Origin of the sequence: Shewanella sp. MBTL60-007, assembly GCF_019654915.1 — a bacterium.
GTDB lineage: Bacteria > Pseudomonadota > Gammaproteobacteria > Enterobacterales > Shewanellaceae > Shewanella.
In genome coordinates, this window is sequence record NZ_BPET01000003.1 from 1 (window position 1) to 115,343 (window position 115,343).

A 115,343-nucleotide genomic window follows, 5' to 3' on the forward strand; every position below is an offset into this window, starting at 1 on the left:
TCTCTAGCAAAGAGTCTGTTTATAGTAACGGTACCAGTGTATTTGACTACCAACAGATGGATGAGTTTGACAGTGGCTGGGGCTATGATGCTGATAACTGGGTCAAATCAAATGGCTGTAAAGTGACTAACGGCAGTTTCTCTGCAAACTATATCTATAGTATCAATCGCGAAGCTGATGGCAGCATTTATGTCGATGTCGAAACTGTTCTGGTTGAAGAGGAAGAGTTAGAGATAGATTGCGATTGACCTTATATTGCTAGGATCAAAAAAGCCTCAGATGAGGCTTTTTTACAAAACAGAGTAGCATTAAGGCACCACAGTTAAAATCTACCCTCCCCTAATGGATCTGATACGTTAACAATATGGAGTAAAGCACCACGATTTTAGCTGTTAGACGCAGTCTAATTGAAGAGCTTTAATCTGCCGCAGCCAGCCCCCTCCCAACAACGACCAGTATAAACCCTGCCCAACACCTTAAAGGTTAGGCTTATACTCAAACCCAGCTTGTGCTTCGCTATCGCTAAAGCTGGCGATTTTCTGCTTACGTACCAACATGCTGTTGATGAGTGAACCTGGGAACATCTCAATCGCGTTATTAAAGTCTTCAACGTTGGCGTTGAAAATACGAATCGCTGCGCCAATTTGCTCTTGTTGCTCGCTAATTTCAGCCATTAACTTCATATACACATCTGATGCTTTAAGCTCTGGGTAAGCCTCAACAGTGACTTTAAGGCCTTGCATTAAGTCTTGGGTGCGCTGCTCTGCGGCGGCAAGTTTTGCCGTATCTACACCTGAACTCATTTCTGCAATAGCGCTGCGCAGTTCAGTGACTTTAGTTAATACTTCAGACTCGTGCAGTTTGTATTGCTCGACTAACTGCTCAACCATTGGAATGATCTTGTTCTTTTGGCGCTCTTGAGTCAGTACCGACGCCCATGCGCGATCAACAGCATTGTGTTTACCAATAATGCCGTTGTATAACATGATGATAGCGACAACCACTAGGGCAACAACAATCAAGCCTATTACTGAACTATCCATTTAACTTTCCTTTTTATCTTCTATTTAACTGGGTAAATTGTTTTGGGCTTAAGGCGATTAAAAGCTTTGCCTATCGATTTAAGCACTGGCCTTAAAATTGTTATCGCTATAGCGCATCATCTCATGCACGATTTCGAGCATCTGCTGCATTTGCTTTAATTCGGTATGACCTGCTAACTCTTCAGCGAATGCTTTAGGGTTGTCTAAACCGTTTACTCTTTTAACCGCTAATAAGTCATCGGTTACCGCCAAGCACAGTCTTCCTTGCTGGCTGAATTCGAAAACTGGCTTTTTTAATTGTTTAGCAAACACCGCAAGCTTTTCTTCAACCGCTGGCGATAGCAAACGCGCAGCGCTCATCAGCTCTTTGGCATGGACTCTATACTGGCGATTAAACTCATTAGAGGCACTTTTATAGCGCTCACCTCGACGTTTGATGCCAAAGTCGTTACTGATACTCATGTCCGCTGCAAACGGAAAATCTAATAACACACCGTGGCGATAATAATGGTCCCGCACTGTGCGAGTAGTCGTTTTACCATTGGCGTCGGTGGTCGTTTCAGTGCGTTTTTGAACGTAGTGAAAACGATAAAGCTGATAATCAAATTGATGGATATCGCCTTGATAAGTGCTCTTATACAGACTTTGAATTTCTCGCAGATCATTACCACGATCAAACTCTTTAAAACTGGCTTCAAGCTCTTTAGCCAGCTTTTTACCCTCAAATGGCACTTGCTCAAGATTATTATTAAACAGCGCATCTTTTAAAAAGATGGTATCCGACAGCTTATTGCGCCACTTCATCCGGCCTCGAAGCCAAAACAGCATCAACGCACCAATTACGCCATTATGAGCAGCAAAACCTGAGCTTGGATACCACAAGCCTAAAAACGAGGCTAAGGTATCGAAATACATATCCCAGTACCAATGCGGCCATTGTGGGATCAAGTTAAGCCCAGCTCCCACAGCCGCCATCAATAGCATGCGCCCCCACAAGGGCCCAGGGATAGGTAAACGCTTGCCCTTATCTTCAAAATAGCGCGTGATCGTGGCCAAGCTCAGCATTGGATACCAGATCACACTGTAGCCAAGTGCCGCACTAAGTATTTGCATGATAAAGTCTGGCAGCACTAATCCCAGTTCAAGTGCTACGGGTAACAAGGCAAAAAACAATGAAACCGCACAGAAAAAACGATACCAGTTATCTCGGTAATCTAGCGGCCCTTTGTGGTGCTCTACCCTACGAACTAACGCAATTAAATCGTCTTGGCTAGCTGCTTGGTTAACATCACTACGGATCTGTTCAATATTGCGAGTGACTTGTTGATTATGGGCAATCATCTAATTATTAACTTCCATTTTAATACTGCTATCTACAACCGTTTCATGGGCGTTTATTGTTTGTTGATTAACAAAATTATTATCCGACAAGCGCATAAGCTCATGGATCGCTTCAAGCAGTTTTTGCACCCGTTTTAGCTCGGTATGGCCAGCAATCTCTTTATAAAATTCATCTGGTTTTGCCAGTGAGTGTTGACGTTTTTCAATAATCAGCTTACTGGTAGAGGCAATACACAAACGACCATCGGCAGTAATTTCCACCATAGGTGAAATAAAATTTTGATTAAGCTTTATAAGCGACTCAATCACGGCGGGACTTAACAAGCGGGCAGCACTGATTTTATCGCAGGCTTGTACGCGATAAATATCATTGAATGCATTGGATTCTGTTTGATACTTTTCTTGATAAACCGAACCTTTAAGCTTTACCTCGTCTTCAGCATCAATGCACAAGCCTTTAGCAAATGGGAAATCGAGCAACATACCGTAGCGATGACGGTCTTCATACACGGTTTTAGTCTTATAGCCACCGTTACCATCTGAGCTAGTTTGGCTGCGCTTTACCGTGTATTGAAAGTGATAAAGTTTATAGCTAAAGCTATGTTGCTCACCTTGATACTCCCCCTCAAACATCTGCTGTATATCGCGGCTACCATTACCACGGCGAAACTCAACAAACTGCTTTTCAAGTGCATCAAGTTTGTCTTCAGGGGTTGGTTTAGTTTGTTTTAAACCATTATTAAATAGCGCGTCTCGCAGGAATATTTTATCAGAAAGGTGTTTACGCCAATTGGCGCGATAGTCTAACCATACCCAAGCAAGTGAGCTAACAATAATAAGCATTAAGCACAGCGAAAACTGATGGTCATCAATTTCGCCTACGCTAATCACATAGCCAAAACCATACATCAAAGCCCAATAGATTTTCGGCCACTCTGGCACATATATCGCTATAGCAACCATAGCTGCCACCAGCAGAGTAAAATTAACCAACATAGGAATAGGCAACCAACCGCGCTCGTGGCAAAAACTCACTAGCAATGTGCTCAGCGCTACTGGGAGCCAATAACAAGAGTAATCAATCACTAACTTAGCTAATGGCTCAACTTGTTCGTACCCAAGGCGCATAAAAATCAAAACGATACTCAAAACACTAGCGCTAATCAGTAACCACTTAATCCCGTGGGTGATCTTATCGCGGTAATCTAATGGTCCTTTATGATTTTTAACTTGAGTGATGATATCGAGCAGATCATCTTGTGAGGTAGCTGCGTCAACATCACTGCGTAACTTGGCAATATGTTTGGCAACTATTTGGTTATGCTGCATTCAAAATCCTTGTACAACCACAGGCTAGAGGCTAAAACAAGACACGCATTATGCAGAAAAACAATCAAAAATACAGAGGTTTAAATCACTATTTACAATCAGCCCTCTTTAATCAATCTAAATCGAGCACTAAAAACAATGCTCAGAAAAAAGGCTGATACTTTAAACAGCATCAGCCTCTTTTACTCTCTAGGGGCGATAAAGCCTAATCCCAGATAAATTCTCTAAAGTGCTTACGACACACAGACTCGTAACTCTCGTTACCACCAATGGCTACCTGCTCACCTTCACGCATCGGCTTACCATTGCCATCAAGGCGTACTACCATATTGGCCTTACGCCCGCAGTGACAGATGGTTTTAAGCTCAACTAGCTTATCTGCCCATGCTAATAGGTATTGGCTACCACTGAATAATTCACCTTGGAAATCGGTTTTAAGGCCGTAACAAAGTACAGGGATATCGAGTATATCGACCACATAGGTCAACTGCTTCACCTGCTCTTTGCTTAAAAACTGAGATTCATCGATCAAGATACAGTGTAAGACTTGCTCTTGATTCGCCTCCTCAATGAACTTAGCTAAGTTATCATCACTGCTAAACACTTGAGCATCGGTCTCAATACCAATACGAGAAGCGACTTTTCCAACGCCATATCTGTCATCAATTGACGCCGTCATTACCAAGGTATTCATACCGCGCTCGCGATAGTTATAAGAAGACTGCAATAACGAAGTTGATTTACCCGCATTCATCGCTGAGTAATAAAAATAGAGCTGCGCCAAACTAAAATCCTTAAAGGTGAATTCGCCGCTAGTTTAGCACTAAAAACGATAATAAATCATCTTATAGCCATCATTGAGTGACGTATATTAGCCATAAGCCAATAAAAAGCTATGAATGACAAAACACTCTCTTTCCATTGAACTTTAGCAACTACGACTCAAAATTACACTAAAACGGTAAAATATCACTGTTTCCGTAACGCACTAGGTATACAACCCGCTGTAAACACTACGTTAACCAGGGTTGCATTATGTGACAAACACTACAAAACTCACACAAAACCCTGCACTTCCGCACAAAATAGCTCAAATTAAGACACTTTTAATACGAAAATATTAGATTAGAAGCACAATTATAATAAAGGAAGTCAAAAATCTATGCATAAGACACTCGTAGCAGCGGCTATTGCCGCGACCTTAGCTTTGAGCGGCTGCTCATCGACGACTCCAACTCAACACTCAAATGTAGAGATGGTGCAAACACAAAACCCGTTCTTACAGGCTAGTAAACTACAATACGAAGCGCCAGACTTCACTCAGATTAAGGATGAGCATTTTCAACCAGCATTAGAGCGTGGGATTAAAGAGCATTATCAAGAGATCTTAACGATAGCCAATAACCCACAAGCAGCTACATTTGAAAACACCATAGTGGCGATGGAGAAAAGCGGAACACTCCTCAACCGCACCTCAAAGGTTTTCTACAACCTAACTGGCTCCAACAGCAACCCAGAGCTACGCAGAGTACAGGGTGAAATGGCGCCCAAAATGGCTGCACACTCAGACAACATTAACCTTAACCCTGAACTATTTAAACGCATTGAAACCCTCTATAACCAGCGCGCAGAGTTAGGTTTATCGGCAGAGGAAAGCCGTTTAGTCGAGGTTTACTATAAACGCTTTGTTCGCGCCGGCGCTAAGCTTACCGAAGAGCAAAAGCAGCAGATCCGAGTACTAAACGAAGAGCAATCAACACTGACCAACGAGTTTGCTCAGCGTCTCATGCGCCAAACAAAAGAGATCGCTGTTATCATTGATAACAAAGCGCAACTTGCTGGCTTGTCTGACAGTGCCATTAAAGCCGCAGCTATCGATGCTAAAGCCAATGGTCATGAAGGCAAGTATCAACTCAATATCACTAACACCACACGCCAACCTGTGCTGACACAGCTAGAGGATCGTGAGTTACGTCAACAGATCTGGCAAGCCTCTGCTAATCGTGGTCTTGAAGGTGAGAATGAAACCGCATCACTGGTTGCTCGTCTCGCCCAGCTACGCGCCGAGCGTGCTCAACTGTTAGGTTATGATAACTGGGCGGAGTACCGTCTAGAGCCGCAGATGGCTAAGACACCAGAAGCGGTTTATAAGATGTTTGGCTCTATGGTGCCAGCCGTTGTTAAAAACACTCAAAAAGAAGCTGCCGATATTCAATCGATGATCAACAAAACTGGTGGCAACTTTGAATTAGCACCTTGGGATTGGGCCTACTATGCCGAGCTAGTACGTAAAGAGAAGTTCGACCTAGATGAAGCGGCTATTCGCCCTTATTTCGAGTTTGATCGCGTCTTAGAAGATGGCGTGTTCTTTACCTTGAAAGCACTCTATGGCGTTACCCTAAAGCCACGTCCAGATCTTCCTGTATACCATGAAGATGTAAAAGCCTATGAGATGTTCGATGAAGATGGCACCAGTATGGCCATCTTCTATGCCGATTACTTCTCACGTGAAGGTAAGCGCGGCGGTGCATGGATGAGTTCGTTCGTGACCCAATCAGAATTACTTAACAGCAAGCCAGTTGTAGTTAACGTAATGAACATTAAGAAGGCACCTGAGGGTGAACCCACTTTTGTCAGTTACGATGAAGTAACCACCATGTTCCATGAGATGGGCCACGGCACTCACGGCATGTTCTCGAAAGTTACCTACCCAACTCTGTCAGGCACTGCGGTGTCACGGGACTTTGTTGAGTTCCCATCGACTTTCGAAGAAGACTGGGCAGCCCATCCCAAAGTGCTAGCGAACTATGCTAAACATTACGAAACGGGTGAGCCTATTCCACAGGAATTACTCGGTAAGCTGCTTAAGTCTCGTAGCTTTAACCAAGGCTTCGATACCTTAGAGTATATGTCAGCAGCACTTGTTGATTTAGAGTGGCATACTCTTAAAGCGGGCGCGCCATTGCAAGATGTCGCAAGCTTTGAAGCAGCAGCGCTTAAGAAGCACGGAGTAGACTTAGCTGCGGTTCCGCCGCGCTATAAGTCAGCCTATTTCGCTCACGCTTTCCCTGGCGGCTACTCGGCGAGCTATTACGCCTATATGTGGAGTGAAATTTTAGCCGCTGATGCCTTTGCTTACGTACAAACCCAAGGCGGGTTAGATCGCGAGATTGGCATGAAGTTTAGAAAAACGATTCGTGAAGTGGGCAATACTGTCGCCCCTATGGATGCCTATAAAGCCTTTAGAGGCCAAGAGCCAACAACTGAGGCACTACTAGAGCGTCGTGGACTAAACTAAGCTATCAAAGCGCTATACATAGCCTGAAAACAAAAAATCCGCTCTAAACAGAGCGGATTTTTTTAGTTAATGCCTATCTTTAATCTATGAGTTAACTTTCCCTTTTCTTTCTCAAGATTCGATCATTACTGCAAGATTAACTTACTTGCACTGAGCATCAGGTAAACAAGCCTTGATGCGCAATAGAATGACACTGATGACAAACAGTAGGCTACATGCAATCAAGCCAGCCATAACCGACTCCGTAAAGCCAAGCACTAAGTAGCCCACCAAGCTGATCCCCGCAACGATTAATGCATAAGGAAGCTGGGTCATCACGTGATCGATATGGTGACAGTTTGCCCCAGTCGATGACAAGATGGTGGTATCAGAGATTGGCGAACAGTGGTCACCAAATACTGCTCCGGCAAGTACTGCCGACAACATAGGTAACATCATGCCCATGTGGCTCCCCATCGCCATATCAGCAGCGATCGGTAGCATAATACCAAAGGTACCCCAGCTAGTGCCCGTTGAGAAAGCGGTTAAGCCAGCAAGAATAAATAGCACGGCTGGTAGCATGGCAAATGGAATATTACCTGTCGCTAAGCTCGCCATATACTTGCCCGTTTCTAGCTGACCAATCACACCTGCAATCGTCCACGCAAACAGCAAGATATAGATAGCGGGTAACATAGATTTGGCGCCTTCAAATAGGCCTTTAGCGATCATAGACTTTTCTACACCTTGGTAGAGCACTAAAGCAAAGGTCACCGCTAAGCCAATTAACGCGCCGAAGAACAATGATGAACCCACATCGGTGTTTTCGAATGCGCCAATCAGGCTAAATTCTAGCCCTTTAGCAGCTAAGGCATCACCACCGCTGCTCACCATAAAGTAGAAAGTCGCAAACACTAATACCGCGATAGGTAGGAACAATCCCATCACCTTACCAGTGTCAGCCTCTGGTAAGTCTGAGTTGGCACCAGGTGGTAAACCTTTAGATTCATCATAGAGGTCTCCCTTCTGCGCATTGAGTTCATGTTGACGCATTGGACCAATATCCAAGCCCATCAAAGCAACGCAAAGCAGCAGTAGAAGTGCAAAAATCGCGTAGAAGTTCATTGGAATCATCTCAACGAATACGCTTAGATGCCCTGTTTCGGCGAAACCATGCGCCGTCAAGATGCCGCCAATCAAGGCGATGATATAGGCACCCCAGCTTGATACTGGCGAGATCACACAGATTGGCGCTGCCGTCGAGTCCAGCAAGTAAGCGAGTTTACTACGAGAGATGTAGTAACGATCAGTCAGTGGTCTTGCGACGCTACCAACAACTAAACTGTTAAAGTAGTCATCGATAAACACCACACAGCCTAAGAACATGGTGAGGAGTTTTGCATCGCGCTTATTGCGGATATGAGTACGCGCCCAATCAGCAAAGGCTCTTGCCGAACCACTTACCGTGATAAGTGCGGTGATCATCCCCAACAATACTAAGAAACCAAGAATATATAAGTTCCAGCTATTGAAGGCACCCTCATCCCAAACCAGAGCGGAAACTTTCTCACCTAGGTATTGTGCTGATTGCATGGCTGAGAAGTCGGTAAGCAGCAACGCTCCCAACACAATCCCCACCCCCAAAGAGAGTAAAACACGACGCGTTAACATCGCCAGTACAATTGCAACTACCGGAGGTAGTAGCGACAGAGCCGAATCGGCATAGCTTATAATTGTCATTTAGTTATTTTCTTCGCTAAGTACGAATGGAGGGCGACTGAACTGGTGGGATATAGCAATAGATATCTGATTACACCTGTCCTATCAGTAGCGCTCCATAGTAATATTAATGGTTCGTCATCAATATAAATCTTCTTATCTTCCGGATAAGAAATACTATGGCAGTGCTGCCCCTATTTGGTCACAGCCCCAGCAACTAGCCCCGATATGCTATGTCACTTCGGCATTAAATCCTTTCTCGATAGATCAGCGGCATCACCCTACTTATCGATACTCATATTTAATGCACCTCTACTTCTCAGGACGCTATTTAAGACTAGCTCAAAAAGCGTGACGGACATAAAAACATAAGCGGCTTTAGGGATGCTACCCTAAAGCCGCTTATCGTGACACAGATCACCAATAATACCAAGACAACCTACCACTTATTAACAAAGCTCATACCTTAATAAAACATCTAAGGTTTGGCTCAAAGCAAGTTGCTTGACTGCTTTTGCCTTAAAGCTGAGCTAATAATTGCGGCACAGCATCAAATAGATCCGCCTCTAGACCGTAATCGGCAACTTGGAAGATTGGTGCTTCTGGGTCTTTGTTAATCGCCACAATAACCTTCGAGTCCTTCATACCAGCAAGATGCTGAATCGCCCCAGAGATCCCCACGGCAATATAAAGCTCAGGCGCGACAATCTTACCCGTTTGACCAACCTGCAGATCGTTAGGCACAAAGCCCGCGTCCACTGCTGCACGAGATGCACCAACCGCGCCACCTAGTTTGTCAGCCAGCTGCTCAAGAAGGGTAAAGTTTTCACTGTTACCGAGTGCGCGCCCGCCAGATACCACAACCGATGCGCTGCCTAGCTCTGGGCGCTCCGATTCGGTGAGACTTTGCTCGACAAATTCAGCTTGTGGTGCAATATCTTGTGTAAGAGCTACCCGATCGGCATTGCCATCTGTCGCAACGGCATCGAATGCACTAGAGCGAACTGTCATCACTTTCTTGTCATCTAAACTTTGAACCGTCGCGAGTACGCTACCTGCGTAGATAGGACGGACAAATGTGTCACTGCTGACCACCTCTATCACTTCTGAAAGTTGAGACACGTCTAATAACGCTGCTACACGAGGCAACACATCTTTACCGAAACTAGAGGCTGGTGCTAAAACGTGCTCATAATCAGACGCGATTCCAAGCATCAACTCAGAAATGTTTTCAGCTAAATGATTGGCATAAGACGCCGAATCGGCAACCAAGACATTGCGTACACCGGCAAGCTTTTGCGCTTCGCTGACGACGCCGTCACAATTATGACCGACAACTAATACGTCAATCTCTCCACCAATAGCCTGGCCACATGCAACCACCTTAGCGGTATCGAGCTTTAAGCTAGCGTTATCGTGTTCTGCTAATACTAAAATTGCCATTAGATCACCTTCGCTTCATTCTTTAACTTTTCAACCAACTCTTCGACAGACGCAACCATCACACCACCACTGCGTTCAGCTGGAGGAGTGACCTTAATGATTGTCTGATGTGACTTTAGCGTAACGTCAAAATCTGCTGGGGTAAGCGTCTCTAGAGGCTTGCGCTTGGCTTTCATAATATTAGGAAGCTTGGCGTAACGTGGCTCATTTAGACGAAGATCTGAGGTAACCACTGCAGGTAATGGCAAATTAATAGTTTGCAGACCGCCATCAATTTCTCGGGTTACGACAAGTTTATCACCGTCGAGCTTAACCTCTGAGGCGAAGGTGGCTTGTGGCATCTTTGCAATCGCGGCAAGCATCTGTCCGGTTTGATTGTTATCACCATCAATTGACTGTTTACCTAAGATCACCAATTCGGCCTGCTCTTTTTGCTGTACGGCATGGATTAGCTTAGCAATCGATAATGGCACTAACTCTTCTTCGGTTTCGATATGAATCGCGCGATCGGCTCCCAAGGCTAGCGCAGTTCTTAGCTGTTCCTGAGAGGCTTTAGGCCCGATGCTTAATACGACAATTTCAGAGGCGCTTCCTGCTTCCTTTAAACGAACGGCTTCTTCAACGGCAATCTCACAAAAAGGGTTAATCGCCATTTTTAGGTTTGCGGTATCAACGCCAGTATTGTCAGCGTTAACCCTGACTTTTACATTGGCATCGACGACACGTTTAACTGGCACCAATACTTTCATAGGGCTTCCTTCTTACGTCTCTTATAATGTTCGAAGTTAAGTAACGAGCCACAAGGTATAACGCACATGCGACTATATTACCGAAATTAGAGTCACTTTACGTGCTGTTGACGTTAACGTCAACATGCTTTCAAACACCCGTTCATAGGTAATTAGTCCTACATAGCTATTGCCTGATATAAACAGGCCTAAAACATTTATTAACGCTTAATATTAGTTCTGTCATTTGAATTAACGATTTAAAAGAATAAATAATTCAGAAATAGTATTTGATCATCGGCTAAATAGTTTCTATTATTTAAGGCAATATTGTTGTCACCATCTTTATTATTAATTGGATCTGAATAATTATGAGCGATTTTCTTGAAATATTGACCCACGGTCGTCGTTTTAAAGCAGCAGTGAAAGAGTTATCACTTAATGATTTAAAAGAGCTGTCAGTAAAGCTTGAAAAAATTATTGAAGAAAAGTCTTCTCAAGAAGCCGCAGAACAAGAAGCTATGGCTGAACGTAATGCTAAAATCGAAGAGATCCGTAAGCAAATGGAAGCTATCGGTTTATCTGTAGATGATATTGGTGGCGCAGCTGTTAAAGCCGCTCCTAAGAAGCGCGCTCCTCGTCCAGCTAAATATCAAATTGAAGTTGATGGCGAAATGGTACAGTGGACAGGTCAAGGCCGTATGCCTACCGTATTTAAGAACGAGCTTGAGAAAGGCCGTACAATGGAAGATTTCTTGATCTAATATCAAGTCATCCACAACTAAAAGCCCTGCAATTGCGGGGCTTTTTCGTTTTAAGGTTAAAAAAACTAAATCGGTCGTTACAATTACTGCTTAGTGATTGTTAATAAGTTAGGATATGCTCATCATTTTCCTGTTTATCTAACAATAATAAGTAGAATAATGCGTAAACATATAATCAAAACCCCAATCGCTATACTTAGCTTGTTATGCAGTCCTGCACTATTGGCTAATGGCCAGCTGTCTGACAATACCCCTAGACTCACAGCATTAACCCATGCAAACCTGATGCTAGCGCCGGGTGAAATGCTAACCGATGCTACCCTGCTGATTGAAAACAGAAAGATCAAAGCTGTTATCAAAGATAACGATATCCCTGAGGGGGCGTTTGAAATAGATTTATCGGGACACACCATATATTCAGGCTTTATTGATCCTTTCACAGAATATGCTATCGACTATGAAAGAGAGGTCGAAGATAAATCTGGCCCTGTATATGAAATTAAACGTATCGGAGGTAATGCAAGCAACGGCGCAATCCATTCTCAGATGCAATGGTTTAATTATGTTTACCCTGATAAAGACCAAGCAAAGAAATGGATTGATAATGGCTTTACTAGCGTCCAGTCTAGTTATTTAGATGGTATATTTCGTGGTCAAGGAGTGACATTATCGTTAGCAGATAAGAAAGCAAACGATGTTATTTATAATGCACAATCAAGCCAATTTATGGCCTTTAACAAAGGTTCGTCTGTTCAAGATTATCCACAATCGTTAATGGGCAGTATGGCATTAATCAGACAAACCTTCGCAGATGCAAAATGGTATAACCAAAATAAACATAAGAGCTCAGGCGAAACTGTTGAGTTTAATATCGCATTAGAGCGCTTAAGTGATGACAAAAAGCAAAATTTCATCTTTGAAACGAAAAACCTCAATAATCAGCTGAGAGCCGCTCGATTATTAAACGAATATGAGTTAAGTGGCAGTCTAATTGGTAATGGTCGCGAGTATGCAAGATTAACAGAATTAAAATCTTTCCCCTTTAGCCTCATTTTGCCACTGAGTTATCCTGCAGCGCCTGAAATAATCGATGGTGACAATGAACGAGAAGTCAGCCTAGCTTCTTTAAGACACTGGGAACGCGCACCAAGTAACTTAGCCATGGTTGAAGCTGCCGAAATACCATTTGCTTTAACACAGTATGGAATAGAGTCTGATAAATTTTGGCCAAGATTAAAATTGGCGCTCACAAGAGGTTTATCCGAAGAGGCTGCTCTCGCGGCACTCACTACCGATGCGGCTGAAATATCGGGAATCGATCATTTAGCAGGTAAACTAAAACCCGGCTTTATGGCGGACTTGGTGATCACCGATGGCAATATCTTCGATGAGGGGAAAATTGTCAGTATCTGGTTACAGGGCGAAGAGCGTCAACTCATTAAACGGGATCGGAGCCTACTCGACACAGCTTATCAAATACAGCTTAATGAACTTAGTTTCGATCTCAATATCACTCAATCTCCATCGTTAGCTGGCACCTTATCAAGTGGTGAAGATACGATTGAGCTTGCCAACCTTGATTACCAGCAGGGTCGACTCACATTCAGTGCCGACCTGTCTGATGCAGGCTTTAACGGGATCAGTCGCTTCACCCTTTGGCTAGATAGCCAAGGACTCACCGGCAGACTACTCGACAGTCATAATCAGATGTTTCCTTTCGGTGGTATAAAGCTTGAAGCGCTCGAGATGACAGATAAGCAAGATAAACCAGCTCAAACAGCGCTTATCTCTAAGTTAACCTCACCGAACGTCGCCTATGGTCTAAGTGAGCGTCCAGCGCAAGATAAGGTACACCTTAAAAACGCCACCATCTGGACCTCAGATAGCAGCGGCGTATTACTGAATAGTGACTTAATTATCTCTCGCGGAAAAATCGAAGAAATAGGCCAGAACCTTAAGACGCCTTCTGGTTATGTCAGCATCGATGCCACGGGTAAGCATGTCACCGCAGGCATTATCGATGAGCACTCGCACATAGCCCTAAATGGCGGCACTAACGAAGGCTCAGATGCTATCACCTCTGAGGTACGTATTGGCGATGTTATCAACCCCGATGACATCGCTATCTATCGTGGACTTGCTGGCGGTGTCACCACGGCGCAAATTCTTCACGGTAGTGCCAACCCCATTGGCGGACAAGCGCAGATCATTCAGCTTAAGTGGGGCGACAACGCCCAGCAACTTAAATTTGAAGGGGCGCCAGCAAGCATTAAGTTCGCCTTAGGTGAGAATGTTAAGCAGAGTAACTGGGGAGATGATTTTACCCATCGCTTCCCCCAGAGTCGTATCGGTGTAAAGTCGTTATTTAGCGAGGCATTTAATGAAGCACTTGCCTACCGTAAAGCGCAAAACGATTATAACAAAATGCGCTCGAGCGAGCGTAGGCGCACAGTCGCCCCCCAGTATAACTACCGCCTAGAGGCAATTGCCGAGGTGCTAGAGCAAACTCGCAATATCCACATTCACTCTTACGTGCAATCTGAAATCTTGATGTTCCTGCGTCTTGCCGAGGCTTACAATTTCAAGGTCAGCACCTTTACTCACATTCTTGAGGGCTACAAGGTCGCCGATGAGATGGCTAAACACGGCGCCCATGCTTCTACCTTCTCCGACTGGTGGGCCTACAAGTTTGAAGTCTACGATGCGATTCCGCAAAACACCTGCTTAATGCAAAATAAAGGCGTACTCACTAGCATCAACTCTGACGACTATGAGATGCAACGTCGCCTTAACCAAGAGGCTGCCAAGTCTATGATGTACTGCGGTATGTCAGCGGAGGACGCTTGGAAGATGATCACCATCAATCCAGCAATTCAACTCGGCATTCAAGATAAGGTTGGCTCACTGGTCGAAGGTAAGCAAGCCGATGTTGTGCTTTGGGACAATGCACCACTTTCAGTGTATGCCAAGGTTGACGCGACCTGGATTAGCGGTCGTCGTTACTTCAGCCGCGAGCAAGATAAAACGCTGCAAATTGAGGTCGCCAAAGAGCGCGCCGCACTCATTCAAAAAGTACTGTTAAGCGATGACGCCCATAAACAGGGTGAAACACCGGTGGAGTTAACCGAGCCTGAATGGCATTGCGATACCCATTTCAATGCCTGGCAGCAAACGGCTAAAGGAGCACTATAATCATGTTTAACAACACTTTAAAACAAGCTATCGTGCTAATTGGCCTGCCTTTCAGTCTGATGGCAAACGCCCATGACATGTTGCCTGCTAAGACCCAAAATCAAGCTATCTTGTTCACCAATGCTACTGTACATACTGTGACTGATGGAGTGCTTGAAGAGAGTGATGTGCTAATGGCCGACGGTAAGATTGTCGCTGTCGGTAAGTTACTGTCCGCGCCCTCCCCGCAACCGACATTGGAAGAGGCTGAGGATGAAACTGATTCTGCGTTAGTTGATTATTCTGCGTTAATTGCCAATGCAGAGGTAATTGATGCAACGAGCAAGCATCTCTATCCGGGGTTAATTGCACTCGACACCACCATGGGACTCGTTGAAGTCGAGATGATGCGTCCGAGTAACGATGCCTATGAGGTGGGTTATATCAACCCTCAACTAGAGGCAACGGCGGCATTTAACCCAGACTCAGAGATCATTCCCACCGTCAGAGTCAATGGTATTACCCACGCGCAAGTCGTGCCGCAAGGTGATGGTTTAGCCGGACAATCGGCACTTTTATCGATGGATAGCTGGACCGTTGAAGATGCACTAGTAGAGTCCAACAAACAGTTTCACCTATACTGGCCCCATATTCGTTGGCTATCAACCGATGCCGATAAACGTAAAGAGCAGCTGGAAGACTTAAAGCTCAGAATCGATAAAGTCTATCAGGCATTTACCGATGGTCAGCGCTATCAGCTTGCTAACAAGGCTGGCAAGATTAACAAGATTGACCTTCGCTGGCAGGCCTTAGCGCCGCTCTATGAGGGCCAGGCGCAGCTCTTTGTTCACGCCCAGTCACAAAAGCAGATTGAGGAAGCGATTGCCTTAAGTAAACACTTTGGCTTTAAGCTGGTAATTGTGGGGGGCTATGACGCCTGGCGCGTAGCTGGCACACTTGCAGAAATCAATGCTAAGGTCATTTATAATCAAACGCTGACATTGCCAAAACGTAACGATGAGCCGATTGATTTGGCATTTAAGATCCCCGCTCTACTCAAGCAGGCTCAAGTTCCGTTTGCACTCGCCTTCTCATCAGACTGGAATAGTCGTAACCTGCCATTTGCCGCAGGGCAAACCGTCGCTTATGGCCTAACTAAAGAGGAAGCGCTAAAAAGCATTTCGCTGGATGCCGCAAAGATGCTCGATATTGATGATATGGGCGCGATAGCACCGGGGTTTAAAGCCAATATTATTTTGGCAACAGGTGACATTTTAGACCCAATGCAGGCAGGCATAGAGTCAATCTATATCGATGGTCGTAAAATTGATCTGAATAATCGCCATCAACAGCTTTATCAAAAGTATCTAAAGCGCTAAAATTTCTGACTTATAGCGCAGATAAAGCCTAACGGTAAAAAAGTGCTCATGATGAGCACTTTTTTATTTCAGCTTTAATCATTATATCGGCTCATTCACCTCAATAATAAAATAGGCCAGCGACCATGAAATATCTATTACCTTCAATTTTTGTGCTTATGCTCGGTGGCTGTGCGGGTGAATACACCTTTAACAGTAATCTAGATAGCGACGCCATCAATGACTACTTTAAAGCATCGGATGTCACTGTCTATGAAGGCACACTACAACCGACAGGGCCTTTTGAAATTAAAGGATTAGTCGAGGGCGAAACCTGTCAAATATCAGAAAATGACGCGCCAGCCTCTATCAGTGAAGCCCGCACTCTTGCTCGCCGCGCTGCCGCCGATAAGCAAGCCAACGGATTAGTGATCAAGAACTGTTTATTGATTGAAGAAGCTAGCCAAAACTGCGTCACTCGCGCCCTTTGTGTTGGACAAGCGATTGTCACCACCAGTCGCGAATAGCAATCACCATTATTTCTTATAAGTAGCCTTAATGTCTTTTAATAGTCAAATTCAAGCCGTAGCCTATTGCCGCACCCCCTATAAACAGAAGTTTGGGATCCCTAGACAACCTGGACTAGTGAGCGCCGCGCGCGGCTTTGTCGAGTTAGCTCCACCGTTTAACCAGATCGATGCCGTTAGAGGCTTAGAGCAATACTCACATTTATGGCTGCTATTTTGCTTCCATGAAAACTTAGCCGCTGGTTGGAAAACCACTGTGCGCCCACCAAGGCTCGGCGGTAATGAGAAGTTAGGAGTATTTGCCACACGTTCCACCTTCAGACCAAATGGTATTGGTCAGTCAGTGGTTAAGCTGCACGCGGTGCATAGCCACAACGGTAAGGTCAGTCTCGAGATCTCTGGGATGGATCTACTCGATGGCACACCGATTATCGACATTAAGCCCTATATCCCCTTCTCTGACTCAATTACAGACGCCAAAGGTGGTATCGCTCAAGAAGCGCCAGTATTGGCCGATGTGTCTTTTTCCGAAAAGGCTCAGCAACAGGTGGAACAGTATCAGCAAAATCCAGCTTATCCGCATTTAGCTGAATTAATTGAAGGGGTATTAGCCCAAGATCCGCGCCCAGCCTATAAGAAGGCTAAGACCGATCCTAAGCTGTATCAAGTCGCGCTCTATGACTTAGATATCTTATGGGTGATCACCGATGCGGGGATCCAAGTAACCGAGCTTAGAGCCTCTCACCTAAGCAAGACTGAACAACCAGATAGACAAGGCTAAAACGCCAAATGACGCTCCCACCAACACAAACGAAGCCTGATTATCAAACTCAGCATAAAAAACGTCTGTCCTATATGCCATGGCTCTATTTCTCATTAAAAGAGAAACACCTGTTATGGGCTAGACCTTGGCAGGAGCAAGTACAAGCCCATTTTTGTGCGGTTGAAACCGTCTCTATTGGCGATAACTGCTTCGTAGCGCCGGAAGCAAACCTATTTGCCGAGCCGGGGCGTGATATCACCATAGGTAATCAGTGCATGATTGGCGCCGACAGCTTCTTGCACGGTCCTATTACACTCGGCAATGAAGTGGCGATTAATCACGGCTGTTCTCTTGATGGTGGCCGTCACGGGATCCGGATCGGCAATCAGACCCGCATCGCGAATAACGTCACCATTTACGCCTTTAATCATGGTATGGCGCCCGACATGCCTATCTACCAACAAGCCTCAAACTCCAAAGGCATCGTAATCGGTGAAGATGTATGGATCGGAGCTCAGGCAGGTATCGTCGATGGTGTCACCATAGGCAATCATGCCGTGGTAGGGATGGGAGCAGTGGTCACTAAAGATGTTGCCGACTACGCCATTGTGGCTGGAAACCCTGCACGCGTTATAGGTGATCGACGCGATAAGCTCTAATAGCTTTAGCCTCCCTTTTTACCGCTGTAAATTACCGCTCTTGTAGCGGTATTTTTTATCCCGTGCCCAACTTAATCCCCCTGTTATAAAGATTATTCCTCAACGACTCAAGATGTTTACTCCCTGTTTAACCACCAAATTTGAGCTGGGTTATTTAACCGCCTATATTTAAGGAGTGGCTACTAGCTAAATAGGGAAGCGTTATGAGAACTCGCCAGATCCTCTGTCCAACCGACTTTTCAGAAACGGCATCACATGCCATGAGTTATGCCTTCGAGATGGCCAATTTTTATAATGTGGGCGTGCGTCTATTACATGTGGTCGATAAGCCTTTTGGTGATAGGAATACTCGAGTGCTGTCGATGACTCCTGAAGAATTAGCCGCCAGAATGGAAAAGCCCGCTGCAGAGAAGATGCAACAACTCATCGCCACTCTTGGGCAAAAACTCGAGGTTGAAGGCATTATTCGTCATGGACATGCCGCCGAGCAGATCTTAGCGACCGCCAAAAATATGAAAGCGGGCATGATTGTGATGGCAAGCCATGGACGAACCGGGTTAGATCACCTGTTACATGCGAACATTGCTGAGAAAGTTGCCAATAAGGCGACCTGCCCAGTCTTGGTGGTAAAGTAACTGCTAGGTAAAAATTAACCGCACACACTGACAAATTGCTTGGTTTTATTGATAGGGAGGGGTTATGCGTACTCGCGATATCTTGTGTCCGATAGACTTTTCTGAGACATCGACTCATGCCTTAGGCTATGCCGTGGAAATGGCAAGCTTATACGGTGTCAATATCAGGTTATTAAATGTAGTCACTCTGCCTTATGTCGGGCCCGATTATGGCATTGTCATAGACAATCCTGCGGGACTGCTCAATGACTTCGAAACCATTGCCAACGATAAAATGAAGGCGATTGTTGCTGAGGTTAGAGAACAGATGCCCAAGGGGTTAATGGTCCATACCAACGTACGAACGGGTAGCGTACTGGATCAAATTTTAGAAGAAGCCGATGAACTGAATGTAGGGATGATTGTAATCGCAAGCCAAGGCCTTACAGGCTTGTCTCATATGCTAACTCCTAACATCGCCGAATCGGTTGCTAATCAGGCTAAGTGCCCTGTGCTAGTCGTTAAGTAAAATGAGATAAGTGAGATAAGTGATGACAAGCTAATCCTGTGATTGAGCCGCTTATTGTGACTGAGCACCAACAGAGGCGATTTACGCCTAACCAGCCCTAAGTTGTGATGCTCTGCATACCGAAATAATCGCTGTGATAAGCGGCTCGCTGAGCCGACCACTGGTATATGCTAAGCCAATTTTCTTTATCAGCTCAATCCCCTCTATAGGTCGCAATACCAAGCCATCACTATGCTTTATCTCCTCCCAATCAGGTAGTAAGGCTAAGCCAACTCCGGCGCTCACCAGTGGCCAAGCATACTCTATGGTTCGGATATTGGCCCGGCTTTGAAACTGCACGCCTTTGCCAGCCATCGCCTGCTTTAACTTCTCTAGTGCATCACAGGGCGTGCGATTAATAAAAGCGATGCCATCAAGATCGCTAAGCGTGATAACGGGTTTAGTGGAAAGCGGCCAACTCTTTGGTATCGCCAATTGGTATTTGTCTTGCCAGATTGGTAGAAACTCCTCACCGCTATTAACCGACTGAGATAGCACCACCCTAGCATCGCAGGCTTCATCGGGATCCACCAGAGTCAGCTCTAAATTATCAATACGCTTCGATAAGTCGTTAAGCAAAGAACTCATGCGCTCGGCACCTAAGGATCGCATCAGCCCAAGCTTCAATGGGATCGGAATCGGTCCATCGCTAAACAGATGCAAAATAGCTTGCTCATTGTCACTCATCTCACGCGCCAAGGGATAGAGTTTATCGGCGGCAGAGGTGGGGCTTACCCCACCAGCATGACGGATAAATAGCTCGATATCGAGTAACTGCTCCAACTGTGAAATCGCGGCAGTGATTGAGGGCTGAGACACAAAACAGGCCTTTGCCGCAGCCGTGATACTGCCCAGCTCATAGACTGATTTAAAGTATTTCAATGATCTGAGTTTCATTAAACATCCTATTCAATCGCCGCTAAACTTTTCCTTGCTTTTAAAGAAGGAACTAGATCCTAGGGCGCTTCGCTGCGAGGGCGGGCTGCGCCCTGCTAGGAAAATCAAAAACTAGACGGGCTAAAGCCCGACCTACAACAATCACCACTAATCTATTTTACTTTACGCCTAAGCCTTACCGTCTCAGCTTTCCTTTTAAAGAAGGTACTAGATCCTAGGACGCTTCGCTGCGAGGGCGGGCTGCGCCCTGCTAGGAAAAGCAAAAGCCTGACGGGCTAAAGCCCGACCTACAACAGCCACTGCTTTCCTGCTTTTCCCGTCTTTTCTTTCCCTGCTTTCCCTAGTACCTGTTTTTCCTAGTACCTAGGGCCTTTATTAGCTTTTCCTGCTTTTCCTAGTACCTGCTTTTCCTAGTACCTAGGGCCTTTATTAGCTTTTCCAGTCTACGCACACTTAACTATGACCTCAACATCTAGCTATAGCCTTTTCCTATACCCCACATAAAAAGATAGTATTTTTGCTATACCCACAAAATCTATATGGTTAACAAGATGAGTCAAATTTTGACCGATTTCGACACTTTAGAATAGATAGGACAATAATAATGAGCACTCAATCCCCTACCGAGCAGGTTTTGGTAACTTCATCCTCTGTACTCTCAGCAACTTCTGCAACTTCTGCACCTTCTGCACCTTCTGCACCAGCAAAGCATCTGGTTGTTAACCGTGACGCTCGCGACCGCACCATGGCACGTTACGGCTATAGCGATGAAACGACTAAGATTATTGATAGTGAAAATCTACTGCCAACTGGACTACTGAGCCGCTTGCACGCATCCTATCCACAGCACTCAGGTCTACTAGAGTGCCGTGAATTTCTGTTTACCGATAAAGAACACTACTCCGGTCTATCGGGCTTTCGTGAGGTGTGCGCCATCCTTAACAAGAATGGCATAGACATCGGCCATATCGATGAACGTGAATTTTTCGTTGAAGTCTATCGCTTCCTCGCCACCCGCCACTCATTAAACAGCATTAACTGGGACGATTACCCAACAGACTCTGTATTTCAGTTGGTTTTCCCACAACTAGGAATGATCAATCCACAGACCACCCAAGCCTATATCGATGCCAAGGATGCTAAGGCGCGCACCCAAGTCGCCATTGAGTATATGGAGAAGACTAATCCCCATGACGGAAATCAACAACTCAATAAGCCTTGGTTTGTGAACGATGAGGGCGTACTAGAGTTTCTCGACGGCAGTCAGCACAAGTACCCTCAATGCCAGCTAGTCTTCGATAAGACCACCCAAAACTGCTTCTCTTTTTGCACCTACTGTTTCCGTCATGCTCAAGTGCGCGGCGATGAAGATATGTTTATTCAAAAAGATATCGCCCAGCTGCATGAGTACTTAAGACGTCATAAAGAGGTGACCGATATTCTAATCACTGGCGGCGATGGTGGTTACATGCCTATGAGTCGCTTAAAGCAATATGTGATGCCACTGATTGAAGACCCATCGCTACTACATGTAAAAAATGTGCGCTTAGCGACCCGAGCACTGACTTTCCAACCGGAGATCGTACTCACCGAGAAATACGAGCCGATGCTTGAGCTATTCGATACCATGCGTGATAACGGCGTTCAGCTTGCGTTGATGGCCCACTTCTCGACCCCGAGAGAGCTACTTAACCCAAGCACGCTGGCGGCGATCCGTCGCCTTCAAAATCATGGAGTGAATATTCGCAGCCAAAGCCCAATGATGAACCATATTAGCTTGTTTATGGATGACAAAGGTGACGTTGACGTGGAGCGCTCATCACAAAGCTGGATCGATCTTTCCAATATTCTTGGCATGCTCTGTATAGGTTTCCACTCTATGTACTGTGCCCGCCCCACAGGCGAACATCACTACTACACCGCCCCACTGGCGGATATGAGCAAGATTTTCAATCGGATCTATCGCTCATTGGCGTCGATTAACCGTCCATCTCGTCATATCTCGATGACAATTTCAGCGGGTAAGCTGGCTATCTTAGGCACTGCTATCGTTAATGGTGAGAAATGCTTTGCACTGCAATTTACCGAGGCGAGAAACATGGAGTGGATGGATCGGGTTATCTTGGCTAAATATGATGAGAAAGAGAACAAGATCGATTGTCTAACCCCTTATGACACAGACAAATTCTTCTTCGAAGATGAGCTGAAAGAGATCGAGACTCAGCTTGCCGATGCACTACAGCAAAGACTCGTAGGAGCAGAAGATGATCAATAAACTGATGGCAACGCCAGCCCAGACAGTCGCCGATATCTTCGATGGCGCCACCGTGATGATTGGTGGGTTTGGCGAGTCCGGTAGCCCAATTGAGCTTATCCATGCCCTAATCGATCATGGCGCTAAAAATCTGACCGTTATCAATAACAACACTGGCAGCGGCCATGTTGGTTTAGCGGCGCTGATTGAAAACGGTCAAGTGGGCAAGATGATCTGCTCATTTCCCCGTACGGCCAACTCGACGGTATTTCCAGATCTCTACCGCGCGGGCAAGATTGAGCTTGAACTGGTACCTCAGGGCACACTTGCCGAGCGCATTCGAGCAGGCGGCGCTGGCATTCCAGCTTTTTACACCGCTACCTCGGTAGGAACGCCGCTAGCCGATGGCAAGAAGCATGAAGTATTCGATGGCCGCGAGTATGTGCAGGAGCTTGGGCTTAAGGCCGACTTTGCTCTTATCAAATCGCTGCAAGCGGATCGTCTAGGTAATCTGCGCTACAACAAGACCGCACGCAACTTCGCCCCCATTATGGCGATGGCCGCCAACTGCACCATAGTGCAATCACAAGAGTATCTAGAGGCTGGCGCTATCGATCCCGAAATCGTGGTGACACCGGGCATTTTTGTCGATCGTATCGTCACAGTGAAGCAACCAGCCCAAGAGTCAAAGCTTGTCGCCGCAGGAGTAAGCTACCCATGAACAGCCCAGTAACTAATAGCAAACGTGAGCAAAAACAAACAATAGGCTGGAGCCGCGAGCAGATGGCGCAAAAAGCGGCGCAGGATATTCCCGATGGAGCCTATGTCAACTTAGGCATTGGGATCCCCGAAAAAGTTGCCCGTTATGTGCCAAAAGGCCGTGAGGTGATCTACCACACCGAAAATGGCCTACTGGGTATGGGGCCAACGCCGAATGACGATGATATTGACTTTGAGCTGATCAATGCGGGTAAGAAGCCAGTGTCGGCAATTGCTGGTGCGGCTTACTTTCACCACGCCGACAGCTTCGCCATGATCCGCGGTAAGCATATCGATATCTGCGTATTAGGTGCCATGCAGGTGTCGCAAAAAGGCGACCTTGCCAACTGGTCGACGGGTGCGGCCGATGCCATTCCTGCCGTGGGCGGCGCAATGGATCTGGTTGCAGGTGTGAAGACCATCTTTGTGATCACTCAGCACACCACTAAACAGGGTGATGCCAAACTTTTAGCAAACTGCAGCTATCCTCTGACGGGGCAAGGCGTTGTAAGCCGCATCTATACCGACCTTGCGGTGATAAAGGTAACAGAACGGGGCTTTGAGCTTGTCGAGCTGGCACCGGGTGTCGATTTCGATTATGTGCAGCAACGCACCGCCTGTGAGCTAATTCGCCCTTAAGCCGTTACTAGCTAACGGTTTAAGCAGAAAAGTCTAAAAGTGCTGAAATGGAATTAAGATGATGTCAGCTTTTAAACAAGAAAATGATGAAAACAACAGCCCCAGTGAGACTGGGGCTGACCGCAGTGCCCTGCTCTACCAAAAGGCCTTAAGCCTTATGCCCGGTGGTTGTAGCCGAAATACCGTGCTGCGCAGGCCAAATCCACTCTATGCACAGTCGGCTGCTGGATGTTTCGTAACCGATATCGAGGGCACACGACGGGTCGATTTTGCCAACAATATGGCAGCGTTGATCCATGGTCACGCCCATCCAGAGATAGTGACTCAGGTAACCGAGCAACTACAAAAAGGCAGTGCGTTCACTCTGGCAACCGAAGCCGAGATCGACTATGCCGAGCATCTGTGTAGCCGTAACACTGGCTTTGACAAAATTCGTTTCGTCAACTCAGGTACAGAGGCGGTAATGAGCTGTCTCAAGGCATCGCGCGCCTATACGGGGCGCGCCAAGATAGCCAAGGTCGAAGGCGCCTACCATGGACTCTATGACTATGCTGAAGTGAGCCAGACCGCATCACCAAGCAACTGGGGAGAGGTATCGAAGCCCAATAGCGTGCCTGTTGCCTTTGGTACGCCCCAAGCGGCACTCGATGATGTAGTTGTGATCCCCTTTAATGATCCCCCCCGCGCCATAGCCATCTTAAATAAACATAAAGATGAGCTTGCCTGTGTGTTGGTAGACCTGCTGCCTCACCGAGTAGGACTGATCCCCGCATCGACAGAGTTTGTTATTGCGCTTAGAGAATGGACCGAAAACAACGGCGCTTTACTGGTGTTTGATGAGGTGATCACCTTCCGTAATGGTTATGGTGGCGCCCAAGATAACTATCCTGTCACGCCGGATCTCACCGCCATGGGCAAGATGATTGGCGGCGGCTTTCCCGTCGGTGCCCTAGCTGGGAACAGCGAGGTAATGGATGTGATGAATCCCTTAAACGATAAGGTGCTGTTTCCTCATTCAGGTACCTTCTCTGCCAACCCCGTTACCATGGTGGCAGGCCTAAGTGCCATGAAGTTATTTGACCGTGAGGCCGTATTTAGACTCAACGCGCAAGGTGATAGGCTCAGAGCCAAGATCAGTGATGTGATAGCGCAGGCCGATGTGCCAGCGTGTGTCACAGGCACAGGCTCTATGTTCCGCATCCATATGAAAGCAACGCCGCCCACGAACTACCGCGATGCCTATGCATCGCCTCAAGAGGCGAAGCTAATGACGGCGCTAGTAGATCATCTTTTTGATAACGGCTTTATGATGATTAACACCTGCTCTGGCACCCTATCGACGGTAATGACAGACAGAGAATTAAGCCATTTTGCCGAAGTCTTACTTGCAGGCCTTAACAGGCTAAAGCCGCAGTTCGATGCCCTTAAACCTTCAACGACAATAACCGAATAGGAACGACTATGAGCTTAGATAGCTTAAAAGATGTCTCTTACTTAAAAGATGTCTATATATGCGATGCAATCAGAACTCCAATCGGGCGTTATGGTGGTGGGCTATCATCGGTGCGCTGTGATGATCTTGCCGCCCTGCCAATAAAGGCCTTGATTGCGCGCAATCCTGATGTCGATTGGCAACAATGCGACGACCTGCTGCTTGGTTGTGCCAACCAATCTGGCGAAGATAACCGTAACATTGCACGCATGGCCGGGTTGCTTGCAGGCCTTCCCATTGAAGTACCTGGCTGTACCGTAAATCGCCTATGTGGCTCAGGGCTTAACGCCCTTGGGGACGCCGCCCGCGCGATCCGTACTGGCGAGGCCGACTTGATGATTGCCGGTGGGGTCGAGAGCATGTCTCGCGCCCCATTTGTAATGCCAAAGGCGACAACCCCCTTTGCACGTTCAACCGAGTTTTACGATACCACCATGGGCTGGCGCTTTATCAACCCTGAGTTTGATAGGCAATATGGCACCGAGGCGATGCCGCAAACGGCGGAAAACTTAGCCCAAGACTTTACCATCTCCCGCGAGGCGCAGGACCGCTTTGCGTTATGGAGTCAGCAAAAGGCGGCCAGCGCCCAAGAAGCAGGTTTTTTCGATAATGAAATCGTACCAGTCACGATCCCTGTGCGTCGCGGTGAGCCAACTGTCTTTAGCAAAGATGAACACCCACGCTTGAGCAGCTTAGAGAAACTCAGTAGCTTAAAGCCACTATTTGAAAAAGGCAGCATTACCGCCGGCAATGCTTCTGGCATCAACGATGGTGCGGCGGCGCTGCTGTTGGCCTCGGCCAAAGGTGTAGCGCAACATAAGCTTAAACCTAGAGCTAAGATCTTGGGTATGGCTGTTGCTGGCGTGCCCCCTCGCATTATGGGGCTTGGACCTGTACCTGCCACCAACAAGTTACTTAAGCAATTGAATCTCTCTTTGAACGATATGGATATTTTAGAATTCAATGAGGCCTTTGCAGCGCAGGCGCTAACCTGCACCCGAGAACTAGGGTTGAAAGATGACGATTCTAGGATTAACCCACAGGGCGGCGCCATCGCACTAGGGCATCCACTGGGAATGAGTGGGGCAAGGCTTGCAACTACTGCGGTCAATCAGCTAGAACGCACCCAAGGGCGTTATGCCCTGTGCACCATGTGTGTTGGCGTTGGCCAAGGTATTGCCATGGTCATAGAAAGAGTCAGTTAAAACGCTGAACCCTGCCCAGTTAATACGCTTGTGCTTGGATAGGCCGAGCCTTCGGTCTGTGCCTCCGAAGGCGTTGAGGCGTGTCTATGCAGCCACAGCCATCGGTCCGTTTTCTTTAACACCACGCTCCAACGAATAGGCACCTCTATTTGCCCCTGCTGCGTATCGAGGTGAATAATCAAGCTCTGTGCTATCAGAGCTTGGTCGTTAAAGATAACAACATCAGACCAGAGCCACTCAAATTTTGTCACTGTCGCTTCGGCAAAATTCCTTAGAAATAGTTGCCTAACTTCATCTTCACCTGCGCATAGCTCATCTTTCCCCGTGCCAATCACAGAGATCTGCCCACTTGAGTCAAAGACCTGCATCAAGGCATCAATATCTTTAGCACAGTAAGCGCGAGCATAATCATCTAACGTAGTAACAACTTCATCTATTTGAGACATACTCTCTCCTTGGTTTATAGAGAAGTGTAGTCCTACAGCCACATATTGCCGTTATGATTAATTGTGATGCGCTAAATCACCAAGTGGGTAAATTAAAGAGGCGTAAAAAACAGCAACAGGGCGATAAAGGCAATAACGACCCCAAGCAGGCTTAAACTGCGGATAACAGACGAGGAGTACTGAGTTTGTACTTCAGGAAATAGATAGAAAAAATAGGAAATTGAAGGCACGCCTAAATAAAGCCCCCCGATCCTAGAACTTGGTGGTACCTCAGCCCCCATTAGCGCCAGCCCATAGACCAAGAAAAATCCGCTAAAAAGCCACTCAGAACGGCCAAACTCTCGGTATTTAAACAACACTAAGATCAGGGGTAAAAATATCAATGCCATTATCTGAACTTAACTCAAAAAAACGCCTAGTATAGCGCGACTGCCTTCGAACGTAATCTAGCACTTAGTTCACTAAAGGGATAGCCGCTATATATGTCCAATATAAAGACACCCTTACTCAAAATTAACACAACAAAATAAGCATTAACCTTTTTAAATCAAACGCTTAAATCAAACTATTAACTCTCATTCTTAAATCTGACTGGTGACTGGCGAGATTTATCGACTTCTAGTTTAAACACATCCGGCCTCGAATAATGCCCCGCAACATCCAGCGCACGCTTAGAGCTTGCCGCCTTTTCAACATCAATATCTAAGAGTAGATAACCTTTCTCTTTAGATAAGGGACCAGCCATAATTTCACCACTAGGAGATACAATGACGGAATCACCGGGGTTAATCCAATCTTCATCAGCGGGATAGAGTCTATCTAGATCTGGAAAGTCTTCAGGTAAATCGGCTCGTTGCAGCGCGACTCCACAACAAAGTACCCAACATTTTCCCTCTCTGGCAATATGTTGCATAGTACCAATCCAAGCTTCGCCGCTATCATAAGTGGGGGCAATATATATCTCTATCCCCTGTGAATACAGGGAGTATCTCGCCAGAGGCATATAATTCTCCCAACATATTAAGCTGCCAACTTTCCCAACCGGAGTCGCAACCACATTTAAACCATGGCCGTCACCAAATCCCCAAACCATACGCTCAGGGTTAGTCGGCATGAGTTTACGGTGATGGTTGACTATTTTCCCTTGGGTATCAATGGTAATGGCAGTGTTATAGATGGTTGATTGGCTATTGCCATTATCGCGCTCGTTTAAGCCGCAAACTAAGGTCACCCTCCTCTCTTTTGCCACCTCAAGCAACGGTTTGATATCGTCCGAGGACAAATCTACCGAGTTTTGCAGCAAACGTGTGTGTAAGGCTTCACAAACTCCCCAGTCTGCTCCTGGTCTTAATCGCCAAATCCACGCAGGATACCCGGGAATAAATGCCTCGGGAAAAACGATAAGTTCAGCCCCCTTCTCCGATACCGAATGAATAATTTCGACAGCTTTGCGGATGGTTGCCTTTTTATCGAGCACACAAGGCGATTCTTGAATAATAGCGACTTTTTTCATAACTTAGTCCCTTTCGATAGACTATTGAGTTCACATCGTTCAAGCTGCTAGAGGATAGGCTCAAGAAAATATAAACTCTTACTCAAATGGCTTAATCAAGTTTAGCTCAATCGTGACCGATGGCATTGCCACCACTTCGGGCTAAAACTTAGCTATGCAGTCCTAGATAAGAAATCCCCCCTCTCTACCACTTACTCAACTGTTTTGCTTAATTTTTAATAGCTTAATAGCTGGATGTTGCATCCGATTACACTAGTAGGCTAGACCTAGCCAATAAATTCCACCAAATCACAAAATCCATAGGTGACAGAAAGCCTACAAGTGATAAAATAGCGCCCATTCAACTCAAATTTGGACACCGGTAATGCGCGTAAGCAAGTACCTGCTATCAACTCAAAAAGAAACTCCTGCCAATGCAGAGGTCGTTAGTCATCAGTTAATGTTACGTGCGGGTATGATCCGTCGTAACGCATCAGGCTTATACAGCTGGTTGCCGACAGGTTTACGTGTACTGCGTAAAATCGAAGCTATTGTTCGTGAAGAGATGAACAAAGCAGGCGGCGTTGAGATCCTTATGCCTATGGTTCAACCTGCGGATCTTTGGGTTGAAACGGGTCGTTTTGACAAGTTTGGTCCTGAACTGCTTCGTTTCCAAGATCGTCACAACCGTGACTTCGTTCTTGGCCCAACTCACGAAGAAGTGATCACCGACATCGTGCGTAAAGAGATCAACTCTTATAAGCAGTTGCCGCTTAACCTATACCAGATTCAAACTAAGTTCCGTGACGAAGTTCGTCCACGTTTTGGTGTCATGCGCTCACGTGAATTCTTGATGAAAGATGCTTACTCTTTCCATTTAGATCAAGAAACCATGGACGAGACCTATGAGGCGATGTTCCAAGCTTATAGCAACATCTTAACTCGTTTAGGCCTAGCCTTCCGCCCAGTAATGGCAGATACAGGCTCTATCGGTGGCAGCATGTCACACGAGTTCCACGTACTAGCTAACAGTGGTGAAGACTTAATCGCTTACTCAACGGAAAGTGATTACGCAGCGAACATTGAAAAATGTGAAGCGCCAATGCCGACTGAAACTCGTCAAGCAGCAACAAGCGAAATGACCCTTGTCGACACACCAAACGCTAAGACCATTGCAGAGCTTGTTGAGCAGCATGGTATAGCGATTGAGAAGACTGTTAAAACGCTTATCGTTAAAGGTGCAACGGAAGAGGCACCACTTGTGGCTATCGTTATCCGTGGTGACCATGAGCTAAACGAAGTGAAAGCTGAGAAGTTAGATGCGGTATTAGCCCCATTTGAATTCGCAACTGACGCAGAAATTCGTGACGCAGTCGGTGCGGGCGCAGGCTCAATCGGTCCTGTAGGCCTAAATATGCCAGTATTTGTTGATCACAGCGTTAGCATCATGAGCGACTTCGGTGCGGGTGCAAACCAAGATGGCAAACACTACTTTGGTATCAACTGGGAGCGCGACCTTCCAGAAGCAGCAGCATTCGATCTACGTAACATCATCGAAGGCGAGCCTAGCCCATGTGGTAAAGGAACTATCGCACTACTTCGTGGTATCGAAGTAGGTCACATCTTCCAGTTAGGTACTAACTACTCTGAAGCGATGAATGCCAACGTACTAGACCAAAACGGCAAGTCTCAGACTCTGCTTATGGGTTGCTACGGTGTAGGTGTTAGCCGTATGGTTGCCGCTGCAATTGAGCAGAACAACGATGACCGCGGTATTATCTGGCCAGATGCGATTGCACCGTTCACCGTTGGTATTTTGCCAATGAACATGCACAAGTCGCACCGCGTTAAAGACATCGCCGAGAAGCTATATCAAGATCTAAACGATGCAGGCATCGAAGTCATGTTCGATGACCGTAAAGAGCGTCCTGGTGTGATGTTTGCCGATATGGAACTTATCGGTATTCCACACGTAGTGGTTATTGGTGATCGTAACATCGATAACGGCATGTTCGAATACAAGAACCGTCGCACGGGTGAGAAGCAAGATATCCCACTAGACGAAATCGTTGAGTTCTTAAAAGCGCAACACGCTTAATCACTAGCTCGATAGAACAATAAAAAACGCCGATGACTTCATCGGCGTTTTTTTATGGTTTTATCTTTGATCATCAATCACCAGCCCGTCATCGGGTAAGCTGCCAGCCGTAACAAACTTAACCGTTCCAGAAAGCTGTGTGATCGCTCGAATGTTCTCTTGAACCGTCTGCTCATCAAGACCGGCACTAGCATTAGTTATCTCACACATAAGGCACATACTGTCTTTATGAGCATCTTTAGAAACCACTAGCCTAACCTTGGCTATGCCTGCATGGGCTAACCTTATGCGCTCAACTTGCTCAGGATGAATAAATAACCCTTTCACCTTCGTTGTCTGATCGGCGCGTCCTAACCAACCTTTAATACGCATATTGGTTCTGCCGCAAGGGCTTTGACCTAATAGCTCTGCACTCAAATCACCAGTCGCAAAACGTATAAGTGGATAGCCCCTATCCAGCCGAGTAATAACCACCTCACCTACTTCCCCTCTGCTAACGGGCTCTAAACTGCCTGGACGGACAATCTCTAGGATTATATCTTCAGCAACAACCAAACCTTCATCGACCACACTTTCATAAGCAATCAGTCCTATGTCTGCTGTGGCATAGGCCTGCTTAACTTGAATATCAGCTTGCTCAAAAATCGCTCTTAGCTGAGCACTCAAGGCCTCGCCTGTGACTAAGGCTTTCGTTATCGAAGAGATATCCTTGCCATAATGCTGTGCCTTTTCTAGCAAGATATGCAGGAATGAAGGCGTACCGCAATAGCCGTTAGGTCTAAGATTCTCTATCATCTCTAGCTGCAGTTCCCCTTGTCCTGGGCCTGCCGGGATCACACTACAACCACAAGCCCGCGCACCTGAATCCATAATAAAGCCACCAGGTGTGAGATGATACGACAAGCAGTTTTGCACTACATCTCCAGCTCTAAAACCCGCGGCATAAAATGCTTGCCCCAGTCGCCACCAATCTTGTTTATCAAACTCAGGTTCGTAAATGGGACCTGGAGATTGAAATACTCGATCAGGTCGCTTGGCCGCAGGGACTATTCCAGCGAAAGGCATATTAATCTTTTGCAGCTCTATCAAGTCTGACTTGCGAGTGATTGGTAACGCCGCCAAAGCTGCACGATTATCAACTTTGCTTAGATCTATTCCTGCTAAGGTGTTCTGGTAATACTCACAAGATCTACGGCTGTGGCTGAGAAAATCACTCAATCCAGACATTAATGTCTGCTCTCTTAATTCGGGAGACTGCACCTCTTCGGGTTTAAAAAATAGGTTCATCAAGCCAACTCCTACTTATAACCAACGCTTACGACGCTTGTATGATTTCAGGTTTTTAAAGCTCTTGCGCTTTTCATTACCCCCACCAAGGTAAAACTCTTTCACGTCTTCATTATTGAGCAGCATCTCTTTACTGCCATCGAGGACGATTTTCCCCGACTCCATAATGTAGCCATAGTTCGCCGCTTTTAATGCGTAATTGGCGTTCTGCTCCACCAACAGCATAGTGATCCCCTGCTCGCGATTGATCTTCTCAATGATGCCAAACACCTCTTTTACCAAGAGCGGCGATAAACCCATAGAAGGTTCGTCGAGACAGATCATCTTTGGTCTAGCCATCAGCGCACGTCCTATGGCCAACATCTGCTGCTCTCCACCAGAGAGGTACCCAGCAAGGCCTATACGCTCTTTAAGTCTTGGAAAATAGTTAAACACCATCTCAATGTCTTGGTTCACTTGACCATCATTGCGGGTGTAAGCCCCTAACTTCAGATTTTCAATAACACTCATATCTTCGACAATCCGGCGCCCTTCCATCACCTGAAATAAACCAGACCGCACTACATCTTCGGCATTTTTCACGTCGATACGCTCGCCCATAAAATGAATATCACCGCGGGAGACTTCACCATTCTCGGTTTTAAGTAAACCTGATATCGCTTTTAAGGTCGTCGACTTCCCTGCACCATTTGGCCCTAAGAGCGTGACAATTTCTCCTCGTGGCACATCAATACTGACGCCACGCAAAACTTGAATCACATCGTCATAAACAACTTCAATATTATTAATGGAAAGAAGTGGGACTTCGGGTTTTAACTGCACTGCTTGTGTCATAACTACTCCAACCTATAGATGAGATTACCTAGCAGAACTAAACGCCATCCTGCTAGGTTCTTGATGCCAGTGACACTATTTCTAGTAGCCTAGCCAATCAATACGACGTTCAAGTGTGACTTGGTTAACCTTCTCAACACGTACATCACCACCGTTGAAGTTACCCTTATAAATATTGACCTTGTTGATCCCTCTATGGTCATCAGGTGTCCAAGTTGCCGCTAAACAGACTCCCTCTAGCCCTTTAGGTACCCAGTTTTGACGCACATACATGCCCTTCTTAACATTCTCTCCAGTCACCCCGCCGTTAGCCTTGGCCCACTCCATCGACTCTTTCATATAGTAGGTTGAGCATACGCCACGGATATAGTGATGTAAGCGCTCCTTGTCACCAGTGTTATCAGACATCTTGGATATTTTTCGCACCAGTTCCATCCCGGGCACATCATCACTCCAGAACGGTGTCATGGTTGGGAAGATATAGTTCTTCACACCCGCGCCAGCCGCCTTAAACACTAGCTTATCGCCCCCCCAGATATTGGACATAAACTGGATATCGGTTCCCACGGTATCGCAAGACTTGATCAGTGATTGCACCGAGCCCCCTAGGTTACCGATATAACCATAGTTAGTGCCTGAGCTCTTAAGGCTTAAACATTGCGCCTTAAAGTCACCCGGTTTCATCGAGATCACAACCGGAGGCTGAACATCAAACCCTAGCTCTGTCGCATATTCTGCGCAGGCGGCTTTAGGGGCATTGGGGAAGGGATGGTTTGCGCCAATATGGGTAAACTTAGGTTTACCTTGACCGCCCTTAGCCTTCCAATCTTCAGCAGCCCACTGCACCAACCCACGACAAGAATCTGAATAGGATGCACCATAAAAGAAGTTATAAGGGGCAGGTTTCTTGGTATTTGGGTTTTTACCTTGTGGATCAGTTAAATGTCCTGAATATGACGCCGAAAAAATTGGGGTCTTATCTTTGGCTGCAAATGAGATCAACGCCTCTGTATCTGCCGTGCCCCAACCTTGCATCGCCACCATATTCTTACGAGATAACCACTTCTTATAGGAGGCAATAGCTTGGGGCACCTTGTATGCGTAATCTATGGTTTCATACTCAAGCTTAGTGCCATCAATCCCACCGTTGGCATTAATATAGGCTAATGAATCACGTACACCGTCGGCATAGGGCTTGCCCACAAATGCCGTAGGGCCAGACATATCTGCCAAGTGCCCAACAAAGATGGTTTCTTCTGCACTTGCTGCAGGACTCATAGCCAAGCAAGTCAGACTTGCACCTAATCCAATGGCTAACTGTTTTGCATGTTTGTTGTAATAATGACTCTTATACATAATTTAATCCCTTCAGTATCGTCCGTAAAAGTAAGGTTTAGAGCACCCAATGCCACACCTAGCGACCTCTGCGGCCTTATCGTCTCACTTGCATCTCTCTTGTTTTCACTCTTTAAGCTATTGAACAAGTTCGCTTTAGTAAGCAAATGGGTAAAATTTCCAATAATTTTTTATCTGTGCCCAGCGGTGAGCTAATCCCTCTGGTTCAAAAATAAGAAACAGGATGATCACTAGGCCAATGGCCATCTCTTTGATATAAGCTAAGCCATCAGTCACCATGGGAATGTTGCCCCAATCTGTGTATTTCATCAGACTGACCACGCTCTCTAACACCTCTGGTAACAACACCATAAACACCACGCCCATTAGCGTTCCCTTAATTGAACCAAGGCCACCAATAATCACCATGGCCAGAAACTGAATAGACATGAAAATCGTAAACCCTTCTGCTGACACATAACCTAAATAGTGAGCGTATAACGCGCCGCCAATGCCAGCATAGAAAGAGGATATCCCAAAGGATAACAAGCGATACTTGTTCAGCTTTACTCCCATAATTTCAGCAGAAAGATAATGATCTCTCACCGCAACAAAAGCGCGACCGTCACGGCTACGCATTAAGTTACAACCCCAGATATACATAAAAACCAAGGCAAACAGTGCGATGAAATAAAAGCTTTGGTCAGTATCGAACTCAAAACCGAATAGGTTGACAGGTGCGGCCATCGAGCCTGCTGAACCACCGGAAAACCACTCAGCCCTAGCAAAGAAATCTTCGATAATGAACTGAGCAGCAAGGGTAGCAATCGCGAGGTATAACCCTTTAATTCTCGCCGCAGGCATACCAAACATCATGCCCACCGCCATGGTTAGAAAGCCCGCAAGCGGAATACAAAACACTACAGGGATCTGAAAACTGGTGTTAAGCCAAGCCGATGCAAACGCACCGAATCCAAAAAAAGCGCCATGTCCTAACGAGATCTGACCGGTAAAGCCCACTAAAATATTGAGCCCCAATGCGGCGATCCCCAAGTAAGCAATCTGAATAAATAGGGTTAAGAAATAACCATCGAGCAACAATGGTGCACTGCAAGCTAGCGCGATCACCGCCATCATAAGTAATCGGATGGTCTTGGTTTCAAAAATGGTATTGTCGGCCTTATAGCTAGTGCGGAAATCTCCACAGGGTCGCATTGCTAAGCTAGACATAAAAACTCCTCGTACAAAAAATTAAGCCGTTACTGGGTTACTAAATACGTTCGATATCTCGAGTACCAAATAAGCCATAGGGCTTAAACCACAGGATGATTAGCAACACATAAAAAGGGGCGATATCGTACATATTGCCGATATGTAAAAATTGACTATCGAAGAACTCTGCCACGTTCTCTAATACGCCTATCACTACACCACCAACAATTGCACCGACAATCGAATCTAAGCCGCCAAGAATAACCGCAGGAAAGACCTTGATGCCTATTGATGAGAGAGAGTCAGAGACACCATTTACCATGCCGATCACAACTCCTGCGGTGGCAGACACTGTGGCTGCAATTCCCCAGCTCATGGCAAAAACTTGTTTAACCGAGATCCCCAAGCTCTGGGCGACCTGCTGGTCGAATGCCGTGGCACGCATTGCCAGGCCATGCTTGGAATACTTAAAGAACAAGAAAAAACTGACCATAATAATGAGTGCAATCACGGTGCTCATTAAGTACGCCAACTCGATATTGAGCCCAAAAATCGCAATAGACTGAGTATCGAAAACCGTTGGATAACTTTGCGGTGATACCCCAAAGATCCATTTAGTCAAAGACTGGAAGAAAATCGATAAACCTATGGTCACCATGATAACCGAGATAATCGGCTCACCAATCATGGGGCGCAGTACTATCATCTGCAGCAAGACACCGAACACCGCCATAAAACAGAGGGTGAGGAGAAATCCTACAAAAAATGGCAGCTCCATATAGATGAGAAATGCCCAACACACCCAGGCACCCACCAACAAAAACTCCCCTTGTGCGAAGTTCACAATCTGAGTGGATTTGTACACCAGCACAAAGCACATGCCAACAACACCATAAAGCAAGCCAACGATCAGACCGTTAATGATCAATTGCAGTAATAATTCAAAATTCATGATGCTCTCCTTTGCTCAATATTCCCTTTCAAAGCAGCATCTGTTGCTATCACTGTCGCTACTTTCACTTGGGTTTGGATCCGTGACTGGCTACCGTCTTGGAAGGTGATAACGGTATCGATATCAACATGAGGCTGGTTGTTATAGATGGAGTCGATGATGTCACCATACTTGTCCGCAATCACCGCGCGTCGAACCTTACGAGTACGAGTCAATTCACCGTCATCAGCATCGAGCTCTTTGTATAGCAAGATGAACTTTTTGATTTTCTGAGCTTCAGGCAAAGATTGATTTACCTGCTCCACCTCTTTGGTCAGCTGCTCATAAACCTCAGGCAAACTAGAAAGATTGGTGTAGTTGGTAAACGCCAAGCCTTGCTGCTCCGCCCACTTTGAAACGATGCTAAAGCGGATACATAAAATGGCTGAAAGGTAGGGTTTGTCCTTCCCTAGAATGACCGCCTCACCAATAAAGGAGGAGAATTTTAGCTTGTTCTCTATGTACTGAGGTGAGTATTGATTCCCTTGGCTGGTTTTCGCTAAATCCTTAATGCGGTCAATAACCACCAAATGTCCCGATGGTTTAAAGTAGCCTGCATCACCTGTATGCATCCAACCATCAATGACATCTTCATCATAAGCGGATTGATCGCCTAGATAACCAGTAAACATACCCACTGTTTTTGCGATAACTTCACCAACGCCTTCGCTATCTGTGTTAATCACCTTAAGCTCGGCGGTATCGAATGCCACCCCAACACTGTCGTAGTCGACATCATCCTCATGGTGAATGGTATATGCACCGCACATCTCCGTCTGACCATAAAGCTGCCTTAACGGCACACCTATGCTTTGGAAAAACTTAAAGGTATCGGGTCCCATTGCCGCGCCACCAGTGGCAGCAGACTTCAAAAACGAAAAACCTAATCGGTCACGTAACGCCTTCATTAATATGATGTCAGCCAGTGTCGAGCGTTTACCTTGCGCTAGAGCTTGCTCGGCACGCTTCATGGCAAAATCGAACAGCTTCTTTTTAAAGGGGGTCGAGTCCATCATTCGAGCTTGAACATCGGCTAAGATCCCCTCCCAAACACGAGGAGCGAGCAACACAAAACTGGGGCCGATTTCACGCAGGTCGGCCATCATGGTTTCCTGCTCTTCGACGAAGTTAACAATCTGGCGTGCAATCAAGGCTTGGCCGACGGCGTACACCTGCTCCATAATCCACGGTAGTGGTAGCACTGAAACATAATTGTCACCTGGCGCGCGTGGATCAGCTCTTAAATAGGAACAACAGTGATCAATAAATTTACTGCCTTGGAGTAACACGATTTTAGGCTTTGAAGTGGTGCCAGAAGTGGTGCAATAGATAGCAATATTATCCGCTTGTCCTGCGTCTACCAGCTCGTCAAAACGACGGGGGGTTTGGCTATCAACCCTCTGGCCTATCTTGTAGATCTCTTCCACATCAATAAGCCTTGGATCATCGTATTTGCGCATCCCTCTAGGATCACAATAGACAATATATTTAACCGACGGAATAAGGTCGCCAAGCTCCAGCAGTTTGTCGCACTGCTCTTCATCTTCAGCAACGACAACCTGAGCATTACTACGATTAAGCAGATATGCGACCTCCTCATGTAGTGAGTCTTGATACACGCCAAGTGAGAAACACCCTAAGGCATGGGCAGCAACTTCTCCCCAAACCCACTCAGGACGATTGTCGCCTAACAGTGCTATGGCTGCGCCCTGCTCAATGCCCAAATGTTCAAACGCCAACGACATCCACTTAACGCGATTTAAATAATCTTGCCAATTAAACTCAGTCCAGATGCCAAACTCTTTCTCTCGCATCGCGGTATCGTTACCCCAATGCTTAGCGTTGTAGCGTAAGATCTTTGGAAAGGTGTCCATATCACCCATATCAAAGCAATCTGCCGCTGATTTATCTATGGTGTTCATTAGCCAACCTCTTGTAACTGCTCGTTCTCTTCCAAGCCTAAATAAGCCTGTCTCACATGCTCATTAGCCATCACCTCATCAGGTAGGCCAGTAACGAGCTTCTTACCAAAATCCAGAACCATCACTTGGTGTGATATATCCATCACAACCCCCATGTCATGCTCAATCATGACCACAGTGATGCCAAACTCTTCGTTGAGATCTAAGATGTAGCGGGCCATATCCTCCTTCTCTTCGAGGTTCATCCCCGCCATTGGCTCATCGAGTAGAATAAGTTTTGGATTGAGCGCGATGGCTCTAGCTAACTCGACACGCTTACGCAGTCCGTATGACAGAGTACCCGCTATAGATTTACGTACATGGGAGATATCGAGAAAATCGATGATCTCTTCAACTTGACGACGATGCTGTAGCTCCTCTTTCTGAGCTGGTGATGCCCAGTACAAAGGACCTGTTAACCAATTGTTCTTCATCTGGTGATGGCGACCAACCATGATGTTATCCAATACCGACATGTGGCCAAATAACGCAAGATTTTGAAATGTTCTACCTATGCCTAGATCGGCACGATCATTTGGGCGCAGGTTTGTCACCTCTTTGTTGCCAAAATGAATGCTGCCCTGCTGCGGACGGTAACGACCTGAGATACAGTTGAGCATCGATGTTTTACCTGCACCGTTCGGCCCGATAATCGAAAACACTGAGCCAGTTTCAACCTCAAAACTCACATCTGTTAACGCTTTTACGCCGCCAAATGCTAACGAGATCTGGTCAACTTTTAGAATGGTATCTGTCACACCCTTACTCCTTTGCTTTGCAATTTAACTCCTGACCAGAAAGGCCTAGAACTTCACTGCTATGGGTATTGAATCGCCTTAGAAAGTGGCTAATACAGCGGCTAAATCCGTCGAAAGAAATGATTCCTTCGACGGATTTAGCGACTACAGGGCGTAGCGCATCGATAGTTGCGCATAATTAGAATCGACATCGTGATCGCCAATCTCAAAGTTGCCGACCTCAAAACCTACAGCCAAATGTGGAGTTAGATTTTGGAATAGGTTGACACTCCACTGACTGCGCTCAGCGTTAGTAATATCGGTTTCAACTCGGCCATAAAGCACGGTGCTTCTTAAGGTATCGGTCCAGTAGTGACGATATGCGGCAAGATAGGAGGTGGTACTCTCTACTTCTTCACCCACTAGGTCTGAAGCGGCACCAATTCCCACATAACGACCGACTTCACCTTGGTGAAATTGGAATCTAAGATCGTCTTTGCCAAATGTCTTGATACGACCAGCAATCGAGCCACCAAAAGCCGTTTCGCTATTACCTTGATTAGTGTTTAAATTGCGACCTAATGCAGAGATAGAGATGTTGCCCCAATCACCTTTAAAGTTATAACGGGCGATAACATCTGGCAGATCGTCATTGGCGGTATCGCCTCCAACACTCTCTGGGTTTTCTACCGATACTTGAAAGTTACCCATGTCATAGCGGATTTGCCCTTGGCGAATAAACGCCAACCCCACAGTTGCACCGGCAAAGTCAGCGGTTTCAGGAATCGCACTAGTATTCATAAAAGTGGTCCAGGTCTGCCCCGCAGTTAAATCTTTATACTTAATAAATGCGTGGCGTATTCTCGGGTTTGCTGAGTTCGATACAACTTGGTTGCCACCACCGCCGAGGAAGTCCATCTCAATAAAGCCCATCACGTCACCATGAACGTACTTAGTATTGAATCGTGTTTCATTGGCGAAAATTCTAAACTGCGAAGCACTCTGTTCTAGTGGTGCCCCTGTACCTATCCAAAAGTCCCGGTAACCAACATCACCATCGACATAACGGGCATCGACCTTAATGTAACCGCCAAAGGAAATCTTACCGTTTTCACCTACTTCAAAGTCATAACCTGCAGTGGCTGAACCGGCAGCCAAGCAAAGCGAACTGGCTAATGTGAGCTGTTTTATTTTAGAAATGACCATCTTTTATCCCCTTTAATGTCTGCATCCAAGATGTAGAAATCGAGCAATTGCCTCAATTGGGAATAGGTATTAATCCAGCAGTATTAATACTGACAGCCTAATACTTAAGTCGATGTGAATTATTCGCTTCGGGAGGATAAAAACGTGATATGTTAATTTTTATAACAATTAAGTAAGCCTTAAGAGCTTACATAGACAAGGCCTTACAAGATGTTTCCCAACTGGTTACTGGTCACCATTAGTATCAGCTACATTGGTTTGCTGTTTCTAATGGCATTCTTAGGTGACAAATACCGAGAAAAACTTTTTAAACAACAGCATAGTATTATCTATTCGCTCTCTTTAGGGGTGTACTGTACCTCATGGGGATTTTTAGGGACGGCGGGACAGGCGGCAGATAACTCCTTTTCCTACCTGCCGGTTTATATCGCACCGATTCTGCTATTTATTTTTGCTTGGCCATTTATTCAACGCATCATACGCGTATGCCTAAAGCTGAATATCACCTCCATTGCCGACCTCCTTGCCGCTCGATTTGGCAAATCACAACAGCTAGCAATGGTGGTAACCTTCGTTGCGCTATTTGGTACCTTGCCCTATATAGCCTTGCAGCTAAAAGCTATCGTTAATTCCTATGAGATATTACGGCAAGACCACTTATTGTCTTCGTGGCAATTAGGATTAGTGGTGAGTTTTATCCTCGCGGGATTTACCATTATTTTTGGTGTACGTGCTATCGATGTTACGGAGCGCCACCCAGGTATGATGCTCGCCATCGCCTTTGAGTCCTTCGTAAAATTAGTTGCCTACCTGACCATTGGTATATTCGTGTCTTTCTTTTTATTCGACTCGCCAATGGAGATCTGGCGTCAATCCAGCGAAATGTCCAACACGGCAACCTCATTTAACTATCCCAATATGGTGTCGATGTTTGGTCTGCTATTTATCGTCACATCGGCTTTTTTGTGTCTCCCCCGACAGTTTCAAGTGCTTATTGTCGAACTAAAAGAACAGAAACACGCGATTTGGAGTCGCTGGACCTTCCCCCTTTATATTCTTGTCTTTGCATTTTTTGCCACCCCATTGGGGCAAGCTGGCAATATACTCTATGGTGACTCGATGCAGAGCGATGCCTACGTGTTATTTTTACCCGCCTTCAGCGGCGATGCATGGTTAGGGCTATTCAGTTTTTTAGGGGCTATTTCAGCAGCCAGCTCTATGGTGATCATCTCCACTATCGCCCTGAGTACTATGCTTAGTAATGAAGTGGTCTTTCCGACCCTCTTTAAAGTCACGAATATTCAGAGCACCAATTTTCATAAGTTCCGCTCTCATCTGCTCAATATCCGCAAAGCGCTTATCTTAGTGGTGATCTTTCTAAGCTATGGCATGTTCTTAGTGGCTCCGCCGGATACACTAGCCTCTCTGGGTGAGGTTGCCTTCGGTGCCATAGCACAAATAGGTCCAGCCCTATTTGCAGCATTTTTGTGGCGCAGAGTGACCTTGGTTGGTGTACTCAGTGGCATAATAAGTGGATTTTCACTCTGGTTTTGCCTAAACCTACTACCTCAGCTCGGACTTTATTCTCATCCCTTTGCGGGCAGTGAATACTCGATGACGACTATGGCAACCTTGCTCGGCCTATTTGTGAATATCACAATGATCTGGCTGCTCTCATCATTTACCCGCCAAAGTGTTCACGAACAGATGCAGATTGCTCATTTTATCGAGCGACCAGATCTCGACAAACTACAACCCAATATCTCCCGCCAAATTAACCCAACGGAACTAGAGTTATTAGCGGCAAGATTCGTAGGAAAAGACAAAGCAGCCCAAGGTTTTCATGGTTTTTTCAGCAATCAAGTCCAACCTGTTACCGATAAAGCCAGTTACAATCAAGCACTGATTTTTTACACCGAGAATATGCTCGCAAGTGTGATGGGCTCGGCCTCTGCGCGACTAGTTATTTCCTGTGCATTAAATGGCCGCGATATCGCCATTGAAGATGTCGCTCAACTTGTGGAACAGGCCTCAAGCCACAGAACAGAATTCAGTCGTTCTGTGCTCCACAGTGCTATTGAGAATGCCAGCGAAGGGATCTCTGTGATTGATAAAGAACTCAATCTCGTGGCTTGGAACCAGCATTATCTAAATCTATTCAACTACCCAGAAGATCTGGTTTATATCGGCAGTCCAGTTAGTCAGCTTATCGAATATAACCTTAGCCATAGCCACAGGTTTCAACATGATTTACAGCAACAAGTTGAACGTCGGCTCAACTATCTACGCCAAGGTAGTCGCCACAGCACAGAGCGCATACAACCTGACGGTAAAACGATACGTATTGAAGGTAATCCAATTCCTGATGGGGGCTTTGTGATGATCTTTTCTGACATCACCATGTATCGTGAAGCTGAAAAATTACTCAAAGAAAAAAATCTCGACTTAGAGGCGCGGGTATTTGAGCGAACTAAAAAGCTTGAGCAAGCCAATTTAGATCTGGAAAAGTCGAATCAAGAACTTGCCGAGGCTCTAAATAAAATCGAACAAGCTCATCAGAAAAAGAGTCAATATTTGAAAGCCTGTAGCCATGATCTACTACAACCGCTATCTGCTGCCCGCCTGTTTTCTTCAGCTTTTGTGCAGGACTCTCAACTGACGGTTAAGCAACAACAGCAAATAGGCTATATCGATAATTCACTTCAAGTTGCTAACGAATTGCTACTGGACTTAAATGAAGTTTCGCGTATTGAAAGCGGGACAGTTGTACCTGAGATTACCGAATTTGCTTTACAGGAGCTTATTGACTCTTTAGTTGATGAATTCGGTGCGATAGCCCAAAGCTCACAGGTTAAATTCCGCCATATTACGACAAAAATGTGGGTTCGCAGTGATAAAACCCTATTAAGGCGGATCTTACAAAACTTAATTAGCAATGCCTTTCGCTATGCAGGCGATGGCACCATACTACTTGGCTACCGACGTCAGCAGGACAAGCTATCTATTCAGGTGGTTGATGATGGCCCTGGAATACCAACAGATAAACAAGCCGTCATTTTTGAGCAATTTACTAGGCTGCAGCATTCGGGACATGAAGGGGTTAACGGCTTGGGATTAGGCTTGAATATCGCTCAAGGACTTGCACATATACTCTCCCATCGTCTTACACTGTCATCGAATCTAGGTCAGGGGAGTATCTTTAGTCTGCAGCTAGATACTGTGCAGCCTCACCGGATCAGCACAAGTAAAGCTCCAGTGGATATTCTTACCTTAAGCGGCGTACATGTGCTGTGCGTTGACAATGACCCCAACGTATTGGCGGGCATGGTTGAATTATTGCAAAGTTGGAAGTGCCATGTGCATCAAGCGACATCTGCCCAGCAAGCCAAGACTCTATTTAGTCAGCATGCAGCCCACATCGATATAGTACTAATGGACTATCAGCTAGAAGATAATCAAAACGGCCTAGACTTGATGCAACAATTACAAGCTGAATCAGACTTACCGCTGCCGGCTATCTTGATCACAGCGACTATAGATGAAGCCGTTGTATTGCGAGCCAAAGAGATGGGCTATGGATACTTACGCAAAATAATCAAGCCCATTGCCCTCAGGGCGGTGATGAGTGCCACACTAGCAAGAAGCCTACGCAAAAATTACGCGGCACCACCGACTATCTAATAACTATTTAATGATTATTGACGCAAAGGTTAACCTAAAGCGGTGTCGAGTGAGTGCTTATCCAGTTGCAATTGATTCATAGCTATAACAGCTTGGGTGCGTGTGTGCACACCTAGCTTTAAGAAGATCGCACTGGCATGAGCTTTAATAGTGGCCTCTGATAACCCCAACTCATATGCAATTTGCTTATTCAATAAACCATCCGCAAACATCATTAAAATTCGATGTTGCCTAGGTGATAGGCTAACGATTTTACTTGTCATGCTATCGGCTTCAATCGCCTCAATATTACCACAACCTGATGGCACCCACTGTCGGCCAGACAATACCGCTGAAATAGCCTTCACCATGTTATCAGCAGAGGTGGACTTAGGAATAAAGCCCATAGCCCCAAATGACATACTTTTACCTATCGTGTTCTTATCTTCCTGACCAGAAATCACCACAACTCCCATCTGTGCATGACAGTTTCGGATATTAACTAAGGTATTAAACCCATGGGCCTTAGGAATATTCAGATCAAGTAACAATAGATCAGCATCAGGGTGCACCTTGAGAATTGCATCTAATTCAGCAACCGTCTCTGCTTCATATAAACTAACACCGTCGAAGTGTACGGTTAGAATATTGACCAGCGCCTGCCTAAATAGTGGATGGTCATCAGCTATTATTATTTTTAGTGGCTGTAACATGTTCGATCCCTCATCAGTCCATTTTTTCAGTCTACCCCATTACTTATTATTATCAACTTGCCCCAATTCTTATCAACTGACTACAAAATCATGATTATATCCTTTATTACAATAACTTAAACCAACCACCCCACCTATTCCCTACTTGTTAAGTCAATGAAACATAGACTTATTAACTAGATATATCGTTAAATATTTTTGCTAGAGAGAGTGCTTGCGCCGAGCTGAATAGATTTCATCAAGCTTAAATTCACCTATAGAGCTTGTGCATAAACTCGGACTCACATATTCTAAATTTAAGCAGTTTGTTTAGAATTAGTTTTAAATTTCAAACGATAAGGAGCGTCGAATTGCCAAATAAAACGGCGTTAGTACTTGGGGGCGGTGGCGCAAGGGCTGCTTACCAGATTGGGGTGCTCAAGGCGATAGTACAATTTTATCCACGCAACCACGGCATTCCCTTTAGGATCGTCTGTGGCACTTCTGCTGGTGCCATTAACGCCACCTCTATTGCGACCCATGCATCTTGCTTTCACTTAGGGGTTAGAAAACTCGAGTGGGTATGGCGCAACATTCACGCACGTAAAGTCTATCGCGCCTCGATTCCAGGCGTGCTAAATCACTTAAGTAAGATGGCCTTAAAAGGCCTACAGAGCGATGGGGCCTCTAGCAGTGCAGGCAGTCTATTTAACAGTGACCCCCTAAGAAAATTACTCAGTGAATTAATCAGCTTCGAGCGCATCGATCGTAATATTAGTAGCGGTGCCCTAGAAGCTGTCAGTCTCGATACCTCTTGCTATAACAACTCGCGCTCGGTCACCTTTTTTCAGGCCAATGCCCATCTCGACAATTGGCAAAGAGATAGGCGACACGGCATACGTACTCGGCTCAATACCGACCACCTATTGGCAAGCTCAGCTATTCCTATGGTATTCCCCTCTATTCGATTAAATCAGGAATACTATGGTGATGGCTCGGTGCATCAACTGGCACCACTAAGTAGCCCTATTCATTTAGGGGCCGAGAAGATAATGGTGATTAACCTTGAAAGCCCCCATAAAATTCAACCCAAAGAGCTTGAGCACCATCCAAAAACCGCCACTATTGCGGGTCACCTGCTCGATACCATCTTCTCTGATACCCTCAATAGCGATCTGGAAAGACTTGAGCGGATCAACAACACTCTCTCGTTAATCCCAGAGGAAAGTAAGCAGAAATTGGCGCTAAAGAATATTGAAACCTTAGTGATTAAGCCCAGCGAAGATCTTAGCGCCATGGCTTCACGCTACTTTCAAGATATGCCCTTCGCCATTAAAACTATGATGAAAGTATTAGGGATCAACGAACATTCGGAGTCGAGTATCATCTCTTACTTACTGTTTGAGCAAGGTTATTGCAGCTCGTTGATCGAACTAGGCTATGAAGATGCCATGTGCCAAATAGATGAGATAAAGCATTTTTTCAATATTAGTTAGCCTTGGGATTGTTCAATAAAACGACTTTAGCGGCGCTTTCTCCCCAATCTCGATAGATAAGCTCTCCCGGGTGAAATCCATCTATCGCCATCGCCTCAGCATCAAGCTGGTGACCAAAGTCTAATAGAGTAAACCTCTGTTCTTGTTTCGAAAAATGCTCTAAATGCCGATTAAACTCTTGACTGCGACGGCCTAAGAACCAGCGCAGAGGTTGTGGAAGTACCGGAAAGTCGCCCATGGGGGGCACACGGGTCAGTACTAATGTCTGACAACCCAGCTCAGCAATTAACAACTCAACAAGCGCCTTTTGCTGGCCAATCCATCTCTTTGCAGATAGCGGACTCAACACGTCGTTGACCCCAAGAGAGACCACCACAACGTCGAAGCGAAGGCTTGATTGTGAAGCCACCTCTGCCTGCAACATTCTCATTGCCTGAGCCGTATTGTATCCGGACTGCGCCAAAAGCCGCCACTGGATGCGATACTCATGAGCGAGTGCCTGTGTCACCACGCCTATCAAGGCTTGTTGCTGATCTTCGACACCAACTCCCGCCGCTGCCGAGTCGCCAAACACTAATAGTGATAACTCGGAGCCTTCACCTATGCGCCCCACTCTAGGACCAGCCGCCTCTGGCAATTTAGGTGTACTGCGTTTGACTCTTTTGCCCTGTAGAAACAGCAAAGGCGCTAAAAGGATAAAAATAAGGTAATGCACTCATTCGCCCCTATTGGATTAACGGTGGCTAATCAATAGCCCTAAAAGAATGCTTCAACTTTAACCTTAAACTATAGCTCTAAACTACGATTGCAACACGACAACACTAGCCTTGCAGCAGGAAGATCTCTGCCTTCTCTATTCGTCTTGGTTTACCCAATAAGATGAGAATATCTCCCGGTTTTATCTGCCAATCGAGCTCAGGATTTTCCACCTCTGCGCCAGCTCGCCTGACCGCCCTCAACTCGACCCGTAGCTTTTCCCAAGGGATCTGAGACAAGGTCAACCCCACAGCATTAGCGCCCTTAGGTAGAGCTACCGCATGCAGTAACTCCAAGGTAAAGTCGGTTTCCGCTCCCGAAAAGAAGCCATGTAAATATTGATAATGATTACGCCGCTCTGATTCGAGCCGCTTTAAAATACGTGCTAAGGGCACACCACATTGATACAAGACCTGCGACACCAACATCAGACTGCCTTCGAGTGTTTCTGGGATCACCTGACTGGCTCCTGCTCGCTCAAGCTCCTCCATTCCAGAGTCATCGCGGGTACGCACCAGAATCTTAGCGTCAGGAGCAAGCTGCCTACATAGGGGCAAGACCTCCTCGAGTACGCGCTCGCTGCTAAAAGTCAGCACGATAAGCTTGGCATCCCGTATTTTTGCCTGCTTAAGAATACTTCTCTTACAGACATCGCCAAAATACACTGGCTCTCCGGCCGTTCTCGCCTCAGAGACTCTTTTTGGGTCAAGATCGAGTACTAGATAGGGAATCGCCTCGGTTTTCATAAACCTTGCAATGGTTTGACCAACACGGCCATAACCTAAGATCAATACCAAATCGCCTTTACTGTCTATCTGCACATTGAGTGGCTCGCTGGTCTGTGCTTTAGGTTTTAAGCCCTGTAGCATTCTGGCGATATCCACACTATGACGCACCAACCAAGGTGCGAGCGCCATAGATAACACAGCAACCATCACCAAGATGGTACTTATCTTGGCATCAAGCAGCTGATAATTTACCGCTAGTGCCAGCACCACAAAACTAAACTCCCCCACCTGCGCCAAGCTAAGAGCCGTAGCCACCGATGTGCGAAATGACTCTTTAGCAAACTTCAGTAAGGAAAAAATTACCAGTGACTTGCCTAGGATTACGGCTATGAGAATAAGGATGATCTGCCACCAATACTGGGCGACTAACTGGAAGTCCAGCAACATACCTATTGAGATAAAAAACAGGCCCATTAACAGGTCGCGAAACGGACGAATATCAGCCTCAAGCTGACGTCGATATTGGCTCTCCCCCAGTAGCATCCCCGCCATAAAGGCACCTAATGCCATCGATAACCCCAGCCATTGGGTGATAGCCCCTGTTACTAAGGCGACCACTAAGGTAGACAAGACAAACAATTCATTAGAGCGTGAGCGAGCGACTTCATCGAACAACTTTGGCAGAGCCCACTTACCAAAAGCCATCAAGGCAATAAAGGCGAGTCCCCCTTTGAGCAAGCCAAAAACCACGTCACTCCACATCAGAGCTTCGCCGTCGCTAGCCAAAATAGGCATTAAAATCAATAAAGGAACAACTGCAATATCTTGAAATAACAGCACACTGACAGACAGCTCGCCGTGTCGACGCCTGAGCCACCCCTGCTCATTAAGCAGTTTAAGCACGATTGCAGTAGAGGAAAGCGCAATCGCCGAACCAACGACAACAGACTCTGTCACACTAAGGTTACATAGCAAGGCGATGCCCATACTCAAAACAGTGGTTACAACCACCTGAGCGCAACCTAAACCGAATACTGTGCGCCGCATAGCCCAGAGCCTAGGCAATGAAAACTCAAGCCCTAGACTAAACATCAATAACACTACACCGAGTTCGGCAACAGACTGCATCTGATGCTGGGTAAACCAATAAAAACCGCTTGGACCGCTTATCACCCCCGTCACCAGATAAGCCAGAATCGCTGGCAGCCCGGCGCGCCTCAATATGGCAATTGACACAATAGCAATAACCAACATCAGCAATATTTGAATGAGAAAGCTGTGTTCCATACCTGCGGTCTACTCCTTAGCTTAAGCTTATCGATATTTGTCAAAATACCGACACCTTGTTTTCATTCGCTTAACTAGAGATTAACTGAATGACAAATAAAGACAAATGATTATTCCTACCACACGACTTCACCTTTCCAACTCGATGCTGTACAAGTCCAGTACAGTTAACCTAGTAGATAATGAAAAATGAACACGGACTCATATAATTGAGTCAAGACTAAAACAAGGTAAGAGACTTATAATATTATATAAAACCATAAACACCTCTGTGATTAACCAAGTTGTTTTATGGTTATAGGCTACTGTTCGATAACGATAGAGAAAGGTGAGAAGCCTAGTCAATTAGTCTATAAACTCGGTCTTTTTTCACGATGAATCTAATGTGCAATATATTGCAGGCACGATTGTTGCTTATTTCATAGGTAAGTCACTTTAAAGCTGTAACGACAACACTGGAGTACACACAAATGGAACTTGGCCTAGCAACGGAGTCCAGCCCTATTCAATACCGCCAGACTACAAATATAGCAATGTCGATGCCGTTGGAGATAGATCTAGTCAATATTATCCAGCAACTGCATCAACACTTAGATCCTAGGACGGTATTTGCCTGCTTCGGCCAGATAATGGGACAACACTTGCCGCTCTATGGTGTGCGCCTAAGTTATAAACAGTATCAATTTCATTGGGGTAAGCCATATGGCTACGCCTTCGAACAGAAGCTAACCTTTGCTGGGCACCAAGTTACGATTAACTATAATCTAAAAGCCGCTTTAGTGCCGTCACAAACCTTGATGTTAAACCAGCTTAAAGAGCTCGTACTGCAACCGCTGATTAACGCTATTCAGTACCAAGAAATGTCACAGCAGGCGATGTACGACGCACTAACTAAGCTCGGCAATCGCCATTACTACCTACAATCCGTTAGGAAAGAGATTGCACGCGCAGAGCGCAACCATAGCAGCTTTTCTCTTGTGGCATTAGATCTGGATAACTTCAAACAACTTAATGACGACTATGGTCATCAGTTAGGTGACAATGCCTTAATTGAGTTTTCAGACATGCTCAACGCCACCATAAGAGATACTGACCAAGCGTTTAGAATTGGCGGAGATGAGTTTACCCTGTTAGTTCAAGGCGATGCGAAAGCGACAGAAATTTTATGCCAGCGGATCCTAAATGCACTGAGTAACCACCACTACTTAGAAAGGTATCAAGTCAGTACGAGTATGGGGGTCACTCAATGGCAAAAGAAAGATACCGAGCAGAGCCTGTATCAAAGAGCTGATAACGCTTTATATGAAGCAAAAGCGGCAGGACGGCAGAGCTATCGGATTTGTGCCGCCTAAGTGTGAGTCTATTGCTAACGTCTCGATATCAGTTAGCGTGTTCGCTTAACTCTGGCGCACGTTTAGACTAAGCCCCAAGGCACCATCACTCGCCAGAAAAGATTTCTCAATCCAGTAACCTACGGCGGCTACGAGCTTGCCGTTATAACACAGCAGTGGTACCTCTCCTCTCTCCCAAGGGGCTAACTCTAACTCTTGCCACAACTTCTTAAGCTCACGCCCCTTGCTACGATTGTGGGGCTGACACCTTGTGCTACCAGGCAGAGCAAAAACAATTGAGATTTGCTCGGAAGCTATGGGAAACCTAAGACGAGCCCCCGATTGAAGCACTTGTGCAGATAGCCCCTCTCCTGTTGGCAGGGTCACATCGCCATTCAATAACGCTTCGATATTATCAACATCTATCGCAGAATAGTTCTTGTTAGCTTTATACTGCATCGAATCCAGCGATAAAAAGTAACCTTCTCGCTTAAAACGTTTGATAACCACATCTGTAAGACGAATCTCAACACTCGCATCAGCTTTAGCCTCTAGTAACTGCGCCAAGATCTGCTCACCTTGTACCTTAGAGGGGGGCGCAAACCCTAGAGTCTCCATATGACCTCGCAGTAACAATGACTGCCAAGCCTTAGAGTGGCTGGCTAGCTTATCTAAATCGAGTGTCCATTGCCTGCCGTTTTGACGTTGTAGTTCGGGTAATCTAATGGCTATCTCTTCATCGATAACCGACTGCTGCAAAGCACATAACTCGGCGCTACGACTCGCCGTTGCCGCTATGGATCCCCAGCGCTGCTTTAGCGTAGGAATGACTTCTAGACGTAGAAAGTTTCTGTCGTATTTATTATCGAAGTTACTCTCATCTTCAATGTGGCTGATATTGTGCTGTCTGGCATAAACCTCGATTTCAGCCTTGCTGTAATCAAGTAGCGGCCGGATAATCCAATTTTGCTGATTAAAACGCTGGACCTTTCCCATGGCTGATAAACCTTTAGGGCCAAGTCCACGTTTGAGTGCCAGCAAAACCGTCTCAAGCTGATCATCTTGATGATGTGCGGTCATGAGCAGATCGTCTTGCTCAAGCTCTGATAGCAGCGCTTGATAACGTACACTACGCGCCTCTGCCTCAACACTCACTCGTGGCGCGAGCTTAACTTCGACTCGTTTAACAGCGCAGTTCAGTCCATAAGCATCGGCCTGAGATAAACAGTGCTCGGCCCACTTATCGGCATTATCGCTTAGCCCGTGATGTACATGGACCAGTAAACATTCATACTCTGAGTGTGCCTTGGCAAATCGAGAAAGACCGTGAGCGAGTATTTCCGAATCGACACCGCCGCTATAAGCCAACACCAGCTTGCGCTTTTTCAGACAAGCTTGATTAGCCGCAACCTCAGCCTCCGAAAGACGCGGAGGTAACTGCTTAATACACTGCAAAATCGAAGCGGCGATATTCATTCTAGAAACTGTTTACCTTAAAAAAGTGCTCATCTTAAAAACTATTTCAGTTAGCAAGCGTTTGGTCTAAAAAACGATTCTAACCTTACCCGATCCGGTTAACGACTCTAATGCCAACATCAGTTCATCTGTTGGATTAACCCGCCACTCATCACCAAGGGTAAATTGAGCCTGAGACTGAGGTTGTGCGTAGTTAATCAGTACAGGTACGGCGCCCGCCTTCCAAGGTTCGACCGCAGTTTGAAACTCACTTAACCACTGCGGATTAACTTTCTCTGACTGCAGGTCGATCTCTACCGCATGAGCAAAGTGGCTGCGAGCCTCGCCCATATCGATGATGTTTCGGGCTGTCATACGGTTGCCGCCAGAGAAGTCATCAAAGCTCACCTCGCCCTCGATAATAAGAATGCGGTCTTTCTCAAGCAGATGATTAAACTTCTCAAAGGCTTCGGTAAAGAGCATCACCTCAAGGCGCGCACTCTTATCGTCAAGCGTCACTAAGCCCATCTTGGCACCACGTTTAGTCATCATCACTCGTGTGGCAACCACAAGGCCTGCTGCTTTCATGGTCTTGCCACGATCCGTAGGATGCACATCCTTCAAGCGACCAGATGTGTAGTGCTTAAGCTCTTTGAGATACTGATTGATCGGGTGACCAGTCAAGTACAGACCTAAGGTGTCACGCTCTCCTTCTAGCCAGACTTTATCCGGCCAAGGGGTACAATCGACAAACTGCTGTTTACTGTCTTCTGGCTCACTATTGAGCAGACCAAACATATCGTGCTGACCGATCGCTTCGGCCTTAGCATGCTGGTCTGCAGCGCGGATAGCTTCAGGCAGAGTCGCCATCATCGCCGCACGGTGCGGGCCTAAATTATCCAGCGCCCCCGCACAGATTAGCTTTTCGATTACTCGGCGGTTAAGCTTTTTCAGATCGACGCGGGCACAGAAATCAAATAGGTCTTTAAACGGACCATCTTTACGCGCCTCTAAAATAGAGTCGACAGGGCCTTCACCCACTCCTTTTACCGCACCGATGCCATAAACGATATTGAGTTCATCATCCACGGTAAACCTAAACAGGCCTTTATTCACATCAGGCGGCAACAAAGGTAGCCCCATGCGCTCACATTCATCCACCAAGGTAACGATCTTATCTGTGTTATCCATATCCGCCGACATTACCGCCGCCATAAACTGCGCGGGGTAATGGGTCTTAAGCCAAAGCGTCTGATAAGATACCAAGGCGTAAGCGGCAGAGTGAGATTTGTTAAAACCGTAACCTGCGAATTTTTCTACCAAGTCGAAGATCTTCATCGCCAACTCGCCATCGACGCCGTTTGCAATCGCCCCCTCTTTAAAGGTGCCGCGCTGCTTAGCCATCTCTTCTGGTTTTTTCTTACCCATAGCACGACGAAGCATGTCCGCGCCGCCCAAGGTATAGCCAGCGAGTACCTGAGCAATCTGCATCACCTGCTCTTGATAGAGAATAATACCGTAAGTCGGCGACAGTAGGTCTTTTAGCGATTCGTGCTGATATTGCGAGTCTGGATACGATACCTCTTCTCGACCATGCTTACGTTCGATAAAGTTATCTACCATGCCCGACTGTAGCGGGCCAGGTCTAAACAAAGCCACCAGTGCGATCATGTCTTCGAAACAGTCAGGCTGAAGACGCTTAATCAAATCTTTCATACCACGAGATTCAAGCTGGAATACCGCGGTGGTTTCATAGCGCTGCAGTAACTTAAAGCACTTAGGATCGGTCAATGAAATCGACTCGATTCGTACCCGTTCTTCGCCATTCTTGTCTTTGACGGCATTCACCATCTGCAGCGCCCAGTCAATAATGGTCAGCGTTCTTAGACCCAAGAAGTCGAACTTAACTAGACCCGCCGTTTCCACATCGTTTTTATCAAACTGTGTGACTGGGTTTAAACCTTCTGTGTCACAATAAATTGGCGAGAAATCGGTGATCTTAGTTGGCGCGATAACCACACCACCGGCGTGCTTACCGGCGTTACGGGTTACACCTTCTAGAATGCGACACATGTCGATAAGATCTTTAACTTCCTCATCGGCATCATAGGACTCTTGTAGACCGGGCTCGACCTCAAACGCCTTAGCCAAAGTCATTCCTGGCTCTGCTGGGATCATTTTAGAGATCCGATCAACGAAACCGTACGGATGGCCTTGAACGCGGCCTACATCTCGGATAACCGCTTTCGCCGCCATCGTACCGAAGGTGATGATCTGCGATACCGCATCACGGCCATACAGATCGGCAACATGGTCGATTACTTCATCACGTCTATCCATACAAAAGTCGACGTCGAAGTCGGGCATAGATACACGTTCAGGGTTCAAGAATCGCTCGAACAGCAAGTCGTATTCAAGTGGATCCAAGTCGGTGATCTTCAAGGCGTAAGCCACCAGTGAACCCGCGCCCGAACCACGGCCAGGGCCAATCGGGATATCGTTGTCTTTACCCCACTGAATAAATTCCATCACGATAAGGAAGTAACCAGGGAAGCCCATCTGGTTAATTACCTTAAGCTCCACATCCAGACGCTCATCGTATTCAGGGCGGCGCTCAGCTCTAACTTCGGGATCGGGAAAAAGAAACTCCAAACGCTCCTCTAGGCCCTTTTCTGACACATCGACTAAGAAGTCTTCAATGGTCAAATCACCGGTTGGAAAGTTTGGTAGAAAGTATTCGTGCAGTCGTACTGTGACGTTACAGCGCTTAGCAATTTCAACACTATTTTGAATCGCTTCGGGAATATCTTCAAACAGCTCGCACATCTCTTCGCTGCTCTTAAAATACTGCTGGTCACTGTATTTCTTGGGCCTGCGTGGATCGGCAAGTGTAAAACCATCGTAAATTGCCACACGAATTTCGTGCGCTTCAAACTGCTCGGCTTTATTAAATACAACCTGATTTGTCGCGACCACAGGTAGATCTTTTTGCTCTGCAAGGGCAACGGCCATATGCAGATAACGCTCCTCATCAGGACGCCCTGTGCGCAACAACTCTAAATAATATCTGTCTGGGAAATGGGTCTGATAGAACTCAATTAATGAGCTTACCTGAGCTTGGTTTTCTTTTAGTAGCGCGCGGCCCACGTCGCCATCTTTACCGCCCGAGAGTAAAATTAAGCCTTCGTTATATTTTGCTAACCACTCCTGATCGATCACAGCCTTGTCATTGATGTTACCGCGCAGGTAGGCATCACTGATCAGCAAGGTCAGATTCGAGTAGCCCTTGTTGTCCATGGCGAGTGCAGTAATTGAGCAAAAATCGTCAAAACCCGGCACTTTTACCCAAAAGTCAGTACCAATAATCGGCTTGATCCCGGCATCATGACAGCCGCCATAAAACTTCACCAAACCACACATATTTGTCTGATCGGTTAACGCCACAGCAGGCATCTCAAGTTCAGCCACCTTAGCAAGAATAGGCTTAACTTTAGAAAGTCCATCTGACATGGAAAAATCACTGTGGACGCGCAAATGCACAAAACGTGGATCAGACATAATTTGGAGTATCTTTATATTGGGTAGACGAAGACAAATAATGAATCTTACAGAGTAAAACAAGGGCCAGCAGCAAACAAGTTAAACTGCTAACCCTAGGGGTAGATGTATTACTTTTCAAACAGTGGCAAACACTAAAGGCTATAAATTTATATCATTGCTTCTCGTACAGGCCTAAAGCTCTTACGATGCTCCGGTAGCACGCCATGCTGAGCTAACGCTTCAAAATGCGCTTTGGTTGGATAACCCTTATGCTTTTCAAAACCATACTCTGGATATTGCTCTGCAAGGGCGTCCATTTCTCTATCACGAACAACTTTAGCGATAATTGATGCCGCACTGATGGCATCGATAAGGCCATCACCTTTAACGATAGCATGGCTCTCAACGCCAAAGTCCGGTGTACGATTACCATCGACTAATACGCTGCTAGGTTTAATGCTCAGACCTGAAACTGCGCGCTGCATGGCAAGCATAGTCGCATGTAAAATATTGAGTTCATCGATCTCTGCTGGTGTTGCCGAGCCGACACTGACACTCAGCGCCTTTTGCTGAATTTGTTCAAACAACAACTCACGCTTCTTCTCAGATAGTTTCTTAGAATCATTCAAGCCTTCGATAGGATTGTTCGGGTCTAAAATAACCGCAGCGGTAACAACATTGCCGATAAGTGGGCCGCGGCCTACTTCATCGACACCAGCATAGTGTCCGACACAAATCTGAGCCACCTGCTCAGGTGTAATACCTTTAATCACCGCCATTAAACTTTATCCTCTACTAACTTAATCACTGCATCTGCCGCACGCGCACTGGCATCACAACGTAAGGTCTTATGCATCTGCATAAAGCGCTCATACATAGGCTTGAAATCGCTATCGAGCTGCATACCAACCGCCTTAGCTATTTTTTCCGGTGTACAGTCGGCCTGAATAAGCTCTTCGACAATATCATCATCGGCAAGTAGATTCGGCAAGGAGTAGCGCTTCGTGAGCATCATTCCCTTGGCGATGCGATAAGTAATTGGACTGACGCGGTAAGCCACTACCATCGGGCGCTTAACGAGCATGGCTTCTAATGTTGCCGTCCCAGATGCTAACAAAATGCAATCGGCAGCCGCCATCACTTCACGAGATTGCCCTTCGACTAAATGAATTTCCAAGTTCGGCGCATGTTCGCGTAACGCCTGTTCAAATTGCTCACGGCGCTTTTGGTTTACCAGTGGCGTAACAAACTTTATGTCGGGGTAACGCTGCTTAATAAGACTCGCCGCCTTAACAAATGGTTCGGCTAGCATCTTAAGTTCACCACCACGAGAACCCGGTAGAATTGCTAAATATTCGGCATCCTTCTCTAGACCGAGTAACTCTCTGGCAACAGTTTTAGGGCTTTCCAATGGAATATCATCGGCAAGAGTATGGCCGACAAAGGTACAAGGCACTTGGTATTCATCGTAAAACGCCTTTTCAAATGGTAGTAGTGACAACACCATGTCGGTTGCTTTAGCTATTTTGAAAATACGCTTAGGTCGCCATGCCCACACAGATGGGCTCACGTAGTGCACGGTTTTAATGCCACGACTCTTAAGTTTTAACTCTAGGCCGATATTAAAATCCGGGGCATCGATACCAATAAAACAATCTGGGTTTATCTTAACCAGCTCATCGATTAGTGTTGCGCGTACTTTTAGCAATCTTGGTAGACGCGACAAGACCTCGACGATCCCCATTACTGCCAACTCTTCATAAGAGAAGATAGACTCAAAACCTAGGGCTTCCATACGAGGCCCACCGATACCAACAAATTTGGCATCTGGATATTGAGTCTGCAGGGCTTTTATTAGACCTGCACCAAGGATGTCACCCGAGATCTCTCCGGCAACCATAGCAAATACACGAGGATTATTTGAACTCATAGAATGGCGTCTGTCATTGATGATGAGGTGGAAACAAAGAACCCGCTTTTACACGGGCTCTATGACTTGACTAGCGAATAATGCCTCGTTGAGAGGAAGCGACAAAGTCTATTAAAGACTTAACCTGCTCATCATCCACTGCAGCCTCTTTCAGCTGCTCTACAGCTTCAGCCACAGTCAAACTGCTGCGGTACAAGGTCTTATAGGCTCGACGAACCGAAAGCTGGGACTCTTTAGAGAAGCCTCTACGCTTCATACCTTCAATATTTAAGCCTCTAGGGATAGCTGGTTGACCCGATGCCATCACAAAAGGTGGTACATCGTTAAGGATCAATGAGCTGCCCGCAGTAAAAGCGTGAGCGCCGATATGAACGAACTGATGAACGCCTGTCATACCACCAAGAATTGCCCAGTCGCCAACATGTACATGGCCCGCAATCGAAGCATTGTTGGCCATAATCACGTTACTACCAACCACACAGTCATGAGCAATATGCACATAAGCCATGAACAGGTTATTTGAGCCAATACGTGTTTCCCAGTTATCCTGAGTAGTACCGCGGTGAATCGTTACCGATTCACGGATCACGTTGTTGTCACCGATGATCAAGCGAGTCGCTTCACCGGCATACTTTTTATCTTGGCAATCTTCACCCACAGAGGCGAACTGGTAGAACTTATTACCTTTACCAATAACGGTTGGGCCTTTCACAACAACGTGTGAGCTGAACCAACAATCGTCACCAATTTCTACATCGGCGCCAATATAGGTCCAAGGACCGATAGTGACATTGTTACCAATCTTGGCATCTGGGTGGATGTAAGCTAATTTATCAATCACTTAGAAATCTCTCTACGTGCACACATAATCTCGGCTGAACAAACAACCTCGCCATCCACTTTGGCAACACCAGTAAATACGCCAATCCCACGGCGCTCTTTAATCATTTTCACTTCAAAATGAAGCTGGTCGCCCGGCTCAACGACACGCTTAAAACGCGCGTTATCGATACCAGCAAAATAGTATAACGCGTCATTAGAAGGCTCTTCACTCATGGTTTTAAAAGCCAACAAGCCAGTTGCCTGCGCCATCGCTTCTAAAATCAATACACCTGGCATCACTGGTTGAACCGGGAAGTGCCCCTGGAAAAATGGCTCATTGATAGTGACATTCTTAATAGCATGTAGAGTCTCACCAGGAGTAAAGTCTAGCACTCTATCGATCAATAAAAATGGATATCGATGAGGTAAAAATTTTAGGATCTCTTTGATATCCATTGTATTCAATTGATTTGACACGAAATTTTCCTTTATCTGCTCTAAGCAGTAATTCATTTACTTTACGTTATTTTCAAGTGTCTTCACACGTTGGAATAGCGTATCTAACTGTCTAAAACGAACGGTATTCTTGCGCCAAAGCTTATTGTCCATCGCAACTGTTGCAGATGAATAAACCCCAGGCTCTCTAATCACGCTAGTGATGTTGGTACTACCGGTAATATGCACGCCATCAGTAATACTTAAGTGGCCTGAAATCGCACAGTTACCACCAATAATACAGTGTTTACCAATAGTGACACTGCCGGCGACAACTGTTGAGCCAGCTATAGCGCTATTAGCACCGATAATATCGTTATGGGCAATCTGCACTTGGTTATCGATAATGACACCATCGTGAATTTCGGTATGGTCGATAGCACCACGATCTACAGTAGTGTTTGCACCAATCTCAACACGGTCACCAATGCGAACGCCACCAGTTTGTGGGATCTTAATCCACTGCCCACGCTCATTAGCATAACCAAAGCCATCTGAACCTAAAACCGCACCAGAGTGAATGATACAGTCTTGGCCTAAATGCACATTATGGTAAACGGTAACATTAGCCCATAACAGGGTATTTGAACCAATTACGCTGTCTTGGCCAACGACACTACCCGCACCAATCTGAACATTGTTGCCTAGAATAACATTTTCACCAATGACAGCATTTGCACCAATAGCCACATCTTCGCCTAACATGGCAGAAGCCGCTATCTGTGCAGACGGGTGGATACTATCGGCAGCCTTTGGAGTGGTATCGAGAAGTTGTGCGATGCGAGCAAAACCAACATAAGGATCGTTAAGTACGATCGCGTTGCCAGAAAAGCCTTCTGCATCGGCAGGCGTCATCAAGATCGCCGACGCAGCTGTAGTTTGCAGCTGCGAGCGATATTTAGAATTTGCCAAGAAAGAGATTTGACCTGGACCTGCACCGTCCAAGGTGCCTACAGTCGAAACTTCAACTGAGTCATCACCTTGAACATCTGCATTTAAATGGTCAGCCAATACTCTTAAAGTATAGCTTTTCATCTATTTAATTGCCTTTACCTAAAGCTTCAACCACTTTGTTACTGATGTCAGCGCTTGGCTTAACATAGATAACGGCGCCACGTTGAAGCACCATGTCATATTGCTCTTTTTCAGCAATAGAGTTAATTGTCTTTTGAACTTGTAGAAGCAGTTTGTTCTGCTCTTCACCGTTACGGCGACGCATATCTTCATCTAAAGCCTTACCTTTCAATTGTAGCTCAGCTTTCATTGACTCCATCTTGCGCACCATTTCGGTCTTTTGAGACTCGCTCATTAGCGCAGCATCACGCTGCTGCTTTTCTAGCAGACCACGTAGCTCTTCCTGCATCTTTTGAACTTCTGCAACACGGTCACCGAACTCAGCTTTAAGTGTTTCGTTCACTTGCTCGCGCTGTGGTAACTGCTCGAATACTGCTTGCATATCAACTACTGCAATCTTCTCAGCGTGCGCCGCAAGTGGTGCACCCATAAGAACCATAACCATCACTGCGCGATTCAACATCTTATTCAAAACAAACTCCTTTATTCAGCAAAACTTGCCGATGTTTTTCAAATTGATTTTAGAAAGTTTTACCAATATTAAACGAGAAGATCTCTGTTTCATCATCCTCGTATTCCTTGATTGGCCATGCAAGGCTAAAGACCATAGGTCCCATCGGTGATAACCACTGCACGCTCATGCCCCATGAGGCACGAATACGGCTCGGATCGCTATAATCTTGCAGTTTATCAAACTCTTCAACTGGAAGATAACGATATGAATCGTAGTCAAACTCAGTGTCCCATACGTTACCCGCATCCACAAAGAAGCTAGTACGTACAGAATTTGTATAGGCCTCATCCAAGAATGGGGTTGGCACGATTAACTCTAAGCTTGCCGTTGCAATGGCATTACCACCAATTGAGCGACCAGAGCTAACCTGGATCTGGTTAGGATCGCCTGGCAAGCTACAACCTTCACCCGATGGATCAGGTGAGCATGGCTCACTACCACGATACAAGTAGAATGAACGTGGACCCACAGAGTTAGACTTAAAGCCACGCAGTGAGCTACTACCGCCTGAATAGTAGTTTTCCCAGAATGGTAGGATCTGGTCATTATCGTTAAACTGACCATAACCATTACCGTAGCCTAAACGGCCACGGGCCAGCATAACAAAACTGTGGCTGCGGTTAAGCGGGAAGTAAAAGTTGGTATCAAAATCCGCTTTAAAGTACTGCAGATCTGAACCTGGTACCGTCATCTTACCGTTTAAGCGTTGCGATGAACCATCCGATGGGAAAGTTCCACGGTTCAAGTTACTGCGCGACCAACCTAGGCTCAGCTCAAAGTTATCGAAAGCTAAGCCAGCATTTGGATCGTCGCTATCTCGATAGATATCGTAAAAACGAATCGCCTGCTCATAGGCTGAAATTTCAGAAATTTCGTTATGGCGATAGCCGATACCACCGTTAATACGGTTATATTCGTTAATCGGGAAGCCTGAGTTCAGCGAGATACCATAAGAACTGTTCTTATAGGCTTCCAAGTTTGCCTCGTCCGCATCAAACTCACTCCAATAGATACTACCACCAAGGCTCACGCCATCTTTAGTGAAGTAAGGATCGGTATAGTTAATATTGACGTTCTTCGAGTACTTGTTGGTATTTAAGTTAACACCCGCTTGGTTACCTGTACCGAGGAAGTTACTCTGCTGCACACCAAACTGTAAGCTAAGACCCGATTCAGTACCGTAACCCACACCGGCGTTAAATGATCCCGATGGTTGCTCTTTAACGTTAAATGCCACATCGACCAGATCATCGGTGCCAGGCACCTGTACCGTTTCAGTATCTACGGTTTCGAAGTAGCCAAGACGGTTAAGGTTAGATTTTGACAGCTCTACCTGCGCCGAGTTAAGCCATGCACCTTCCATCTGACGTAACTGACGACGCATTACCTCATCTTTAGTGACTGTATTACCACTAAAGCTAATATTGCGTACATAGACACGCTTACCTGGGTTGATGTTGATATTCAGATTAACTTCTTTAGTCTCATCATCGATTTCAGGATAGGTCTTAACTTCTGGATAAGCGTAACCGAATCGACCAAGGTACTTACCGTACATCTCTTCGGTAAAGGTCACATCTCCGCCGTTATACATATCACCAGACTTTAATGGCAAGATGGCTTCTAACACCTCTTCCTTACCCATTAAGTCGCCGGTTAAGTTAACGTCTTTAACTTTATACTGCTCACCTTCATCAACGTTGATGGTGATATAAAGCCCTTTACGATCAGGGGTCATCGCCACCTGAGTAGAGGTCACGTCAAAACGAATATAGCCACGGTTTTGATAGTAGGTTTTGATGGTTTCTAAGTCTGCTTGCAGCTTTTGCTTCTGATAGCGACGCTCACCAAATAGATCCCACCAAGCCACATAATCTTTAAGCTCTAGCATACCGATGAGCTCAGCATCGCTAAACTCGGTGTTACCCACGATATTAATCTGGCGAATTTCAGCGGCGAGGCCTTCGGTGAAGGTAAATTTAAGCTCAACTCGGTTACGAGGTAAGTTAATGATTTCAGCCTTTACCTTAGCGCCGTATTTACCAACACCGTAGTAAAAGTCCTGTAAGCCTTTTTCAATGCCAGAGAGCATGGTACGGTCTAATGACTCACCGACCTTTACGCCAGAGCCATCAAGACTTTCCTGCAACTGCTCATCTTTAATGTCTTTGTTACCTTCGAAGGTAACAGAGCTAATGGTTGGACGCTCGGTAACTTTAACCACGAGCACATTACCGTCTCGCAGCACTTCAATTTTTTCGAAGTTAGTTGATGCATACAAGCTCTTAATCGCTTGCTGCAATTTTAATTGATCAACAGTATCCCCTACCTTCACAGGTAAGTTAAGCAAAGCCGCACCGAGTGCCACTCGCTGTAAACCTTCAACTTGGATATCAGCTACTTCAAAAGGTTGGAATGTCTCTGCCCAACCGTTCCCTGAAAAAGACGCTCCGACTAATAACATCGAGGCAAAAAGTTTATTCAATCTCATAGAGCACTTCTAATTATTTGTCTGTCCTTGCTCAGAGTCGGGAAAAGTCATTGAAAAGCGCGACACTCATCAACATCAGCAGCAATGCTGCCCCAATTCTGAATCCAATTTCCTGTACCTTCTCCGGTACAGGCCTGCCTGTAATTACCTCAACGAAGTAATACAAAAGGTGTCCCCCATCTAACACTGGCAAAGGCAATAAGTTAATAATGCCTAAGTTCACGCTTATCAATGCAAGAAAACCTAAAAAATATACCAGCCCAACGTCAGCGCTATTTCCCGCACCTTGTGCGATAGAAATAGGGCCACTCAAGTTTTTAACTGAAACGTCACCGGTAAGTAACTTGCCAATCATCTTAATGCTGACAGAGACAAGTTGCCATGTTTTATCTACTGCAACCGGAAAAGACTCTAAAAATCCATACTCCAGTTGCACTTTCATATTCTCAGGCCAAGGCTCTGCGGTTGGTGCGACACCAATAACTCCCTCAATTTTACCTTCGGCATTCTCACGAGACTTTGGCGTGACCTTAACTGCTATCTGCTCGCCATCACGACGCACAGTAATAGTAACCGTCTTATTGGCTGAGCCCTGAATGATCTCCACAAAGCGTGGCCAATCTTTATAGGTTTCACCGTCAATGGCAACTAAGGTATCACCTACCTTAATACCCGCAAGACCCGCTGCGCCATCTTCACTGACTAACGCAAGTGTAGGTAAGATCGCAGGACGGTACATGCCAAGGCCAATTGCAGTAATCGGCAACTGTTTCTCAGGATCAAATTTCCAATCTTGGGTATTTAGCGAGTAGGTTTGCTCATCACCCGATGAGCCTTCTAGGCGAGACAGTGGCGCAAGCGTAATATCGACCTTGTTATCTCCGATGTGACCCGCTAAAGCAAGGTTAACTTCTTCCCAGTCTCTAACCTTTTGACTGCCGACAGCCATCACTTGCATCGGCTCTTTAACAACGATTTGCGCAGCTGGCGTACCAGCAAGAGTTGAATCAATAACAGGTTTTATAGCTGGAACACCAATAAGATACATGGCATAGAGTGCGACAATCGCAAATAAAAAGTTGGCAATAGGACCTGCGCTAACAATTGCAATCCGCTGCCAAACCGACTTGCGGTTGAAGGCTTGCTCTTTTAACTCTTCTGGGACCTCATCAACACGCTCATCGAGCATCTTAACGTAACCACCGAGTGGAATAGCGGCAACCACGTATTCGGTGCCGTCTTGCCCAACTTTACGCCAAATGGCTTTACCAAAGCCGATAGAGAATCGCTCGACCTTTACCCCACAGCGGCGAGCCACCCAAAAGTGTCCATATTCATGGGCAGCAATTAAAATCCCTAAAGCAACAATAAAGGAACCTAAGTTCCATAAAAAATCTATCATCCCTTTCCTCTGAACTAATTGAGCTTACTAATGGCTTCTAATGTATATCGACGGCTCTGCGTATCTAACGCCAAGATGTCATCAATATTGTTTAATGGATGCGTTGCCGTATTCATTAAGCTCTGTTCGTTTATTCTTGCAATATCGGTAAAGCGGATCTTACCGTCTAAAAATGCCTGTACTGAAATCTCGTTAGCAGCATTTAATACCGTAGTCGCTTCCTGCCCTTGCTTACAGGCTTCAATTGCCAATGCTAAACAGGGGAATCGATTAAAATCAGGTTCTAAGAAGCTTAACTGTCCGACTTTGAAAAAGTCCAAAGGTTCAACTCCGGAGCTAATTCTCTCTGGAAAAGACATACAATGAGCAATAGGTGTGCGCATATCGGGGTTACCTAGTTGCGCTAATACCGAGCCATCTCGATACTGTACCATAGAGTGAATCACACTTTGCGGGTGGATCACGACCTTTAATTGCTCGGAGCTTGCGTTAAATAACCAACGCGCCTCGATATACTCAAGGCCCTTATTCATCATAGTCGCAGAATCGACGGAGATCTTGCGCCCCATTGACCAGTTAGGGTGCTTACAAGCCTGATCAGGCGTCATACTCGATAGCGATGATAGCTCTGACGTTAAGAAAGGTCCGCCTGAGCCAGTAAGCAGAATATGAGATACCCCCGCTCCAGCTAAGTCGCAGCGACCAATCTCAAGTTGTGAGCGTTCTGACAAACACTGAAAAATAGCATTATGTTCACTATCAACCGGTAATACTTGTGCGCCAGATTCTTGCATCGCTTCGATAAACAACTTACCCGACATAACCAAAGATTCTTTATTGGCCAGTAAGACACGCTTACCCGCTTTAACAGCAGCAAGTGTCGAAGGTAAACCCGCGGCACCAACAATCGCCGCCATAACTGTGTCAACTTGGCTGCTGCTCACCAGAGACAAGAGTTCATCTTCACCGGTTGTAACTTGGATATTTAAATGACTTGGCAACTGCTGTTTAAGCTCAAAAGCCGCTTTGGCGTCCACCATATGGGCAATCTTAGGCTGATGCGTAGCGCAGATCTCTAGCATCTTGCTGACATTAGTATTTGCCACCAATGCAAATACCTTGTATTGCTGTGAATTACACGCCACCACACTCAAAGTGCTGGCTCCAATGGAGCCAGTTGCACCTAAAATCACCAGGTTTTGCATTTAGTTACATCCAAAAGGCTATATAGATTAATGTGAATACTGGTAGAGCCGCTGTTAGGCTATCGATTCTGTCTAATACGCCGCCGTGTCCCGGTAGGATAGTGCCAGAATCCTTAATTTTTGCGACGCGCTTAAACATACTCTCAGATAGATCGCCGACCGCTGAGGCTAAGGCGATAAACAGTGTCACGCCGATGACTAATCCCAGCTCTTGTTCAGGTGAGAAATACATCACGCCAGCAACGACTATCATGGTGGTTAATAAGCCCCCCAGAAGACCTTCAATCGTTTTTGCAGGGCTAACATTTGGCATTAACTTACGCTTACCAAATCGTTTACCGACAAAGTAAGCGCCTGAATCTGTCGCCCAAACAACGAGCATAACTAACAGGACTAGGAGCCCACCGTAATAGGGTGAAGCTTGGGTACTCAATGCCTTAAGCGAAATGAGCGAAACGAAACATGGGATCAGCGTCAATTGGCCAAACATAGATTTGAGCATATGACTCTTCTCCCAAAAGCGCGCACTTTTAGGGAAAGATAACACCATGATAAAGGAGATAAACCACCAGAAACCACCGATAAGTATGACGCCTAAAAATATCGGATGCATCATGCCACGTAGCCAAATTTCATCGGTTGGCACCAAGATATTCAGTGCAGCTAATAAAACACCAATGGTCACAGTAAAGCTCCATTGGGTCATTTCACAACGGCTATCGATAATTCGCCCCCACTCCTTAGCGGCGATCAAAAATACTCCCACTAGTGCCCAAGAAAAATACTCAGTCGGTAAACCGAAAATGGCACCAAAAACTAAGGGGATTAACCATATTGCTGTTATTATTCGTTGTTTTAGCAAAAAACTTCCCTCATTAATTATTACAAAGAGCGGATGGTATCGATTTGAGTTCCTGTCAAACCGAATCGACGCTGGCGATTAGCAAAAATAGCAATCGCATCTTTAAACGCATCCTCATCAAAATCCGGCCACAAGGTGTCAGTAAAGACTAACTCTGCGTAAGCGGCTTGCCACAGGACAAAGTTACTTATACGGTAATCACCACCAGTGCGGATCATTAAATCAACTTCGGCTTGATTTTGCATGCACAAATGCTCACTTAGGGCCTCTTCGGTGAACTGAGTGCTGCTCATTTCACCAGATTCAACCTTAGCAGCCAATTTTTGTGCCGCCTGCAAAATGTCCCAGCGTCCACCATAGTTCGCCGCCACATTAAGCACTAAATCTTTATTGTCAGCAGTTTTCTCTTCTGCCGCTGCAATTTGCTTTTGCAAACGCGGAGAAAATCGACTGATATCACCGATAATATTGAGGCGAACCCCATTGTTGTGCAGCAACTTCAGTTCACGTTGCAACACGGTAAAAAATAGTTCCATTAACAAGCTGACTTCTTTGTCAGGTCTGCGCCAGTTCTCACTTGAAAACGCAAACAATGTTAATGACTCGACCCCTAAACTACGGGCCGTACTGACAGCTCGTCTAACTGCCTTGACACCAGCTTTATGGCCGACAACTCGAGGCTTTCCCTGAGCCTGTGCCCAGCGCCCATTGCCATCCATGATGATAGCAACATGCTTGGGGATCGACTGCTTTACCAAGGCGGATATTTCGCTCGGTAAGGTCTCTGTCACTTCAGTGCCAGACTGGGAATCGATTGACATCTATTACAACCCTTAAAAATAGACAAACGCCGTGTAGTATACCTCTACACGGCGTCTGAACTCTAGGGCATGTTGGCCATTCAAGTTTAATTTTTGCTCAAGCTCAGCGCTTTTGTTACAAGGCGTGAGCTATGAAGCCAAATGAATGAGACGAAAAGTTCGTTATCTCTCACTAAAAAAGCGAGCTTCACTCAAGTGGCTAGGTTAAAAATCAAACCAAACAGTTAACATTCCCCTACTGAGGAGTGATATTTAGAACTCCATCAGTTCCTTTTCTTTTGCAGCCAAAACTTCATCAATCAGCTTGATGTGTGCATCAGTTAACTTCTGTACATCGTCTTCACTACGACGAACATCATCCTCTGTGCACTCTTTCTCTTTCTCTAACTCTTTAACGTTAGAGTTAGCGTCACGGCGTACATTTCGAACTGCAATACGACCGTTCTCGGCTTCAGCGCGAACAACCTTAATCAGGTCTTTACGACGTTCTTCCGTCAATGCAGGTAATGGAATGCGAATTGTCGCACCCGCTGACATTGGGTTTAGACCCAAGTCTGAACTCATGATTGCTTTTTCAACAGCAGCGATCATAGTACGGTCGAAAACAGATACCGTTAACGTACGTGCGTCACCAACAGAAACACTCGCCACTTGCTTAAGTGGTGTAAGTGAACCGTAATATGGTACTTGAATGGTATCAAGAAGACTTGGGTGTGCACGGCCAGTACGAACTTTAGCCATTTGAGTTTTAGTCGACTCTACACACTTGGCCATGCGTGCTTGTGCATCGCTTTTGATTTCGTTTATCACTTTATATGTCCTTTTAAGTCACTAGGTGCTGCGGCTCTTCCGGTTCGTTTCAATGAGCTTTTAGCAGCGAGCTGAACACTTCACTCAATTCGTTAAGCATAGTCGTTCGTCACGCTGCGACACACATTAAACTTAAACCTAAGTTCTGCTCGAAAGAGCAGCGGCTCTCGTTTGATTAACCAGCTTTAATCAGTGTGCCTTCTTGCTCGCCCATGATAACGCGACGCAATGCGCCTGGCTTGTTCATGTTAAATACGAGCAATGGCATATTGTGGTCTCTGGCCATAGAAAATGCAGCCAAATCCATTACTTTCAATTCTTTTTCGAGTACTTCATTGTACCCCATAACATCATACTTGACGGCGTCAGGGTTTTTTACTGGATCGTCTGAATATACACCATCAACTTTTGTGCCTTTAATCACAACTTCTGCTTCGATCTCAATACCACGTAAACAGGCAGCAGAGTCTGTCGTACAGAATGGGTTACCGGTACCCGCAGCAAAAATAACAACACGGCCAGATTTTAGCAAACTAATTGCTTCAGCCCAGTTGTAATCGTCACACACGCCTTTTAGCGGAATCGCAGACATCAAACGTGCATTAACATATGCACGGTGCAGAGAGTCGCGCATCGCTAAGCCGTTCATCACTGTTGCTAACATGCCCATGTGGTCACCAACAACGCGGTTCATTCCCGCGTTCGCTAGACCTTCACCACGGAACAAGTTACCACCGCCAATGACAACACCCACCTGAATACCTAGCTCAACAAGCTCTTTGATCTCCTGCCCCATACGATCAAGCACTTTAGGATCGATGCCGAAGCCTTCTTCACCCATTAGGGCTTCACCACTTAATTTTAAAAGAACACGACGAAATGCAGGTTTAGGATTGGTACTCATATTTATTAGTCCTGATTATGGCGATAGAGGGGTACTATACTTAAACAGATTTAACGGGCTAGCTAGCTGACTCTCATAAAATCTGTTTGAGTATATACGATAAGACCGCAGCGATTGCTACGGTCTTATGTTTAACTACTTAAAGGAAATTAACCTTTGTTAGTAGCAGCGATTTGTGCAGCTACTTCAGCAGCAAAATCTTCTTCTTTTCTTTCGATACCTTCACCAACTTCTAAACGGATGAAGTTAGCTACTGTAGCGCCTTTCTCTTTAAGAATTTCGCCAACAGTTTTCTTTGGTTCCATGATGAACGCTTGACCAGTAAGAGAGATCTCACCAGTGAACTTCTTCATACGACCAGAAACCATCTTCTCAGCGATTTCTTGAGGCTTGCCTTCGTTCATAGCGATTTCGATTTGAACTGCTTTTTCTTTCTCAACAAGTTCAGCTGGAACGTCTTCTGGGTTAACGAACTCAGGCTTAGAAGCAGCAACGTGCATAGCAACGTGCTTTAGAGTTTCTTCGTCAGCTTCACCAGTTACAACAACACCGATACGGTCGCCGTGACGGTATTCAGCTAGGTTTGCACCGTCGATGTACTCAACGCGACGAACGTTGATGTTTTCACCGATTTTAGCAACTAGAGCAACACGAGTTTCTTCGAACTGTGCTTTCAAGTCATCGATAGAAACTTTTGATGCTGCAGCAACATCTAGTACTTCGTTAGCAAATGCTAGGAAGTTAGAATCTTTTGCAACGAAGTCTGTTTGACAGTTAACTTCAACAAGAGCAGCGTAACCTTCGCCTTTCTTGATTAGGATTGTGCCTTCAGCAGCGATGTTACCTGCTTTTTTAGCAGCCTTAGCAGCACCGCTCTTACGCATGTTATCAATCGCTAGTTCGATGTCACCGTTAGTTTCAGTCAGTGCTTTTTTACAGTCCATCATGCCAGCGCCAGTGCGGTCACGAAGTTCTTTAACTTGGGCAGCAGTAATTGCCATTGCTAAATCCTCTACAGATAATTCTTCAAATTCAATAGATAGTAAAACAGGGGCTAGTCACTTTTAATGAGAGCGCCCCTGTTTACCAATCATGCATCTTGGTTAATAAGGGAGATGAAAATCATCTAACCTTATTATTCAGCTTCTACGAAACCGTCTTGTTCAGCTTGAACAGCTAGGTCTTGACCACGGCCAGCTTTAGCGGCAGCAGCAACAGACTCAGTGTATAAACGGATTGAACGCATAGCATCATCATTACCAGGAATGATGTAGTTGATACCGTCTGGAGAAGAGTTTGTATCAACAACAGCAACAACAGGAATACCTAGGTTGTTAGCTTCTTTAATAGCGATATGTTCGTGGTCAGCACCGATTACGAAAATCACGTCTGGTAGACCAGCCATGTTCTTGATACCACCAAGAGACTTCTCTAGCTTCTCAAGTTCACGAGTACGCATTAGCGCTTCTTTCTTAGTCAGCTTGTCGAAAGTACCGTCTACAGACTGGCTTTCAAGGTCTTTTAGACGCTTGATTGATTGACGAACTGTTTTCCAGTTAGTCAACATACCACCTAACCAACGGTGATCAACATAGTACTGGTCACAAGAAACAGCAGCTTCTTTGATAGCTTCGCTTGCAGCACGCTTAGTACCAACAAAAAGAACCTTACCTTTCTTAGATGCAACGTTGCTGATGAAAGCAAGTGCTTCGTTGAACATTGGTACAGTGTGCTCTAGGTTGATGATGTGTACACCGTTACGAGCGCCGAAGATGAATGGCTTCATCTTTGGGTTCCAGTAACGAGTCTGGTGACCGAAGTGAACACCGGCTTGTAGCATGTCGCGCATTGAAACTGTAGTCATTTTATTTACCTTAAATAAATTAGGGGTTAGACCTCCACATATCCCATATCTTCGACCCGATAAGGGCACCCCGAAGAACGTGTCGATATGTGTGTGATTTAGTATTTATCAATAGCCATGTATAATGGCCGCCATCTTAACTCCTGCAAGCCACCCAAAGGTGGAAACTGCAAGAGTCAAACATAACGGCGCGCTTTATACCATAATTTGAAAAAAAGCACAAATATTTACGTCGTTTTTTGGGCAAAGTAGTCATATTAAAAGACGACAAATTTAGACATCGAAAGACATTTATAGAGACATTAGAATGAGTATAGTAATTAAGACTGCAGAAGAAATTGAAAAGATGCGTGCCGCGGGTAAATTGGCCGCTCAAGTGCTCGAAATGATCGCTCCACATGTTAAGGCTGGTGTTACCACCAACGAGCTTAACGACATCTGTGCCAAATATACCGAGGAACAGGGAGCCATTTCTGCTCCACTCGATTATCACGGCTTTCCAAAATCTATCTGTACGTCCATTAATGAAGTGATCTGCCACGGTATCCCAAGCGACCGTGCACTCGTTGACGGTGACATCGTCAATATTGACATAACAGTGATCAAAGATGGCTATCACGGTGACACCTCAAAGATGTTCCTTATTGGCGATGTTAGCCCTAAGAACGTACGCCTGTGCCGTATTGCTCAAGAAGCGCTTTATGCCAGTATCAAGAAAGTGAAACCTGGCATGAAACTCGGTGAAATTGGCACCTTGATTGAAAAATTCATCAAGTCTAAGAAAACAGGACTTGAAAAATACAGCATCGTTACAGATTACTGTGGCCATGGTATTGGTGCGGGCTTCCATGAAGAGCCACAGGTAATGCATTACAAAAATAATGACAAAACGGTATTGCGTGCAGGTATGTGCTTCACTATCGAACCAATGATCAACGCAGGCCGTCATACCAGCGTGTTAGATAAAAAAGACAACTGGACAGTTACCACCTCTGATGGCAAAAATTCCGCTCAGTGGGAACACACGCTTCTTGTCACTAACACAGGTGTTGAAGTACTCACACTAAGAGAAGAAGAGAAAGAACTATCGAGAGTGATTAATCACTAATCGATTTTTCGCATCCCCTCCGAAAAGGCGTGTGTTAACACGCCTTTTGTTATTTACCCCGTCTAACATCTCACTCCACCATTTTTCGCACCAAAATAAAGCAAGTTTAACGATATATCGTCAGTCGATGATAAAGCCCTTTAAATTAGCGATTTTTGCATAGATAATCATTGCATAACGGATCCGTTCTCGAAGAAGAGATTTGATGAATAGTGCTCAAACTGCCAAAAATGCGTTAATCGACTTAAACCAAACGATTCTGGATAGCTTTAACGCAAAGTCAGATATTCGTTCAATCGTCAGCACTCGCTGTCAACACGTCGATAGGCTACTTCAGCAGCAATGGAGCGCCCATAAACTGGAACAATTCCCTATCGCATTAATCGCCGTTGGTGGCTATGGACGAGGAGAATTACATCCACAGTCTGATGTCGATCTACTGTTCCTCACCGAAGGCGATTTATCCCAAGATGCCGAGCAAGCATTAAGCGCTTTTATCGCTTTTATCTGGGACGCAGGGCTAGAGGTTGGTCATAGTGTCCGCAGTATTGAGCAAACTCTTGAGCAAGGGCGCACCGATATTACTGTCGCAACTAATCTACTCGAATCACGTCTCTTATGTGGTCCACAGGCCCTATTTACCCTACTTTATCGCAATATTCGTCAAGATGATTTTTGGCCTAGCAGTGAGTTTTATGTGGCCAAACGCGATGAGCAAGCGGCCCGTCATAGCCGCGCCAACGCCTTTGATTTAGAGCCGAACCTTAAAAGCTGTCCGGGCGGTCTTAGGGATATTCAGACTGTCGCTTGGGTAGCCATGCGCCACTTTAATGCCGAAAAGCTTGAAGAACTGGTCTACCACGGCTTTTTAGACTCTGTAGAGCTTGATGAACTATTAGAGGCACAAGACTTTTTATGGCGGCTGCGCTGTTCACTGCACTTAGTCTCAGGCCGCGATGAAAACCGACTATTGTTTGATCTACAACCTCAAGTCGCCAAGCTGATGGGCTATGAAGATGGTACACAATTAGCCGTTGAGCAGATGATGAAGAACTATTACCGCACGGTTAGGCGAGTAATGGAGCTTAATCAGATGCTGCTTCAGCTATTCAAACGCGCCACTTTAGGCCATATAAAAGCACTGGAAGTCGTGCCTATTGATGATAATTTCCAGCGACGTGGTAAATTCATTGAGAGCCTAAGCAGCGAACTATTTGATAACCCAGAAAATATTTTAAACCTGTTTTTGTGGGTCGCTAAAAACTCAAATATTCAAGCTATCTATGCGGTGACGTTACGCAGTTTACGCCGCGCTCGACGTGCCCAACCTCAGGCACTGATGTATCATGAGTCCTGCCGTAAACTGTTTATGAAAATATTGCGTCACCCACGTGGTATCGCTGCGCTTTCACTGATGCACAAACATGGCGTGCTATCGGCATACCTCCCCGCATGGCGCGCCATTGAAGGCCAGATGCAGTTCGACCTCTTCCACGCTTATACCGTGGATGAGCACACCCATAGATTGCTGCTTAACATCGAGAGTTTCGCTCAGCCGGAGCAAAAAGAGGAGTTTCCTTTAGGCTCAGTGCTGATTAACCAGCTGCCAAAGAAAGGTTTATTGGTATTAGCAGCAATATTCCATGATATCGCCAAGGGCCGCGGTGGCGACCACAGTAAACTTGGCGCTACCGACGCACTAGAGTTTTGCAAGTTACACGGCATGAACGATCATGATGGTCGTTTGGTCAGTTGGCTAGTTGAAAACCATTTAGTGATGTCGGTAACAGCCCAACGCCGCGATATCTCAGACCCCGATGTGGTTGCCGACTTTGCCGAGCATGTGCGTGATGCGGTGCACTTAAGTTATCTCTACTGCCTTACCGTTGCCGATATCTGTGCCACCAATGAGAGAACCTGGAATAACTGGAAAGGGTCGCTGCTACGAGATCTCTATTTCTCCACTCAGCGGGTGCTCGCCCGTGGTAAAGAAAAACCCATCGATATCCGAGCTCGAGTGCGCGAACATCAAGCCAAAGCTAAAAAAGAGTTACTACGTCGCGGCATAAAAGAGAAAGACTTAGATGCACTATGGCAACGTTTTAAAGCCGATTACTTTCTTCGTAATCAGCCTAACCAAATCGCTTGGCATGCTGAAGCTATTATCAAACACAAACAAGATGAGACCTTGGTGGTGATCTCAAAACACATGACAAGAGGTGGTACAGAGCTATTTGTCTACGGCAAAGACAAGCCTAAATTATTTGCCACTGTAATGGCCATATTAGACAATAAGAATATTACCGTTCATGACGCAAGCATCATGACGTCCAAAGATAACTATGCGCTGGACTCTTTCGTGATTTTGGAACAAGATGGCGAGCCGGTGTCGCAGCTTTCCCGTATTCAAGGGATCAAAAAGACGTTAATAAAAGCGTTAAGTAATGAAACGCCTAAGTTGCCGAAGTTTAGAAATCTTTCAAGAAAGATGAAACCTTTTAAAGTTGCAACCCAAGTCAGTTTCCCTGCGACCCGAAGCCATGGTAAAAGTATGATGGAGCTCATCGCACTTGACTCACCTGGATTGCTCGCAAGAGTTGGCGAAATTTTATATCGCTGCGAAATAACCCTGCTTGCAGCAAAGATCACCACTATCGGTGAGCGAGCAGAAGATTTCTTTTTGTTGCAAACCGCCGACGGGCAGCAACTCGATGACACGCAACAAGCAAAATTGCGTGAAGCACTCACAAGTGCTTTATAGATTTTTTTAAACAAAATATTGGGAGAAGTTAATGGAGGCTTTACGCCAACGTATTGAGGCGGCTTTCGAAGCACGCGCAGAGATCACACCAACAACCGTTGAGCCTAGTGTTCGTGCCGATGTTGAAAAAGCGATTGCCATGCTAGACACTGGCGAAGCCAGAGTCGCTGAGAAAATTGACGGCCAATGGCATGTTCATCAGTGGTTAAAAAAAGCCGTACTACTTTCATTCCGTATTTTCGATAACCAAGTTATCGATGGCGCAGAAACCAAATACTTCGACAAAGTACCAATGAAGTTTGCTGATTATGACGAAGAGCGTTTCCGTAAAGAAGCGATCCGTGTAGTACCACCTGCAGCGGTTCGTAAGGGCTCGTTCATCGCCAAGAACACTGTACTCATGCCATCTTACGTTAACCTAGGTGCCTATGTGGACGAAGGGACTATGGTAGACACTTGGGCGACAGTTGGCTCATGTGCTCAAATCGGTAAGAACGTTCACCTATCTGGCGGCGTCGGTATTGGCGGCGTTTTAGAACCTCTACAAGCAGGCCCTACCATTATTGAAGATAACTGCTTCATCGGCGCACGCTCTGAGGTAGTAGAAGGCGTTATCGTTGAAGAAGGTAGTGTGATCTCTATGGGCGTGTATATCGGCCAAAGCACACGCATTTATGACCGTGAGACCGGCGAAATCCATTACGGACGCGTACCTGCAGGCTCTGTAGTCGTTGCGGGCAACTTGCCGTCTAAATGTGGTACCTACAGCTTATACGCCGCCATCATCGTGAAGAAAGTCGATGAGAAAACTCGCGGTAAAGTTGGGATCAACGAGTTACTCCGTATTGTCGACTAAGCATTAAGTAGTAACCGTTCAATCAACGAAAAAATCCCGCTTCTAGCGGGATTTTTCTTATCTTTTCACAATTGACACACTTTGAAATCTGTAGACATACTCTGTGCGCTCCTCAACATCTTGATACAACTCTTCCACTGTTATTTAGGTGAATAAAAATCAATAAGCTTTACTCAAGTTTGAACCCCATGCGGAAGGAGCAAGACATGATTAAAACGTACGTTTTAGCAGGTGCCGCGCTAGCGATGTCCTTTGGCGCTTCAGCGGCGATGTCACCTCAATTAGAGAACACGCTAATCGCCGTTTGCAAAGCTGGCGCTAGCAACAATATTTTTCAATTTAACAGGACAATGAAAGACAACCGTATTAATAAGAGACGAGTTTTTCCGCGCTTAGTCTGTAATGGTGAGAGTTTCTATGACTTCACGGTAAACGCAGGCGCAGATAAAACGGCCAAGAGAATTGCCCCATATACTCGTGGGCAAGGTACTGTAACGATTAAAGATATCGCCATGACAAAGTCTGATGCCGAGCTTTATGTGGTCAACTATGAATAAGCTTTCGATATTAGCAGGAACAATAAAAGAGGCTTTCGCCTCTTTTATTTGGTCTAATGATGGTTTTAGGTTTAAGTGTTAAATGTTCAGCCTTAAGCGGCAAGCTCAGTATCAATAAGTGTATTCCAACGAGGTAACCAAGCTAATGCCTCGACTTCTGGCTCCATTGTTTCACCCGCGTCAATTTTTAAAAACTCTCCAATTTGTTTCGCACCCAGCTCCTCAAATAGACTCAAAAACTGTTCACCCGCGCCGCAGTATGTCTCATAACTTGAGTCCCCCAGCGCAATCAAGCCAAATTTAAGTTCTGGCAAGTAAGGAGCCTTTGACTTCATCTCATTAAACCAAGGTTGAATATCGTCGGGAAGATCGCCTTGGCCTGTTGTCGAGCAGATAATCAAGAGTAATTCGTTCTCAGGTGGGACAAAACCAACAAGCTGCTCTGGTTGGTACAGCTGAGTCTCTCGGCCTAATTCGAGCAAGGCCTGATCAAGCGTCTCAGCAACGTACTGAGCACCACCGTAAACTGTTCCAAAAACTAGATTCACTTTTTTCATGTTTTACTTCGCCTAAAAGCTATTTAGTTATATCCTTAACATACTTTACAGATAGACGTTGCGGCAAGCTCTGTTGCAACAATGAAGTAAGACTAACAAGGATCTCCCACTATGAGGCACTCTTGCAGAAAAAAGCACCGTAAGCATCTTCAACGCAGTGCCCACATTCGCAGGATGTGCTATTTCCACACTGTACAATGCTTCAAATTAAGTATGACCCCTCTCCTTCAGTTCAACCTCACTAAAGAAAAAAATGAAACTAAATCTGGGTGTTAAACTGCTCGCTTTTCGTTAGACACTCAAGCGCTGCGCTAGAGTCTGTTCGCGGCGGCAATAGCAGTCATCAAGCGATGATAAACGACTCAGTGTCTTCAGATAGCACTCCCTCATCCCAACCTAAGCCCTCAAACACGCTAAACCATTCGGCCTCAAGTTCGGTCTCAACACTGATACGTTCACCGGTTCGTGGGTGATTAAAACTGAGTTTTTTTGCAATCAACCATAGTCGATTAATCCCAAAATGTGCACGGAAAAATTTATTTTGTTTACCGTCACCATGGGTAGTATCTCCAAGGATCGGGTGACGTAAATGCGCCATATGACGCCTTAATTGGTGTTTACGTCCAGTATGTGGAGAAAGCTGCACCAAAGCGTAACGACTGGTTGCATAACGACCCGAAGAATAGGGGATCTCACTATTTAGCAGAGGCTTATAGCTGGTAACAGCATCTTGGGCTGCTTTATTCGGATCCACATCCTTATCCCCTAACTCATCAAGTTCCTCTTTTAGCGCGTAATCGAGTGTACCAGCCTCATTCATGTTGCCACGAACAATAGCCAAATACTCCTTATCAACGGTATGGGCAGCAAACTGCTCGCACAAGACATTAGCCATTTCACTGCTTTTTGCGAACAGTAAGATCCCAGATGTGGGCCTGTCTAAACGGTGCACCGGAAAGACATGACAGCCAACCTTATCACGGGTCAACTGCATAGCAAAAAAACGCTCTCGCCTTGCCAAATAGCTGCGGTGGACTAAAAGACCTGCTGGCTTATGGATCACAACCACATCATCATCTTCAAATAATACTTCAATATGCGGCGCAATCTCTTGTTCGGCCTCTTGCCCATCAAGCAAGTCATTATCTGTCATTACTGTCTCGTCACTCATCTTTACTCTCTCTCACCCGCATTAATCGGGCTGACTCAATAGCGCATCTAAATCCATTAGAATACGAATTAAATGCTGATGCTTAGCGTCTTCTCCCCAAACATGCTGCGCCATGGGAGCGACGGCTATCTTGCTAGGTAGCGGCAGTTGCTCATCGAGCAGATAATGCAACTTGGGTAAAAAAATAAATTGTAGCCACTGCTCGAATGGCATCAAATCACATGCAAAAGGCGCTGTACTCGCCAATGCTTCAGCACTCGGTGGCTGCAGACTCAATAATCCTTGCTGTGCCAACTCTGCCTCTAAAGCAACCAGCATTTCTCTTGTTTTAATTTCAATCAAGGATCACACTCCGGCTGTTCTACCCCATAGGAAATTTGGCCCGCGATGATACCATCTAGCGAGACTTATCCCTATAATATGCGCTAATTAACCTACACTCGATAACGATATGACAGAAATAACGACCCTCAGCCAATTTTTAAAAACAGCTAACACTCAATTCCAAGTTTATGACATGGGCCGTCGAGTACAACATATCGATATGATGGCATTTCATCAGATTGAAGAACTTAACTCACCTTACCCTGCGCCCATTCAAGGTCATGCCCAGTTTGCTATTGTTTTTTGGGATGCGAGCCAACAGCACTATATTTGGTTTATCAAGTTACCTCTCGATGAACGTGGGCTCCTATCTCCTGCCCCGAGAATGCAATTTATCAAGATGATCATTGAAGCCCTAGGTCGAGATCCGACTCAGCCATTAACAGAGCAACAGCAAGATCAGTTAGCCAACCACCCATTTAACTTTAAGCCCACTCAAGAGAAGTTAGCAGTATTTAACGCATTAGTGCGTAAGCAGCTCGGTGGCAAAGCCTCGCCTCAATATGAATTTGCTTACCAATACCTATCGGGGCAACATCCAGCAGAAAACTGGCAAAGTATCGGCTTGCAGGGTATTGCCGATGTTTGCGTTAGAGCCAGTGAGCTCGACCATCAGACTCACCTGACAAATGGCTTTGATAATTGGGCTTTAGAGGTACAGATCGCCGTATGTCAGTGCTTAGAGCACTTGAGCATTGATAACGCACTCGCGAAAAAGATACTCGCGAAACTCGAAACCGCGGAAGATAAAGATAAAGGCTATTTTTTACGCGCCCTTGCATCTCACCCAAAACTGGGCCAACAAGCCATTTCTCAACTCAATGACCTTGGCGCTTTATCTGCCGATATGCTCATTACCATTGCCGCAAGAAACTGGTCGGCATTAAAAGATGAGCAAACTCTCACTATCTACTTGGAAGCCTTAGCAAAGCAGCAACAACACTTCTTTAACCAGATTTTTGCTGATATTGTGGCTATTCCATTAATACGCACTCAGCTTCTCGCTCAACTTCGTAATCCAAATCGTAGTACTGAGCTTGCAACAGCAATTGGCGGTTTGTTTAAGGTAACTAAAGAATGATGACAGATTTTTTAATTATTGCCGCAGTGGTTATGGTCGCTGCATTTTTTTGGCAATTAAGGCAAATGGCTGAAATAAGCAGAGTTTTTACTAATAAAGAGTGCCAAAAACAAAAAGTTCAGCTGCTAGCTATAGCCCAAGAGTCAGCTAAACCTAGCCTAGGTGGCAGCAGTGGATTGACCTGGAAAGTAAAATACCTGTTTGAATTTAGCACAGATGGTATCAATCAGTATCGTGGCAGCTTATGGATGCACGGAAAGAAAATACAAAAAATACAATGGCCGATCTTCCCCGAGCCAGAATGGCATGAAGCACCAGAAGCTAAGGGCTCGCTAGGAGGCGGCTGTGGTGGGCGCTCTCGCGGCGGATGCAACTCAGGACGCTGTAAATAATATAGCGCTAGTAAAAACTTACAGCCGTATAAAGAAGTAAAGGCACGGCCCCTGAGGGGACGTGCCTTTTCTATAGTTGTGTAAGCTCATCCTGCTATGCGAGTGCTCCCTGCACCGTCCATGCGTAACTTTGCTCCTGCATCTTCCATGAACCTTTATATCCCTGTACCTAAAGGTACATCTCCATATTGCCTTGGTTATCCATTTACCAAGCTTGCTCTTTCCTGAGCGTGTCCGATGTCATCCTTGAGAATCCATTCAACTGCTTTCCTTAGCATTCTACCTTCCTAGATAGTAAACCTTCCATCCTAGAGTGTTTATCCGCTCCTTGGTAGTATCCTTAAGGTATCAATCCATCAACACCAGATTATCCTAACCTTCCCTGCAACATACTTCCTTGTACAGCTAAATAATAATTCAAAAGCTAACTTAAACATCAGCTTAAACATTTACTTAACATACCCCTTAACAAGAAAGAGCATACCACTGCAGCGTAAATATTTGTATTTAAAGGAAAAGATTTATTTCAGCAACAAAATTTAGGACTGATTTCTCACACATTTGTAAGAGATCTCGCACATCAACTAAGCCAATAATCTTAACTATGAGCTTAAACGAAGAAAGGGCGCACCATTCGGCGCGCCCTAGCACAACTTCACTTAAGCTTTCCCGCTATATATATGCGTTCCCTGCGTCATCCTTGGTTAACCAGCATCCTGCATCTTCCTTGAAAATCCCTTTTTATCCCTGTACTAAACGTACTAACTCCCTTCATTAGCTAATCCTAAGCTAAATTCCTCTTCCTGAGGTTGTCCTTTTATTGCATCCTGCAAAACCATCATATTCGGCTAAAACTCGCTATCTCTGCAGGTTTTAACTAAAAATTGCTCTCTAACAAAAGAGGTCAACGCCATCCTAGCCTCAATCTCTTTATACTTATAAGCTTACAACGACAGCCAACTTTTTATCTGCACCTAAGCTTGCAACACAAAAGCGCAACCAGAGATTAACAAGCCTTTTCATGAGTAACCCATTGTAATTAAACAACTTAGCTTTAACTTGTAAACAATGTCCGTATCTATCTCAATTCATTTCCCACAACAAGGTGAGATATCTCGCACAAAGAAGTTATCTCAAAATGAATTTATAAGTGTTTTCTTCGAGTTAAGGCTTGATACAACATGAACCAATCAGCCATAAAACTGTACAGAGGATACTTAAACGTTGCAGGGCGATTTTTTTCAAAAACAAAATGGCCAACCCAAGCAAAACCATAACCGATAATTGGCAAGGCCAATAACATCCCCCATCGGGCCGTCAGCAAGCTAGAGAAAAGTACGAGCAACACCAAAACACTCCCGATGTAATGTAAGACTCGGCATGTCTTGTTTTGATGTTGTGATAAGTAAAATGGATAAAACTCAGCAAAAGAGGAATAGTATTTACTCATTGACTAAGCCTCTATAGAACAAGAGTTCTCCGCTAACCTTACCGATGCTAAGCTTCTCAATCTTCTCGAAGCCGTGATGAGTAAATAGCGTAATATGAGCCGGATGATTGGCGAAAACCCCTACACCATCGAGATGTGGTTGTTCATCACACCAACTCAGCACGGCGTTAACCAGTCGTCCGCCATACCCCTTGCCCTGTTCATTGTTAGCGATAGCGATAAATTGCAAAATACCGCACTGATTACTGGGTAAATTGTCGATGATCTGATTTTCTTTATTAATAATTGCTTGAGTTGACTGCCAACCAGTGCTGAGCAACATTTTTAAGCGCCAATGCCAGTATCTCGCCTCCCCTAATGGCACTTGTTGGGTCACTATACAAGCGACCCCCACTAGGCGCTCCCCAACAAACATACCGATTAGCGCTTGCTCCTGTTGCCACAGTTCATTCAACTCCTCACGGATTGCCCCCCGCAATTTTTGCTCATATTGCGCTTGGTCACCGGTAAAAAGCGTTTCTAAAAAGAATGGGTCATCATGATAAGCGTTATATAGAATAGAAGCGGCAATTCTTAGGTCTTCTGCTGTTAGATAAACAGCGCGGCACTCTTCCATAGCTTGATTCTCCATTTCACATTCCTTGATCTAGCTCACACTCTATCAATGTAACAAGCTTATAAAAAAGTGCAATTAATAATCAATTTAAAGCCTTAATACCAATGCTTAATCAGCCATATTGGTATTAGAAATAATGCAGACAGCAGAAATATATAAGCCATAATTAAAGGATAGAATCGCAGAAACGTTAGGTATGAAAGTGGACACAACAACAAATGATTTGGCTCATCTGTTTTTACAGCTAGGGCTAGAAAGCGAACAAAGCGCTATTGAAACCTTTATAAGAGAGCATTCCTTACCGAGTGAAATGCTGCTACATGAGGCTCCGTTTTGGAATACAGCACAAAAGCATTTTCTCGTAGAATCATTAGCGCAAGATGCCCAGTGGTCAGAAGTAATCGACTATCTGGACACCCTATTAAGAAAGCCTTAAAGATTGATTAAATCTTACTATAGGCCATTTGGCCCCAACCAACGACCGCATTGTTACGGATCACCACTGGCGTACATTCGTCTTTAGTGGTTTTACCGTCCCCATGGGTACGCTGGGTGCGATAGAATAATACATAAACTTCTTTATCTTGTTGGATATAAGCTTCGTTGAAGTCGGCAGTTCCCATTAAGGTGGTCACTTGATCTTTAGACATGCCTAAGGATATTTTCGCTAAGTTATTACGGTTCTTCTCTTGGGTCTTTTCCCATGCGGCATTACTGTCCCAACCAGATTCCCCATCTCCAACATTGACCACGCAGCCCGTTAGCCCTAAGCTTGCAATCCCAAAAAACGCTAAACCTAATAATTTTGTTTTCACTTTAACTTCCTGTATTAACATTGCTTTTAGTTTTAATTAAAAAGCAATTAACATGCCAAGCATCAAGCTACTGTTTTTGTTTGAATTTATTTTAAAGTAGACATTAGGTATTATACTGTGATTAACAAAAAGACTAACGAGTGAGGAATTTGACTAACCATGAGTCCATTAGAACAAGTACTCAGCGCAGCTAAGAAGATCAGTGATGAAGGTAGAACACCGACCCTCGCACTCGTTAAGAGCAAACTTGGCAGTAACATCCCCATGCCGATACTGATCCAAGGGTTACAACAGTTTAAAGCCATGAGTGCGGATGATATTAAAACACTATCGGCAGATTGTTCAGTTCAACCTGCAGAAGATGCTGCCGAACTATCTATCGCCGCTAATCAGGCAGATAAAATTACTAGGCTCGAACAGGAGCTTACCGAATTAAAAGCTGAATTTAACTTGCTGAAAAAGCAGTTAAACAAATTGGAAAAACAGTGTAGCGACACCGAAGGACATAAATAGAATGCATGTGGTTGAGTTAAGATTCGAGTGTTTTGATAACACCACCATTAGCGCAGCAGAGAAAGCTATTAATGGGTTGCTCGAGGCCTATCGCGCCAACGGCCAAGTCCTAGGGCGTGAGTTTGCCGTAGCATTCAATGAAGGTGAATTTAGAGTCAGGCTGCTAACGCCAGAAAAGAGCAGTCTCTCAAAGCGTTTCAATAGCCCTTGGGTTGATACCGCGCTAAATGAGCTAACCGATGCAAAACTACTGGCGCCACGCGAAAAATATATTGGTCAAGACATCAACTCAGAGGTCTCGAGTCAAGACAACCCAAGCTGGCAGCTACTATATACCAGTTATGTCCATATGTGCTCGCCTCTGCGAAACGGCGATACACTGCAACCCATACCTCTATATCACATTCCGCCAACAGCCAATGGCGATCATAAGCGTTTGATCCGCTGGCAAACAGAATGGCAGGCCTGTGATGAACTACAGATGGCTGCCGCCACAAAGGCAGAGTTTGCCGCGCTAGAGGAGCTAACCAGTCACCAGAGTGATCTATTCAGACGCGGATGGGATCTGCGCGGACGAGTCGAGTATTTAACGAAGATCCCGACCTACTATTACTTATACCGTGTTGGTGGTGAGAGCCTTGCGGCAGAAAAGCAGCGCCCCTGCCCCAAATGCGGTAGCAAAGAGTGGCTTCTGGACGAGCCTTTATTAGATATGTTTCACTTTCGCTGTGAGACTTGCCGCATAGTGTCGAATATCTCATGGGATCATTTATAAGGCGCTATGGCTTCCTCAGAACATGCCTTCCCCATAAAAAATGGCTCAATATTGAGCCATTTTTTTTATTACATCTAACGCATCAATTATTTGCCACGCAAATTGCGCCACATCAACTTCATTCGCTGCCAAATACCTGGGTGATCTAGCTCAGGCATAGACTCCTCTATCGGTTTAACCGGCGGCGTGACTCTTGGCGTGAGCAAACCAATAAATTCATCTAGCGATTCAGCAAGCTTAGTGCTTTGAACCTCTCCTGGGATCTCAATCCAAACACTACCATCGGCGTTATTCACGGTTAGCATCTTATCTTCATCATCTAAAACACCGATAAACCAGGTTGGCTCCTGCTTAAGCTTTTTCTTCATCATCAAATGGCCGATGATATTTTGCTGCAGGTACTCAAAATCGGTTTGGTTCCATATCTGGATAAGTTCACCACTCCCCCACTCTGAGTCAAAGAACAGTGGTGCAGAGAAGTGACGACCATAAAAAACATTGATCTCAGGTGAAAGGGTCAATTCAAGCGCCGTTTCGACGTTATCAAACTGACCCGGAGTTTGACGAACGACCGCTTGCCAAAACACGGCTCCGTCACTATCCATTTTGCCTACAACACAGTCAGACTCTTGCTCTTGGGCATAATATCGTGGCTGCTCGCCAAGTTTATCTAGGTAGGCTTGTTGATATTTAGATAAAAAAAGATCTAAAGCGGGTAAAGAAGACACTGAAGACAGTTCCAAATCAGTTATAATAGGGGTCTATTTTGACATGGAAACCGTATTGATGACACAACATCATGACCCCTATAGTAACGCCCCCGAACTTTCTGAATTAACATTAGGAAAATCGACCGGTTATCAAGAGCAGTATGATGCATCTTTACTTCAAGGCGTACCGCGTAAATTAAACCGTGATGCAATAGGCCTGACTCAAGAGTTGCCGTTTCATGGCTGTGATATCTGGACTGGATACGAGCTCTCTTGGCTAAATGCCAAAGGCAAACCTATGGTTGCCATCGCCGAGTTCAGCCTAAGTTTTGACAGTAAAAACTTGATTGAATCTAAGTCATTCAAGTTGTATTTAAACAGCTACAATCAGACTCGATTCGATAGCGCGCAAGCCGTACAGGAGCGATTAACTCAAGATTTAACTGCCTGCGCCGATGGAACAGTCACAGTTAAGGTTATTGAGCCAAAACAGTTCAGCCACCAGCGAATTGTTGAGCTACCAGGCACCTGTATCGATGATCTGGATATTGAAATTGATGACTATAGTTTCAATCCGGACTACTTAGTCGATAGTGTCGATAATAAAGCGATTGTCGCCGAAACCCTAACATCTAACTTGCTAAAGTCTAACTGCTTAATCACCTCACAGCCCGATTGGGGTACGGTAATGATCCGCTATCAGGGTCCAAAGATTGATCGCGAAAAGTTACTCAGATATCTCATCTCATTTAGACAACATAATGAGTTTCACGAGCAGTGCGTTGAGCGAATTTTCGTTGACCTTAAACGTTACTGCCAATGTGCCAAACTCACTGTTTATGCCCGTTATACTCGTCGTGGCGGTTTAGATATCAACCCATATCGTAGCGACTTTGAACATCCAGCCGAGAATCAACGTCTCGCTAGACAGTAACCAAGCCGCAATAAATACCTGTAACGTTCTGCATTACAGGTATTTTTTTATCTACCCTTCAATACTAAAACCTTGCGCTGCTCCGCAGTGCTATCGCTTGATTAAGTAAGTCTCTTAACCAAATATTAGCTGGATTTTGCTGCAGCTTATTGCTCCATACCATATGATATTCGATAGGCTCGGCTGCAAAAGGAAGTTCAAATACCTGTAAGCCGAACATCTGTGCATACTCATCGGCATAAGACTTAGACGCAATAGCTAAGGCATCACTTTTAGAGGCCAAAGCCATCATACTCAGAATTGACGACTGCTCACTGTGCATCTTACGTACTGGTAAAACCTGCTTAGTTAATAGGTCGGCAACGCTTAAATTATCCCGGCGCATCTTAAAAATGATGTGTTTCTCATTAAAGTACTGTTCCTGTGTGATAGCACCTTTTATACGCGGATGGCCTTTTCGAGCAACACACACCAGTTTATCTTGCATCACCTTTTCACTCTTAAAAGAGCTCGATTCAGGCAACCAAATATCCAGTGCTAAGTCGACTTTTTCAAGTTGCAGATCCATCTGCAACTCCTCTTCAATTAATGGCGGCTCGCGAAATACGATACTAATCGACAAGGTCTCGAGTAAGTGCTCAACGACTCCCTGTAGTAATAAAATCGCCGATTCACTGGCATACACATAGAAGGTACGTTCACTGGTACAGGCTTCAAATACCTCAAAGCTTGAAGCAACCTGTTCGATTTCAGATACCGGACTCGCTAGCTGCTGATACAAGTTCATCGCACTCGCCGTTGGCTTAACGCCTCTGCCAACACGAATAAACAGCTCCTCACCAACCGATAGCTTAAGGCGTGCAATAGCGTTGCTCACCGATGACTGAGTCAGGTCTAACTCCTCTGCCGCGCGGCTAAATGACGAGGTACGATATACCGCAGTAAAAATGCGGAACAGATTAAGATCGAATGACTTTTGCTGTGACATAAATAATTCCGCTTACTGCTAATAATAGCCATCATAATATTCATATTATAAATATTAAAAGTAAAGTCTACGCTAATTATTAATCAAAAAACTATCACTATACTGGCTACATTCAATCGAAAGACGTCTTTTTTGACTAAGCTTATCCGCTAGGATCAAGACGCATGTTTTGAACTAAATTAATTTACTAAGGGGAACTTATGAAGCAGACTCTAGTTGCACTCTCAATCTTGTCAGTATTCTCGTTTAACGCAGCAGCAGCCCAGCACGAACACGATCACATCACGGTGCATTACCAAGGTAAAGAAGCCACCGAGCACACCATTGCACACAACAAGGCAGTAGCCGATACCCTTAACTTTGCCGATACCCGCGCATTCGAGCAATCCTCCAAGAACCTCGTTGCTAAGTTTGATAAGGTAACAGCGGATATTCTAAGAGCCGAGTTTGCCTTTATCAGCGACAAAACGCCGGACTCGGTGAACCCGTCACTCTACCGTCAAGCTCAGCTTAATATGGTGCCTAATGGCTTATATAAGGTCAGTGATGGGATCTATCAGGTTCGCGGTACAGACTTATCTAACTTAACCCTTATTCGCAGTGATAACGGCTGGATTGCCTATGATGTGCTGCTAACCAAAGAAGCGGCCAAAGCATCACTGCAATTTGCCCTAAAGAATCTGCCTAAAGATGGCGACTTACCTGTCGTTGCCATGATTTACTCCCATAGTCACGCCGATCACTTTGGTGGTGCCCGCGGAGTACAAGAGATGTTCCCTAACGTCAAAGTCTACGGCTCAGATAACATCACCAAAGAGATTGTCGACGAAAACGTACTCGCAGGTAACGCCATGAGCCGCCGCGCCGCCTATCAATATGGTGCCACCCTAGGTAAGCACGATCACGGTATTGTCGATGCCGCATTAGGTAAAGGTCTATCGAAAGGTGAGATCACCTATGTGGCCCCTGACTATACCTTAAACAGTGATGGAAAATGGGAAACCCTCACCATAGATGGCCTAGAGATGGTCTTTATGGATGCATCGGGTACCGAAGCAGAATCAGAGATGATCACCTATATTCCCTCCAAAAAAGCACTTTGGACTGGAGAGCTCACCTATCAGGGCATGCACAACATCTACACCCTACGCGGCGCAAAAGTCCGTGATGCGCTTAAGTGGTCGAAAGACATTAATGAGATGATTAATGCCTTTGGTAACGATGTTGAAGTGCTATTTGCATCCCACTCGGCGCCAGTCTGGGGCAACCAAGATGTTAATGAGTTTCTGCGCTTACAGCGTGATAACTACGGTTTAGTTCATAACCAAACACTAAGATTGGCTAACGATGGCGTAGGTATTCAGGATATCGGGGATGCGATTCAAGACACGATTCCAGAGTCTATCTATAAGACCTGGCACACCAATGGCTATCACGGTACTTATAGCCATAATGCTAAGGCGGTGTATAACAAGTACCTAGGTTACTTCGACATGAACCCTGCTAACCTAAACCCACTGCCAACCAAGCAAGAATCCGTAAAGTTTGTCGAATATATGGGTGGTGCCGATGCGGCGGTAAAACGCGCTAAAGATGACTACGCACAAGGTGAATACCGCTTCGTGGCAACGGCTCTGAATAAAGTGGTAATGGCCGAACCTGACAATGACGAGGCACGACAACTGCTCGCCGACACCTATGAGCAGCTAGGCTATCAATCTGAAGGAGCGGGCTGGAGAAATATCTACCTAACTGGTGCACAAGAGCTCAGAGTGGGTATTCAAGCTGGTGCGCCTAAAACTGCATCTGCAGATGTGATTAGCGAGATGGATATGCCGACGCTATTCGACTTCTTAGCGGTTAAAATTGATAGCCAGCTTGCTGCAAAACACGGCTTAGTGAAGATGAATATCATCACCCCAGACACCAAAGATATTCTCTATATTGAGCTCAGTAACGGCAACTTAAGTAACGCAGTGGTCGATAAAGAACAAGAAGCGGATGCAAATCTCATGGTTAATAAAGCCGATGTGAATCGCATTCTACTGGGGCAAACTACGCTTAAAGCCCTATTAGCAAGCGGCGACGCTAAGCTAACTGGAGATAGCGAAGCCTTTAGCAAAATAGTCGAGAGCATGGTGGAGTTCAACCCCGCCTTTGAGATTGTGCCAACACCTGTGAAATAGCACTCTAATCCTCTTCACAGACAAAACAGGGCGCATTCAGCGCCCCGTTTTTTATTATTCACTGTTAAGCATTACGATTATTAAACCCTTTCTAACAGTATTTTCAAGTCGACTTTCATCGCCTTGATACTTGCTTGCTGACACTGGCCAACACTGATTGCAAATCGGTAATTATCATCTAAGTGTCCGAGGCTGCAATGCCAATTCATCGCGTCTTTCATCTGCGCTAAAAGCTGTTCGCTCGCAACTTGCTCACTACTTTCTTGCAGTGTCGAGAGGCCAATATTTTGCTTTAGGCGTATAGGAGAGGTACTTAGCTCACTCGTGATGGAATGAGCTGAGGGAGTAACACTTTGAATAACATCAAGCTCGAGTTCGCTCTCAATTAAAGTAGAGAAGTCAAACGCAAAAGATTTAAGCGATAGCGCTAAGCCCAATCCCTTAGCTTTAATGTAGGACTCTTTTAACGCCCATAGATCGAAGAAACGTTCTCGCTGCAACTCAATTGGCAATGCCAGTAACGCCTCTTTCTCTGGCTCAGAGAAGTAATGGCTCAGAATCGCATGGATATTAGTACTATCACGACACCGCTCAATATCAACGCCAAACTCTAACGAATTTGAATCTTGCTCCCCCCGCCTATTGCTAGAGAGCTGCTTGCAGATCCCTACAACCAACCAATCACCGCTATGGCTTATATTAAAGTGAATCCCGGTATGTAAAAATTGCGCTTGGCTTAATCTAGGCTTACCTTTCTCACCATACTCGAAGCACCACTCACTTGGATGAATGGCGCTATGTAAAGATAATAGTGCTCGCAAGTAACCCCTCACCATCAAGGCTTGCTCTTTAGCTTCTGGCTTGATGTAGCGGTTAACTTTATCGATTTCACTTTGAGGAAGCCAAGTGCTAATTAAGGCTGCAGACTCACTATCAAGATCAGCAATGTTTAATGGGCAGAAATAGAGTTTTATTGCAGTAGATTCAGACAAGACCAGCTCAAATATGCGTTTAGGTATATGGGCTATTGTGGCCTGTTTTAACGAAAAACAACAGCCACAAACTCAAATGGCACCACAATAGCTCAATAACAAAACCTTTCTATTAACTCATTAATGTTGCCTGAACTCTATCAGGAACCACGTCATAACGACTAAAGCTCATTGAGAACTGTCCCTCTCCACCCGTCATCGATTTTAACCGAGTCGAGTAGTCAGCAACATTCGCAAGCGGCGCTTCTACAGTCACCTCAACCATACCGTTGGTTTGCGCCTGAGTGCCACACACCATGCCTCTAGACGCACTGATATCACCAGTGATCTCCCCAACATAGCCCTGCTCTACGCATATTTGCATATCGACAACAGGCTCAAGTATCACAGGTTGTGCCGACGTAACAGCTTCCATAAAGGCACGCTTGCCCGCCATGACAAATGCTATCTCCTTCGAGTCCACACTATGATGCTTACCATCTAATACCGTGACTTTAATATCCTGCATTGGGAAGCCGCCCAAGCCACCTGCTAACATGGCCTCACGCACGCCTTTCTCTACCGCAGGGATATACTGGCTTGGCACAGAGCCGCCAACCACTTTACTGACAAACTCAAACCCTTGGCCACGGGCCAACGGCTCAACCATCAATTCGACTTCACCAAATTGCCCAGAGCCTCCGGATTGCTTCTTATGACGATAACGGGACTTAGCCTCTGCCATAATCGTTTCTCTATACGGCACTGCTGGAATTTCGGTTTCCATATCCACATTAAATACAGTTTGGGCCTTTTCTAGTGCAATTTGCAGATGCAGATCTCCCTGTCCCTGCAACAGAGTTTGTCCCTGTGCATCACCTCGAGTCACGTGTAAACTGGGATCTTCAGCCACCAGCTTATTTAACACCTCAGATAGCTTTTGTTCGTCTCCACGGCGTTTAGGTGAAACCGCTAGGCCAAAAATAGGCTGAGGTAACGCGTTCTCTGGCATATGAAAATCATCTTCGTCATGGCTATCGTGCAGCACAGCGCCTATCTCTAATTCATCGACTTTCGCAATTGCATAGATATCTCCCGGTATCGCTTGAGCCACATCAATCTGCTTCTCACCTTGCAATTTGATCAAATGAGCCACTTTAAATGGTTTACGTCCTTGGCCGATATACAGCTTCATTCCCACATCAATCGTGCCTTGATATAAGCGAAACACTCCCATTCGTCCAAAAAATGGGTCAACCGCAACCCGAAAAACATGTGCAAGCACGTGGTCATTTGCACTCTGATTGACTGTGACAGCTTTAGCGCTATCGCCAAAACCTTTTACAAATTGCGGTGGGTTAGCCTCTAGAGGGTTGGGCATTAACTTAACAAGGATCTCTAACAGTGAACTGATCCCGATCTCTTTTTCGGCGCTGGCAAAGCAAACTGGAACTAAATGGCCTAAACGCAGAGCCGTTTCGAGGGGGGCATGAAGCTGCTCTGGCGTTAACGATTCACCCTGATCAAGATAGAGCTCCATCAGCTGTTCATCTTCTTCAAGCACGGTATCGACTAACTGATCTCGCGCAGCTTCGGCACCGATAAAAGCAGTTTCAGCTTGGGGGTCACAATGTAAATAGCAATCTACCACACCATCACCTGCAACATTTGGCAAGTTAACCGGTAAGCATCGCTGACCAAACTGTGTTTGAATATCTTGTAGCAAAGGCGCTAACGCCGACTCATTGCCATCAATATGATTAATAACTATGAGGACCGCTTTACCTTGACTGCGGGCAGCTTCAAAGGCTCTTTTAGTTATTGCCTCTATGCCAACGCCTGCGTGGATCACTAGTACAACAGACTCGACACCTGGTAGCGGTAATAAGGCTCGACCAAAAAAGTCGGGGAGTCCGGGAGTGTCTATTATATTGATATGGTGGTTAGCGTAATCGAGATTGAGGAATGAAGGTTCTAAACTATGGCGATGGGATTTTTCTTGGGCGGTAAAGTCAGCGTGATTTGTACCTTTATCGACCCTGCCTTTTAGTGTTATCGCCTCTGCACGAAAAAGAAGCGCCTCCAACAGAGAGGATTTTCCAGATCCAGTGTGTCCGAGCACAGCCAGGTTTCGGATTTGCTCAGTAGTAAATTCAGCCATCTTGGCCTCCTTTTTTTACATTATTTAGTCAATCCATTTTCAATTTGCAATCTTCATTGAGCGAATTCTAATCAGTATAGACCTCTGTAAACTGGTAATATTTGAGCTAGATCACCCTTTTAATTAACAACTAAAAGTAAGCCTCAAAACAACACCTTAGCTTACACATGTTCACTCAATCTGGTCATATCAGTAATTAATAAGTCCCAGGTGATTGTATTGCCACACAGGCTCAGGTAGTCTGCTCAGCCACTAGCCAAAAAACAGCGACTTTATTGAGATAGGCAGAGACCTAAGGTGCAGTTAGTACAAGCGCCTTCGCCAATGAGTCCCAACAGATTATTAACGGGTAGCCGCTAAACTGATGGTAAAAACAAGCAGTCAACACTTAAGGGGAGGAAACAACAACCCGAATGAGTGTACGCAAAGCGAGACTGAAGCGAGGCATCGCAATGCCACAACGACCCCAGAGATGCGCCGATTCATCCAAGAATCGGATCTCAGTGTCAGTCAATTATCAAAGATACTGAATATCAGTGAAGCTACCGTTCGTAAATGGCGTAAACGCGACTCTATCGAAAACTGCCCCAATACCCCCCACCACCTCAATACTACGTTAACCCCCCTGCAGGAGTACGTGGTGGTTGGACTGCGTTATCAGCTAAAGATGCCTTTAGATAAGCTGTTAAAAGCCACACAAAAGTTTATTAATCCGAATGTGTCTCGTTCTGGATTGGCAAGGTGTTTGAAGCGTTACGGGGTTTCAAGAGTTAGCGATATTGAAAGTCCCCATGTACCGATGCGCTATTTTAATCAGATCCCCGTCACCCAAGGCAGCGACGTACAAACCTACACCTTGCACTATGAGACACTGGCTAAAACTTTAGCCCTGCCTAACAATGACGGCGACAATGTGGTTCAGGTGGTTTCACTCACCATTCCCCCAAAACTGACCGAAGAAACACCCAGTTCAATTTTGCTTGGAATCGATCCCCATAGTGATTGGATCTATCTAGACATCTATCAAGACGGTAACACCCAAGCTACCAATCGTTACATGGCCTATGTGCTTAAACATGGGCCGTTCCATCTACGAAAGTTACTCGTGCGTAACTATCACACTTTCTTACAGCGCTTTCCTGGTGCGACGCCAAATCGCCACACCTCAAAAGAAGTGCCTAAAACAAACAACAAGACGCCTGACACTCAGGCACCCAGCGGAGACTCATAATGAGCCAGACCTCTAAACCTACAAAGTCAGCTAAAACGACTGAGCAAGCACAAGACTCACAAGCTGATTCGCGCTTAAATAAACGCCTTAAAGATATGCCCATCGCCATCGTTGGCATGGCAAGTATCTTTGCTAACTCTCGTTACTTAAATAAGTTTTGGGACTTAATCAGCGAGAAAATCGATGCCATCACCGAATTGCCATCGACTCACTGGCAACCAGAAGAGTATTACGATGCCGATAAGAGCACCCCGGACAAGAGCTACTGTAAGCGCGGTGGCTTCTTACCTGACGTTGACTTCAACCCAATGGAGTTTGGCCTGCCGCCAAATATCTTAGAGTTAACCGACTCATCACAGCTACTATCACTGATTGTCGCTAAAGAAGTACTTGCCGATGCTAACCTACCTGAAGGTTACGACAGAGATAAGATTGGTATCACCTTAGGTGTGGGCGGTGGTCAAAAAATCAGTCACAGCCTAACGGCGCGTCTGCAGTACCCAGTACTGAAGAAAGTCTTCGCCAACAGTGGCATCAGCGACGAAGACAGTGAAATGTTGATCAAGAAGTTCCAAGATCAATATGTACACTGGGAAGAAAACTCGTTCCCTGGATCCTTAGGTAACGTCATTGCTGGCCGTATCGCCAACCGTTTCGATTTTGGTGGCATGAACTGTGTGGTCGATGCCGCCTGTGCAGGCTCACTCGCCGCTATGCGTATGGCACTAACCGAACTAACCGAAGGTCGCTCAGAGATGATGATCACAGGTGGTGTCTGTACCGACAACTCACCGTCTATGTACATGAGTTTCTCTAAGACTCCCGCCTTTACCACTAACGAAACCATTCAACCATTTGATATCGACTCAAAAGGCATGATGATCGGTGAAGGTATCGGCATGGTGGCGCTAAAACGTCTTGAAGATGCTGAGCGTGATGGCGACCGCATCTATTCTGTCATTAAAGGCATTGGGGCCTCATCAGATGGTAAGTTCAAGTCTATCTATGCGCCACGACCTGAAGGTCAAGCCAAAGCGCTAAACCGTGCCTATGATGACGCAGGTTTTGCTCCGCACACTCTTGGGCTGATTGAAGCACACGGCACAGGCACTGCTGCCGGTGACGCCGCCGAATTTGCAGGCCTCTGCTCGGTATTTCGCGACGAGAACGACACCAAGCAGCATATCGCCCTTGGTTCAGTGAAGTCGCAAATTGGTCATACTAAATCGACTGCGGGTACAGCTGGCCTTATCAAGGCAGCATTGGCGCTACACCACAAGGTGTTACCAGCGACAATTAACGTCAGCCAGCCAAGCCCTAAGCTTGATATCGAGAATTCACCGTTTTACTTAAATACTGAAACTCGTCCATGGTTACCGCGCGTCGATGGTACGCCGCGCCGTGCAGGTATTAGCTCATTTGGTTTTGGTGGCACTAACTTCCATTTCGTACTCGAAGAGTACAACAGCGAACATAGCCGCACCGATAGCGAAAAAGCTAAGTATCGCCAGCGTCAAGTTGCACAAAGCTTCTTAGTGAGCGCCAGCGATAAGGCCGCGCTGATAAATGAGCTAAACACACTCGCTGCAACAGCAATGCAAGCTGACTTTATCTTAAAAGATGCGGCTGCTAACTACCCACTACGTGAACTTGAAGCAAATGCGCCACGTATCGGCTTAGTGGCAAATAACAGTGAAGAGCTAGTCAACCAAATTAAGCAAGCTATCACTAAGCTTGAATCAAGTGATAGCAGCTGGCAGTTACCGGGTGGCACTAGCTACCGCGCATCTGCTATTGAAGGCAAAGTCGCCGCGCTGTTTGCTGGTCAAGGTTCACAATACCTCAACATGGGTCGAGAGCTTGCCTGTTACTACCCTGAGATGCGTCAGCAATTTGTAACGGCAGACAAGGTCTTTGCCGCAAATAATAAGACGCCGCTTTCACAGACGCTTTACCCAAAACCGGTATTTAATAAAGACGATCTTAAAGCGCAAGAAGCGATTCTGACCAATACCGCCAACGCCCAGAGTGCCATCGGCGCTATCTCTATGGGTCAATATGCACTATTTACTGCGGCCGGTTTTAATGCCGACATGGTAGCTGGACATAGCTTTGGTGAGTTGAGCGCCCTGTGCGCAGCAGGCGTTATCTCAACTGACGATTACTACAAGCTCGCCTTCGCCCGTGGTGATGCCATGGCGACTAAGGCAGAAGCTAAAGATGGTTCTGAGGCCGATGCCGGCGCGATGTACGCCATCATTACTAAAACAGCAGACGATCTTGAAGCGCTTGAAGCGACTATCGCCAAGTTTGATGGCGTTAAAGTGGCTAACTATAACGCGCCGACGCAATCTGTCATTGCAGGCCCAACCGCTACGACAGCAGATGCAGCGAAAGCCCTTAGCGAGCTTGGTTACAAGGCGATTAACCTACCTGTATCAGGCGCCTTCCACACCGAGCTTGTGGGTCATGCTCAGGCACCATTTGCCAAAGCCATCGATGCCGCCAAATTTAGTAAAGCCAGCCGCGCACTTTACTCAAACGCAACCGGCACACTTTATGAAAGCACTGCCGCGAAAATTAAAGCCTCATTTAAGAAACATATGCTTCAATCGGTACGCTTTACGGCGCAGCTGGAAGCTATGTATGACGCAGGTGCACGAGTATTTGTCGAGTTCGGTCCAAAGAACATCTTACAGAAATTAGTACAGGGCACACTGGCAGGCAAAGCAAGTGAAGTTTGCACTATCTCAATCAACCCAAGCCCTAAAGGCGATAGCGATCTACAGCTTAAGCAAGCTGCTGTTCAGTTAGCCGTTGCCGGGATCCAGCTTGACAATATCGATCCGTATCAAGCCGATATCGCTGCACCTGAGAAAAAGTCACCAATGAGCATCTCGCTTAATGCTGTCAACCATATCAGCAAGGCGACACGCGCTAAGATGGCCAAATCTTTAGAGACAGGCATCATCACCTCGCAAATTGAGCGAGTGGTTGAAGAGAAAGTCATTGAAGTGGAAAAAGTTGTTGAAGTCGAAAAGATTGTCGAAAAAGTCGTTGAAGTTGAGAAGATTGTTGAGGTAGCAACCCCAGTCCAATCTAATTCAGTTCAAGCCAATTCAGTTATAGAGTCAGGTATAGAGAGTCAAATCGTGTCTAAAGACAGCAAGCCATCTGCGGCGCTTAATATTGGTAGTGATGCACTGAGCAACTTCTTTGCCGCTCAACAGCAAGCTGCCCAGCTTCATCAGCAGTTCCTAGAGATCCCGCAGCAGTACGGCGAGACCTTCACCACCTTGATGACAGAGCAAACTAAGCTGGCAGGTTCGGGGATTGCGATCCCAGAGAGCCTACAACGCTCAATGGAGCAGTTCCACCAGCTACAAGCTCAAACACTACAAAGCCACACTCAATTCCTTGAGATGCAAGCTGGCAGCAATATTGCTGCGCTAAACCTACTCAATGGTAACCAAGCGACTTACGCGCCTGTTATTGAAAATAAAGTCGTTCAAACTGAAGTGGCTCAACAGGGTATCGTTGAACAGCCTGCAACTATTGCAGCACCAGCTAACACTGCGCCAGTGCAGCCTACACCTGTAGCGACAGCGCCTCAAGTGAGCCATCAAACTGCGCCAGTACAAACAGCTGTTGCACCAGTAAAAGTTGCAGCGACTGTTTCTGCCCAAGTGGCGGCCCCAGTAACTACAACCGTGACAAGCAATAGCGGCTCATCAGCACAAACAGCCTTGAGCACACAAACAGCCTTGAGCGCGACAAAGGTGCAAGCGACCATGTTAGAAGTGGTTGCCGAGAAGACTGGCTACCCAACAGAGATGCTAGAGCTTGAGATGGATATGGAAGCCGATTTAGGTATCGATTCTATCAAGCGTGTTGAAATTCTTGGCACAGTACAAGATGAGCTACCGGGTCTACCTGAGCTTAGCCCTGAAGATCTAGCGGAATGTCGTACGCTGGGTGAAATCGTGACGTACATGAACTCTAAGTTAGCTGATGGCTCTGAGCTTTCTACAAGTGCCCCTGCAGCGCCTCAAGCAGCTGCGACTCCTGTAGCGAATGTTCTTTCTGCTGACAAGGTACAGGCGACCATGATGTCAGTGGTTGCAGAGAAGACTGGCTACCCAACTGAGATGCTAGAGCTTGAGATGGATATGGAAGCCGATTTAGGTATCGATTCTATCAAGCGTGTTGAAATTCTTGGCACGGTACAAGATGAATTACCGGGCTTGCCTGAGCTAAGCCCTGAAGATCTAGCCGAGTGCCGCACCCTTGGCGAAATCGTTGCTTATATGGGCAGTAAACTCTCTACAAGTGCCGCAGCGGCGCCTCAAGCAGCTGCGACTCCTGTAGCGAATGGTCTTTCTGCAGAAACAGCCCTGAGCGCAGAGAAAGTGCAAGCGACTATGATGTCAGTGGTTGCAGAGAAGACTGGCTACCCAACTGAAATGCTTGAGCTGAGCATGGATATGGAAGCCGACCTAGGCATCGACTCTATCAAGCGTGTTGAAATTCTTGGCACGGTACAAGATGAGCTACCGGGTCTGCCTGAGCTAAGCCCTGAAGATTTAGCCGAGTGTCGCACCCTTGGCGAAATCGTGGCGTACATGAACTCTAAGCTGGCTGAAGGCTCTGCTGTTTCATCTACGCCAGTACATAGCGCTCTTTCTGCAGAAACAGCCCTGAGCGCTGAGAAAGTGCAAGCGACTATGATGTCAGTGGTTGCCGAGAAAACAGGCTACCCAACAGAGATGCTTGAACTGAGCATGGATATGGAAGCCGACCTAGGCATAGACTCTATCAAGCGTGTTGAAATTCTTGGCACAGTACAAGATGAGCTACCGGGCTTGCCTGAGCTGAATCCAGAAGATCTAGCTGAGTGCCGTACCCTTGGCGAAATCGTGGCGTACATGAACAGCAAACTCTCTACAACTGCCGCTGAAGGCTCTGCAGTTTCATCTGCTCCTGCTGAAACAGCCTTGAGCTCGCAAACAGCCTTGAGCGCTGAGAAGGTACAGGCGACTATGATGTCAGTGGTTGCCGATAAGACGGGCTACCCAACAGAGATGCTTGAGCTGAGCATGGATATGGAAGCCGACTTAGGTATCGACTCTATCAAGCGTGTTGAAATTCTTGGCACAGTACAAGATGAATTACCGGGCTTGCCTGAGCTGAATCCAGAAGATCTAGCCGAGTGTCGTACCCTTGGTGAGATCGTGGCGTACATGAACAGCAAACTCTCTACAAGTGCCGCTGCGGCGCCTCAAGCAGCTGCCACTCCTGTAGCGAATGGTCTTTCTGCAGAAACAGCCCTGAGCGCTGAGAAAGTGCAAGCGACTATGATGTCTGTGGTTGCCGATAAGACGGGCTACCCAACTGAAATGCTTGAGCTGAGCATGGATATGGAAGCCGACTTAGGTATCGACTCTATCAAGCGTGTTGAAATTCTTGGCACGGTACAAGATGAGCTACCGGGTCTGCCTGAGCTAAACCCAGAAGATTTAGCCGAGTGTCGCACCCTTGGTGAAATCGTTAGCTATATGAACTCTAAGCTGGCTGATGGCTCTGCTAATACAAGAGGCGCAGAGGCGGCTCTTAATGTCAGCACAGCTGTATCAGGTGCAGTTAAGTCAGTAGCCGACACGATCACCTCTTCTCTAGCACTTCCTCCTCACAGCGAGGTAGCGCTAAAAAAGCTTAATGCGGCGGACAAACTAGAAAACTGTTTCGCCGCAGATAGTACGCTTGTGATCAATGACGATGGTCATAACGCAGGCGTTCTTGCAGAGAAACTGATTAAACAGGGTTTAAAAGTTGCCGTTGTGCGTCTAGCTGAAGGTCAGCCACAATCGCCACTTTCAAGTGATGTTGCCAGCTTTGAGCTTGCATCAAGCAAAGAATCAGAGCTTGAAGCCAGTATTACAGCGGTTATCACTCAAATTGAAACTCAAGTTGGCACTATTGGCGGCTTCATCCACCTACAACCTGAAGTCAGCGTCACTGAGCAGGCTGCTGTAAACCTAAATGCGCAAAGCTTTGCTCATGTAAGCCATGCGTTTTTATGGGCAAAACTGTTACAACCAAAGCTAGTACAAGCACAGCAGGTTGCAGCAAGTGATGCTCGCCGCTGCTTTGTTACTGTGAGCCGTATCGATGGTGGTTTTGGTTATTTAAATACCGATGCACTAAAAGATGCCGAACTAAACCAAGCTGCGCTTGCAGGGTTAACTAAGACACTAAGCCATGAGTGGCCGCAGGTTTTCTGCCGTGCAATCGATGCTGCAGCAAACTTAGATGCAACCCATCTTAGCGATGCGATCACAAGCGAACTGTTCGACAGTCATGTTCAGCTGCCTGAAGTAGGTCTCTCACTCGATACTAACGGTCATGTTGCACGTGCAACTCTGATTGCAGGTGATGCGAGCAACAAACATGCTGCACCGTCACTTAATAGTACAGATAAAATACTGGTGACCGGTGGCGCAAAAGGTGTGACCTTCGAATGTGCATTAGCATTAGCCAAGCGCACTCAGTCTCACTTTATCCTAGCTGGCCGTAGCGAACTACTTGCTATACCTGCATGGGCTGAAAATAAGCAAATTAGCGAGCTAAAGCCTGCAGCCATTGCCCACATCATCTCAACGGGCGATAAACCGACCCCTAAACAGGTTGAAAGCTTAGTCTGGACGGTAAAGAGCTCAATCGAGATCAACACTGCTCTTGAAGCTTTTGCCCAAGTTGGTGCAAGTGCTGAATATGTCAGCATGGATGTGACCGATACGGCAGCTATCACAGCAGCACTAAATGGTCGCTCAAATGAGATCACTGGCCTTATCCACGGTGCAGGCGTACTTGCCGATAAACATATTCAGGATAAAACAATAGAGGAGTTAGCTCGCGTCTACGGCACTAAGGTCAACGGTCTTAAGGCTCTACTTGCAGCACTCGACTCAAGCAAATTGAAACTACTCGCTATGTTCTCATCTGCAGCCGGCTTCTACGGCAACACAGGTCAGAGCGATTACGCCATGTCAAATGACATCCTTAACAAAGCAGCACTGCAGTTCACTGCTCGTAACCCACAAGCTAAAGTAATGAGCTTTAACTGGGGCCCTTGGGATGGCGGCATGGTGACCGATGCGCTTAAGAAGATGTTCACCGAGCGGGGCGTATACGTTATCCCACTGCAGGCAGGGGCAGAGCTATTTGCAAGCCAACTTCTCAGTGAGACTGGCGTTCAGCTGCTTATCGGTACTTCAATGCAAGGCGGTGCTTATACAAATGGCGCAGAAGGCTCAAACACAGCTGAAGGCTCTTCTGTAAAAAAGCTTGATGCGGGTGAGGTGCGAAACGCATCGCGCCCGCTAGCACCAGTCTCTTTAACTTCTATGACGTTAACAAGAGCCTTAAACCCAAATGCGATGGTCTTTATCCAAGACCACCGCATTAGCGGTAACCCTGTACTACCCACTGTATGTGCAATTCAGTGGATGCGCGAGGCCGCGAGTGAGATGCTAGGTAACCAAGTTAAAGTGCTAGATTACAAGCTACTTAAAGGGATCATCTTCGATAGCAGTGATGCTCAAGAGATAACCCTTGAGTTAACGCCAACTGACAACGGCCAAATGACGGCATTAATCAGCAGTCAAGGTCGCCCTCAGTATAAGGCTACGCTTGCAGTATCAAGTGAGAGCTTTACCACTAAATCGTTCGATTTAATTGGTGATGCAGTTACATCTGCATCTGAACTCTATAGCAACGGTACCCTATTCCATGGGCCACGTTTGCAAGGCATCAAGCAAGTATTTAACTTTGATGACAAAGGCCTGCTAGCCAGTTGCCAACTACCACAGGTGAGTGACAGTGATTGCGGCCAGTTTGTGGCAACAACGCATATCGGCGGCAGTCAGCCGTTTGCTGAAGACCTGCTGTTACAGGCGATGCTGGTATGGGCAAGGCTTAAGTACGGGGCTGCGAGTCTGCCCTCTGCTATTGGCGAGTTTATCTCACACAAGCCGCTGGCATTTGGTGACAAAGGAATACTAACGCTTGAGGTCGTTAAGACAAGTGCCCGTTCACTTGAGGCTAACGTTGCGCTTTACCATGAAAATGGTGAGCTTAGCGCGATGATGAAAGGGGCGAAAGTCACAATCAGCAAGAACCTGAACAGTGCCTTTTTGAATGAAACAGCCTTGAGCGCTGGTGAATCAGCCTTGAGCGCCTCGGGAGAAAAGTCTTAATGGTTAACTCGACAGCTAGCAATAGCGTCAGTGATCAAGTTATCAAGAGTGAGATGCCACTGCGCATCGCACTCTTGGTGCTACCTACGACACTTGACCTAAGCCTTAATAGTGCTGCAACCGCTAAAGCACTGCCTCACTTGTTGCCCGAACTATATAGCTCAAAACTACTTGAGACAATTGAGCTGGTCTCTATCAAGGTCGATGAATTTGAGGCCAACTTAACAGCCACTATCGAATCGATAGAGCAAGGCAAAATAGTGCAAATTTCAACCAAGACAAGTTCTATGTTGATGATGCCAGCCCTGACTGCGGCGCAAAATCGTATTCACCCTCATGGGGTGCTTGCCGCGATGCAAATGCAAACAGGGCAGATCCAAGCTGGATCTACAGCTGTTACTGACGCTTGTATGGAAAGCGCCTTAAATCAGGCAAAGCGTCAGCATGCGAGTGTTAGCAAACGCATCGACCTGCCAGAGCTTAGTAGCACAGAGCAGTTTGATGCTGTGTGTGAGCAGATAAAAGACCTTGCCTCTCGTACCCACCACAGAGATGCGGCATCGATTAGCCCTAAGCAAGCGGCGAGTCACTACTGGTTTACCGAGCACCATCAATCACGGGTGCTGGCGCTCAATCTGACCAATGCTTCACAAGGCAGTTCAACAGTAAACTGTATCAGCTTTGTCGTCTCCCAAGGCACAGGCTTTATCGCAGCAAAGTCGATTATCAATGAGCAGCGATTACAGTTTGTTGTTTGTGCTGATATCCAAGCGGAGCTTGTCGCCGAACTAGGGGCGCTGCAAATCAAACTGAATGCGCTGACATCAAAGCCTACCCAGAGCGACTCTCTGTTGACGTTGATGCGTGATAACTTACAGGCCTTCGAAACCTGCACTAACCGTCAATACGCTATCACACTGCAAGCTAGCTCGATTGAAGCCATGCAGCAAGAGATTGATGCAATCACCCTAGCCCTGCCTAAGGTGATGAGTGAAAATGGTCAGTATCGCACTCCCGCTGGAAGTTATTTCACAGCACAGCCTCTGGGCACTACAGAGCAAGGCAGCCTTGCCTTTGTCTACCCTGGCGTAGGCACCGTCTACAGCGATATGTTCAGTGAGCTACATAGATACTTCCCATCACTTTATTCGCAGTTAGAGCGTGAAGGCGACTTAAAGTCCATGTTCCAAGCCGAGGCTATCTATCACTTAGATCCTAAAGTGACACCAGCCATGCCACTTGGCGATCTGGCGATTGCTGGTGTGGGTAGCAGCTACCTATTAACTCAGTTACTGGTCAAGAACTTTGGCATTACGCCTAACTTTGCCCTAGGTTACTCCATGGGTGAAGCGTCGATGTGGGCTAGTCTTGGCGTGTGGAAAGACCCACATGCCTTGATTGAAAAAACCAAGACTGACCCGCTATTTACTCGCGCAATTTCAGGCAAGCTGACCGCTGTTCGCAAAGCATGGCAGCTGGATGAGTCCGATGCGGATATCCTGTGGAACAGCTTTGTGGTTCGCTCAGCCGCAGCGCCGATTAAGGCGTTACTACCTGAGTTCCCCCACGCCTATCTTGCGATTGTTCAGGGTGATACCTGCGTGATTGCAGGCTGTGAGACTCAGTGTAGAAAGCTACTCACTCAATTAGGCAAGCGAGGCATTGCTGCGAACCGCGTGACAGCGATGCACACGACTCCAGCGATGGAAGAGCATGGCAACGTCGCCCAGTTTTATCAGCAGCCGCTTGAAGAATCATTACCCACTGAGATCAAATTTATCAGTGCTGCCTCTGGCGATAACCAGGTTGCAAGCTGCCATGGCGGTCTCGATAGTCAAGTTATAGCAAACTCCATTGCCGATACTTTCTGCAACACCTTAGACTTTACCGCGCTTATTCATAGCGCACAAAAACAAGGTGCCAAGCTATTTGTCGAGTTAGGTGCTGACAGACAAAACTGCACGCTTATCGACAAGATAGTGAAACTAGATAGAAATACCAATAGTGATGCCGCTGAAAGCTCCTTAACTTCTAAGAAGGCTGAGGAGCCTAAAGCAAATGCGACAAGCAGCTCTTTACCACTAAAAGACGCCGCAAGCGCTTGCACTGTCCCCGTCAATGCTAAAGGCGGTGATGATATCACTACCCTACTCAAGGCATTAGGCCAACTCATTAGTCATCGAGTGCCACTCACAGCCAAGCCACTTATCGATGGATTAAATCGTGAGATAGCACTGTTCCAACTGCAAGCCGAGACCACTGAGCGGGTCAAAGTTAAGCAGATGACAACCCTAACATTACAAGGAGAAGCCTAATGTCTTCTTCAGATAAGAAACTACACGCAGCTAAACAGCGCAAGATCGCCATTGTCGGTCTCGCCACTCTCTATCCTGATGCGAAATCGCCACAGGAGTTTTGGCAGAATTTACTCGATAAACGCGACTCGCGCACAACCCTCACTAATGAAAAGTTAGGGGCAAACAGCAGCGATTATCAAGGCGTTCAAGGCCAGTCAGACCGCTTTTATTGCGATAAGGGCGGCTATATTGAGAACTTCAGTTTCGACCCAAGCGGTTATCAGCTACCTGCTGATAACCTAACCGGACTCGATGACAGCTTTCTATGGGCGCTAGACACTAGCCGTAAAGCCCTCGATGATGCTGGGATCCCATTAACCAGTGATACATTATCTCGAACTGGTATCGTCATGGGTGCATTGTCGTTCCCAACGACTCGCTCAAACGATCTGTTTCTGCCTATCTACCACAGTGCCGTTGAGAAAGCGCTGCAGGATAAATTAGGCAATCAAGGATTTAAGCTAAACCCAACCAATGCTAGCAGTGAAAGAGCCCGTAGTGAGAACACACTCGATACGGCCAACGGTGCGATAGCCCATAATGCCTCTAAAGTTGTGGCGGATGCATTAGGTCTAGGTGGCGCGCAGCTTAGCCTAGATGCCGCCTGTGCAAGCTCGGTTTACTCACTCAAACTTGCCTGTGATTACCTAAGTGCAGGCAAGAGCGATGTGATGCTCGCTGGAGCGGTTTCTGGTGCAGACCCATTCTTTATCAACATGGGCTTCTCAATCTTTCATGCCTACCCAGATCACGGTGTATCGGTCCCCTTCGATGCTAACAGTAAAGGCCTTTTCGCCGGAGAAGGCGCAGGCGTTTTAGTGCTAAAGCGTCTTGAAGATGCCGAGCGTGATGGCGATAAAATCTATGCTGTCGTCAGTGGTGTTGGTCTATCTAATGATGGTAAGGGACAATTTGTCCTTAGCCCTAACCCTAAAGGTCAAGTAAAAGCTTTCGAGCGTGCTTACGCTGCCAGTGATATCGAGCCTAAAGATATCGAAGTGATTGAGTGTCACGCGACAGGAACCCCGCTGGGCGACAAGATTGAGCTGACCTCGATGGAAACCTTCTTTGAGGATAAGCTCGGCGGCAGTGATGCCCCGCTAATTGGATCGGCAAAATCTAACCTAGGTCACCTGCTGACTGCGGCTGGCATGCCTGGGATCATGAAGATGATCTTCGCCATGAAAGAGGGCTTCTTGCCACCAAGTATCAATATCAGCGATGCGATATCTTCACCCAATAAGCTTTTTGGTAAGCCTACCCTGCCAAATATGGTTCAAGGCTGGCCAGATAAAAGATCTAACAATGTCGATGGCATAAAACATCGTCATGCTGGCGTGTCGGTATTTGGTTTTGGTGGCTGTAATGCACACTTGTTACTGGAGTCTTACTCAGCAGAACAGGCCGCAGGCGCTGGCTTACAATCTGTAAGTAAACAAGCGGTGCAAACAACTACACCTGAGTCGATGAAGATCACTGGTCTTGCCTCGCACTTTGGCCCGCTAAGCAGCATCAATCAGCTTAATCAGGCCATTGTTAGCAAGAGTAATGGTTTCATTTCGCTTCCTAAACAGCGCTGGAAGGGCTTAGAGAAGCATAGCGAACTGCTGGCACAGTTTGGCCTAAATGCTGCGCCAAAAGGCGCCTATGTCGATAGCTTCGAACTCGATTTCCTACGCTTTAAGCTGCCGCCAAATGAAGATGATCGTCTGATCTCACAACAACTAATGTTGATGAAGGTCACCGATGAGGCTATTCGTGATGCCAAGCTGAATCCCGGGCAGAAAGTCGCCGTGCTAGTCGCGATGGAAACCGAGCTTGAGCTACACCAGTTCCGTGGCCGCGTTAACCTGCATACTCAGCTGCAAGAGAGCCTATCAGCCATGGGCGTAACCTTAAGCGGTGATGAGTATCAAGCCCTAGAAGCGATCACCATGGACAGTGTACTCGATGCCGCTAAGCTGAATCAGTACACCAGCTTTATCGGCAATATTATGGCCTCGCGCATTGCATCACTATGGGACTTTAACGGCCCAGCATTCACCATTTCGGCCGCCGAGCAATCGGTGAGCCGCTGTATCGATGTTGCCCAGAATATGATGGCAAGCGAAGCGTTGGACGCAGTGGTTATCGCTGCCGTGGATCTCTCGGGTAGTTTCGAACAAATCATATTGAAAAACAGTGTCGAGCCGGTATCAATCGATGCCACAGCCGCACAGAACGGCAATGGCTGGAATGTGGGTGAAGGTGCTGGTGCTATCGTTCTGGTACCAAGTGATGCTAACAGTGCTGATAGCCAATCTTCTAATGAAGAGCCTTCATATGGAGAAATCAGCGCCCTTGCTTTTGGCAAGGCGACAGAGGCGAAGCGAGTCACTGATAACCTATTGACTCAAGCTGGCGCAGATTTTAACTGTATCAAACTTGTTGAAACCAGTGTTGCGCCAGGAAGCGCTGTGCAGTCACCGCTAAGCAATCTGTTCCCTCACGCTAGTAACACTTGCGCTGAAGAACGTGTGGGCCATAGCTTTGCCGCTGCAGGAATGGCGAGTCTGCTACATGGTCTACTCAACCTTTCTATGCAAAAACAACAGGGAGCAGCGCCACAAAGGGCATTGGTCGTCAACAGCAGTGAAAACCAAGTCTCTCAGCTATTAATTAGCCAAAGTACAAGCCAACAGAGCGCGCTAACGTCACGCTTAAGCTGTGAGCTAAAGTCTGATGCTAAGCATCAACTATTAAAGCAAGTCACCTTAGGCGGTCGCGATATCTATCAGTATATCGTCGACACACCACTAGCCAGCTTAACCTCAATTCAGAGCAAGCTCGCCCAAGGCGCGGCGTCCTCTGTTATCAAGCTAGATAAGCCACTTATTACCCGCACTGCTGCACCTGTTAGCCCTACACCAGTATTAGGTAACCCTATGACCAATCAAGCTAAAACTATTACAACTGAAGCGCCGCCGACTCAAACCGCAGCTATCGATGTTTCTGCTGGCAACTTGAGCGCATTTCAACAGAACCAACAACTGACTCAAGCGGCTCACCAAGCATTCTTAGAAAGCCGCTCTGCAGGTATGAAGGTCGCCGATGCCCTATTAAAGCAACAACTTGCTCAGGAGATCGCGCAAGCAAAAGGTCAAAGCGTTGCCCTAAACCAAAGTGCAGTAGCCCAGCCAGTTAATTCGGTTAATGCTCCTACAATGGCCTCGCCAGCAGTCAATACCGTACTCAAGCCTGATCACGCTAACGTGCCACCCTACACTGCGCCGACACCAGCGCTTAAGCCGTGTATCTGGAACTATGCCGACCTAGTCGAATATGCTGAAGGCGATATTGCCAAGGTATTTGGCAGTGATTACGCCGTTATCGACAGCTACTCTCGCCGAGTTCGTCTTCCAACCACAGACTACCTATTGGTGTCACGCGTCACTAAGCTTGATGCCACCATGAATGAGTTTAAGCCATGCTCTATGACCACTGAGTATGACATTCCCGTTGATGCACCTTACCTTGTCGATGGTCAAATCCCCTGGGCTGTTGCGGTAGAATCTGGTCAGTGCGACTTGATGCTGATCAGCTACTTAGGTATCGACTTTGAGAACAAGGGCGAGCGCGTCTATCGTCTACTCGATTGTACCCTCACCTTCTTGGGCGATCTGCCACGTGGCGGCGATACTCTGCGCTATGACATTAAGATCAACAACTATGCCCGTAACGGCGACACCTTGTTGTTCTTCTTCTCATACGAGTGCTTCGTTGGCGACACCATGATCCTTAAGATGGATGGTGGCTGTGCTGGCTTCTTCACCGATGAAGAGCTTGCCGATGGTAAAGGTGTTATCCGCACCGAAGATGAGATCAAGGCGCGTAACTTAGCAGTGAAAAAGACCTTCAACCCACTGTTAGACTGCCCGAAAACCAGCTTCAACTATGGCGAGATCCATAAGCTACTCAGCGCCGATATTGAAGGCTGTTTTGGCCCAAGCCACGCAGGCCCCGCTCAGCCATCACTTTGTTTCGCATCGGAGAAATTCCTGATGATCGAGCAGGTGAGTAAAGTTGAGCGTAATGGCGGCGCCTGGGGCTTAGGCCTTATCGAAGGCCATAAACAGCTTGAGCCAAACCACTGGTACTTCCCTTGTCACTTTAAGGGCGACCAAGTAATGGCGGGATCCTTGATGGCGGAAGGCTGTGGTCAGCTACTGCAGTTCTTTATGCTACACCTTGGTATGCATACCCAAACCAAGAATGGCCGTTTCCAGCCACTTGAGCATGCCTCACAGAAAGTACGTTGCCGCGGTCAGGTATTGCCTCAGTCAGGCATCTTAACCTACCGTATGGAAGTGACTGAAATTGGTTTCAGCCCTCGCCCATACGCTAAGGCGAATATCGATATCTTACTTAACGGTAAAGCCGTGGTGGATTTCCAAAACCTTGGAGTGATGATCAAAGAGGAAGATGAGTGTACTCGCTACCCACTTTTGACGAACTCAGCAGAAAGTACAGACACAACAACTGCTCAAGCGCCTGTGGCTTCTCTAAGCAAAGAGTCGGAGCCTTCAGCGTCAGTTAATAAAAAGGCATACCAACCAGCATCGGTCAATGCGCCACTTATGGCACAAATTCCCGATCTGACTAAAGAGCCAAACAAGGGTGTGATTCCAATCTCACACGTTGAAGCACCTATCACGCCAGATTATCCAAACCGTGTACCCGATACAGTGCCATTTACGCCGTATCACATGTTTGAGTTTGCTACCGGCGATATTGAGAAGTGCTTCGGCCCAGAGTTCGCTATCTATCGCGGCATGATCCCACCACGTACTCCCTGTGGCGATCTACAAGTGACGACACGAGTTATCGAAGTTAATGGTAAGCGTGGTGACTTTAAGAAACCATCATCATGTATCGCCGAGTACGAAGTACCTGTTGATGCTTGGTATTTCGACAAAAACAGTCACCAAGCCGTAATGCCTTACTCGATTCTGATGGAGATCTCACTACAGCCTAACGGATTTATCTCGGGTTACATGGGTACCACACTTGGGTTCCCTGGCCTTGAGCTGTTCTTCCGTAACTTAGACGGTAGTGGTGAACTGCTGCGTGATGTGGACCTTCGTGGCAAGACGATTCGTAACGACTCGCGCCTACTATCGACTGTGATGGCGGGTACCAATATCATCCAAAGCTTTAGCTTCGAGTTAAGCACGGATGGCGAGCCTTTCTATCGCGGTACTGCTGTATTTGGTTACTTCAAGGGTGAAGCGCTTAAAGATCAGCTCGGACTAGATAACGGTAAGGTGACTCAGCCTTGGCATGTTGCCAATGGCGTTGCAGCGACAACTAAGGTAAACCTGCTTGATAAGAGCTGCCGTCACTTTAATGCGCCAATTAACCAGCCTCATTACCGCTTAGCAGGTGGTCAGCTGAACTTTATCGACAGCGTTGAGATTGTTGATAATGGTGGTACCGAAGGTTTAGGTTATCTGTATGCTGAGCGTACTATCGATCCAAGTGATTGGTTCTTCCAGTTCCACTTCCACCAAGACCCTGTGATGCCGGGCTCCTTAGGTGTTGAAGCGATTATTGAAACCATGCAGACTTACGCCATAAGCAAAGACTTAGGCGCAGGATTTAAGAATCCGAAGTTTGGCCAAATCTTATCGAACATCAAGTGGAAGTATCGCGGTCAGATCAACCCGCTGAACAAGCAGATGTCGATGGATGTCAGCATCACGTCAATTAAAGATGAGAACGGTAAAAAGGTGATCACCGGTAATGCTAGCCTGAGTAAAGATGGTCTGCGTATTTACGAGGTCTTTGATATCGCCATATCCATCGAAGAATCTCTTTAAACCGGAGTGAATGACTGGCTATTTTACTCAATTTCTGTGTCAAAAGTGCTCACCTATATTCATAGGCTGCGCGCTTTTTCCTAGAAATTGAGCAAAAGTACCTGCGTCCTAACTCGATTTATAAAATGAATGATTTAATGGGAACTAGCCGCACGCTAAACCATTAAAGAATGACTGATTTTAAAGAAAAGAACAGTTAAAAGAATAGATAAGAGCCGATAGCTCAATAATTAAGGGTCTACAAATAATGAATCCTACTACAACCAACGAAATGCTTTCACCGTGGCCATGGGCTGTGACTGAGTCAAACATTAGCTTTGATGTGCAAGTGATGGAACAGCAGCTAAAAGATTTTAGCCGTGGCTGTTACGTGGTAAATCACAGCGAGCAAGGATTTGGTATCGCCCAGTCAGCCGAGATAGTTTCTGAGCAGGCAGCTAACCATGCAGGCTTGCCTGTCAGTGCTTTTGCACCAGCTCTTGGTACAGAAAGCCTAGGTGACAGTAATTTTCGCCGCGTACATGGCGTGAAATACGCCTACTATGCTGGCGCAATGGCAAATGGTATTTCATCGGAAGAGCTGGTTATCGCACTGGGTAAAGCCGGTATTCTGTGCTCATTTGGCGCAGCGGGTCTTATCCCTAGCCGCGTAGAAGCAGCCATTAACCGCATTCAAGCTGCGCTGCCAAACGGCCCATACATGTTTAACCTTATCCATAGCCCAAGTGAGCCTGCACTAGAGCGTGGTAGCGTTGAGTTATTTTTAAAACATAAAGTGCGCACCGTTGAAGCATCGGCATTCTTAGGCCTAACACCACAAATCGTTTATTACCGCGCAGCAGGCTTAAGCCGCGATAGTAACGGCAAAGTGGTTGTTGGCAACAAGGTTATCGCCAAGGTCAGCCGCACCGAGGTGGCTGAAAAATTCATGATGCCAGCGCCAGCTAAGATGCTACAAAAATTGGTGGATGATGGTTCTATCACTGCAGAGCAGATGGAGCTTGCGCTACTTGTACCTATGGCCGATGACATTACCGCAGAAGCCGATTCAGGTGGTCACACAGATAATCGTCCATTGGTGACGCTACTACCGACTATCTTAGCTCTAAAAGAGGAGATTCAAGCTAAATACCAATATGAGACGCCTATCCGCGTGGGTTGTGGCGGTGGTGTTGGTACTCCCGATGCCGCGCTTGCGACCTTTAACATGGGCGCAGCGTATATCGTAACTGGCTCAGTTAACCAAGCTTGTGTCGAAGCGGGAGCCAGTGATCATACCCGCAAGCTGCTTGCCACTACCGAGATGGCCGATGTCACCATGGCCCCAGCGGCAGACATGTTCGAGATGGGAGTTAAGTTACAGGTCGTTAAACGCGGTACACTCTTCCCTATGCGTGCAAACAAGCTGTATGAGATTTACACCCGTTACGACTCAATCGAAGCGATTCCGGCGGATGAACGTGAAAAGTTAGAGAAGCAAGTATTCCGCTCAAGCCTTGACGAAATCTGGGCAGGCACAGTTGCGCACTTTAATGAACGTGACCCTAAGCAGATTGAGCGCGCTGAGGGTAACCCAAAGCGTAAGATGGCACTTATCTTCCGCTGGTATCTCGGCCTTTCGAGCCGCTGGTCAAATTCTGGTGAAGCGGGCCGTGAGATGGATTATCAAATTTGGGCAGGTCCTGCACTCGGTGCATTTAACCAGTGGGCCAAGGGCAGTTATTTAGATAACTATCAAGACCGTAACGCGGTCGATGTGGCCAAGCATCTGATGTATGGCGCAGCTTACTTAAGCCGCATCAACTCACTCACTGCCCAAGGCGTAAAACTGCCAGCACAGCTACTGCGCTGGAAGCCAACTCAAAGAATGGCTTAAGGGCAGCCTTGAGCGGCTCGTAGAAAGTAAAGAGTCAGCCTTGAGCGGCTTTGATAAAAAAACAACCAATCTAGAAAGCCACTAATCTTCATTAGTGGCTTTTTATTGTGATATTTTCCTGAAACTTAAATAACTCCCTTTTATTATCAAGACAGGATGTATTTCACTCACCTCCAATGTTTGCAATAAACTTACAGGGTTCTCTCGGTACTTGGGGCTCATAGTCATCGCCAAGTACCTCATATAACAACTTTTGAGCCATTAAAAACTCTTGAAAACGCTCCTGTGTATTTACATATTTATGCTGATATCCATTAAACCCCTCCCAATTTCTAATGTTCTGGCGGTTGCAAACACGTAAAGAAACAAGTTGGTCTGTAAGCTGTGCCACCTCCTGAATAGATATTTCACTGATATCTATCTGCGCAATATCAAATAGTTTTCTATACAGTTGTGCTGCTTGCAGGCCTAAATGGCGTAACATGGGATCTGTGTGCTCCATTACAACAAAAATTTCATAATCATCCCTGATACCGTTAAGATTTGAGTCAACTCCATCTACGGTTAAATTAGCATTATCGTAATCAACATCTGGCAATGCATACCCAATTGCTGGATGGGAAAACTCTTCCCATTGATAACTACTTCTATTCGTATCAGGCCTACCAAAGCCAAGTTTTTTTACGAAATAGAATTTATCTTGGTAAATTACAGCATTACCTAGGGGATAAAATTGGCCGAAATGCCATTCATCTATGTTGGATAAAGCAACTTGACTCCACCTCCATGAGTTTTTAGTAGGTATCTGGTTAACACTAGGGAGTCTAGATACCCAGATGTAGTTTTGATACGAGACTATGTCACCTCTTTTATAGTACTGAGCACTATCAAACTTGGGGTACTCAGCATAATCAAGAGCAAAAACAATACAGGGGAAAGTTAATAATAAAGCGGTTATCTTAATCATTATAAATTCCTTTTATAAAATGATATAAGTTAATAATTGTTGGCTGTTGGGATACCGACCTAAAACCCAAAAATTACTCGTCCATGGGTAACATTAAAAGCATAGTTACTGAGAACTCAGATAGCTATATTGATTTGTTTTAGTTCACCAGCCTACTCTGCTCCCTTAAACAACTGATGTATAGAGCGGCTTACCTACGCCGCTTCAACTCAACCATTCACAACACAAGGCCCAAGGCGTAAAACTACCAGCACAGCTACTGCGCTGGAAGCCAACTCAAAGAATGGCTTAAGGGCAGCCTTGAGCGGCTCGTAGAAAGTAAAGAGTCAGCCTTAAGCGGCTTTGATAAAAAAACAACCAATCTAGAAAGCCACTAATCTTCATTAGTGGCTTTTTATTGCCTATATCTTTACAAGATCTGTTGTCAGATCACGGAAGCCCACCACACAAACAGCGCATACTACAAAGATATAAACCATACGATTAACCCTAAAGTAAGCAGACCTGTTGTAAAAATCTGGATACTCGTCAATTATTAGGCTTTACTAGAGTAATACTCTGTTTTAAAAGGTTTCTAACTATCATTCCCTTAAGACCTCAAACCTTTAATCAGCTACAACTTAAGATTTCTATCGCAATCTTTGTCCTGTTCGCTAGCGCTGCGTTTGCCTACCGTATCTGGGTACAGGTTCCCGCTATAGAGCGCTCATTATTAAAAGTCTCTGAGCAGGAGTTAGTTGCTTTGAACTTTGCCTTCGAGCAGATGAGTATGCCACTGCATACCATCAATTACGACTATGCGGTTTGGGATCAAACTTACAACTACATGAAGTCAAATAGTGTTGCCGCTAAGCACAAATACGAGCAACACGAATATCCAGATGACACCTTTAAAAGTTTAAAAGTCGATGGCATCTTTATCTTCGATAACAATAACAATGCGGTTTTTAGTAAAGGCTTTCGCCACAGTAGCGATAACCAAAAGCTTCAATTTGAGCTGATGGACTTTTTAAAACATCCGCAATATATACTGCTATCCCCCTTGAACAAAAACACGCTACCGCCGCAAGAGCTGTCTTTTAATACCCCGAGTAAGGTACCAAGTAAAACTGGGGCTATCTCCACTAAATTTGGCCCAGCTCTCTACAGCTCCAGCAGTATTTTACAGTCAGATCGCACTGGACCGATAATGGGTTATATTGTGTTTATTCGGCTGATTGACGAAGAGTTTATGACAGAGCTTTCAAGATTCACTTCTGCGGGAGTTGAACTTAGCGAAGTCAAAGCCTCTGACGATGTCAGTCACATTCCCTATCTAGGTTCTGGCTTGGATCTGACCAAGCTAGCGCCAACTTCTCAACGCTTGGTTCGCAATATTGATGGTCGACCATTAATAAAATTTACCCTGTATCACACCAATTCAGAATCACCTTCCGTACTCGGTAGCGATATCTATATCCTACTGGCTGAAATGTGGATTCTACTGTTATTAGCCTACCTCCTATACTCGTACTTTTTAGTGCAACCGGTAAGAAAACTTGCAATCGATATCGAAGAGATGGATAAGAGTCGGGAGATCAAAAAGCTCAGGTACCGCTACCCAATTACAGAGTTGGTAAATGTCGCCACCCACTTCAACGCGTTAATGGGCACGATTCAAGAGCAGACCAAACAACTCAATGAGCAGGTTTATATTGATAAGCTGACCAATATCCCCAATCGTCGCGCTTTTGAACAACGACTTGAGACCTATTGTCAACTGCTTGCTCGGCAGCAGATAGCTTTTACCCTAATCATTGCCGATGTGGATCACTTCAAAGAATATAATGACACCCTAGGACACGTAGCGGGTGATGAAACACTGATAAAGGTCGCGCAGGTTCTAAACCAACAATTTTTCCGGGCAGAAGATATCTGTGCTCGTTTAGGTGGCGAGGAGTTCATCATGCTCTACCGTGATATTCCAGACGAGCCACTGCAGCGCAAACTCGATGCCATGATTCAAGCCTTTGAAGACCTAGCGCTGCCCCATCCCAGCGCGACTACCGCGACACATGTAACCGTCAGCCTAGGGGTGTGCAAAGTGTTGGCTGTAGAAGGTTTTGAGTTTAAAAGCGCCGCTAGCATCATAGGCCGCCAAGCAACACTCGCTGCCGATAGAGCCCTTTATCAGGCTAAAAAGGCGGGTCGAAACCGTTACGTTAAAACCTGCATCTCAGTGGATGAAATAGAGCAATTAGAGTATGAGTCACCCAGTAATAAGCCCTAACTTAGGGCAAACATTCTAAAGTCGCCCCCAACCGATAACCTAATCTTCAGTACTAGGCAAGATAGTCAGTCGATGGATAGCTTCTCCCGGCAATAAGGGAGTACTCTCCTGGCTCACATACTCATCGAATCCCGCTCTATAAAAGTCTGATAACGGATGCCCAGACTGACCACCTGGAATAGTCATAATCCCATTTTCCTCATCACCGGGCTGCACAATAAAACGCTGTGATGCACCAAATGAGGCCCCCTGTACCGCGGGCATAAAACTGTCACCAAAGCCTTCGACCACAGGCATATCTAGTAAGGGACTGAGTACCGGTAGCTGCTTAGAAAATGGATGCTGGATCTTGAGCTGATTGACTTTGCCCCACGCGAGATCGGCCATCTCATTACTGTCACTGTATTTAGCTAAACTCGCCTCTTTAGCGCTGAGATACATCTGCAGTAGATGGCTAGACCAACTTTGCTCATCCCGAGGCAACCAACTTGGCTCTTGCGTATTAATAAGCTGCCAGATCCCCGGCTCTAAATAACGCTTTATCGAAGAGAGACTAAGCTGGTATTTAGCCAGCTCTGTTTCGATAGGAGCGAAGGTGGTATCGATAACTTGCGTTCTAAAGTGACGCACTAAGGTATAACCCACAGAGTCGCTACAGGCACAAGCTTGCCATGACTTTATATAATCAATATCTTCAGCGAAACGCTCTGGCTGAGCACTCAATTGTTTGAGTAGCAACTGCTGCCAAGGCACTAAAAAACGTGCCTCATTATCCAACTGTAGCTGATAAAAATCCTTTATGGAGAAACGCTCGGCCTCAAGTAGCCTGTCTCTTATTTGCATGCTACGCGCCCCTAGGGCATAGCCGCCATCGCCTAATGCCTTATGCGCATCAACCGACACCACTCTAGAGTTACCAGTCCACAGTCGGTTGCTCTCGGGATCAATAACCTGCGGAAGCTTAACTTGGTCTTGCAACCAATTTACACTTTGATAATCCTGAGTTGCCATCGCAACGTTGCTTGGATTAGTTCTCGATGGATAAGCGCCGGCAGGCTTCCATGCGGCGCTGCCCATGCTGTCGACCAGCAACATGTTCTGCACAGGGATCCCCATGGATTCAGCAATCTCAATGCCTTGTTCAACACTTGCGATGCTATCGAGCTCAATCAACTGCATATTCACTGCATAATCTGTGTGTGCAACCCAAGACAAGGCATACCTCTGTTCGCCAACCTCCTTTACCGGGCCATAGG

87 protein-coding genes and 1 riboswitch (1 of these 88 running past the window's edge) are annotated in these 115,343 nt (G+C 46.1%); of the genes, 36 read left to right on the forward strand and 51 right to left on the reverse strand.

All coding sequences use genetic code 11. The annotated features are described in order from the left end of the window. Positions 1–248: hypothetical protein (locus tag K5Q92_RS01395; RefSeq protein ID WP_220767270.1), on the forward strand; the 248-nt coding region annotated here is incomplete at its 5' end. Positions 249–476: 228 nt separating this feature from the next. Here the strand turns inward: K5Q92_RS01395 and K5Q92_RS01400 are convergent. The 4 genes from K5Q92_RS01400 to K5Q92_RS01415 all read right to left on the reverse strand — a co-directional run bounded on the left by K5Q92_RS01400 (position 477) and on the right by K5Q92_RS01415 (position 4,497). Continuing rightward, complete coding sequence (locus K5Q92_RS01400) at positions 477–1,043, reverse strand: LemA family protein (protein ID WP_220767271.1); 567 nt, start codon at positions 1,041–1,043, stop codon at positions 477–479. A gap of 78 nt (positions 1,044–1,121) precedes the next feature. Continuing rightward, positions 1,122–2,384: a DUF3137 domain-containing protein gene (locus K5Q92_RS01405; protein ID WP_220767272.1), complete on the reverse strand. Its 1,263-nt coding sequence runs from the start codon at positions 2,382–2,384 to the stop codon at positions 1,122–1,124. Further along, the gene (locus tag K5Q92_RS01410; RefSeq protein WP_220767273.1) at positions 2,385–3,713 is read right to left on the reverse strand and encodes a DUF3137 domain-containing protein; all 1,329 of its coding nucleotides are present in this window, start codon (positions 3,711–3,713) and stop codon (positions 2,385–2,387) included. A 205-nt stretch (positions 3,714–3,918) separates the two neighbouring features. Beyond that, complete coding sequence (locus tag K5Q92_RS01415) at positions 3,919–4,497, reverse strand: thymidine kinase (RefSeq protein WP_220767274.1); 579 nt, start codon at positions 4,495–4,497, stop codon at positions 3,919–3,921. 378 nt (positions 4,498–4,875) lie between these two features. Between K5Q92_RS01415 and K5Q92_RS01420 the strand changes: the two genes are divergently transcribed. Beyond that, a complete protein-coding gene (locus tag K5Q92_RS01420; RefSeq protein ID WP_220767275.1) occupies positions 4,876–7,011 on the forward strand; it encodes a M3 family metallopeptidase in 2,136 nt (711 codons plus the stop codon). A 141-nt stretch (positions 7,012–7,152) separates the two neighbouring features. Here K5Q92_RS01420 and K5Q92_RS01425 read toward each other — a convergent pair whose 3' ends face one another. From K5Q92_RS01425 to K5Q92_RS01435, 3 genes are all read right to left on the reverse strand, one after another. Further along, on the reverse strand, positions 7,153–8,730 hold the full coding sequence (locus tag K5Q92_RS01425) for a Na+/H+ antiporter NhaC family protein (RefSeq protein WP_220767276.1): 1,578 nt from the start codon (positions 8,728–8,730) through the stop codon (positions 7,153–7,155). An 80-nt stretch (positions 8,731–8,810) separates the two neighbouring features. Beyond that, positions 8,811–9,032, reverse strand: a riboswitch (Lysine riboswitch). A gap of 196 nt (positions 9,033–9,228) precedes the next feature. Beyond that, a complete protein-coding gene (locus K5Q92_RS01430) occupies positions 9,229–10,152 on the reverse strand; it encodes an electron transfer flavoprotein subunit alpha/FixB family protein (protein WP_220767277.1) in 924 nt (307 codons plus the stop codon). Next, the gene (locus K5Q92_RS01435) at positions 10,152–10,901 is read right to left on the reverse strand and encodes an electron transfer flavoprotein subunit beta/FixA family protein (RefSeq protein WP_220767278.1); all 750 of its coding nucleotides are present in this window, start codon (positions 10,899–10,901) and stop codon (positions 10,152–10,154) included. Before K5Q92_RS01435 ends, K5Q92_RS01430 begins: the two co-directional genes overlap by 1 nt. Before the next feature lie 350 nt (positions 10,902–11,251). Between K5Q92_RS01435 and K5Q92_RS01440 the strand changes: the two genes are divergently transcribed. The 8 genes from K5Q92_RS01440 (at position 11,252) to K5Q92_RS01475 (ending at position 19,265) form a co-directional block, all read left to right on the forward strand. After that, positions 11,252–11,644, forward strand: a complete 393-nt coding sequence (locus K5Q92_RS01440) for an H-NS family nucleoid-associated regulatory protein (RefSeq protein WP_202721670.1) — start codon at positions 11,252–11,254, stop codon at positions 11,642–11,644. Between the two features lie 159 nt (positions 11,645–11,803). Beyond that, complete coding sequence (locus K5Q92_RS01445) at positions 11,804–14,836, forward strand: amidohydrolase family protein (protein WP_220767279.1); 3,033 nt, start codon at positions 11,804–11,806, stop codon at positions 14,834–14,836. A gap of 2 nt (positions 14,837–14,838) precedes the next feature. After that, positions 14,839–16,194, forward strand: coding sequence for an amidohydrolase (locus K5Q92_RS01450; protein WP_220767280.1), 1,356 nt, complete (start codon positions 14,839–14,841; stop codon positions 16,192–16,194). 125 nt (positions 16,195–16,319) lie between these two features. Continuing rightward, positions 16,320–16,700 (forward strand): Rcs stress response system protein RcsF, encoded by a 381-nt coding sequence (gene rcsF, locus K5Q92_RS01455; RefSeq protein ID WP_220767281.1) that lies wholly within the window; start codon positions 16,320–16,322, stop codon positions 16,698–16,700. Positions 16,701–16,731: 31 nt separating this feature from the next. Then, positions 16,732–17,481: a tRNA (N6-threonylcarbamoyladenosine(37)-N6)-methyltransferase TrmO gene (gene tsaA / locus K5Q92_RS01460; protein ID WP_220767282.1), complete on the forward strand. Its 750-nt coding sequence runs from the start codon at positions 16,732–16,734 to the stop codon at positions 17,479–17,481. A gap of 8 nt (positions 17,482–17,489) precedes the next feature. Then, positions 17,490–18,122, forward strand: a complete 633-nt coding sequence (locus K5Q92_RS01465) for an acyltransferase (RefSeq protein WP_220767283.1) — start codon at positions 17,490–17,492, stop codon at positions 18,120–18,122. A gap of 203 nt (positions 18,123–18,325) precedes the next feature. Then, a complete protein-coding gene (locus tag K5Q92_RS01470; protein WP_220767284.1) occupies positions 18,326–18,757 on the forward strand; it encodes a universal stress protein in 432 nt (143 codons plus the stop codon). Between the two features lie 64 nt (positions 18,758–18,821). Next, positions 18,822–19,265, forward strand: a complete 444-nt coding sequence (locus K5Q92_RS01475) for a universal stress protein (RefSeq protein ID WP_220767285.1) — start codon at positions 18,822–18,824, stop codon at positions 19,263–19,265. 87 nt (positions 19,266–19,352) lie between these two features. Here K5Q92_RS01475 and K5Q92_RS01480 read toward each other — a convergent pair whose 3' ends face one another. Further along, complete coding sequence (locus tag K5Q92_RS01480) at positions 19,353–20,201, reverse strand: LysR family transcriptional regulator (protein WP_220767286.1); 849 nt, start codon at positions 20,199–20,201, stop codon at positions 19,353–19,355. Between the two features lie 604 nt (positions 20,202–20,805). Between K5Q92_RS01480 and K5Q92_RS01485 the strand changes: the two genes are divergently transcribed. Genes K5Q92_RS01485 through pcaF form a run of 5 tightly spaced genes read left to right on the forward strand, consistent with a single transcriptional unit; the run spans position 20,806 to position 26,550 of the window. Beyond that, positions 20,806–22,476, forward strand: a complete 1,671-nt coding sequence (locus K5Q92_RS01485; RefSeq protein ID WP_220767287.1) for a hypothetical protein — start codon at positions 20,806–20,808, stop codon at positions 22,474–22,476. Next, positions 22,466–23,176 (forward strand): 3-oxoacid CoA-transferase subunit A, encoded by a 711-nt coding sequence (locus K5Q92_RS01490; protein WP_220767288.1) that lies wholly within the window; start codon positions 22,466–22,468, stop codon positions 23,174–23,176. Before K5Q92_RS01485 ends, K5Q92_RS01490 begins: the two co-directional genes overlap by 11 nt. Continuing rightward, positions 23,173–23,853 (forward strand): 3-oxoacid CoA-transferase subunit B, encoded by a 681-nt coding sequence (locus K5Q92_RS01495; RefSeq protein ID WP_220767289.1) that lies wholly within the window; start codon positions 23,173–23,175, stop codon positions 23,851–23,853. The genes K5Q92_RS01490 and K5Q92_RS01495 overlap by 4 nt, the downstream gene beginning before the upstream one ends. Positions 23,854–23,911: 58 nt before the next feature. Beyond that, on the forward strand, positions 23,912–25,306 hold the full coding sequence (locus K5Q92_RS01500; RefSeq protein ID WP_220767290.1) for an aspartate aminotransferase family protein: 1,395 nt from the start codon (positions 23,912–23,914) through the stop codon (positions 25,304–25,306). A gap of 8 nt (positions 25,307–25,314) precedes the next feature. Then, a complete protein-coding gene (gene pcaF, locus K5Q92_RS01505; protein WP_220767291.1) occupies positions 25,315–26,550 on the forward strand; it encodes a 3-oxoadipyl-CoA thiolase in 1,236 nt (411 codons plus the stop codon). Here the strand turns inward: pcaF and K5Q92_RS01510 are convergent. The 3 genes from K5Q92_RS01510 to K5Q92_RS01520 form a co-directional block, all read right to left on the reverse strand. Next, the gene (locus K5Q92_RS01510; protein WP_220767292.1) at positions 26,547–26,996 is read right to left on the reverse strand and encodes a nuclear transport factor 2 family protein; all 450 of its coding nucleotides are present in this window, start codon (positions 26,994–26,996) and stop codon (positions 26,547–26,549) included. The two genes, pcaF and K5Q92_RS01510, sit on opposite strands and share 4 nt — an antisense overlap. 92 nt (positions 26,997–27,088) lie before the next feature. Next, positions 27,089–27,385 (reverse strand): hypothetical protein, encoded by a 297-nt coding sequence (locus K5Q92_RS01515; RefSeq protein ID WP_220767293.1) that lies wholly within the window; start codon positions 27,383–27,385, stop codon positions 27,089–27,091. A 179-nt stretch (positions 27,386–27,564) separates the two neighbouring features. Beyond that, on the reverse strand, positions 27,565–28,509 hold the full coding sequence (locus tag K5Q92_RS01520) for a carbon-nitrogen hydrolase family protein (protein WP_220767294.1): 945 nt from the start codon (positions 28,507–28,509) through the stop codon (positions 27,565–27,567). A gap of 364 nt (positions 28,510–28,873) precedes the next feature. Here K5Q92_RS01520 and K5Q92_RS01525 point away from each other — a divergent pair, with 364 nt between their 5' ends. Beyond that, positions 28,874–30,586 (forward strand): proline--tRNA ligase, encoded by a 1,713-nt coding sequence (locus tag K5Q92_RS01525; RefSeq protein ID WP_220767295.1) that lies wholly within the window; start codon positions 28,874–28,876, stop codon positions 30,584–30,586. A 60-nt stretch (positions 30,587–30,646) separates the two neighbouring features. On the opposite strand, the gene K5Q92_RS01530 is transcribed toward K5Q92_RS01525, so the two are convergent. The 8 genes from K5Q92_RS01530 to K5Q92_RS01565 form a co-directional block, all read right to left on the reverse strand. Next, positions 30,647–31,873, reverse strand: a complete 1,227-nt coding sequence (locus K5Q92_RS01530; RefSeq protein ID WP_220767296.1) for a phenylacetate--CoA ligase family protein — start codon at positions 31,871–31,873, stop codon at positions 30,647–30,649. Positions 31,874–31,888: 15 nt separating this feature from the next. Then, a complete protein-coding gene (locus tag K5Q92_RS01535) occupies positions 31,889–32,707 on the reverse strand; it encodes an ABC transporter ATP-binding protein (RefSeq protein ID WP_220767297.1) in 819 nt (272 codons plus the stop codon). An 81-nt stretch (positions 32,708–32,788) separates the two neighbouring features. Then, complete coding sequence (locus tag K5Q92_RS01540; RefSeq protein ID WP_220767359.1) at positions 32,789–33,985, reverse strand: ABC transporter substrate-binding protein; 1,197 nt, start codon at positions 33,983–33,985, stop codon at positions 32,789–32,791. A 213-nt stretch (positions 33,986–34,198) separates the two neighbouring features. Further along, positions 34,199–35,272 carry a branched-chain amino acid ABC transporter permease gene (locus K5Q92_RS01545; protein WP_220767298.1) on the reverse strand — a complete coding sequence of 358 codons (1,074 nt, stop codon included), beginning with the start codon at positions 35,270–35,272 and terminating at the stop codon, positions 34,199–34,201. A 40-nt stretch (positions 35,273–35,312) separates the two neighbouring features. Further along, on the reverse strand, positions 35,313–36,206 hold the full coding sequence (locus tag K5Q92_RS01550) for a branched-chain amino acid ABC transporter permease (protein WP_220767299.1): 894 nt from the start codon (positions 36,204–36,206) through the stop codon (positions 35,313–35,315). Further along, positions 36,203–38,167 carry a long-chain fatty acid--CoA ligase gene (locus K5Q92_RS01555; protein WP_220767300.1) on the reverse strand — a complete coding sequence of 655 codons (1,965 nt, stop codon included), beginning with the start codon at positions 38,165–38,167 and terminating at the stop codon, positions 36,203–36,205. The genes K5Q92_RS01550 and K5Q92_RS01555 overlap by 4 nt, the downstream gene beginning before the upstream one ends. Further along, positions 38,167–38,964 carry an ABC transporter ATP-binding protein gene (locus K5Q92_RS01560; RefSeq protein ID WP_220767301.1) on the reverse strand — a complete coding sequence of 266 codons (798 nt, stop codon included), beginning with the start codon at positions 38,962–38,964 and terminating at the stop codon, positions 38,167–38,169. The genes K5Q92_RS01555 and K5Q92_RS01560 overlap by 1 nt, the downstream gene beginning before the upstream one ends. 144 nt (positions 38,965–39,108) lie before the next feature. Further along, positions 39,109–40,149, reverse strand: coding sequence for a DcaP family trimeric outer membrane transporter (locus K5Q92_RS01565; RefSeq protein ID WP_220767302.1), 1,041 nt, complete (start codon positions 40,147–40,149; stop codon positions 39,109–39,111). 210 nt (positions 40,150–40,359) lie between these two features. Here K5Q92_RS01565 and K5Q92_RS01570 point away from each other — a divergent pair, with 210 nt between their 5' ends. After that, a complete protein-coding gene (locus K5Q92_RS01570) occupies positions 40,360–43,830 on the forward strand; it encodes a PAS domain-containing hybrid sensor histidine kinase/response regulator (protein WP_220767303.1) in 3,471 nt (1,156 codons plus the stop codon). A 29-nt stretch (positions 43,831–43,859) separates the two neighbouring features. Here the strand turns inward: K5Q92_RS01570 and K5Q92_RS01575 are convergent, their stop codons facing one another. Next, on the reverse strand, positions 43,860–44,522 hold the full coding sequence (locus K5Q92_RS01575; protein WP_220767304.1) for a response regulator transcription factor: 663 nt from the start codon (positions 44,520–44,522) through the stop codon (positions 43,860–43,862). A 350-nt stretch (positions 44,523–44,872) separates the two neighbouring features. On the opposite strand from K5Q92_RS01575, the gene K5Q92_RS01580 reads away from it, so the two are divergent. Then, positions 44,873–45,997 carry a patatin-like phospholipase family protein gene (locus K5Q92_RS01580; protein WP_220767305.1) on the forward strand — a complete coding sequence of 375 codons (1,125 nt, stop codon included), beginning with the start codon at positions 44,873–44,875 and terminating at the stop codon, positions 45,995–45,997. On the opposite strand, the gene K5Q92_RS01585 is transcribed toward K5Q92_RS01580, so the two are convergent. Together K5Q92_RS01585 and K5Q92_RS01590 are read right to left on the reverse strand one after the other, a co-directional pair. After that, entirely contained in the window at positions 45,990–46,712 is a 723-nt protein-coding gene (locus K5Q92_RS01585; RefSeq protein ID WP_220767306.1) for an SGNH/GDSL hydrolase family protein, read from the reverse strand. The genes K5Q92_RS01580 and K5Q92_RS01585 overlap by 8 nt on opposite strands. Positions 46,713–46,818: 106 nt before the next feature. Next, positions 46,819–48,768: a monovalent cation:proton antiporter family protein gene (locus K5Q92_RS01590; RefSeq protein WP_220767307.1), complete on the reverse strand. Its 1,950-nt coding sequence runs from the start codon at positions 48,766–48,768 to the stop codon at positions 46,819–46,821. A gap of 470 nt (positions 48,769–49,238) precedes the next feature. Between K5Q92_RS01590 and K5Q92_RS01595 the strand changes: the two genes are divergently transcribed. Then, complete coding sequence (locus tag K5Q92_RS01595; protein ID WP_220767308.1) at positions 49,239–50,120, forward strand: GGDEF domain-containing protein; 882 nt, start codon at positions 49,239–49,241, stop codon at positions 50,118–50,120. Positions 50,121–50,165: 45 nt separating this feature from the next. Here K5Q92_RS01595 and tilS read toward each other — a convergent pair whose 3' ends face one another. From tilS to rpsB, 17 genes are all read right to left on the reverse strand, one after another. Then, entirely contained in the window at positions 50,166–51,575 is a 1,410-nt protein-coding gene (gene tilS / locus K5Q92_RS01600; RefSeq protein WP_220767309.1) for a tRNA lysidine(34) synthetase TilS, read from the reverse strand. 66 nt (positions 51,576–51,641) lie between these two features. Further along, positions 51,642–55,112: a DNA polymerase III subunit alpha gene (dnaE, locus tag K5Q92_RS01605; RefSeq protein WP_220767310.1), complete on the reverse strand. Its 3,471-nt coding sequence runs from the start codon at positions 55,110–55,112 to the stop codon at positions 51,642–51,644. A 149-nt stretch (positions 55,113–55,261) separates the two neighbouring features. Further along, positions 55,262–55,873 (reverse strand): ribonuclease HII, encoded by a 612-nt coding sequence (gene rnhB / locus K5Q92_RS01610; RefSeq protein ID WP_220767311.1) that lies wholly within the window; start codon positions 55,871–55,873, stop codon positions 55,262–55,264. Continuing rightward, complete coding sequence (lpxB, locus tag K5Q92_RS01615; protein WP_220767312.1) at positions 55,873–57,024, reverse strand: lipid-A-disaccharide synthase; 1,152 nt, start codon at positions 57,022–57,024, stop codon at positions 55,873–55,875. Before lpxB ends, rnhB begins: the two co-directional genes overlap by 1 nt. Before the next feature lie 70 nt (positions 57,025–57,094). Next, positions 57,095–57,865 (reverse strand): acyl-ACP--UDP-N-acetylglucosamine O-acyltransferase, encoded by a 771-nt coding sequence (lpxA, locus tag K5Q92_RS01620; RefSeq protein WP_220767313.1) that lies wholly within the window; start codon positions 57,863–57,865, stop codon positions 57,095–57,097. Then, positions 57,862–58,323 carry a 3-hydroxyacyl-ACP dehydratase FabZ gene (gene fabZ, locus K5Q92_RS01625; protein ID WP_220767314.1) on the reverse strand — a complete coding sequence of 154 codons (462 nt, stop codon included), beginning with the start codon at positions 58,321–58,323 and terminating at the stop codon, positions 57,862–57,864. The genes lpxA and fabZ overlap by 4 nt, the downstream gene beginning before the upstream one ends. Positions 58,324–58,359: 36 nt before the next feature. After that, a complete protein-coding gene (gene lpxD / locus K5Q92_RS01630; protein ID WP_220767315.1) occupies positions 58,360–59,376 on the reverse strand; it encodes a UDP-3-O-(3-hydroxymyristoyl)glucosamine N-acyltransferase in 1,017 nt (338 codons plus the stop codon). A 4-nt stretch (positions 59,377–59,380) separates the two neighbouring features. Then, positions 59,381–59,878, reverse strand: a complete 498-nt coding sequence (locus tag K5Q92_RS01635) for an OmpH family outer membrane protein (RefSeq protein WP_220767360.1) — start codon at positions 59,876–59,878, stop codon at positions 59,381–59,383. A 58-nt stretch (positions 59,879–59,936) separates the two neighbouring features. Continuing rightward, positions 59,937–62,420, reverse strand: coding sequence for an outer membrane protein assembly factor BamA (bamA, locus tag K5Q92_RS01640; protein WP_220767316.1), 2,484 nt, complete (start codon positions 62,418–62,420; stop codon positions 59,937–59,939). Between the two features lie 31 nt (positions 62,421–62,451). Next, on the reverse strand, positions 62,452–63,822 hold the full coding sequence (gene rseP, locus K5Q92_RS01645; RefSeq protein WP_220767317.1) for a sigma E protease regulator RseP: 1,371 nt from the start codon (positions 63,820–63,822) through the stop codon (positions 62,452–62,454). Between the two features lie 14 nt (positions 63,823–63,836). Then, the gene (gene ispC / locus K5Q92_RS01650) at positions 63,837–65,027 is read right to left on the reverse strand and encodes a 1-deoxy-D-xylulose-5-phosphate reductoisomerase (protein WP_220767318.1); all 1,191 of its coding nucleotides are present in this window, start codon (positions 65,025–65,027) and stop codon (positions 63,837–63,839) included. A 4-nt stretch (positions 65,028–65,031) separates the two neighbouring features. Beyond that, positions 65,032–65,889, reverse strand: coding sequence for a phosphatidate cytidylyltransferase (locus tag K5Q92_RS01655; RefSeq protein WP_220767319.1), 858 nt, complete (start codon positions 65,887–65,889; stop codon positions 65,032–65,034). 20 nt (positions 65,890–65,909) lie between these two features. Then, positions 65,910–66,710 (reverse strand): polyprenyl diphosphate synthase, encoded by an 801-nt coding sequence (gene uppS / locus K5Q92_RS01660; protein ID WP_220767320.1) that lies wholly within the window; start codon positions 66,708–66,710, stop codon positions 65,910–65,912. A gap of 252 nt (positions 66,711–66,962) precedes the next feature. Then, positions 66,963–67,520 (reverse strand): ribosome recycling factor, encoded by a 558-nt coding sequence (gene frr, locus K5Q92_RS01665; RefSeq protein WP_220767321.1) that lies wholly within the window; start codon positions 67,518–67,520, stop codon positions 66,963–66,965. Positions 67,521–67,695: 175 nt separating this feature from the next. Beyond that, entirely contained in the window at positions 67,696–68,424 is a 729-nt protein-coding gene (gene pyrH / locus K5Q92_RS01670; protein ID WP_220767322.1) for a UMP kinase, read from the reverse strand. A gap of 149 nt (positions 68,425–68,573) precedes the next feature. Next, positions 68,574–69,425, reverse strand: coding sequence for a translation elongation factor Ts (gene tsf, locus K5Q92_RS01675; protein ID WP_220767323.1), 852 nt, complete (start codon positions 69,423–69,425; stop codon positions 68,574–68,576). Between the two features lie 134 nt (positions 69,426–69,559). Next, complete coding sequence (rpsB, locus tag K5Q92_RS01680) at positions 69,560–70,288, reverse strand: 30S ribosomal protein S2 (protein ID WP_220767324.1); 729 nt, start codon at positions 70,286–70,288, stop codon at positions 69,560–69,562. 307 nt (positions 70,289–70,595) lie between these two features. On the opposite strand from rpsB, the gene map reads away from it, so the two are divergent. The 4 genes from map to K5Q92_RS01700 all read left to right on the forward strand — a co-directional run bounded on the left by map (position 70,596) and on the right by K5Q92_RS01700 (position 75,570). Continuing rightward, the gene (gene map / locus K5Q92_RS01685; protein ID WP_220767325.1) at positions 70,596–71,396 is read left to right on the forward strand and encodes a type I methionyl aminopeptidase; all 801 of its coding nucleotides are present in this window, start codon (positions 70,596–70,598) and stop codon (positions 71,394–71,396) included. Positions 71,397–71,601: 205 nt separating this feature from the next. Further along, a complete protein-coding gene (gene glnD / locus K5Q92_RS01690; protein ID WP_220767326.1) occupies positions 71,602–74,157 on the forward strand; it encodes a bifunctional uridylyltransferase/uridylyl-removing protein GlnD in 2,556 nt (851 codons plus the stop codon). Between the two features lie 31 nt (positions 74,158–74,188). Further along, a complete protein-coding gene (gene dapD, locus K5Q92_RS01695) occupies positions 74,189–75,013 on the forward strand; it encodes a 2,3,4,5-tetrahydropyridine-2,6-dicarboxylate N-succinyltransferase (RefSeq protein ID WP_220767327.1) in 825 nt (274 codons plus the stop codon). A 206-nt stretch (positions 75,014–75,219) separates the two neighbouring features. Beyond that, entirely contained in the window at positions 75,220–75,570 is a 351-nt protein-coding gene (locus tag K5Q92_RS01700; protein WP_220767328.1) for a DUF3718 domain-containing protein, read from the forward strand. Between the two features lie 92 nt (positions 75,571–75,662). Here the strand turns inward: K5Q92_RS01700 and K5Q92_RS01705 are convergent, their stop codons facing one another. The 3 genes from K5Q92_RS01705 to K5Q92_RS01715 form a co-directional block, all read right to left on the reverse strand. Beyond that, positions 75,663–76,127 (reverse strand): flavodoxin, encoded by a 465-nt coding sequence (locus K5Q92_RS01705; protein WP_220767329.1) that lies wholly within the window; start codon positions 76,125–76,127, stop codon positions 75,663–75,665. A gap of 343 nt (positions 76,128–76,470) precedes the next feature. Next, entirely contained in the window at positions 76,471–77,298 is an 828-nt protein-coding gene (gene truC / locus K5Q92_RS01710) for a tRNA pseudouridine(65) synthase TruC (protein ID WP_220767330.1), read from the reverse strand. Positions 77,299–77,319: 21 nt separating this feature from the next. After that, a complete protein-coding gene (locus K5Q92_RS01715) occupies positions 77,320–77,640 on the reverse strand; it encodes a YqcC family protein (RefSeq protein WP_374758426.1) in 321 nt (106 codons plus the stop codon). Between the two features lie 109 nt (positions 77,641–77,749). Here K5Q92_RS01715 and K5Q92_RS01720 point away from each other — a divergent pair, with 109 nt between their 5' ends. After that, a complete protein-coding gene (locus K5Q92_RS01720) occupies positions 77,750–78,763 on the forward strand; it encodes a DUF3549 family protein (protein WP_220767331.1) in 1,014 nt (337 codons plus the stop codon). Then, the gene (locus K5Q92_RS01725; RefSeq protein ID WP_220767332.1) at positions 78,760–79,155 is read left to right on the forward strand and encodes a DUF3301 domain-containing protein; all 396 of its coding nucleotides are present in this window, start codon (positions 78,760–78,762) and stop codon (positions 79,153–79,155) included. The genes K5Q92_RS01720 and K5Q92_RS01725 overlap by 4 nt, the downstream gene beginning before the upstream one ends. 1,144 nt (positions 79,156–80,299) lie before the next feature. Here the strand turns inward: K5Q92_RS01725 and K5Q92_RS01730 are convergent. Together K5Q92_RS01730 and K5Q92_RS01735 are read right to left on the reverse strand one after the other, a co-directional pair. Continuing rightward, positions 80,300–80,605 carry a DUF962 domain-containing protein gene (locus K5Q92_RS01730; RefSeq protein ID WP_220767333.1) on the reverse strand — a complete coding sequence of 102 codons (306 nt, stop codon included), beginning with the start codon at positions 80,603–80,605 and terminating at the stop codon, positions 80,300–80,302. Next, positions 80,598–81,236, reverse strand: coding sequence for a GNAT family N-acetyltransferase (locus tag K5Q92_RS01735; protein ID WP_220767334.1), 639 nt, complete (start codon positions 81,234–81,236; stop codon positions 80,598–80,600). The genes K5Q92_RS01730 and K5Q92_RS01735 overlap by 8 nt, the downstream gene beginning before the upstream one ends. A gap of 181 nt (positions 81,237–81,417) precedes the next feature. Between K5Q92_RS01735 and K5Q92_RS01740 the strand changes: the two genes are divergently transcribed. Continuing rightward, complete coding sequence (locus tag K5Q92_RS01740) at positions 81,418–81,657, forward strand: DUF2789 domain-containing protein (RefSeq protein WP_374758427.1); 240 nt, start codon at positions 81,418–81,420, stop codon at positions 81,655–81,657. Between the two features lie 7 nt (positions 81,658–81,664). Here the strand turns inward: K5Q92_RS01740 and K5Q92_RS01745 are convergent, their stop codons facing one another. Beyond that, positions 81,665–82,057, reverse strand: coding sequence for a DUF3192 domain-containing protein (locus K5Q92_RS01745; protein WP_220767336.1), 393 nt, complete (start codon positions 82,055–82,057; stop codon positions 81,665–81,667). Between the two features lie 138 nt (positions 82,058–82,195). Between K5Q92_RS01745 and K5Q92_RS01750 the strand changes: the two genes are divergently transcribed. Together K5Q92_RS01750 and K5Q92_RS01755 are read left to right on the forward strand one after the other, a co-directional pair. After that, positions 82,196–82,549 carry a DNA-binding protein gene (locus K5Q92_RS01750; protein WP_220767337.1) on the forward strand — a complete coding sequence of 118 codons (354 nt, stop codon included), beginning with the start codon at positions 82,196–82,198 and terminating at the stop codon, positions 82,547–82,549. A 1-nt stretch (position 82,550) separates the two neighbouring features. Continuing rightward, complete coding sequence (locus K5Q92_RS01755; RefSeq protein ID WP_220767338.1) at positions 82,551–83,324, forward strand: Zn-ribbon-containing protein; 774 nt, start codon at positions 82,551–82,553, stop codon at positions 83,322–83,324. Positions 83,325–83,410: 86 nt separating this feature from the next. On the opposite strand, the gene syd is transcribed toward K5Q92_RS01755, so the two are convergent. Next, positions 83,411–84,052, reverse strand: coding sequence for a SecY-interacting protein (syd, locus tag K5Q92_RS01760; RefSeq protein ID WP_220767339.1), 642 nt, complete (start codon positions 84,050–84,052; stop codon positions 83,411–83,413). Between the two features lie 58 nt (positions 84,053–84,110). Between syd and queF the strand changes: the two genes are divergently transcribed. After that, positions 84,111–84,968 carry an NADPH-dependent 7-cyano-7-deazaguanine reductase QueF gene (queF, locus tag K5Q92_RS01765; protein ID WP_220767340.1) on the forward strand — a complete coding sequence of 286 codons (858 nt, stop codon included), beginning with the start codon at positions 84,111–84,113 and terminating at the stop codon, positions 84,966–84,968. 64 nt (positions 84,969–85,032) lie between these two features. Here the strand turns inward: queF and K5Q92_RS01770 are convergent, their stop codons facing one another. Continuing rightward, positions 85,033–85,956 (reverse strand): LysR family transcriptional regulator, encoded by a 924-nt coding sequence (locus K5Q92_RS01770; RefSeq protein WP_220767341.1) that lies wholly within the window; start codon positions 85,954–85,956, stop codon positions 85,033–85,035. A gap of 200 nt (positions 85,957–86,156) precedes the next feature. Here K5Q92_RS01770 and K5Q92_RS01775 point away from each other — a divergent pair, with 200 nt between their 5' ends. Continuing rightward, entirely contained in the window at positions 86,157–88,142 is a 1,986-nt protein-coding gene (locus tag K5Q92_RS01775; protein ID WP_220767342.1) for an alkyl/aryl-sulfatase, read from the forward strand. Positions 88,143–88,222: 80 nt separating this feature from the next. Here K5Q92_RS01775 and K5Q92_RS01780 read toward each other — a convergent pair whose 3' ends face one another. Together K5Q92_RS01780 and fusA are read right to left on the reverse strand one after the other, a co-directional pair. Beyond that, positions 88,223–89,134, reverse strand: a complete 912-nt coding sequence (locus K5Q92_RS01780) for a 4'-phosphopantetheinyl transferase superfamily protein (RefSeq protein WP_308443565.1) — start codon at positions 89,132–89,134, stop codon at positions 88,223–88,225. Positions 89,135–89,246: 112 nt separating this feature from the next. Beyond that, on the reverse strand, positions 89,247–91,274 hold the full coding sequence (gene fusA / locus K5Q92_RS01785; RefSeq protein WP_220767343.1) for an elongation factor G: 2,028 nt from the start codon (positions 91,272–91,274) through the stop codon (positions 89,247–89,249). 364 nt (positions 91,275–91,638) lie between these two features. Here fusA and K5Q92_RS01790 point away from each other — a divergent pair, with 364 nt between their 5' ends. The 5 genes from K5Q92_RS01790 (at position 91,639) to pfaD (ending at position 110,851) form a co-directional block, all read left to right on the forward strand. Beyond that, positions 91,639–92,505, forward strand: a complete 867-nt coding sequence (locus K5Q92_RS01790) for a transcriptional regulator (protein ID WP_220767344.1) — start codon at positions 91,639–91,641, stop codon at positions 92,503–92,505. Continuing rightward, positions 92,505–100,760, forward strand: coding sequence for an eicosapentaenoate synthase subunit PfaA (pfaA, locus tag K5Q92_RS01795; protein ID WP_220767345.1), 8,256 nt, complete (start codon positions 92,505–92,507; stop codon positions 100,758–100,760). Before K5Q92_RS01790 ends, pfaA begins: the two co-directional genes overlap by 1 nt. Next, positions 100,760–103,075, forward strand: coding sequence for a PfaB family protein (locus K5Q92_RS01800; RefSeq protein ID WP_220767346.1), 2,316 nt, complete (start codon positions 100,760–100,762; stop codon positions 103,073–103,075). The genes pfaA and K5Q92_RS01800 overlap by 1 nt, the downstream gene beginning before the upstream one ends. Continuing rightward, positions 103,075–108,975, forward strand: coding sequence for a beta-ketoacyl synthase N-terminal-like domain-containing protein (gene pfaC, locus K5Q92_RS01805; RefSeq protein ID WP_220767347.1), 5,901 nt, complete (start codon positions 103,075–103,077; stop codon positions 108,973–108,975). The genes K5Q92_RS01800 and pfaC overlap by 1 nt, the downstream gene beginning before the upstream one ends. A 247-nt stretch (positions 108,976–109,222) precedes the next feature. Then, positions 109,223–110,851: an eicosapentaenoate synthase subunit PfaD gene (gene pfaD / locus K5Q92_RS01810; RefSeq protein ID WP_220767348.1), complete on the forward strand. Its 1,629-nt coding sequence runs from the start codon at positions 109,223–109,225 to the stop codon at positions 110,849–110,851. Between the two features lie 163 nt (positions 110,852–111,014). On the opposite strand, the gene K5Q92_RS01815 is transcribed toward pfaD, so the two are convergent. After that, positions 111,015–111,818: a hypothetical protein gene (locus tag K5Q92_RS01815; protein ID WP_220767349.1), complete on the reverse strand. Its 804-nt coding sequence runs from the start codon at positions 111,816–111,818 to the stop codon at positions 111,015–111,017. A 742-nt stretch (positions 111,819–112,560) separates the two neighbouring features. Between K5Q92_RS01815 and K5Q92_RS01820 the strand changes: the two genes are divergently transcribed. Next, the gene (locus K5Q92_RS01820) at positions 112,561–114,087 is read left to right on the forward strand and encodes a diguanylate cyclase domain-containing protein (RefSeq protein WP_259649458.1); all 1,527 of its coding nucleotides are present in this window, start codon (positions 112,561–112,563) and stop codon (positions 114,085–114,087) included. Between the two features lie 39 nt (positions 114,088–114,126). Here the strand turns inward: K5Q92_RS01820 and K5Q92_RS01825 are convergent, their stop codons facing one another. Continuing rightward, a protein-coding gene (locus tag K5Q92_RS01825; protein ID WP_220767350.1) for a penicillin acylase family protein crosses the window boundary here: on the reverse strand, positions 114,127–115,343 show its 3' portion. Its footprint extends 1,087 nt past the window's final position; 1,217 of the gene's 2,304 nt are visible here — the last part of the coding sequence; its start codon lies beyond the right edge, outside the window; its stop codon occupies positions 114,127–114,129.

Bases quoted from the DNA above. Each gene is read 5' to 3' on its own strand.
- K5Q92_RS01500 (WP_220767290.1), top strand. From the start codon at position 23,912: ATGATGTCAGCTTTTAAACAAGAAAATGATGAAAACAACAGCCCCAGT.
- K5Q92_RS01540 (WP_220767359.1), bottom strand. From the start codon at position 33,985: ATGAGTCCTGCAGCAAGTGCAGAAGAAACCATCTTTGTTGGGCACTTG.
- K5Q92_RS01520 (WP_220767294.1), bottom strand. From the start codon at position 28,509: ATGAAAAAAGTCGCTATTATTCAAGAATCGCCTTGTGTGCTCGATAAA.
- pfaA (WP_220767345.1), top strand. From the start codon at position 92,505: ATGAGCCAGACCTCTAAACCTACAAAGTCAGCTAAAACGACTGAGCAA.
- K5Q92_RS01635 (WP_220767360.1), bottom strand. From the start codon at position 59,878: ATGTTGAATCGCGCAGTGATGGTTATGGTTCTTATGGGTGCACCACTT.
- K5Q92_RS01525 (WP_220767295.1), top strand. From the start codon at position 28,874: ATGCGCGTAAGCAAGTACCTGCTATCAACTCAAAAAGAAACTCCTGCC.
- K5Q92_RS01440 (WP_202721670.1), top strand. From the start codon at position 11,252: ATGAGCGATTTTCTTGAAATATTGACCCACGGTCGTCGTTTTAAAGCA.
- K5Q92_RS01750 (WP_220767337.1), top strand. From the start codon at position 82,196: ATGAGTCCATTAGAACAAGTACTCAGCGCAGCTAAGAAGATCAGTGAT.
- fusA (WP_220767343.1), bottom strand. From the start codon at position 91,274: ATGGCTGAATTTACTACTGAGCAAATCCGAAACCTGGCTGTGCTCGGA.
- K5Q92_RS01705 (WP_220767329.1), bottom strand. From the start codon at position 76,127: ATGAAAAAAGTGAATCTAGTTTTTGGAACAGTTTACGGTGGTGCTCAG.
- dapD (WP_220767327.1), top strand. From the start codon at position 74,189: ATGGAGGCTTTACGCCAACGTATTGAGGCGGCTTTCGAAGCACGCGCA.
- K5Q92_RS01590 (WP_220767307.1), bottom strand. From the start codon at position 48,768: ATGGAACACAGCTTTCTCATTCAAATATTGCTGATGTTGGTTATTGCT.
- K5Q92_RS01410 (WP_220767273.1), bottom strand. From the start codon at position 3,713: ATGCAGCATAACCAAATAGTTGCCAAACATATTGCCAAGTTACGCAGT.
- uppS (WP_220767320.1), bottom strand. From the start codon at position 66,710: ATGTCAATCGATTCCCAGTCTGGCACTGAAGTGACAGAGACCTTACCG.
- K5Q92_RS01400 (WP_220767271.1), bottom strand. From the start codon at position 1,043: ATGGATAGTTCAGTAATAGGCTTGATTGTTGTTGCCCTAGTGGTTGTC.
- K5Q92_RS01515 (WP_220767293.1), bottom strand. From the start codon at position 27,385: ATGGCATTGATATTTTTACCCCTGATCTTAGTGTTGTTTAAATACCGA.
- K5Q92_RS01735 (WP_220767334.1), bottom strand. From the start codon at position 81,236: ATGGAGAATCAAGCTATGGAAGAGTGCCGCGCTGTTTATCTAACAGCA.
- rseP (WP_220767317.1), bottom strand. From the start codon at position 63,822: ATGATAGATTTTTTATGGAACTTAGGTTCCTTTATTGTTGCTTTAGGG.
- K5Q92_RS01730 (WP_220767333.1), bottom strand. From the start codon at position 80,605: ATGAGTAAATACTATTCCTCTTTTGCTGAGTTTTATCCATTTTACTTA.
- rcsF (WP_220767281.1), top strand. From the start codon at position 16,320: ATGAAATATCTATTACCTTCAATTTTTGTGCTTATGCTCGGTGGCTGT.
- K5Q92_RS01790 (WP_220767344.1), top strand. From the start codon at position 91,639: ATGGTAAAAACAAGCAGTCAACACTTAAGGGGAGGAAACAACAACCCG.
- tilS (WP_220767309.1), bottom strand. From the start codon at position 51,575: ATGAATATCGCCGCTTCGATTTTGCAGTGTATTAAGCAGTTACCTCCG.
- K5Q92_RS01435 (WP_220767278.1), bottom strand. From the start codon at position 10,901: ATGAAAGTATTGGTGCCAGTTAAACGTGTCGTCGATGCCAATGTAAAA.
- K5Q92_RS01720 (WP_220767331.1), top strand. From the start codon at position 77,750: ATGACAGAAATAACGACCCTCAGCCAATTTTTAAAAACAGCTAACACT.
- ispC (WP_220767318.1), bottom strand. From the start codon at position 65,027: ATGCAAAACCTGGTGATTTTAGGTGCAACTGGCTCCATTGGAGCCAGC.
- pyrH (WP_220767322.1), bottom strand. From the start codon at position 68,424: ATGAGTACCAATCCTAAACCTGCATTTCGTCGTGTTCTTTTAAAATTA.
- bamA (WP_220767316.1), bottom strand. From the start codon at position 62,420: ATGAGATTGAATAAACTTTTTGCCTCGATGTTATTAGTCGGAGCGTCT.
- K5Q92_RS01425 (WP_220767276.1), bottom strand. From the start codon at position 8,730: ATGACAATTATAAGCTATGCCGATTCGGCTCTGTCGCTACTACCTCCG.
- K5Q92_RS01815 (WP_220767349.1), bottom strand. From the start codon at position 111,818: ATGATTAAGATAACCGCTTTATTATTAACTTTCCCCTGTATTGTTTTT.
- map (WP_220767325.1), top strand. From the start codon at position 70,596: ATGAGTATAGTAATTAAGACTGCAGAAGAAATTGAAAAGATGCGTGCC.
- K5Q92_RS01535 (WP_220767297.1), bottom strand. From the start codon at position 32,707: ATGACACAAGCAGTGCAGTTAAAACCCGAAGTCCCACTTCTTTCCATT.
- rnhB (WP_220767311.1), bottom strand. From the start codon at position 55,873: ATGGCGGTGATTAAAGGTATTACACCTGAGCAGGTGGCTCAGATTTGT.
- K5Q92_RS01740 (WP_374758427.1), top strand. From the start codon at position 81,418: ATGAAAGTGGACACAACAACAAATGATTTGGCTCATCTGTTTTTACAG.
- K5Q92_RS01490 (WP_220767288.1), top strand. From the start codon at position 22,466: ATGATCAATAAACTGATGGCAACGCCAGCCCAGACAGTCGCCGATATC.
- K5Q92_RS01510 (WP_220767292.1), bottom strand. From the start codon at position 26,996: ATGTCTCAAATAGATGAAGTTGTTACTACGTTAGATGATTATGCTCGC.
- K5Q92_RS01800 (WP_220767346.1), top strand. From the start codon at position 100,760: ATGGTTAACTCGACAGCTAGCAATAGCGTCAGTGATCAAGTTATCAAG.
- truC (WP_220767330.1), bottom strand. From the start codon at position 77,298: ATGAGTGACGAGACAGTAATGACAGATAATGACTTGCTTGATGGGCAA.
- pfaD (WP_220767348.1), top strand. From the start codon at position 109,223: ATGAATCCTACTACAACCAACGAAATGCTTTCACCGTGGCCATGGGCT.
- K5Q92_RS01565 (WP_220767302.1), bottom strand. From the start codon at position 40,149: ATGGTCATTTCTAAAATAAAACAGCTCACATTAGCCAGTTCGCTTTGC.
- K5Q92_RS01430 (WP_220767277.1), bottom strand. From the start codon at position 10,152: ATGGCAATTTTAGTATTAGCAGAACACGATAACGCTAGCTTAAAGCTC.
- K5Q92_RS01570 (WP_220767303.1), top strand. From the start codon at position 40,360: ATGTTTCCCAACTGGTTACTGGTCACCATTAGTATCAGCTACATTGGT.
- K5Q92_RS01405 (WP_220767272.1), bottom strand. From the start codon at position 2,384: ATGATTGCCCATAATCAACAAGTCACTCGCAATATTGAACAGATCCGT.
- K5Q92_RS01700 (WP_220767328.1), top strand. From the start codon at position 75,220: ATGATTAAAACGTACGTTTTAGCAGGTGCCGCGCTAGCGATGTCCTTT.
- pfaC (WP_220767347.1), top strand. From the start codon at position 103,075: ATGTCTTCTTCAGATAAGAAACTACACGCAGCTAAACAGCGCAAGATC.
- K5Q92_RS01475 (WP_220767285.1), top strand. From the start codon at position 18,822: ATGCGTACTCGCGATATCTTGTGTCCGATAGACTTTTCTGAGACATCG.
- K5Q92_RS01745 (WP_220767336.1), bottom strand. From the start codon at position 82,057: ATGTTAATACAGGAAGTTAAAGTGAAAACAAAATTATTAGGTTTAGCG.
- K5Q92_RS01575 (WP_220767304.1), bottom strand. From the start codon at position 44,522: ATGTTACAGCCACTAAAAATAATAATAGCTGATGACCATCCACTATTT.
- dnaE (WP_220767310.1), bottom strand. From the start codon at position 55,112: ATGTCTGATCCACGTTTTGTGCATTTGCGCGTCCACAGTGATTTTTCC.
- glnD (WP_220767326.1), top strand. From the start codon at position 71,602: ATGAATAGTGCTCAAACTGCCAAAAATGCGTTAATCGACTTAAACCAA.
- K5Q92_RS01545 (WP_220767298.1), bottom strand. From the start codon at position 35,272: ATGTCTAGCTTAGCAATGCGACCCTGTGGAGATTTCCGCACTAGCTAT.
- K5Q92_RS01480 (WP_220767286.1), bottom strand. From the start codon at position 20,201: ATGAAACTCAGATCATTGAAATACTTTAAATCAGTCTATGAGCTGGGC.
- K5Q92_RS01485 (WP_220767287.1), top strand. From the start codon at position 20,806: ATGAGCACTCAATCCCCTACCGAGCAGGTTTTGGTAACTTCATCCTCT.
- K5Q92_RS01465 (WP_220767283.1), top strand. From the start codon at position 17,490: ATGACGCTCCCACCAACACAAACGAAGCCTGATTATCAAACTCAGCAT.
- K5Q92_RS01550 (WP_220767299.1), bottom strand. From the start codon at position 36,206: ATGAATTTTGAATTATTACTGCAATTGATCATTAACGGTCTGATCGTT.
- K5Q92_RS01445 (WP_220767279.1), top strand. From the start codon at position 11,804: ATGCGTAAACATATAATCAAAACCCCAATCGCTATACTTAGCTTGTTA.
- K5Q92_RS01725 (WP_220767332.1), top strand. From the start codon at position 78,760: ATGATGACAGATTTTTTAATTATTGCCGCAGTGGTTATGGTCGCTGCA.
- tsaA (WP_220767282.1), top strand. From the start codon at position 16,732: ATGTCTTTTAATAGTCAAATTCAAGCCGTAGCCTATTGCCGCACCCCC.
- rpsB (WP_220767324.1), bottom strand. From the start codon at position 70,288: ATGACTACAGTTTCAATGCGCGACATGCTACAAGCCGGTGTTCACTTC.
- K5Q92_RS01595 (WP_220767308.1), top strand. From the start codon at position 49,239: ATGGAACTTGGCCTAGCAACGGAGTCCAGCCCTATTCAATACCGCCAG.
- lpxD (WP_220767315.1), bottom strand. From the start codon at position 59,376: ATGAAAAGCTATACTTTAAGAGTATTGGCTGACCATTTAAATGCAGAT.
- K5Q92_RS01555 (WP_220767300.1), bottom strand. From the start codon at position 38,167: ATGAACACCATAGATAAATCAGCGGCAGATTGCTTTGATATGGGTGAT.
- K5Q92_RS01495 (WP_220767289.1), top strand. From the start codon at position 23,173: ATGAACAGCCCAGTAACTAATAGCAAACGTGAGCAAAAACAAACAATA.
- K5Q92_RS01770 (WP_220767341.1), bottom strand. From the start codon at position 85,956: ATGTCACAGCAAAAGTCATTCGATCTTAATCTGTTCCGCATTTTTACT.
- K5Q92_RS01530 (WP_220767296.1), bottom strand. From the start codon at position 31,873: ATGAACCTATTTTTTAAACCCGAAGAGGTGCAGTCTCCCGAATTAAGA.
- tsf (WP_220767323.1), bottom strand. From the start codon at position 69,425: ATGGCAATTACTGCTGCCCAAGTTAAAGAACTTCGTGACCGCACTGGC.
- K5Q92_RS01420 (WP_220767275.1), top strand. From the start codon at position 4,876: ATGCATAAGACACTCGTAGCAGCGGCTATTGCCGCGACCTTAGCTTTG.
- K5Q92_RS01450 (WP_220767280.1), top strand. From the start codon at position 14,839: ATGTTTAACAACACTTTAAAACAAGCTATCGTGCTAATTGGCCTGCCT.
- K5Q92_RS01470 (WP_220767284.1), top strand. From the start codon at position 18,326: ATGAGAACTCGCCAGATCCTCTGTCCAACCGACTTTTCAGAAACGGCA.
- queF (WP_220767340.1), top strand. From the start codon at position 84,111: ATGACACAACATCATGACCCCTATAGTAACGCCCCCGAACTTTCTGAA.
- pcaF (WP_220767291.1), top strand. From the start codon at position 25,315: ATGAGCTTAGATAGCTTAAAAGATGTCTCTTACTTAAAAGATGTCTAT.
- lpxB (WP_220767312.1), bottom strand. From the start codon at position 57,024: ATGAGTTCAAATAATCCTCGTGTATTTGCTATGGTTGCCGGAGAGATC.
- K5Q92_RS01755 (WP_220767338.1), top strand. From the start codon at position 82,551: ATGCATGTGGTTGAGTTAAGATTCGAGTGTTTTGATAACACCACCATT.
- K5Q92_RS01775 (WP_220767342.1), top strand. From the start codon at position 86,157: ATGAAGCAGACTCTAGTTGCACTCTCAATCTTGTCAGTATTCTCGTTT.